Annotated in this window: 107 protein-coding genes (2 of these 107 cut by a window edge); 56 read left to right on the top strand and 51 right to left on the bottom strand. The window is 70.4% G+C overall.

The genetic code is table 11. The features are described 5' to 3' along the window. Positions 1-520, bottom strand: the 5' portion of a protein-coding gene (locus ACFWY5_RS09180) for a cupin domain-containing protein (protein WP_379631001.1). 407 nt of this gene lie to the left of the window's left edge; only the first 520 of its 927 coding nucleotides appear in the window; it begins with the start codon at positions 518-520; the stop codon falls past the left edge of the window. Positions 521-882: 362 nt separating this feature from the next. On the opposite strand from ACFWY5_RS09180, the gene ACFWY5_RS09175 reads away from it, so the two are divergent. After that, a complete protein-coding gene (locus ACFWY5_RS09175) occupies positions 883-1083 on the top strand; it encodes a hypothetical protein (RefSeq protein WP_379631000.1) in 201 nt (66 codons plus the stop codon). On the opposite strand, the gene ACFWY5_RS09170 is transcribed toward ACFWY5_RS09175, so the two are convergent. Beyond that, positions 1080-1466 (bottom strand): MarR family winged helix-turn-helix transcriptional regulator, encoded by a 387-nt coding sequence (locus tag ACFWY5_RS09170; RefSeq protein WP_379610028.1) that lies wholly within the window; start codon positions 1464-1466, stop codon positions 1080-1082. The two genes, ACFWY5_RS09175 and ACFWY5_RS09170, sit on opposite strands and share 4 nt — an antisense overlap. An 87-nt stretch (positions 1467-1553) precedes the next feature. On the opposite strand from ACFWY5_RS09170, the gene ACFWY5_RS09165 reads away from it, so the two are divergent. From ACFWY5_RS09165 to ACFWY5_RS09150, 4 genes are all read left to right on the top strand, one after another. After that, positions 1554-2960: an MFS transporter gene (locus ACFWY5_RS09165; RefSeq protein WP_379630999.1), complete on the top strand. Its 1407-nt coding sequence runs from the start codon at positions 1554-1556 to the stop codon at positions 2958-2960. A gap of 58 nt (positions 2961-3018) precedes the next feature. Further along, on the top strand, positions 3019-3600 hold the full coding sequence (locus ACFWY5_RS09160) for a hypothetical protein (protein WP_379610026.1): 582 nt from the start codon (positions 3019-3021) through the stop codon (positions 3598-3600). Between the two features lie 5 nt (positions 3601-3605). Next, positions 3606-3956, top strand: coding sequence for a cupin domain-containing protein (locus ACFWY5_RS09155; RefSeq protein ID WP_379610025.1), 351 nt, complete (start codon positions 3606-3608; stop codon positions 3954-3956). Between the two features lie 62 nt (positions 3957-4018). Beyond that, positions 4019-4837 carry an NAD(P)H-binding protein gene (locus tag ACFWY5_RS09150; RefSeq protein WP_379610024.1) on the top strand — a complete coding sequence of 273 codons (819 nt, stop codon included), beginning with the start codon at positions 4019-4021 and terminating at the stop codon, positions 4835-4837. Positions 4838-4872: 35 nt separating this feature from the next. On the opposite strand, the gene ACFWY5_RS09145 is transcribed toward ACFWY5_RS09150, so the two are convergent. Then, entirely contained in the window at positions 4873-7791 is a 2919-nt protein-coding gene (locus ACFWY5_RS09145; protein ID WP_379630998.1) for an ATP-binding protein, read from the bottom strand. A 22-nt stretch (positions 7792-7813) separates the two neighbouring features. Between ACFWY5_RS09145 and ACFWY5_RS09140 the strand changes: the two genes are divergently transcribed. Further along, positions 7814-8893: an adenosine deaminase gene (locus ACFWY5_RS09140; protein WP_379610021.1), complete on the top strand. Its 1080-nt coding sequence runs from the start codon at positions 7814-7816 to the stop codon at positions 8891-8893. After that, a complete protein-coding gene (locus ACFWY5_RS09135) occupies positions 8890-9504 on the top strand; it encodes a PH domain-containing protein (RefSeq protein WP_379630997.1) in 615 nt (204 codons plus the stop codon). The genes ACFWY5_RS09140 and ACFWY5_RS09135 overlap by 4 nt, the downstream gene beginning before the upstream one ends. A gap of 24 nt (positions 9505-9528) precedes the next feature. On the opposite strand, the gene ACFWY5_RS09130 is transcribed toward ACFWY5_RS09135, so the two are convergent. From ACFWY5_RS09130 to ACFWY5_RS09120, 3 genes are read right to left on the bottom strand one after another with little or no spacing between them, the layout of a single operon-like run. Then, entirely contained in the window at positions 9529-10254 is a 726-nt protein-coding gene (locus ACFWY5_RS09130) for an enoyl-CoA hydratase/isomerase family protein (protein WP_379630996.1), read from the bottom strand. Continuing rightward, complete coding sequence (locus tag ACFWY5_RS09125; RefSeq protein ID WP_379630995.1) at positions 10251-11726, bottom strand: class I adenylate-forming enzyme family protein; 1476 nt, start codon at positions 11724-11726, stop codon at positions 10251-10253. Before ACFWY5_RS09125 ends, ACFWY5_RS09130 begins: the two co-directional genes overlap by 4 nt. Continuing rightward, a complete protein-coding gene (locus tag ACFWY5_RS09120) occupies positions 11683-12354 on the bottom strand; it encodes a TetR/AcrR family transcriptional regulator (RefSeq protein ID WP_379630994.1) in 672 nt (223 codons plus the stop codon). The genes ACFWY5_RS09125 and ACFWY5_RS09120 overlap by 44 nt, the downstream gene beginning before the upstream one ends. 122 nt (positions 12355-12476) lie before the next feature. Between ACFWY5_RS09120 and ACFWY5_RS09115 the strand changes: the two genes are divergently transcribed. Next, positions 12477-13370 carry a hemin ABC transporter substrate-binding protein gene (locus ACFWY5_RS09115; protein ID WP_379610016.1) on the top strand — a complete coding sequence of 298 codons (894 nt, stop codon included), beginning with the start codon at positions 12477-12479 and terminating at the stop codon, positions 13368-13370. 290 nt (positions 13371-13660) lie between these two features. Continuing rightward, positions 13661-14620 (top strand): FecCD family ABC transporter permease, encoded by a 960-nt coding sequence (locus ACFWY5_RS09110; protein ID WP_379610015.1) that lies wholly within the window; start codon positions 13661-13663, stop codon positions 14618-14620. Positions 14621-14624: 4 nt separating this feature from the next. Here ACFWY5_RS09110 and ACFWY5_RS09105 read toward each other — a convergent pair whose 3' ends face one another. Beyond that, positions 14625-15893 carry an FG-GAP repeat domain-containing protein gene (locus tag ACFWY5_RS09105; RefSeq protein ID WP_379610014.1) on the bottom strand — a complete coding sequence of 423 codons (1269 nt, stop codon included), beginning with the start codon at positions 15891-15893 and terminating at the stop codon, positions 14625-14627. Positions 15894-15949: 56 nt separating this feature from the next. Between ACFWY5_RS09105 and ACFWY5_RS09100 the strand changes: the two genes are divergently transcribed. Genes ACFWY5_RS09100 through ACFWY5_RS09090 form a run of 3 tightly spaced genes read left to right on the top strand, consistent with a single transcriptional unit; the run spans position 15950 to position 18138 of the window. Further along, entirely contained in the window at positions 15950-16759 is an 810-nt protein-coding gene (locus tag ACFWY5_RS09100; RefSeq protein ID WP_379610013.1) for a MerR family transcriptional regulator, read from the top strand. 1 nt (position 16760) lies between these two features. After that, positions 16761-17654 carry an RNA polymerase subunit sigma-70 gene (locus tag ACFWY5_RS09095; RefSeq protein ID WP_379610012.1) on the top strand — a complete coding sequence of 298 codons (894 nt, stop codon included), beginning with the start codon at positions 16761-16763 and terminating at the stop codon, positions 17652-17654. A gap of 4 nt (positions 17655-17658) precedes the next feature. After that, positions 17659-18138: a GyrI-like domain-containing protein gene (locus tag ACFWY5_RS09090; RefSeq protein ID WP_379610011.1), complete on the top strand. Its 480-nt coding sequence runs from the start codon at positions 17659-17661 to the stop codon at positions 18136-18138. Here the strand turns inward: ACFWY5_RS09090 and ACFWY5_RS09085 are convergent. From ACFWY5_RS09085 to ACFWY5_RS09070, 4 genes are read right to left on the bottom strand one after another with little or no spacing between them, the layout of a single operon-like run. Next, positions 18122-19783: a phospho-sugar mutase gene (locus ACFWY5_RS09085; RefSeq protein WP_379610010.1), complete on the bottom strand. Its 1662-nt coding sequence runs from the start codon at positions 19781-19783 to the stop codon at positions 18122-18124. The genes ACFWY5_RS09090 and ACFWY5_RS09085 overlap by 17 nt on opposite strands. Then, entirely contained in the window at positions 19780-20583 is an 804-nt protein-coding gene (locus tag ACFWY5_RS09080; protein ID WP_379610009.1) for a purine-nucleoside phosphorylase, read from the bottom strand. Before ACFWY5_RS09080 ends, ACFWY5_RS09085 begins: the two co-directional genes overlap by 4 nt. 1 nt (position 20584) lies before the next feature. After that, positions 20585-21889: a M20/M25/M40 family metallo-hydrolase gene (locus ACFWY5_RS09075; protein WP_379610008.1), complete on the bottom strand. Its 1305-nt coding sequence runs from the start codon at positions 21887-21889 to the stop codon at positions 20585-20587. Next, a complete protein-coding gene (locus tag ACFWY5_RS09070) occupies positions 21886-22863 on the bottom strand; it encodes an Lrp/AsnC family transcriptional regulator (protein ID WP_379610007.1) in 978 nt (325 codons plus the stop codon). The genes ACFWY5_RS09075 and ACFWY5_RS09070 overlap by 4 nt, the downstream gene beginning before the upstream one ends. Positions 22864-22974: 111 nt before the next feature. Between ACFWY5_RS09070 and ACFWY5_RS09065 the strand changes: the two genes are divergently transcribed. Next, a complete protein-coding gene (locus ACFWY5_RS09065) occupies positions 22975-24279 on the top strand; it encodes an MFS transporter (protein ID WP_379630993.1) in 1305 nt (434 codons plus the stop codon). Positions 24280-24335: 56 nt separating this feature from the next. Here ACFWY5_RS09065 and ACFWY5_RS09060 read toward each other — a convergent pair whose 3' ends face one another. Continuing rightward, positions 24336-24767: a gamma-glutamylcyclotransferase gene (locus ACFWY5_RS09060; protein WP_184957863.1), complete on the bottom strand. Its 432-nt coding sequence runs from the start codon at positions 24765-24767 to the stop codon at positions 24336-24338. Between the two features lie 72 nt (positions 24768-24839). Here ACFWY5_RS09060 and ACFWY5_RS09055 point away from each other — a divergent pair, with 72 nt between their 5' ends. Then, positions 24840-26234, top strand: a complete 1395-nt coding sequence (locus ACFWY5_RS09055; protein ID WP_379630992.1) for an NAD(P)H-quinone dehydrogenase — start codon at positions 24840-24842, stop codon at positions 26232-26234. 202 nt (positions 26235-26436) lie between these two features. On the opposite strand, the gene ACFWY5_RS09050 is transcribed toward ACFWY5_RS09055, so the two are convergent. The 3 genes from ACFWY5_RS09050 to ACFWY5_RS09040 form a co-directional block, all read right to left on the bottom strand. After that, positions 26437-27792 carry an LPXTG cell wall anchor domain-containing protein gene (locus ACFWY5_RS09050; protein ID WP_379610004.1) on the bottom strand — a complete coding sequence of 452 codons (1356 nt, stop codon included), beginning with the start codon at positions 27790-27792 and terminating at the stop codon, positions 26437-26439. A 113-nt stretch (positions 27793-27905) separates the two neighbouring features. Continuing rightward, positions 27906-29654, bottom strand: coding sequence for an acetyl/propionyl/methylcrotonyl-CoA carboxylase subunit alpha (locus tag ACFWY5_RS09045; RefSeq protein WP_379630991.1), 1749 nt, complete (start codon positions 29652-29654; stop codon positions 27906-27908). 37 nt (positions 29655-29691) lie between these two features. Then, positions 29692-30411, bottom strand: coding sequence for an SDR family NAD(P)-dependent oxidoreductase (locus tag ACFWY5_RS09040; RefSeq protein ID WP_379630990.1), 720 nt, complete (start codon positions 30409-30411; stop codon positions 29692-29694). A 129-nt stretch (positions 30412-30540) separates the two neighbouring features. Between ACFWY5_RS09040 and ACFWY5_RS09035 the strand changes: the two genes are divergently transcribed. From ACFWY5_RS09035 to ACFWY5_RS09025, 3 genes are all read left to right on the top strand, one after another. Next, positions 30541-30813 (top strand): WXG100 family type VII secretion target, encoded by a 273-nt coding sequence (locus ACFWY5_RS09035; protein WP_184957858.1) that lies wholly within the window; start codon positions 30541-30543, stop codon positions 30811-30813. Between the two features lie 101 nt (positions 30814-30914). After that, positions 30915-32051, top strand: coding sequence for a S8 family serine peptidase (locus tag ACFWY5_RS09030; RefSeq protein ID WP_379630989.1), 1137 nt, complete (start codon positions 30915-30917; stop codon positions 32049-32051). Positions 32052-32167: 116 nt separating this feature from the next. Next, a complete protein-coding gene (locus ACFWY5_RS09025; RefSeq protein ID WP_379630988.1) occupies positions 32168-34222 on the top strand; it encodes a serine/threonine protein kinase in 2055 nt (684 codons plus the stop codon). Positions 34223-34267: 45 nt separating this feature from the next. Here ACFWY5_RS09025 and ACFWY5_RS09020 read toward each other — a convergent pair whose 3' ends face one another. Genes ACFWY5_RS09020 through eccCa form a run of 3 tightly spaced genes read right to left on the bottom strand, consistent with a single transcriptional unit; the run spans position 34268 to position 39696 of the window. After that, positions 34268-35353 carry a transglycosylase SLT domain-containing protein gene (locus ACFWY5_RS09020; protein WP_379609999.1) on the bottom strand — a complete coding sequence of 362 codons (1086 nt, stop codon included), beginning with the start codon at positions 35351-35353 and terminating at the stop codon, positions 34268-34270. Beyond that, positions 35350-35685 (bottom strand): hypothetical protein, encoded by a 336-nt coding sequence (locus ACFWY5_RS09015; RefSeq protein WP_379630987.1) that lies wholly within the window; start codon positions 35683-35685, stop codon positions 35350-35352. Before ACFWY5_RS09015 ends, ACFWY5_RS09020 begins: the two co-directional genes overlap by 4 nt. A 3-nt stretch (positions 35686-35688) precedes the next feature. Then, entirely contained in the window at positions 35689-39696 is a 4008-nt protein-coding gene (gene eccCa / locus ACFWY5_RS09010) for a type VII secretion protein EccCa (protein ID WP_379609997.1), read from the bottom strand. A gap of 124 nt (positions 39697-39820) precedes the next feature. Between eccCa and eccD the strand changes: the two genes are divergently transcribed. After that, entirely contained in the window at positions 39821-41239 is a 1419-nt protein-coding gene (gene eccD, locus ACFWY5_RS09005; protein WP_379630986.1) for a type VII secretion integral membrane protein EccD, read from the top strand. 7 nt (positions 41240-41246) lie between these two features. Here the strand turns inward: eccD and ACFWY5_RS09000 are convergent, their stop codons facing one another. Continuing rightward, positions 41247-41657 carry a YbaB/EbfC family nucleoid-associated protein gene (locus ACFWY5_RS09000; RefSeq protein WP_379609995.1) on the bottom strand — a complete coding sequence of 137 codons (411 nt, stop codon included), beginning with the start codon at positions 41655-41657 and terminating at the stop codon, positions 41247-41249. A 202-nt stretch (positions 41658-41859) separates the two neighbouring features. Between ACFWY5_RS09000 and ACFWY5_RS08995 the strand changes: the two genes are divergently transcribed. The 3 genes from ACFWY5_RS08995 to ACFWY5_RS08985 are packed head-to-tail and all read left to right on the top strand — an operon-like array spanning position 41860 to position 43543. Continuing rightward, on the top strand, positions 41860-42144 hold the full coding sequence (locus ACFWY5_RS08995; protein ID WP_379609994.1) for a hypothetical protein: 285 nt from the start codon (positions 41860-41862) through the stop codon (positions 42142-42144). Continuing rightward, positions 42144-43046: a hypothetical protein gene (locus tag ACFWY5_RS08990; protein ID WP_379609993.1), complete on the top strand. Its 903-nt coding sequence runs from the start codon at positions 42144-42146 to the stop codon at positions 43044-43046. Before ACFWY5_RS08995 ends, ACFWY5_RS08990 begins: the two co-directional genes overlap by 1 nt. 59 nt (positions 43047-43105) lie before the next feature. Next, positions 43106-43543: a YbaB/EbfC family nucleoid-associated protein gene (locus ACFWY5_RS08985; protein WP_379609992.1), complete on the top strand. Its 438-nt coding sequence runs from the start codon at positions 43106-43108 to the stop codon at positions 43541-43543. A gap of 4 nt (positions 43544-43547) precedes the next feature. On the opposite strand, the gene ACFWY5_RS08980 is transcribed toward ACFWY5_RS08985, so the two are convergent. The 6 genes from ACFWY5_RS08980 to ACFWY5_RS08955 all read right to left on the bottom strand — a co-directional run bounded on the left by ACFWY5_RS08980 (position 43548) and on the right by ACFWY5_RS08955 (position 47793). Next, positions 43548-44891: a hypothetical protein gene (locus ACFWY5_RS08980; protein ID WP_379630985.1), complete on the bottom strand. Its 1344-nt coding sequence runs from the start codon at positions 44889-44891 to the stop codon at positions 43548-43550. Positions 44892-44899: 8 nt separating this feature from the next. Then, positions 44900-45310 carry a hypothetical protein gene (locus tag ACFWY5_RS08975; protein WP_379609990.1) on the bottom strand — a complete coding sequence of 137 codons (411 nt, stop codon included), beginning with the start codon at positions 45308-45310 and terminating at the stop codon, positions 44900-44902. Beyond that, entirely contained in the window at positions 45307-46716 is a 1410-nt protein-coding gene (locus ACFWY5_RS08970; protein ID WP_379630984.1) for a WXG100 family type VII secretion target, read from the bottom strand. The genes ACFWY5_RS08975 and ACFWY5_RS08970 overlap by 4 nt, the downstream gene beginning before the upstream one ends. A gap of 13 nt (positions 46717-46729) precedes the next feature. After that, entirely contained in the window at positions 46730-47020 is a 291-nt protein-coding gene (locus tag ACFWY5_RS08965; RefSeq protein WP_379609988.1) for a hypothetical protein, read from the bottom strand. A 96-nt stretch (positions 47021-47116) separates the two neighbouring features. Continuing rightward, positions 47117-47425 (bottom strand): WXG100 family type VII secretion target, encoded by a 309-nt coding sequence (locus tag ACFWY5_RS08960; protein WP_379609987.1) that lies wholly within the window; start codon positions 47423-47425, stop codon positions 47117-47119. 32 nt (positions 47426-47457) lie between these two features. Next, positions 47458-47793: a WXG100 family type VII secretion target gene (locus ACFWY5_RS08955; protein ID WP_379609986.1), complete on the bottom strand. Its 336-nt coding sequence runs from the start codon at positions 47791-47793 to the stop codon at positions 47458-47460. Positions 47794-48181: 388 nt separating this feature from the next. On the opposite strand from ACFWY5_RS08955, the gene ACFWY5_RS08950 reads away from it, so the two are divergent. Together ACFWY5_RS08950 and ACFWY5_RS08945 are read left to right on the top strand one after the other, a co-directional pair. Continuing rightward, complete coding sequence (locus ACFWY5_RS08950; RefSeq protein WP_379630983.1) at positions 48182-49201, top strand: hypothetical protein; 1020 nt, start codon at positions 48182-48184, stop codon at positions 49199-49201. A gap of 9 nt (positions 49202-49210) precedes the next feature. After that, a complete protein-coding gene (locus ACFWY5_RS08945) occupies positions 49211-49987 on the top strand; it encodes a hypothetical protein (protein WP_379609984.1) in 777 nt (258 codons plus the stop codon). Here the strand turns inward: ACFWY5_RS08945 and ACFWY5_RS08940 are convergent. The 9 genes from ACFWY5_RS08940 to ACFWY5_RS08900 all read right to left on the bottom strand — a co-directional run bounded on the left by ACFWY5_RS08940 (position 49984) and on the right by ACFWY5_RS08900 (position 63217). Beyond that, a complete protein-coding gene (locus ACFWY5_RS08940; RefSeq protein WP_379630982.1) occupies positions 49984-51210 on the bottom strand; it encodes a LysM peptidoglycan-binding domain-containing protein in 1227 nt (408 codons plus the stop codon). The genes ACFWY5_RS08945 and ACFWY5_RS08940 overlap by 4 nt on opposite strands. Next, a complete protein-coding gene (locus tag ACFWY5_RS08935) occupies positions 51207-51518 on the bottom strand; it encodes a hypothetical protein (protein WP_379630981.1) in 312 nt (103 codons plus the stop codon). Before ACFWY5_RS08935 ends, ACFWY5_RS08940 begins: the two co-directional genes overlap by 4 nt. A 264-nt stretch (positions 51519-51782) precedes the next feature. Next, positions 51783-53201 (bottom strand): type VII secretion protein EccB, encoded by a 1419-nt coding sequence (gene eccB / locus ACFWY5_RS08930; protein ID WP_379609981.1) that lies wholly within the window; start codon positions 53199-53201, stop codon positions 51783-51785. Positions 53202-53886: 685 nt separating this feature from the next. After that, complete coding sequence (locus ACFWY5_RS08925) at positions 53887-54303, bottom strand: YbaB/EbfC family nucleoid-associated protein (protein ID WP_379630980.1); 417 nt, start codon at positions 54301-54303, stop codon at positions 53887-53889. Next, a complete protein-coding gene (locus ACFWY5_RS08920; protein ID WP_379609979.1) occupies positions 54287-55273 on the bottom strand; it encodes a hypothetical protein in 987 nt (328 codons plus the stop codon). Before ACFWY5_RS08920 ends, ACFWY5_RS08925 begins: the two co-directional genes overlap by 17 nt. Continuing rightward, a complete protein-coding gene (locus ACFWY5_RS08915) occupies positions 55266-55559 on the bottom strand; it encodes a hypothetical protein (protein WP_379630979.1) in 294 nt (97 codons plus the stop codon). The genes ACFWY5_RS08920 and ACFWY5_RS08915 overlap by 8 nt, the downstream gene beginning before the upstream one ends. A 410-nt stretch (positions 55560-55969) precedes the next feature. Next, entirely contained in the window at positions 55970-57280 is a 1311-nt protein-coding gene (locus ACFWY5_RS08910; RefSeq protein ID WP_379630978.1) for an IS256 family transposase, read from the bottom strand. 334 nt (positions 57281-57614) lie between these two features. Further along, positions 57615-62423: an FtsK/SpoIIIE domain-containing protein gene (locus tag ACFWY5_RS08905; RefSeq protein ID WP_379630977.1), complete on the bottom strand. Its 4809-nt coding sequence runs from the start codon at positions 62421-62423 to the stop codon at positions 57615-57617. Positions 62424-63058: 635 nt separating this feature from the next. Next, positions 63059-63217 carry a hypothetical protein gene (locus ACFWY5_RS08900; RefSeq protein ID WP_379630976.1) on the bottom strand — a complete coding sequence of 53 codons (159 nt, stop codon included), beginning with the start codon at positions 63215-63217 and terminating at the stop codon, positions 63059-63061. A gap of 341 nt (positions 63218-63558) precedes the next feature. Here ACFWY5_RS08900 and ACFWY5_RS08895 point away from each other — a divergent pair, with 341 nt between their 5' ends. The 12 genes from ACFWY5_RS08895 (at position 63559) to ACFWY5_RS08840 (ending at position 73707) form a co-directional block, all read left to right on the top strand. Next, on the top strand, positions 63559-64212 hold the full coding sequence (locus tag ACFWY5_RS08895; RefSeq protein ID WP_379609974.1) for a hypothetical protein: 654 nt from the start codon (positions 63559-63561) through the stop codon (positions 64210-64212). 1 nt (position 64213) lies between these two features. Further along, entirely contained in the window at positions 64214-64930 is a 717-nt protein-coding gene (locus ACFWY5_RS08890) for a hypothetical protein (protein WP_379630975.1), read from the top strand. Further along, the gene (locus ACFWY5_RS08885; RefSeq protein WP_379609972.1) at positions 64927-66195 is read left to right on the top strand and encodes a CpaF family protein; all 1269 of its coding nucleotides are present in this window, start codon (positions 64927-64929) and stop codon (positions 66193-66195) included. Before ACFWY5_RS08890 ends, ACFWY5_RS08885 begins: the two co-directional genes overlap by 4 nt. After that, positions 66195-67064, top strand: coding sequence for a type II secretion system F family protein (locus ACFWY5_RS08880; RefSeq protein ID WP_379609971.1), 870 nt, complete (start codon positions 66195-66197; stop codon positions 67062-67064). Before ACFWY5_RS08885 ends, ACFWY5_RS08880 begins: the two co-directional genes overlap by 1 nt. Further along, a complete protein-coding gene (locus ACFWY5_RS08875; protein ID WP_379609970.1) occupies positions 67057-67977 on the top strand; it encodes a type II secretion system protein in 921 nt (306 codons plus the stop codon). Before ACFWY5_RS08880 ends, ACFWY5_RS08875 begins: the two co-directional genes overlap by 8 nt. Continuing rightward, the gene (locus tag ACFWY5_RS08870) at positions 67977-68210 is read left to right on the top strand and encodes a hypothetical protein (RefSeq protein WP_379609969.1); all 234 of its coding nucleotides are present in this window, start codon (positions 67977-67979) and stop codon (positions 68208-68210) included. Before ACFWY5_RS08875 ends, ACFWY5_RS08870 begins: the two co-directional genes overlap by 1 nt. Beyond that, positions 68194-68619, top strand: coding sequence for a TadE/TadG family type IV pilus assembly protein (locus ACFWY5_RS08865; RefSeq protein WP_379609968.1), 426 nt, complete (start codon positions 68194-68196; stop codon positions 68617-68619). The genes ACFWY5_RS08870 and ACFWY5_RS08865 overlap by 17 nt, the downstream gene beginning before the upstream one ends. 10 nt (positions 68620-68629) lie before the next feature. Next, positions 68630-68998: a TadE family protein gene (locus ACFWY5_RS08860; protein ID WP_379630974.1), complete on the top strand. Its 369-nt coding sequence runs from the start codon at positions 68630-68632 to the stop codon at positions 68996-68998. Then, a complete protein-coding gene (locus tag ACFWY5_RS08855) occupies positions 68995-69408 on the top strand; it encodes a pilus assembly protein TadG-related protein (RefSeq protein ID WP_379630973.1) in 414 nt (137 codons plus the stop codon). The genes ACFWY5_RS08860 and ACFWY5_RS08855 overlap by 4 nt, the downstream gene beginning before the upstream one ends. A 74-nt stretch (positions 69409-69482) precedes the next feature. After that, positions 69483-72218: a BTAD domain-containing putative transcriptional regulator gene (locus ACFWY5_RS08850; RefSeq protein ID WP_379630972.1), complete on the top strand. Its 2736-nt coding sequence runs from the start codon at positions 69483-69485 to the stop codon at positions 72216-72218. Further along, positions 72215-72793 (top strand): hypothetical protein, encoded by a 579-nt coding sequence (locus ACFWY5_RS08845; RefSeq protein ID WP_379630971.1) that lies wholly within the window; start codon positions 72215-72217, stop codon positions 72791-72793. The genes ACFWY5_RS08850 and ACFWY5_RS08845 overlap by 4 nt, the downstream gene beginning before the upstream one ends. Continuing rightward, positions 72790-73707 carry a hypothetical protein gene (locus ACFWY5_RS08840; protein WP_379609963.1) on the top strand — a complete coding sequence of 306 codons (918 nt, stop codon included), beginning with the start codon at positions 72790-72792 and terminating at the stop codon, positions 73705-73707. The genes ACFWY5_RS08845 and ACFWY5_RS08840 overlap by 4 nt, the downstream gene beginning before the upstream one ends. Here the strand turns inward: ACFWY5_RS08840 and ACFWY5_RS08835 are convergent. Beyond that, positions 73704-74141: a MarR family winged helix-turn-helix transcriptional regulator gene (locus ACFWY5_RS08835; RefSeq protein ID WP_379609962.1), complete on the bottom strand. Its 438-nt coding sequence runs from the start codon at positions 74139-74141 to the stop codon at positions 73704-73706. The genes ACFWY5_RS08840 and ACFWY5_RS08835 overlap by 4 nt on opposite strands. Before the next feature lie 87 nt (positions 74142-74228). Here ACFWY5_RS08835 and ACFWY5_RS08830 point away from each other — a divergent pair, with 87 nt between their 5' ends. Then, positions 74229-75386: an MFS transporter gene (locus ACFWY5_RS08830; protein ID WP_379630970.1), complete on the top strand. Its 1158-nt coding sequence runs from the start codon at positions 74229-74231 to the stop codon at positions 75384-75386. Positions 75387-75436: 50 nt separating this feature from the next. On the opposite strand, the gene ACFWY5_RS08825 is transcribed toward ACFWY5_RS08830, so the two are convergent. From ACFWY5_RS08825 to ACFWY5_RS08815, 3 genes are all read right to left on the bottom strand, one after another. Continuing rightward, positions 75437-76279: a hypothetical protein gene (locus tag ACFWY5_RS08825; RefSeq protein WP_379630969.1), complete on the bottom strand. Its 843-nt coding sequence runs from the start codon at positions 76277-76279 to the stop codon at positions 75437-75439. A gap of 70 nt (positions 76280-76349) precedes the next feature. Then, a complete protein-coding gene (locus tag ACFWY5_RS08820) occupies positions 76350-76850 on the bottom strand; it encodes a methylated-DNA--[protein]-cysteine S-methyltransferase (protein ID WP_379630968.1) in 501 nt (166 codons plus the stop codon). Then, entirely contained in the window at positions 76847-78229 is a 1383-nt protein-coding gene (locus ACFWY5_RS08815) for a DNA-3-methyladenine glycosylase 2 family protein (protein ID WP_379609958.1), read from the bottom strand. Before ACFWY5_RS08815 ends, ACFWY5_RS08820 begins: the two co-directional genes overlap by 4 nt. Before the next feature lie 94 nt (positions 78230-78323). Here ACFWY5_RS08815 and ACFWY5_RS08810 point away from each other — a divergent pair, with 94 nt between their 5' ends. Both ACFWY5_RS08810 and ACFWY5_RS08805 read left to right on the top strand, forming a co-directional pair. Then, positions 78324-78728, top strand: coding sequence for a metalloregulator ArsR/SmtB family transcription factor (locus tag ACFWY5_RS08810; protein ID WP_184957820.1), 405 nt, complete (start codon positions 78324-78326; stop codon positions 78726-78728). Further along, positions 78728-79624: a cation diffusion facilitator family transporter gene (locus ACFWY5_RS08805; protein WP_379630967.1), complete on the top strand. Its 897-nt coding sequence runs from the start codon at positions 78728-78730 to the stop codon at positions 79622-79624. Before ACFWY5_RS08810 ends, ACFWY5_RS08805 begins: the two co-directional genes overlap by 1 nt. A gap of 1 nt (position 79625) precedes the next feature. On the opposite strand, the gene ACFWY5_RS08800 is transcribed toward ACFWY5_RS08805, so the two are convergent. Continuing rightward, positions 79626-80840: an MFS transporter gene (locus ACFWY5_RS08800; RefSeq protein WP_379630966.1), complete on the bottom strand. Its 1215-nt coding sequence runs from the start codon at positions 80838-80840 to the stop codon at positions 79626-79628. 61 nt (positions 80841-80901) lie between these two features. On the opposite strand from ACFWY5_RS08800, the gene ACFWY5_RS08795 reads away from it, so the two are divergent. After that, the gene (locus ACFWY5_RS08795; RefSeq protein ID WP_379630965.1) at positions 80902-81879 is read left to right on the top strand and encodes a DUF5937 family protein; all 978 of its coding nucleotides are present in this window, start codon (positions 80902-80904) and stop codon (positions 81877-81879) included. Here the strand turns inward: ACFWY5_RS08795 and ACFWY5_RS08790 are convergent. The 3 genes from ACFWY5_RS08790 to ACFWY5_RS08780 form a co-directional block, all read right to left on the bottom strand. Beyond that, positions 81853-82797 carry an NYN domain-containing protein gene (locus tag ACFWY5_RS08790; RefSeq protein WP_184957816.1) on the bottom strand — a complete coding sequence of 315 codons (945 nt, stop codon included), beginning with the start codon at positions 82795-82797 and terminating at the stop codon, positions 81853-81855. The genes ACFWY5_RS08795 and ACFWY5_RS08790 overlap by 27 nt on opposite strands. A gap of 106 nt (positions 82798-82903) precedes the next feature. Next, positions 82904-83104 carry an acyl-CoA carboxylase subunit epsilon gene (locus ACFWY5_RS08785; RefSeq protein ID WP_379609954.1) on the bottom strand — a complete coding sequence of 67 codons (201 nt, stop codon included), beginning with the start codon at positions 83102-83104 and terminating at the stop codon, positions 82904-82906. A 233-nt stretch (positions 83105-83337) separates the two neighbouring features. Next, a complete protein-coding gene (locus ACFWY5_RS08780) occupies positions 83338-84924 on the bottom strand; it encodes an acyl-CoA carboxylase subunit beta (protein ID WP_379631016.1) in 1587 nt (528 codons plus the stop codon). Positions 84925-84960: 36 nt separating this feature from the next. Here ACFWY5_RS08780 and ACFWY5_RS08775 point away from each other — a divergent pair, with 36 nt between their 5' ends. The 3 genes from ACFWY5_RS08775 to ACFWY5_RS08765 all read left to right on the top strand — a co-directional run bounded on the left by ACFWY5_RS08775 (position 84961) and on the right by ACFWY5_RS08765 (position 90013). Then, the gene (locus ACFWY5_RS08775) at positions 84961-85764 is read left to right on the top strand and encodes an ABC transporter ATP-binding protein (protein ID WP_379609953.1); all 804 of its coding nucleotides are present in this window, start codon (positions 84961-84963) and stop codon (positions 85762-85764) included. Further along, the gene (locus ACFWY5_RS08770) at positions 85761-87323 is read left to right on the top strand and encodes a hypothetical protein (RefSeq protein ID WP_379609952.1); all 1563 of its coding nucleotides are present in this window, start codon (positions 85761-85763) and stop codon (positions 87321-87323) included. The genes ACFWY5_RS08775 and ACFWY5_RS08770 overlap by 4 nt, the downstream gene beginning before the upstream one ends. A gap of 68 nt (positions 87324-87391) precedes the next feature. Next, complete coding sequence (locus tag ACFWY5_RS08765; RefSeq protein ID WP_379630964.1) at positions 87392-90013, top strand: phosphoenolpyruvate carboxylase; 2622 nt, start codon at positions 87392-87394, stop codon at positions 90011-90013. Here the strand turns inward: ACFWY5_RS08765 and ACFWY5_RS08760 are convergent. The 5 genes from ACFWY5_RS08760 to ACFWY5_RS08740 all read right to left on the bottom strand — a co-directional run bounded on the left by ACFWY5_RS08760 (position 89976) and on the right by ACFWY5_RS08740 (position 97043). Next, on the bottom strand, positions 89976-91136 hold the full coding sequence (locus ACFWY5_RS08760) for a DUF418 domain-containing protein (RefSeq protein WP_379630963.1): 1161 nt from the start codon (positions 91134-91136) through the stop codon (positions 89976-89978). The two genes, ACFWY5_RS08765 and ACFWY5_RS08760, sit on opposite strands and share 38 nt — an antisense overlap. A gap of 115 nt (positions 91137-91251) precedes the next feature. Then, positions 91252-92679, bottom strand: a complete 1428-nt coding sequence (locus ACFWY5_RS08755; protein ID WP_379609949.1) for an MFS transporter — start codon at positions 92677-92679, stop codon at positions 91252-91254. Positions 92680-92829: 150 nt separating this feature from the next. Then, positions 92830-93918 (bottom strand): epoxide hydrolase family protein, encoded by a 1089-nt coding sequence (locus tag ACFWY5_RS08750; RefSeq protein ID WP_379630962.1) that lies wholly within the window; start codon positions 93916-93918, stop codon positions 92830-92832. Positions 93919-93993: 75 nt separating this feature from the next. Continuing rightward, the gene (gene fdhD / locus ACFWY5_RS08745) at positions 93994-94833 is read right to left on the bottom strand and encodes a formate dehydrogenase accessory sulfurtransferase FdhD (protein WP_379609947.1); all 840 of its coding nucleotides are present in this window, start codon (positions 94831-94833) and stop codon (positions 93994-93996) included. Beyond that, entirely contained in the window at positions 94830-97043 is a 2214-nt protein-coding gene (locus tag ACFWY5_RS08740) for an FdhF/YdeP family oxidoreductase (protein ID WP_379630961.1), read from the bottom strand. Before ACFWY5_RS08740 ends, fdhD begins: the two co-directional genes overlap by 4 nt. 48 nt (positions 97044-97091) lie before the next feature. Between ACFWY5_RS08740 and ACFWY5_RS08735 the strand changes: the two genes are divergently transcribed. The 9 genes from ACFWY5_RS08735 to ACFWY5_RS08695 all read left to right on the top strand — a co-directional run bounded on the left by ACFWY5_RS08735 (position 97092) and on the right by ACFWY5_RS08695 (position 104180). Beyond that, positions 97092-97922: a biotin--[acetyl-CoA-carboxylase] ligase gene (locus ACFWY5_RS08735; RefSeq protein WP_379630960.1), complete on the top strand. Its 831-nt coding sequence runs from the start codon at positions 97092-97094 to the stop codon at positions 97920-97922. A 17-nt stretch (positions 97923-97939) separates the two neighbouring features. Then, complete coding sequence (locus ACFWY5_RS08730; protein WP_379609944.1) at positions 97940-98452, top strand: PH domain-containing protein; 513 nt, start codon at positions 97940-97942, stop codon at positions 98450-98452. A 9-nt stretch (positions 98453-98461) separates the two neighbouring features. Further along, positions 98462-99436 (top strand): adenylate cyclase regulatory domain-containing protein, encoded by a 975-nt coding sequence (locus tag ACFWY5_RS08725; RefSeq protein WP_379609943.1) that lies wholly within the window; start codon positions 98462-98464, stop codon positions 99434-99436. A 16-nt stretch (positions 99437-99452) separates the two neighbouring features. Beyond that, positions 99453-100538, top strand: a complete 1086-nt coding sequence (locus ACFWY5_RS08720) for an S-(hydroxymethyl)mycothiol dehydrogenase (protein ID WP_379609942.1) — start codon at positions 99453-99455, stop codon at positions 100536-100538. Positions 100539-100569: 31 nt separating this feature from the next. After that, positions 100570-101178 carry an MBL fold metallo-hydrolase gene (locus ACFWY5_RS08715; protein ID WP_379609941.1) on the top strand — a complete coding sequence of 203 codons (609 nt, stop codon included), beginning with the start codon at positions 100570-100572 and terminating at the stop codon, positions 101176-101178. Positions 101179-101310: 132 nt separating this feature from the next. Next, complete coding sequence (locus ACFWY5_RS08710; RefSeq protein WP_184957801.1) at positions 101311-101487, top strand: bacterioferritin-associated ferredoxin; 177 nt, start codon at positions 101311-101313, stop codon at positions 101485-101487. A gap of 16 nt (positions 101488-101503) precedes the next feature. Next, positions 101504-101986, top strand: coding sequence for a bacterioferritin (gene bfr / locus ACFWY5_RS08705; protein ID WP_379609940.1), 483 nt, complete (start codon positions 101504-101506; stop codon positions 101984-101986). A 244-nt stretch (positions 101987-102230) separates the two neighbouring features. Beyond that, positions 102231-102899 carry a response regulator transcription factor gene (locus tag ACFWY5_RS08700; protein ID WP_012888073.1) on the top strand — a complete coding sequence of 223 codons (669 nt, stop codon included), beginning with the start codon at positions 102231-102233 and terminating at the stop codon, positions 102897-102899. Positions 102900-102902: 3 nt separating this feature from the next. Continuing rightward, positions 102903-104180 (top strand): ATP-binding protein, encoded by a 1278-nt coding sequence (locus tag ACFWY5_RS08695; protein ID WP_379609939.1) that lies wholly within the window; start codon positions 102903-102905, stop codon positions 104178-104180. Between the two features lies 1 nt (position 104181). Here ACFWY5_RS08695 and ACFWY5_RS08690 read toward each other — a convergent pair whose 3' ends face one another. Next, positions 104182-104655: a GtrA family protein gene (locus ACFWY5_RS08690; protein ID WP_379630959.1), complete on the bottom strand. Its 474-nt coding sequence runs from the start codon at positions 104653-104655 to the stop codon at positions 104182-104184. 232 nt (positions 104656-104887) lie between these two features. Here ACFWY5_RS08690 and ACFWY5_RS08685 point away from each other — a divergent pair, with 232 nt between their 5' ends. From ACFWY5_RS08685 to purE, 3 genes are read left to right on the top strand one after another with little or no spacing between them, the layout of a single operon-like run. Next, a complete protein-coding gene (locus ACFWY5_RS08685; protein ID WP_379630958.1) occupies positions 104888-105832 on the top strand; it encodes a hypothetical protein in 945 nt (314 codons plus the stop codon). A 27-nt stretch (positions 105833-105859) separates the two neighbouring features. After that, positions 105860-107014, top strand: coding sequence for a 5-(carboxyamino)imidazole ribonucleotide synthase (locus ACFWY5_RS08680; RefSeq protein ID WP_379609936.1), 1155 nt, complete (start codon positions 105860-105862; stop codon positions 107012-107014). Next, positions 107011-107505: a 5-(carboxyamino)imidazole ribonucleotide mutase gene (purE, locus tag ACFWY5_RS08675; RefSeq protein WP_379609935.1), complete on the top strand. Its 495-nt coding sequence runs from the start codon at positions 107011-107013 to the stop codon at positions 107503-107505. The genes ACFWY5_RS08680 and purE overlap by 4 nt, the downstream gene beginning before the upstream one ends. A gap of 5 nt (positions 107506-107510) precedes the next feature. On the opposite strand, the gene ACFWY5_RS08670 is transcribed toward purE, so the two are convergent. Continuing rightward, on the bottom strand, positions 107511-108023 hold the full coding sequence (locus ACFWY5_RS08670; RefSeq protein WP_379630957.1) for a hypothetical protein: 513 nt from the start codon (positions 108021-108023) through the stop codon (positions 107511-107513). A gap of 42 nt (positions 108024-108065) precedes the next feature. Next, entirely contained in the window at positions 108066-108854 is a 789-nt protein-coding gene (locus tag ACFWY5_RS08665; RefSeq protein WP_379630956.1) for a TetR/AcrR family transcriptional regulator, read from the bottom strand. Positions 108855-108931: 77 nt separating this feature from the next. Between ACFWY5_RS08665 and ACFWY5_RS08660 the strand changes: the two genes are divergently transcribed. Next, positions 108932-110347 carry a serine hydrolase domain-containing protein gene (locus tag ACFWY5_RS08660; RefSeq protein ID WP_379630955.1) on the top strand — a complete coding sequence of 472 codons (1416 nt, stop codon included), beginning with the start codon at positions 108932-108934 and terminating at the stop codon, positions 110345-110347. A gap of 46 nt (positions 110348-110393) precedes the next feature. After that, entirely contained in the window at positions 110394-110858 is a 465-nt protein-coding gene (locus ACFWY5_RS08655) for a ribosomal protein L7/L12 (protein WP_379630954.1), read from the top strand. Between the two features lie 159 nt (positions 110859-111017). Here ACFWY5_RS08655 and ACFWY5_RS08650 read toward each other — a convergent pair whose 3' ends face one another. Then, positions 111018-111222: the final stretch of a UDP-glucose dehydrogenase family protein gene (locus ACFWY5_RS08650; protein ID WP_379630953.1), read on the bottom strand. Its footprint extends 1109 nt past the window's final position; 205 of the gene's 1314 nt are visible here — the last part of the coding sequence; the start codon falls outside the window, past its right edge; it ends in the stop codon at positions 111018-111020.

Genomic DNA, 111222 nt, shown 5'->3' with positions numbered 1-111222 from the left:
GGTCGAGCACGGCCTGCTGGCCCGGCTTGTCGCGGCTGATCTCGGCGACGATCATGTCCATGGTCGCGCACCGGCCGTCCCCGGCCGGGACGAGGGCCACGCGGGGCAGGGCGTCGAGCACCCGCTGCGACACGCTGCCCTTCACCTGGAAGGTGCCGGTGAGCAGGACGGTCGAGCCGAGGTCGCCCGCGTAGCCGCACATCGCCAGGCCCCCGGCGTCGCCGCCCTCGGGCGTGGTGCACACCTCGGCGTTGTGGATGACGGCCATGGGCGCGGTCTCGGGACGGTCGGCCACCGTGTACGGGCCGGGGCCGCGCACGACCGCCACGTCCTGGGTGCCCAGCCGGACCGGCGAACCGCCCTCGGGCGTCACCCAGGCCTCGCCGCTGAGCATCGTCAGCAGCGTGAGCGGCGTCCAGTCCAGGAAGCGCAGCGCCCACGGAGCCCGCACGTACGACTGGTCGAACAGTGCCCCCGCGGGACGGACATCGTGCAGCAGGCTCGACAGCGCGTCTTCCATAGACCGAGTCTAGACGCTCGAACATCTTTCCCGGACTCCCAGCCATTCAGAGTCCGAGGAAGGTCGGGTTGACTGGAAGTCATGGCAGAGATCTTGGTAGTGGGCGGCACCGGCAAGACCGGCCGCAGGGTGGTCGCGCGCCTGCGTGAGCAGGGCTTCAGTCCCAGGGCGGCCTCCCGCTCGGGAGAGTGGCGCTTCGACTGGCAGGACGAGACGACCTGGGACACGGCCGTCTCGGGCGTACGCGCGGCCTACCTGGTCGACGCGCAGACCGGAGACGCGGCCGAACGGCTGCGCGCCTTCGGCGACCTGGCCGTGGCCAAGGGCGTCGAGCGGCCGGCCGTACCATCGGCTTCAGGTCTGTGGACGGCGAGGAGATGCGGCGGCGGCTCGTCGCGCGCGGATACTCCGCGGACTACGCGTCCGGGGTGGAGAGCCTCTTCGAGCACATCAGGCTCGGCCGGGGCGCGGCGGTGTCCGACGGCGTACGGCGGGTGCTCGGCCGTGAGCCGGGCACCTTCCGCGCCTACGCCGAGCGGACCGCGTGGGGGAGCGGCGCCTAGGAGACCGGAACCGGGGTGTCGGCGAAGATGTCCCGGAGCACCGCGCGATGGGTGGGCAGGGCCTCGGCGTGCCGCCGGCGGCCCTCATCCGTGATCATCACGAAGACGCCCCGCCGGTCGACGTCGCAGACGAGCCTGGTGACCAGATCGGCCTTCTCCAGGCGGGCGATCACGCGGGAGAGCGCGCTCTGGCTGAGGTGGACCTCGCCGCAGAGCGCCTGTACACGCAGCTTGTCGTCGTGGCCGATCATCCGGTCGAGCACCTCGAACTCACTGGCGCCCAGGTCGTGCTTCTCGCCCAGCTCGCGCTCCAGCGAGCACATGGCCTTCGCGTGCTTGGCCAGGACGTAGTGCCAGGTCCCGACCACGAACTCCTCGTCCATGACGCGGAGGTTACCATCCCGATAAATCTCATGCAACGGAATTAAATGCTGTTGCATTTGATGCGCTTGCATGTAATGTTCCATCCCATGTCCACTTCCTCTTCCCGTTGGGGCGCGCTCGTCGTGCTCTGCGCAGTGATCTTCCTCGACGCCCTTGACGTGTCGATGGTCGGCGTCGCGCTGCCCGCCATCCAGCACGACCTGGGGCTCTCTACTTCTTCTCTGCAATGGGTTGTCAGCGGATACGTGCTCGGATACGGCGGTCTTCTGCTCCTTGGCGGCAGGACGGCTGACCTGCTCGGGCGACGCAGGGTGTTCCTGGTCGCTCTGGGCGTCTTCGCGGTGGCCTCCCTTCTGGGTGGCATCGTCGACGACGGCGCCCTGCTGATCGCCGCCCGTTTCGTCAAGGGCGTGAGCGCGGCGTTCACCGCGCCCGCCGCGTTGTCGATCATCACCACGACGTTCCCCGAGGGGCCGAAGCGCAACAAGGCGCTGAGCGTGTTCACCGCCTCCGGCGCCAGCGGTTTCTCCCTCGGCCTCGTGCTGTCCGGGGTGCTGACCCAGCTGGGCTGGCGCTGGACGTTCCTGATGCCGGTGCCGGTCGCGATCATCGCGCTGATCGCCGCGCTGAAGGTGCTGCCCAAGATCAAGGAGGAGCGGGCAGAGGGCGGCCACGACCTGATCGGCGCCGTGCTGATCACCGCCTCCATGCTGCTGCTCGTCTTCACCGTGGTGCAGGCCCCCGAGGTCGGATGGACCTCGCTGCGCACCCTCGGCTCGCTCGCCGCGGCCGCCGTGCTGCTCGGACTGTTCGTCTTCGCCGAACTGCGGATGAAGCACCCGCTGGTACGGCTCGGCATCCTGCGCTCCGGCCCCATCGTCAGGGCCAACCTCGGACTGGTGATCCTGTTCGGCTCCTACGTCGGCTTCCAGTTCGTCACCATGCAGTACTTCCAGAACCTGCTCAAGTGGTCGGCCATGGAGACCGCGCTGGCCTTCCTGCCCGCCGGAATCCTGGTCGCGCTGACCTCCACCAAGATGGGCGACTTCGCCGACCGCTTCGGCACCGCCCGCCTGATCACGATCGGCTCGGCCGCGCTGGCCGCCGGATACGCCTTCTTCTTCGTCGGCATCTCCACCGCGCCCAGCGTGCTCGGGATGGTGCTGCCCGGCATGGTCCTGCTCGGCATCGCGTTCGCGCTGTCGTTCCCGTCGCTCAACATCCAGGCGACGAACGGCGTCCACGACGACGAGCAAGGGCTGGCCTCCGGCCTGCTCAACACCTCCGGCCAGGTCGGTGGCGCGGTCGTGCTCGCCGTGGTCACCGCGGTGCTCACCTCCGGCGGCACCCTGTCGATCGAGGCGCTGCGCGGCGGGATCGTGGTCTCGCTCATCCTGGGCGTGGTCGGGCTCGGCATCGCGCTGACCGGCCTGCGCTTCCGCTCGGCGCCCGCGGTCAAGGCCGACGAGACCAAGGTGTACGAGACGGTCTGACCCAGTTCGTGAAGGGCCCCGCCGGGTGCGGGGCCCTTTCGCTGGGCATACACGGGGTATGCGGCCCACACGCAGCCTCACGGTCCTGCTGTGCCTCGCCGTACTGTGTGGATGCGGTACGGCCCGCACCGGCGGCACCACGGCCACGGCCAGTCCACCGACCGGCGCGCCCACCACCGGCGCGCCGCCCGCCTCCCCGCGGGAGCCCGCCCCGACCGGCACCGCGGAGATCGACGTCGACCGCACCGGCGGCGAGGCCGCCATCGTGTACGGCGTCCGCTACGCCACCCACCCGAACTTCGACCGCGTGGTCGTCGACTTCAAGGGGGAGATACCCGGATACACGGTCACCTGGGTGGACGAACTCGTCGAGGACGGCTCCGGCAAGCCGATCGACGTCCAGGGCGGCGCGTACCTGCAGATGGTCCTCACCCCGGCCGACGCGCACACGGCCAAGGGCAAGCCCACCTGGATCGGCGGCCCGATCTTCCAGGCCGACCTCGCCAACGTCAGCAGCGTGGTCAGGACCGGCGACTTCGAGGGACGCGTGGGGGTGGGCATCGTGCTCGACCGGCGCGCCGCGTTCGACGTCACCGAGCAGCACCGGCCGAACCGGCTCGTCATCGACGTGGCACACTGACCTCCGTGGTCAGAAAGATCGAAGGGGCGACCCGGATTCCGGTGCCCGGCGGCAAGGTCATCGACGAGCACGTCGGCCGCGTGAACAGCGGCGACGAGGCGATCTCCATCGCCCACATGGTGGCGCCGCCCGGCTGGGACGAGCCCGCCCAGACGCCCGAGTTCACCGAGTACACCGTGGTCCTGCGCGGCACCGTCCTCGTCGAGCACGCGGAGGGCACCACCGAGGTGCACGCGGGCCAGTCGATCGTGACGGAGGCGGGGGAGAAGGTCCGCTACAGCTGCGGGCCGGAGGGCGCCGAGTACGTGGCCGTCTGCCTGCCCGCCTTCTCGCCCGACGCGGCGCGCCGCGACTAGCGCCCGCTACATCCGATGTAGCGCCTCCCGAGTGAGAAGGAACAGCTCACCAGGAGGACACCATGACCATTCTCGTGACCGGCGCCACCGGCTCCGTGGGCCGCCACATCGTCGCCCAGCTGGTCGAGCGGGGCGAGCGCGTACGCGCCCTGACCCGCGACCCGTCCCGCGCGAACTTCCCCGCGGGCGTCGAGGTGGCCGCCGGAGACCTCCAGGTCATCGAGTCGCTGGCACCGGCGTTCGACGGCGTCACCGCCCTGCACCTCATCACCGTGGGCGGCGAGGGCCTGCCCCTGCTGCCCAACGGCAAGGAGATCGTCGCGCTGGCCGCCAAGGCCGGGGTCGAACGCGTCTCGGTGCTGAGCAGCTGGGACGAGGGCAGCGTCGAGGCGGCCCTGCGCGAGAGCTCGCTGGCCTGGACGCAGTTGCAGGGCGTGGAGTTCATGGCGAACGCCTTCGACTGGCAGGCCGAGGCGCGCGCCGAGGGCGTGGTCCGGGTCTTCGGCGACCACCCGGGCGCCTTGGTGCACGAGGCCGACATCGCCGCGGTGGCCGTCGCCGCCCTGACCTCCGCCGGGCACGAGGGCCGCACGTACCTGCTCACCGGTCCCGAGCTCACCACCCCCTCGGAGCGGGTACGGCTGCTCGCCGAGGCCAGCGGGCACGACATCCGCTTCGAACCGCTGACCGAGGCGCAGCTTCGGGAACGCATGGGTGCCTGGGGGGTGGACGAGGAGACGATCGAGTTCGCGGTCATGCTCGGCACCAACCCGCCGGCCGCCGGTTCCACGATCCTGCCCACGGTAGAACAGGTAACCGGCCGCCCCGCCCGCACCTTCGCCCAGTGGGCCCGGGAAAACGCCGCCGCCTTCCGCCCCTAACCGCGCTCCAACACCCTGGGTTTTCGGGGTTGGGGTTACCAGGTCCAGGTGATGGGGTCGGGGGGCTGGTAGCGGCAGGTGGTGCCGGTGGAGATGCTGGCGCGGAGGTGGGTGGCCAGGTCGGGGTGGCGGTCGTCGAGTTGGCGTAGCGTGTTGCGGATGCGGTTGGTGACGGCCTTGCGGGCACGTTCCGCCTCGTCGCCCAACCGGCGGGTGCGTCCGCCCAGCCCCGCGGCCTTGCGGAGTTCGGACAGGAGCGCCTGGCGTTCGGCGTCGAGGGCGGCGACCTGCTGGTCGTTGCCGCGCACGGCCGCCCGGTCGATCTCGTCGTCCAGGAGCTCCAGCCGCCGCCGGTACTGGGCCTTGGCCTCGTCGTCCAGGATCGCGTCGCCGCCCATGCGCCGCGCGGCCACCGCCTCGGCCCCGCCCGCCGGGTTCAGCAGTTCCACGGCGGAGATGTCGGTGCCAGGACTGCCCATCAGGGTCCTCAGGTCGCGCAGGCCCTTGGCGTCGGGCAGGTGGGCGGTGCGTCCGGCGAAGGTCAGGGTCCACACGTCGCCGTCCAGCCGGAAGACGCTGGCCGCGCGCTGCGGCAGCCGTACCCGCATCCCCAGCTCTTCGGCCTCGCGGGCGACGTCGGCGAGCAGCGGTCCCGGGTCCTCGCCGGCGGCGAGGAGGACTTCGGCCAGGTGCGCGCGGGACATCAGCGACCACGGGCGGGCTCCCAGCCGGTCGGCGGCGCGGTAGGCGGCGGTGAAGCCGTCGGCGGCGGCGCGCCAGCGGCCCTGGGCCGCGTCGAGCACCGCCGCCCAGTGCTCGAACGGACCGTCCACGACGATGGTCGAGGTCACCGCCCACTGCCCGAGGTGGGGGGCGATGGCCTCACGGGCGTTCTGGCAGAGTTCGGGGTCCTTGGACAGCGCCGCCGCCTGCGCCTGGAAGCGGAGCCAGAGCGGCGCCATCCAGGTCAGCAGGTCCTCGCCGCCGGCCATGAGCCGGGTCAGGTGGTTCAGCGCGCCGCGGGCGTCGCCGCGCTCGGCGGCCGTGACGCCCGCGAAGATGGGCAGGTTGGGGCTGCCGGCGGCACGCATCTCGGCCAGCAGCGCGTCGGCCTCCTCGAAGCGGCCCTGGAGCAGGGCGGCCGACAGCAACTGGGTCCAGCGCAGTTCGGCGCCGCTGACGTAGGGCTGCTCGCCGAGTTCGCGGGTGGTCTCCGACAGTGCCCTGGCCTCGTCGAAGCGGCCTTGGAGCAGCGCGTGCCTGGTCCTGATCACCATGGCCTCGTGCTCGAACAGCGGCAGCCCCGAGCGCTCGGCCTGCCGGATGAAGTCCTGGTCGGCGGCGGTGTGGGCAGGGTCGCCGAGTTCGAGCAGCGCGCCGGCCCGCCAGGACAGGGCGTGGAGCAGGTGCTGGGTGTCGTTCGCCCTGGTGGCGACCTCGGCCAGTTCCTCCGCGAGCACGACCCGCTCCTCGGCAGTGCCCGGCCGCCAGATGGCCGACAGCCGGGCCAGCAGCGTGAACCCCAGCGCCTGGTCGTCACCCGCGTGCCTGGCCCGGTCGGCGGCCGCGCCGCTCAGCTGCTCACCCACGTCGTCCGCGGCCGCGGCCTCACCGCGCACCAGCCGCCGGTGCGCCTCGCGCACGAAGTCGGGGAAGCCGAGGTGGTACAGCTTGAGCGCCGCGTGCGCGAGCAGCCCGGGGTCGTCGAGCTCGCGGGCCGCCGCGATGGCCGCCTCGATCGCGCGCCCGCCCTCCTCGTGCTCGCCGATCCGCTGCAGCGTCAGTCCGAGGTCGAGCTCGATCCCGGTACGGCGGGCCCGCTCCAGCCCGGGTACCACCTCCAACGCCCGCCGGTAGTGCCCCACGGCCTCCTCGTCGGCCAGCCGCGCCTCGGCGTCCTGGGCGGCGGCCAGCAGAAGGGCGGGCGCCTCCGGCACGGCGGCCAGGTACGCGTGGTGGGCCAGAGAAGCGGGATAGGCCGCCGTGGAGCCGAGCGCGCCCAGCGCCGCCGCGTGCCCCGCCCGCCTGCCCGCCGCGTCCAGCTCCGCGTAAAGCGTCTCGCGCACCAGATCGTGCACGAACGTGTGCCGTCCCTCTCCCGCGGGCGCGACCAGCTTGGCCGCCACCGCCTGCCCCAGCGGTACGGCCACGCCCCGCCCCACGCTCGCCCCCAGCACCTCGTCGGCGAACTCCCGCCCCAGCACCGCCGCGGCCCGCAGCGTCTCGCGCACCTCGCCCGACAGCCGGGACAGGCGGCGTTCGACGGCCGCGCGCACCTCGGCCGGGATCGTGTCCAGCGGGCTGCCGCCCTGCCACAGCCGGGCGGCCTGCTCGACGAAGAACGGGTTGCCGCCGGTACGCCGGTGGATCTCGGTCACCAGCTCGTCGTCCGGCCGCAGGCCGGTGGTCTGGGCGACCAGCTCGCCGACCTCCTCGCGGCCGAGGCCGGACAGGGCCAGCGTGGTCGCCTTCAGCTCCGGTGGCAGCTCCGCCTCGCCCTCCCGGTAGGTGCCGATCACCAGGATGCGTTCGAACCAGGCGTGCCGTACCACGAACTCCAGGAGTTTGAGCGAGGCGGCGTCGGCCCAGTGGAGGTCCTCCAGCACGATCACGACGGGCCGCTCGCGGGAGAGGGCGACCAGCAGGGCGGTCACCGCGTCGTACAGCTCGAAGGGGGTGCGCGCGGACTCGAAGACGTCGGCGGCGGGGTTCAGCCTGCGCACGACCTGCACCCACGGCCAGTAGCCCGGGGCGCCCTCGCCCTCCCAGCAGGCGGCGCTCAGCACCTGGGCGCCGGCGGCCACGGCGTGCCCGGCCGCCTCGGCGACCAGCGTGCTCTTGCCGACGCCCGCCTCGCCGGTCACCAGCACCAGCGAGCCGTGGCTGGTGAGCGCGCGTCCGACCTCGCCGCGCAGAATCGCGGCGGGGTGTTCTCGTCCGATGAGGATGGCCATCAAGGCACATTATGATGGCGAGATGAGCCAGCAGCCGACCCCAGACGAGATCAGGCGTGCGCCGAAAGTCCTGCTCCATGACCATCTCGACGGCGGTCTGCGGGCCGAGACGATCGTCGATCTGGCCCGCGAGTCCGGCTACGACCGGCTGCCCACCAACGACCCGGCGAACCTGCGCGAATGGTTCCAGGAAGCGTCCGACTCCGGCTCGCTCGTACGCTACCTGGAGACCTTCGACCACACGGTCGGCGTCATGCAGTCGCGCGAGTCGCTGATCCGCGTGGCCGCCGAGTGCGCCGAGGACCTGGCCGCCGACGGCGTCGTCTACGCCGAGGTGCGCTACGCCCCCGAGCAGCACACCACCACCGGGCTCAGCCTCGACCAGGTCGTCGAGGCGGTCCTGGAGGGCTTCCGCCAGGGCTCGGAGGGGCGCGGCATCAAGGTCGGCACGCTGCTGACGGCCATGCGCCACCAGGCCCGCTCGATGGAGATCGCGGAACTGGCCGTGCGCTACCGCGACGTCGGCGTGGTCGGCTTCGACATCGCCGGGGCCGAGGCCGGGTACCCGCCCACCCGCCACCTGGACGCGTTCGAGTATCTGCAGCGGGAGAACGCGCACTTCACCATCCACGCGGGCGAGGCGTTCGGGCTGCCGTCGATCTGGCAGGCGATCCAGTGGTGCGGCGCCGACCGGCTCGGCCACGGCGTCCGCATCATCGACGACATCACCGTGGCCGGCGACGGTTCCGCCAAGCTCGGCCGGCTCGCCGCCTACGTGCGTGACAAGCGCATCCCGCTGGAGATGTGTCCCACCTCCAACCTGCAGACCGGCGCCGCCGCCTCCATCGCCGACCACCCGATCGGGCTGCTGCGCCGCCTGCACTTCCGGGTCACGGTCAACACCGACAACCGGCTCATGAGCCGTACCAGCGTCTCGGAGGAGTTCGCCAAGCTGGCCGAGGCGTTCGGCTACGGCTGGGATGACCTGCAGTGGTTCACGGTGAACGCGATGAAGTCGGCGTTCATCCCCTTCGACGAACGGCTCGCGCTCATCAACGGTGTGATCAAACCGGGGTTCGCGCAGCTCAAGTGGCAGTCATGAAACAGGCCTTCCGCTCCAAGTTCGCCTATGTGCTCGGGTGGGTGTGGGTGGTGTTCGTCGCCGCCAACGCCGTCGACCTGGTTCTGCGCTACTCGGGCAAGTCCTCGATGGTCGCCGGGGCGGTGCTGGGCGTGCTGACCGCGCTCATCTACCTCATCGCGCTGCGCCCGGTCACGCTGCTGCAGGAGCGGACGCTGACCGTCCGCAACCCGTTCCGCACGACCGTGATGCCGTGGGCGTCCGTCGGCGACGTGACGGTCTCCCACGCCATCACCGTCGCCCAGGCCGAGGGCGAGGAGTCCGTGCGGCTCTGGACTCCGACCGCGACCGCCCGCGAACGCGCCAAGGCCCAGGGCCGGGGCATGGCTCCGGCCAGGCGCGGCCGGCTCAGGACCGAGCCGACCGTGACCAAGGCCGAGCAGGCGGCACAGGAGGCGTTCGCCGGGAAGACCCACGCCGACTGGGTGGGCGACCAGATCACCGAGCGCGCCGAGGCGGCCCGCCGCCGCAAGGAGGAGGCGGGCCCGGTGACCACCATGTGGGCGGTCGACTCCCTCGTGGTCGTCGGCGTCGCGCTGGCCCTGGTGGTGGCCGCCCTGCTCGTCCCCTGACCGCTGCAGGCGTCCCGTGACCGCTCAGCGGGCGCGCGTGGCGAAGCGCCGCATGCCGTCCTTGGCGATCCCCGACTCCTCCACCTCCCGCGCCGCCTCCGTCTCCCGCGCGAAGGCGCGCTCGACGTCATCGAGCGCGGGACGCAGCAATCTCAGATGTACGGCTGTCGCCGTCCCCGGCTCCGTCCAGCGCTCGACCAGGCCGGCGGCCGTCTCCACCAGCGACTCCGGCGGCACGATCTCGTCCAGCAGCCCCGCGGCCAGGGCTTGGTCCGCGTCCAGCCGGGCCGAGTCCAGCACCAGCCGCAGCGCCCTGCCGCCCACGACGCGGTGCAGGAGCAGGCTGGAGGCGTTGGAGATCGACAGGCCGATGCCGTTCTCGGGGAGGAAGTAGCCGGCCGAGGGTGAGCCGATGCGGGAGTCGAAGCACAGCGTCCACTCGGCGGCGCCGCCCACGGCCAGTCCGTTGACCGCGGCCACGACCGGCACCGACGTCTCCAGCACCGCCCTGGTCAGGTCGTGGAACGTCTCGACCTCCTCCAGCAGCGACTTGCCCGCCGCCTCGTGCAGGTCTTCGCCGGCGCAGAAGGCCCGGCCCTCGCCGGTCACCACGAGGCCGCGGCCGTCGTGGCCGTGCTCGCGTACCGCCGCCGCCAGCCGTAGCCGCATGTCGGAGGTGAGCGCGTTGAGCTTGTCCGGCCGGCGCAGCGTGATCACCGTCACCTCGCCGCGCGTGCTGACGTCGATCATGTGGTCTCCCTCGGGGTCTCGATGGCGATGGCCCCGGCGCGCTGGTCGCGTTCGGGGTGGAGCAGGTGGCGCTTCTCGATGCGCTGGGAAGGCGTGTAGGAGAAGCCGGTCACGAACTCGACGAAGGCCGGGATCTTGAACCTGGCCAGCCGTTCGCGGGCGTGGGCGATGACCTCGGCGGCCGTCGCGTCGTCCGGGTCGTGGCCGGCGTTGAGGTGGATGAACGCCTTGGGCAGCTCGCCCCACAGGTCGTCGGGGACCGGGACCAGCGCGGCGGCCTTCACCGCCGGATGCTGGGCCAGGACGGTCTCGACCTCGGCGCAGGAGATGTTCTCGCCGCCCCGCCGTACCATGTCCTTCAGCCGTCCGGCGTGGTGGATGTAGCCGTGCTCGTCGCGGATGCCCAGGTCGCCGGTGTGGAACCAGCCGTCGCGGAAGACGTGGGCAGTGGCGTCGGGGTGGTTCCAGTAGCCGCGCATCATCGGCCGGCCGCGTACCACGATCTCGCCGGGCTGCCCGTCCTCGGCCAGGACCTTGACCTCCTTGCCCGGCGGCGCGTAGCCCATGGCGCCGGTGCCGACGGTACGGTCGTCGTCCGGGTGGACGAGCAGGTCGGAGCCGCTCTCGGTGGAGCCGTACAGCTCCCGCCAGGGCGCGTCCCAGCGCTCCTCCAGTGCGGCGTGCAGCCTGGCCGGGATGCCGGAGCACATCACCAGCCGCATCCGGTTGTCCCGGTCGAGCTCGTGCGGCGGCTGCTTGAACAGCAGCATCGGCATCGTGCCCAGCACGTACGTGACGGTGGCGCCGTGGCGGCGGGCGGCCGGCCAGAACCCGGAGGCGGAGAAGCGCGGCAGCACCACGAGCGGCACCCCGCCCACCAGGCACATCAGCGCCATCCACTGCGGATCCATGTACGAGAACGGCTGGGCCACCATGACCACGTCGTCCTCCCGGAAGCCGACCAGATCGGCCATGACCTCCGCGGTACGCGTCCAGTAGTCGTGGGGCAGCATGCACGCCTTCGGGAAGCCGGTGGTGCCCGAGGTGTAGGAGAAGGTGGCGAGGTCCCAAGGATCGATCGCCACGTCCGGCGCCTTGCCGGTGCGCTCCTCCAGCACCGGAACCCCGGCCTCGCGGACGAACGGGGCGTATTCCGGCGAGGTCAGCGCCATCACGGCGCCGGAGTCGCGCAGCACGTGGGCCAGGTCGGCCGAGCGGTAGCGGGCGTTGACCGGGACCGTGATCGCTCCGGCCTTCAGTACGGCCAGCCACCCGAGGGGCCAGTCGGGGACGTTGTCCAGCATGATGGCCACGCGGTCGCCGGGCCGTACGCCATGGTCGGCCAGGGCGCCCGCGAGCTGGTCGGTGCGCTCGTCGACCTCGGCGAACCCGAGCGTGCGGTCTTGAAAGATCAGGAACGGGCGGTCTTTATGGAGTCGTGCGGCCTGCCGGAGCAACGCGGGGATCGTCATGGGGCTCCCATGGGTATTCGGGCAGCAGGGTGAGATCAAGCCGCATGGTCACCTGGGCGGGCGAACGGACCGCGGCCAGCCCGATCGTCACGAACTCGGCGCACACCTGCTCCAGCGTGGACTCGCCGTCGGGGCGGTACCACTCGCTGGTGCCGGTGCACATGGACATCAGGGCCAGCCGGGTCAGCTTCTGGTCGGCGACGTGGAAGGCGCCCCGCTGGACGCCGTCGGCCAGCGTGGTCTTCCAGCGCTGCTCGTAGAGGTCGCGCAGGGCGATGATCTCGTCGCGGGCGCTGGAGCCGGCGGTGAGCGAGCGCAGTTCGCCGTCCATGACGCGGGTGGTCATCGGGTTGAGCGCGTGGATGGCGGTGAGCGAGGTGATGAGCGCGGCCAGGCGCTCGGCGGGGTCGCGCAGGCTCGCGAGCTGGCGGTCGGTGGCGTCGATGAGGCCGAGCTGGCTCAGGCGCATGAGGTCGGCGAGCAGGGCCTCCTTGCTGGCCACGTGGTGGTAGATGCCGGCGTTGGTCATGTCGACGGCCCGCGCGAGGTCTCTGATGCTCGTCGCCGCGTAGCCCTGGCCGGCGAAGAGCCGCATCGCGGCGGTTCTGATACGTAGTCCTGTGTCCATGTCTCCTACCGAACGTTTGGTAGGAGCCTAGCCGACCGAACGATCGGTAACCAGTGCCGTTCTTGACCTCTTTGAAGTCATCTGCTTAGGTAAGGCTTACCTAAGCAAGGGAGCGGAAAATCGTGAAGCGCGGACTTGTGGCACTACTCGGAGTGGCGGTGATCGCGCTCGCGGGCTGCGGAAACGCGCAAGGCTCCGCGGCCGCCCCCGCCACCTCGGCCGCCGCGCCGGCCGCGCGCATCGTCCCGCTCACCGGCGACGTCGCCGAGATCGTCTTCAAGCTCGGCCTGGCCGACAAGGTCGTCGGCGTGGACCTGTCCGCGATGGGACTGCCGGAGGCCAAGGGCAAGGCGCAGATCGGCTACCAGCGGGCGCTGGCGGCCGAGGGCATCCTGTCGCTCAAGCCCACCGTGCTCGTCGGCACCGAGGACGCCGGCCCGCCGCCGGTGATCGAGCAGCTGAAGGGGGCCGGGCTGCGGATCGTCCTGGTGCCCACCGGCGCCGCCTCGGTCGACGAGGTGCCGGGCAAGATCGAGCAGGTGGCCGAGGCGGTGGGCGAGCCCGGCAAGGGCGCCGCGCTCGCCGCCACCACCAAGGCCGAGATCGACGCCGCCAAGGCGAGCGTGCGGGCCGGAGCCGAGAAGCCGCGCGTGGCCTTCCTCTACCTGCGCGGCCAGTCCAAGACCTACCAGCTCGGGGGCGCGGGGACGCGGGCCGACGCCATGATCCTCGCGGCGGGCGGCGAGGACGCCGGGACCGCGGCCGGGGTGAAGGGCTTCAAGCCGATCACCGCCGAGGCCATGGTGAAGGCGGCGCCCGACGTCATCCTTGTCATGAAGATGGGGCTGGACTCCATCGGTGGCGAGGCGGGCCTGCTCAAGCTGCCGGGCGTCGCGCAGACTCCGGCGGCAAGGAACGGGCGCGTGGTCGCCCTTGACGATCTGGAACTGCTCGGCATGGGCCCGCGTACCGGCCAGGCCCTCGCCAAGCTCGTCACCGCCTTCCAGCAGCGGTGACGACCTCGAACGCGGCCTCGCGGGCGTCCCACAGCTCCCGCGAAGCCGTAACCCCGGCGTCGCGGGACCATTCCCACGAAGCCGACCCTCCGGTCGAGCGGGACCATTCCCGCGAGGCCGACAGACCGGTCGAGCGGGACCATTCCCGTGAGACCGACACATCGGTTGAGCGGGACCATTCTCGCGAAACCGTTGCCGCACGCCGGGACGGGGCATCTGAGGCACCGCGGTTCGCCGCGTCCCGTCCCGGCCGGGCGGCGCTCAAGCTCGCGCTGATCCCCGCTCTCGCGGTGCTGCTCGCCACGCTGTGTGTCGCGTCGGCGGGGATCGGCGCGGTTCAGGTGCCCTTCGGTGAGGTACTGGCGGCACTGGCCAGGCCGGGGGAGCACGAGGTGCTGTGGCAGATCCGCTTCCCGCGCGTTGTGCTCGCGGTGCTCGTCGGCGCCGCCCTGGCCGTGGCGGGCGCGGGCATGCAGGGCGTCTTCGGCAACCCGCTCGCCGAACCGGGCGTCATCGGCGTCTCCTCCGGCGCGGCGGTCGGCGCGGTCGGCGCCATCGTCCTCGGCGTCAGCACGTTCGGAGACTGGTCGGTGGCCGTCTGCGCGTTCGCCACCGGCCTCCTCACCACCTTCATCGTGTACGGCATGGCCAGAACCCAAGGCCGCACCGAAGTCGTCACCCTCGTCCTGACCGGCATCGCGATCAACGCCATCGCCTGGGCCATCGTGGGCGTCTTCACCTTCCTGGCCGACGACCGGCAACTACGCTCCATCACCTTCTGGAACCTCGGCACCCTCGGCGGCGCCACCTGGCCGCTGGTGGGCGCCGTCACCCCGTTCGTCGTGGCCGGGCTCGCGCTGACCCCGTTGCTGTCGCGCCCCCTGGACCTGCTGGCGCTGGGCGAGCGCGGCGCCCGCCACCTGGGCGTCGAAACCGAGCGCGTACGGCTGGCCGTCATCTTCCTGGCCTCCCTGCTGACCGGCGCCTCGGTGGCCGCGGCCGGGGCCATCTCGTTCGTCGGCCTGGTCGTACCGCACCTGATCAGGCTGATCGCCGGTCCCGGTCACCGGGTCCTTCTGCCGGCCTCCGCGCTGGCCGGAGGCTGCGTACTGGTCCTGGCCGACCTGATCGCCAGGACCGCCGGGGCGCCGGCGGAGCTGCCGATCGGGGTGCTGACGGCTTTGCTGGGCGGGCCGTTCTTTCTGGTGCTGCTGCGCCGTACGCGCAGGAAGCAGGGCGGCTGGGCCTGAGGGCTCAGGTGAGGTCGAAGGATGCCACGATGCGCTTGCCGTCGGTCACCTGGATCTTGCCTTCGGCGATGAGGACCACCTCGCCGTCGCGATCCCCGTCGTAGTCACCGGAGGCCAGCGGAGTGCCGATCGCTCCGGGCAGAGGCCGCCCGGGGCTGAGGCCGCCGGGCCCGCCCCAGTGGACGTTCGGGGGCGAGAGGCCCTCCGGCGCGTCCGCGTAGCCTTTCCCCCTGCCGAAGACCAGGTCGTCGTGGCCGTCGCCGTTCAGGTCGGCCGCGGTCGCCTGGCCGTTGGCGCCCTTGAAACGGCCTTCGCGCCCGTTGCCGTAGTAGACGGTCAGCGTGCGGTCCACCTCGGGCGGCTCGGTCTCCTCGCCCGGCTCGTTGTTGCGCGAGCCGTCGTCACCGGCCGCCAGGTCTCTGGTCCCGTCGCCGTCGAAGTCCCCGAAGGCCGCCGCCATGCCGGGGGTGAGCTCGCGCGCCCGCTCGGCGGGCCCGCCCAGGCGTCCGGCGAGCAGCCAGCCCGACTGCTGCTCTCCGTCGTCGCCCTCGAAGGTCACCAGACCGCCCGGCCACGCGCCGATCCGGTCGGCCGTCATGCGCCAGAACTCCTCGCCGGTCGGAGAGGAACGGACGACCCGCCGGGCCGGTGTCCCCTCGCGGTCGAACGGACCGTAGAGCAGGGCCAGTTCGGGCCGGGACCCGCCCAGCATCGCCATCGCCATCGCCACGTCGGCCGCGCCGTCGCCGTCGAAGTCGCCGGTGACCGCGCGGTGCGTGTCGCCGCCGTCGGCCGCCTTCGCGATCGGGGTGGGGACGGCGCCGGCGGCGATGCCGGACTTGCCGCCCCAGAACACGGCGGGCGCCTGTGGCTCGTCCAGTCCGCCCGCCGCGCCGAAGGCGAGCACGTCGCCGAAGCCGTCGCCGTCGAGGTCGGCGTGGAGGCCGCCGTCGATGATCCACGGGACGAACCGGCTGAGCACCGTGCGTCGCGCCGGGTCGAGGCCGCGGCGGGAGCCGTACAGGATGACCAGGCGCTCGCGGTCGGCGATCCGGACCTGGAGGGCCAGGTCGGAGAAGCCGTCGCCGTCGACGTCGTCGGGCCGCGCGGACGTCTGCCGCACGCGCGCGGAGGGCGGCGCCGGCGACGGTGCGGCGCTCGTCGGGGCGGGGACGGAGGGCGGTGCGGCGCTCGTCGGAGCGGGGGCGGCGGGCTGCGCGGCCCCGCACCCCGTGAGCAGCAGGACCACGAGGAGCAGGGAGGTTCGGGGCATGCGGGCATCGTAGTGTTGACCCTGACACCGTGTGAGGGGCTACTTCTGGGGGCGTCATGTTCAGCATCGGAGACTTCGCCAGGCTGGGGCTGGTGTCGGTGCGCATGTTGCGCCACTACGACGCGATCGGGCTGCTCAGGCCCGCGCACGTGGACCCGGCCACCGGCTACCGCTCCTACCAGGCCGCCCAGTTGTCCAGGCTCAACCGGATCGTCGCGATCAAGGACCTCGGATTCACGCTCGAGCAGGTGGGCGCGATCCTCGACGACAAGGTGAGCACCGAGGAACTGCACGGCATGGTACGGCTGCGCCGCGCCCAGCTGGAGGCGCAGATCAGCGCCGACCTGGCCAGATTGCGCGGGGTGGAGGCGAGACTCCGCACGATAGAGAGGGAAGGGCACATGCGCACCGACGAGGTCGTGCTCAAGAAGGTCGCCCCCATGCGGATCGCCGAGCTCAGCGGCCGGGCGGCCAGCTACGACAGCGAGGACATCGGCCCGGTCATCCAGCCGCTCTACGCCGAGCTGATGAAGCGGCTCTGCGAGGCGGACGTCAAGATCACCGGACCGGGTTGCGCCTACTACCTCCCGGAGGACGACGGCAGCGTGATGGTCCACGCCGCCGTCGAGGTGGCGGTCTCCGAGGGCGCCGACGTCGGCTTCCTGAACCTGCCCGGCATCGAGACCGCCGCCACGATCATCCACACCGGCTCGATGGATCACGTCGGCACGACCATGCAGGCTCTCGCCCACTGGATCGAGGACAACGGCTACCGCGCCCTGGGCCTGTCGCGCGAGGTCTCCCTCCACTGCCCGGAAAACCGCGACGAATGGGTCACCGAGCTGCAGATCGAGGTGACTCGCTGACGTGGTCGAGCTGGAGCGCCACCGCAAGGAACTGGCCGGGTACTGCTACCGCATGCTCGGCTCCGGCTTCGAGGCGGAGGACGCCGTCCAGGAGACCCTGACCAGGGCGTGGAAGACGTTCGACCCCGAGCGCGGCGCGCTGCGCCCCTGGCTGTACGGCATCGCCACCAACGTCTGCGTCGACATGCTCCGCAGCGCCCAGCGCCGGGCCCGCGCCATGGACCTGGGCCCGGCCGCCGAGCCCGGCGCGGAACTGGGCGTGCCGATCCCCTACGAACGCTGGGTCTACCCGATGCCCGACCAGCTCATGGACCCGGCCGAGCTGGCGGTCTCCCGCGAGTCGGTACGGCTGGCCTTCGTGGCCGCGCTCCAGCACCTCCCGCCCAGGCAACGGGCGGTCCTGATCCTGCGCGACGTGCTGGCCTGGTCGGCCGCCGAGGTGGCGAACCTGCTGGAGACCAGCGTGGCCGCGGTCAACAGCGCGCTCCAGCGCGCCAGAGCGGCGCTGCCCGCCACCGCCGAGCCGCGCCTGGAGGTGGACGAGGACCTGCTGGCCCGCTACGTGGACGCGTTCGAACGGTTCGACGTGGACACGCTGGTCGCCCTCACCCACGAGGACGCCGTCGAGTCGATGCCGCCGTTCGCCTGGTGGCTGGCGGGCCGCGCGGCCATGCGCGAGGTGCTGGTCGCCTCCGGCGGGGACGGCTGCCGGGGCAGCAGGCTGGTACGGGCGGGGGCGACCACGTTCGGCCAGTACCTGAACGGGGAGGCGTTCGCGATCGTGATCCTGGAGACGTCGGGCGGCCTGATCAGGGGTACGACCACCTATCTCGACCCGAGTCTGTTCCCGTTGTACGACCTGCCGATGAGTTTCGGGGGTCCCGACCGTAAGTAAGAGCATGGACATCATCGAATTTCCCGAGCGGCACTACATGGCCGTCCGCAAGACCATCACCCTGAACACGTTCGGGCTGGTCGGCGACCGCATCCCGGAGATCTACGGCTGGCTGGCCGCGAAGGGCGTGGCCATGGAGGGCGCGCCGTTCTTCCGCTTCCACGTCATCGACATGGAGGGCGAACTGGACGTCGAGGCGGGCGTGCCGGTGGCCGGGCCGGTCGAGGGAGAGGGCGACATCGTCGCCGCCGCCCTCCCCGCCGGCCGCTACGCAAGCGTCCGCCAGGTCGGCCACCCCGACCAGCTCTTCCCGGTCATCGAGAAGCTGCGCAACACCCCCGGCCTCGACTTCGACATGACCGAGGAGGCCGACGGCGAGCACTGGGGTTCGCGCCTGGAGATCTACCACACCAACCCGGCCGAACAGCCCGACATGAACAAGTGGGAGATCGAGCTGCAGTTCAGGCTCAGAGACCCAGCGTGACCTTGAGGTCGGCGGCCAGGGCGGCCAGCCCCGCGGCTGCCTTGGTCCTGGCCGCCGCCACCTCATCCTCGACCGCTACCACCACTTCGAGGTAGCACTTGAGCTTGGGCTCCGTGCCGGAGGGGCGCACCACCACCCGCGCCCCGCCGGCCAGCCGATAGCGCAGCCCGTCGGTCGGCGGCAGCCCGCCCTCGCCCTTGGCCAGGTCGTCGATGCCCTCGACCACGCGCCCGCCGAGCTCCTTCGCCGGCTCGGCGCGCAGCCGGGCCATCGCGCCGGAGATCAGCGAAACGTCCTCCACGCGCACCGACAGCTGCGAGGTGGCGTGCAGCCCGTAGCGCCTGGCCTGGTCGTCCAGAAGGTCCTGGAGCGTACGGCCGGCCCGCTTGGCCTCCGCCGCGATCGCGGCCACGGTCAGCGCCGCCCCGATCCCGTCCTTGTCGTGCACGGGCAGCCCGGCGTCCGAGCCGACGCTGTAGCCCAGCGCCTCCTCGTAGCCGTAGACCAGGCCCTCTCCGGCCCGCATGATCCACTTGAAGCCGGTCAGCGTCTCGGTGTAGCGCACCCCGTGCGCCGCGGCGATCTTGCCGAGCAGGGTGGAGGACACGATCGTGGTCGCCACCAGCCGGTCGCCGGTGGTGTTGGCGATCACGTACTCGCCGAGCAGCGCGCCCACCTCGTCGCCGGTCAGCATCCGCCACGAGCCGTCGCCCACCGGCAGGCCCACCGCGCACCGGTCGGCGTCGGGGTCGTTGGCCAGCACGAGGTCCGCGCCGATCTTGCCGGCCAGCGCCAGTGCCAGGTCCATCGCCCCCGGCTCCTCCGGGTTGGGGAAGGCGACGGTCGGGAAGGCCGGGTCGGGGTTGCGCTGCTCCTCGACCGCCATCGGGCTGGCGAACCCCGCCGCCAGGAACGCGCCGGTCAGCGTGCCCGCGCCCACGCCGTGCAGCGGCGTGTAGGCGACCTTCAGCGTGCGCGCCGTGCCAAGCGGCAGCGCGGTCACCGCCTCGATGTAGTCGTCGAGCAGATCCTCGCCCAGCTCGGTGAAGGTGCCGGGGGCCGCGTCGAGCCCCCTCTCCTCGTACGGCGCGCCCAGCGGCAGCCCGTCCACCCGGCCCACCGCGTCGATCGCCGCGGAGATCTGCCCGTCGACGGGCGGCACGATCTGGGAGCCGTCGTTCCAGTAGACCTTGTAGCCGTTGTCCCTGGGCGGATTGTGGCTGGCCGTCACCGTGACCCCGGCGTCGGCGCCCAGGTGGCGTACGGCGAAGGCCAGCACCGGCGTCGGCAGCGGCCGGGGCAGCAGCGAGGCGTGGATGCCCGCGCCGGTCAGCACCGCCGCGGTGTCGCGGGCGAACACGTCGGACTTGTAGCGGGCGTCGTAGCCGATGACCACGTGCTTGCCGGGGCCCAGCACCGCGGCCAGGCCGGCGGCCGCGCGCATGACCGTGACCCGGTTCATGCGGTTGGGGCCCGCGCCCAGCTCGCCGCGCAGGCCGGCCGTACCGAACTCGAGCTTGGCGCCGAAGCGGGCCGTCAGCGTGCCGAGGTCGGCGCGCTCGATGAGGTCGGAGAGCTCGGCTCGGGTGTCGGGGTCGGGATCCTGGGCCAGCCACACGCGGGCCTGCTTCAGCAGGTCGCTCATACCCGGTCGACCACCTTGGCCAGCAGGCCGCCCATGCGCGCGGCGGTGGCCTTGCCGACCTGGAGCACCTCTTCGTGGTTGAGCGGCTCGCCGGCCAGGCCCGCCCCGGGATTGGTGACGAGGGAGACGCCGAGCACCTCGAGACCCGCCTCGCGGGCGGTGATCGCCTCCAGGACGGTGGACATGCCGATCAGGTCGCCGCCCAGCGTGCGCAGCATGCGGATCTCGGCCGGCGTCTCGTAGGTCGGGCCGCGGAAGGCGACGTAGACGCCCTCGGCGATGGCCGGGTCGATCTCGCGGACCAGCGCGCGCAGCCGCTTGCTGTAGACCTCGGTCAGGTCGAGGAAGGTCGTGCCGGTCAGCGGGTTGGCGCCGGTCATGTTGATGTGGTCGCTGATCAGGACCGGGTCGCCGACGTTCTGCGTCTCGGGGCGCAGGCCGCCCGCGGCGTTGGTGAGCACGACCGCCCTCACCCCGGCCGCGGCGACCGTGCGGATGCCGTGGACCACCTTGTCGACCGGGCGGCCCTCGTACAGGTGCGTGCGCCCGAGCAGGACCAGCGCGTGGCGTCCCGCGCCGGTGCGGACGACCCGGATCTTGCCGCCGTGCCCGGCCACCGCGGGTGGCGCGAAACCGGGCAGGTCGGTGAAGGCCACCTCGGTGACGGTCTGTCCGAGCGCGTCGGCGGCGGGAACCCAGCCGGAGCCCATCACGAGGGCCACGTCGAAGGTGTCGACGCCCGCCGCGCCCTTCAGCGCGGCGGCGGCGTCCTGTGCCAGGGTGTAGGCGTCGTTGCTCACCTCAGTAGTTTAGGAGCAGCCTGTCGAGCACCCTCACACCGAACTGCAGGGCCTCGACCGGCACCCGCTCGTCCACGCCGTGGAACATCGCGGCGAAGTCCATGTCCTTCGGCAGCCGCAGCGGCACGAACCCGAAGCCCCGGATGTTCAGGTCGGCGAAGAAGGTCTTGTTGTCCGTCCCGCCCGACATGCAGTACGGCACCGCCCGCGCCGTCGGGTCCTCGGCCTTGAGCGCCGCGATCATCGACTCCACCAGCGCCCCGTCGAACGTGGTCTCCAGCGCGATGTCGTGGTGCACGAACTCGCGGCGTACCTTCTCCCCGATCAGCGAGTCGATGGTCTTGAAGAAGTCCTCCTCGTGGCCGGGCAGGAAGCGCCCGTCGACCACGGCGGTGGCCTGGCCGGGGATCACGTTCGACTTGTAGCCGGCGCCGAGCTGGGTCGGGTTGGAGGTGTGGCTCAGCGTCGCGCCGACGAAGCGGACCAGCGGCCCGATCTTGTCCAGCACGTTCTGCGGGTTCGCCGGGTCGAACGGGATCTGGAAGGCGTCGGCCACCTCGGTGAGGAACGTCCGCACGGTCGGTGTCAGCGTGATCGGCCACTCGTGGGCGCCGATCCTGGCGACAGCCTTGGCCACCTCGGTGACGGCGTTGTCGGAGTTGAGCATGGAGCCGTGCCCGGCGGTGCCGTCGGCGATCAGCTTCATCCAGGCCAGGCCCTTCTGGGCCGTCTCGATGAGGTAGAGCCGCAGCGACGGGTCCACCTCCAGCGAGTAGCCGCCGACCTCGCTGATCGACTCGGTGACGCCCTCGAACAGCTCGGGGTGGTGGGCGGTCAGGTGCTTGGCGCCGTAGACGCCGCCGGCCTCCTCGTCGGCCACCCACGCGAAGACGATGTCACGCTTGGGCTTCTTGCCCTCGCGCTTCATCTGCCGCAGTACGGCCAGCATCATGGCGTCCATGTCCTTCATGTCCACCGCGCCACGGCCCCAGATGTAGCCGTCGCGCACCTCGCCGGCGAACGGGTCGACCGACCAGTCGGCGGCGTTGGCCGGCACGACGTCCAGGTGCCCGTGGACCAGCAGCGCGGGCAGGCTGGAGTCGCTGCCCTCCACACGGGTGACGACGTTGCCGCGGCCCGGCTCGCTCTCGATGTAGGTGGACTCGATGCCGGCCTCGTCCAGCCTGGCCATGACCACTTCGGCGGCGGCCCGCTCGCCGGGACCGCTGCCGTCACCGTAGTTGCTGCTGTCGACGCGGATGAGCTCCACGCACAGGTCGGCTACTTCCTTCTCGGCGGGCGTCATGTTCTCTCCAATGTGAGCAGACCGGACTTGCGGAGGTGCCCGCGCTTGTGGGCGCGGGTGATCAGCGTGACGTTGACGTCGGTGACGTCGTCGATCGGGCCGACGACGTTCGTGAGAAAACGGTAAAGGTCGGCCTCGTGCGCGGCGACCACTTGAACGATGACCGAGTGGGTGCCCGAGGTGGCGGCGCAGTAGCGCACGTCCGGGTGCGCGGCCAGCGTCTGGCCGACCTGGTCGAGCCCGTGCGGGCGGACCTTCAGCCAGATCTGCGCCTCGACCTCCAGGCCGAGCAGCGCCGGCTCGATCTCGGCGCGCATGAGCAGGAGCCTGCGGTCGAGCAGGGAGGCCGCCCGCCGGCGCGCGGTCGGCAGGGAGACGTCCAGCCGCTCGGCGATCGCGGTGAACGCGGCCCGGCCGTCGGCGACCAGCAGCTCGGCGATCTCCTTCTCCAGCGGCGAGAGCCCGTCCTGGTCGGGCAGCGGCCCCGCGCTGTAGACGGGGCGCAGCTCGGCGACCTCCTCGGGGGTGAGGAACGGCGCGTGCCACTCGGCCACGGTCGTGAACGTATGCAGGACGACCTGCGTACGCGTCTGCAGGACGCCGCTGATCTCGGTGACCTCGGCGGAGACGATGTCGTGCAGCATCTCCCTGCTCGGGGCGACCAGCTCGCAGCCGAGATCCGCCTCGCCGGTGAGGGAGTAGACCGAGCGGGTGTCGGGGCGCTCGCTCAGCGCCGCCGCCACCTTGGCGGAGGCGCCGGGCCGTACCTGGACGTGCAGGTGGACCGGACGGCCGTGGCCGGTGCGCAGGTCGTCGTAGATCGCGGTGACGCGGACCATGCCCTCGTTGATGACGCGCTGGAGCCGGCGCGCGACCGTGCGCTCGTGCTCACCGACCACCCGGCCGATCTCACCCCAGGACGCGCGCGGGCTGACCTGCAAGGCTGCGATCAGGCGCCGGTCGAGAACGTCCATTGAGAACCGTTTCTGTGTCGGGTTTGTAAATAAATCTCTGGATGTTTGACTATTTCGGTCGTCCACTTGCACAGTAGGGCACCACCTGACCTGTAAGCAAAGGAGCCCCTGGTGGCAACCTCATCCGTCGCTGAGTCGCCGCTCGGCATTCCCCGCAGCCGGGTCCGTCAGCTCGTGGCCGCCAGCATCGGCAACGTGGTGGAGTGGTACGACTGGTACGCCTACGCGGCCTTGATTTCCTACTTTTCCGTCCAGGTCTTCCCCAAGTCCGCCGGCGACTCCCTCGTGCCCTTGCTGGCCACCTGGGGTGTCTTCGCCGTCGGGTTCTTCATGCGGCCCCTCGGCGGTCTGCTCGTCGGCTCGTTCGCCGACCGGTTCGGCCGCAAGGCCGCGATGACCTTCACCATCGTGCTGATGGGCGTCGGCTCGCTGATCCTGGCCATCACCCCCACCTATGAGGCCGCGGGCATCCTCGCTCCGATGATTTTCACACTGGGCCGCCTCATCCAGGGCCTGTCGGTCGGCGGTGAGTTCGCCGCCGCCACCACCTTCCTCGTGGAGTCGGCGGGACCCGGCCGCCGCGGCCTGTTCTCGAGCTTCCAGTACGTCAGCACGACCATCGGCCAGCTCCTCGCCCTGGGCTTGGCCACCGCGCTGGGGGCCATGCTGGCCAGCGCCGACATGAACAGCTGGGGCTGGCGCATCCCCTTCGCCATCGGCGCCGTCCTCAGCCTCGTCGGCCTGTGGATCCGCAGGGGTGCGGACGAGACCTCGCAAGTCGCCGAGGAGATCCAGCAGGGCAAGGTCAAGCGCCCGCGCCTCTTCGACTTCCTGCGCGACTACCCCAAGCAGGCAGCGCTCATCGTCGGCATCACCATCGCCGGCACCGTGGCCTACTACACGTGGACCACCTTCCTCCCCACCTTCGCGCAGATCACCGTCGAGTTCTCCAAGACCGAGGCGCAGCTCGTCAGCACGATCTCGCTCATCTTCTTCATGCTGTTGCAGCCGCTGCTCGGCATGTTGTCGGACCGCGTCGGCCGCAAGCCCCTGCTGATCACCTTCGGCGTCGGCTTCACCCTGCTGCCGGTGCCGCTCCTGAGCATGCTGGACAACTCTTTCACCAGCCTGCTGTTCATCCAATGCCTTGGCATGATCTTCCTTGGGGGCTTCACCTCGATCTCGGCCGCGGTGAACTCCGAGCTGTTCCCCACCCGGGTGCGGGCCGCGGGCGCGGGCTTCCCGTACTCGCTCACGGTCGCCCTCTTCGGCGGTACGGCCCCGCTCATCGGGACCGCCTTCATCGACGCCGGAAACCCCGGGGCCTTCCCCTGGTACATGTCGGCGCTGGCCCTGGTCTCGACGCTCGTCTACATCTTCGCCCTGAAGGAGACCAAGGACCAGCCGCTGCGCTGACCATCCCGGTGACACACCCGGGCGTGTCCACGCGCGCCCGGGCGTGTCGCGCCGGGTCAGAGGGACGTGCAGGGACGGCCGCGCAGTTCCTTCACGTAGTCGTCCGGCGCGCCGGCCTTCTCGGCGGCGTCGGCCAGGAAGCCGAGGTAGCGGGCCGGCGGAAGGCCGCCCTCATAGGCGTCGAGGACGTAGAACCAGGCGACCAGCTCGCCCTCAAGCGTCTGCACCCGCAGCCGCACCTTGTGGTAGACGCCGCGCGCCGCGCCCTCCCACTGGTCGAGCGAGTCCTCGTCGAACTCGGGCACGTCGTAGAGCACCACGAAGACGTGCTCGTCGGGATCCTCGACGATCGTCGCCAGCGCTTCCGGGCCGCCGAACGTCAGGCGCCAGCCCTGCAGCCAGCCCGCGCTCCGGACTGGAGAATGCGGCGCCCGCAAGGCCATCTGCCCAGGGTCCAGGTTGCTGCCGTATGCGGCGTAGACAGGCACAGCAGCTAAGACTAGCGCCCCGGCCCCCGCCCCGTTCGCCTGCTGCTCAGGACATACGGAAGAATGGGACACGTGACTAGGATCGTGATCATCGGTGGCGGACCAGGCGGCTACGAGGCGGCGCTGGTAGCCGCGCAACTTGGCGCGGAGGTCACGATGGTCGAGCAGGACGGTCCAGGCGGCGCCTGCGTGCTCACCGACTGCGTGCCGTCCAAGACGCTCATCGCCACCTCGGTCCGCAAGCAGGCGCTCATGGACGCGCCGTCGCTGGGCGTCTCCTTCTCCGGGGGGCTCGACGGCGACGCCGGTGTCGCGCAGGTCGACCTGCCGCTGGTCAACAAGCGGGTCAAGGAGCTGGCCCAGGCCCAGTCGATGGACATCGAGACCAGGGTGGCCGCCGAGGGCGTCGAGATCATCAAGGCGCACGGGCGCCTCGTGGATCCGCAGGTCGTCAAGGCGGGCGAGCGCACGATCAGGGCGGACGTGGTCCTCGTGGCCACCGGCGCGACCCCGCGCATCCTGCCCGGCGCCGAGCCCGACGGCGAGCGCATCCTCACCTGGCGCCAGCTTTACGACCTCGACGCGCTGCCCGAGCACCTGATCGTGGTCGGCTCCGGCGTCACCGGCGCCGAGTTCGCCGGCGCCTACCGCTCCCTGGGCTGCGAGGTCACGCTCGTCTCCAGCCGCGACCGCATGATGCCCAACGAGGACGCCGACGGCGCCGAGGTGCTGGAGGAGGTCTACCGCAGGCGCGGCATGAACGTCATGGGCCGCTCCAGGGCCGCCTCGGTGACGCGTGCGGCCGACGGCGTCCTGGTCACGCTGGAGGACGGCCGCGTGGCCGAGGGCTCCCACGCGCTGATGACCGTCGGCATGGTCCCCAACACCACCGGCATCGGCCTGGCCGAGGCCGGGGTCCAGCTCGACCACAACGGCTTCATCAAGGTCGACAAGGTCTCCCGCACCTCCGCTCCGGGCGTCTACGCCGCGGGCGACTGCACCGGCGTGCTCATGCTGGCCTCGGTGGCCGCGATGCAGGGCCGGATCGCCGTCTGGCACGCGCTGGGCGAGGCCGTCCAGCCGCTCCGCCTGGCCACGGTGGCCTCCAACATCTTCACCGACCCGGAGATCGCCGCGGTCGGCGTGGCACAGCGCTCGATCGAAGCGGGCGAGATCGAGGCCAACGTCGTCAAGCTCCCCCTGGCCACCAACGCCAGAGCCAAGATGTCCGGCTTCAACGACGGCTTCGTCAAGCTGTTCTGCCGCCCCCACACCGGAATAGTGCTGGGCGGCGTGGTGGTGGCCCCACGGGCCTCCGAACTGATCCTGGCGGTCTCGGTAGCGGTCCAGCAGCGCCTGACGGTGGACCAACTGGCCCACACCTTCGCCGTCTACCCGTCACTCTCCGGCAGCATCACCGAAGCGGCCCGCCGCCTCATGCAACCCGAAGCGGCAATCGGCATCTAGGGCACAGACCCCCGGCCAAGGTGGGCCGTTGCGGCGGCGCGTTCGTCCGACGTGAGAAGCGACCCCCACGATCGGCGCCCGCGCGGGTCGGCGGGTGGCGTGGGGGCGGCTTGCCGTAACGGCTGAAAGGCCCGAACGGAAAGAAAGAACAGCGGGCGCGCCCTCCGAAGAGGACGCGCCCGCAGATGAATCAGAAGACGATCTACCAGTCGCCGCCGCCGAAGTCGCCGCCGCCGAAGTCGCCCCAGCCGCCGCCGCTGTCGCCGCCGCCGAAGTCGCTTCCGCCGCCGCCGAAGTCACCGCCGGCGCCCGCGTCGGAGTAGCCGGCGCCGTAGCCGCCCATTCCCCAGCCGCCCATCATGCTGCCCATCATCGTGCCGATGAACATGCCGGTCATGATGTCGCCGAAGCCGCCGTAGTAGCCGTAGGCGTACGGCTGGTAGGCCGGGCCCGCGTCGTAGTACGGGCGGCGCTGGCCGTCGACCATGACCTCGCGCATCTGCGGGTCGAAGCCGCGCTCGACCGCCTCGGCGTCCTGCGCGCAGGCCGGCACTTCGCGCACAGCGCCGTTGGGCGGGGCCCAGCTGACGTCGCGGACGGACGGGCCGTGCTGCGGGTTGAAGAAGCAGGGCGCGCGGCGCTCGGGCACCGGCTGGTTGTTGACCTTGGCCTTGACGACGGCCAGCGAGTAGCGGCCGTCCTCCAGCGTCTGGGTGACCTCGCGGATCTGGTCGGACCGCTCGATCGTGGCCAGCTGGGTCTTGGCCTTCTCGTAGGAGTCGAGCGCGTGCTGCCACTCGTCGATGTGCTGGCCGCCCTCACCCGCGAGGGTGACGTCGGTGTCGAGCGAGGTGATCTCCTCACCGAACTTGGTGACGTCCTCGTCGACGGTCGTCTTGACCATCGCGAGTTCCTTGGCCTGCTTCTCGGCGAGCTTCTTCTTCTTGTTCTTGGAGTAGAGGAAGTAGCCGCCGCCACCCACCAGGGCGATGGCGCCGAGACCGATCAGCGCGCCGGTGCCGCTGCCGCCACTGCTGGGCGAGCCGGACGACAGCGCGGACTTGCTCTTGCCCTCGGCCAGCAGGTTGATCCGGTTGACGAACTCGTTCATGCCTGCGGCGATGTCGGAGTTGTTGCGCGTCGACAGGTTCGCGATCTGACCGGTCCTGCCGCTGCCGAAGTTCGAGCCGGCGAACAGGGTCTTGCCGTCGAGGACGGCGACGGTCACGCGGGCGTTGTTCTTCGCCGCGGCCGTCGCGTTGCCCAGGGTGGTCAGGTAGGTCTTCACGTCGGTGACCGAGCCATCGGGCAGCGCCGCGACGTAGATGTCGCTCTTGGAGTCCTTCAAGGCGGACCGGATCTCCGACTGCTGGTCGGACGTCAACGCGGAGCCGTTCTCCACGTAGAGCGGATCCTTCTTGTCCTTCCAATGGGACAGGACGGTCTGGGCGTCAGGCGGCGCCGCGGCGTGTGCAGCGGGGGACAGCGCGAATACAGCGAGTAGACCGGCGATCAGAGCCGCGGTCGCGGCCCCCGCTCGGCGCAGCGAGTGGGTCATGGGCAGCTAGCCTCCTTCGCCCTTCAGGACGAACGGGCGGTCGGGAAAGTTCCTCATCTCGCACGTTACCCGTCCGGAGGGCATCGGATGGTGGTTGGGCGGGCTTGGAGTCCTCAGGCGTCCTTGATCTCGCAGATGGTCGCGCCCGACGTGACCGTCTGCCCGACGGCCGCGGCCAGGCCGGTGATGACGCCCGCCTTGTGCGCGGTGAGCGGCTGCTCCATCTTCATGGCCTCCAGCACGACCACCGTGTCGCCCTCCGCCACCGTGTCGCCGTCACCGGCCACGACCTTGACGATCGTGCCCTGCATCGGGCTGACGAGCGCGTCGCCGCCGGCCGCCGCCTTCTTGGCGGCGCCCGCGCCGCGCTTGGGGGCCTTGGTGTTCGCCGAGGGCGTACTGCCGGCAGCACCGAGACCGGCGGGCAGGACCACCTCCAGGCGCTTGCCCCCCACCTCGACGGTCACCGTCTCCCGGGCGGGGGCTTCACCGTCGGCGATCTCCCCCGAATAGGGCGGGATCGTGTTGTCGAACTCGGTCTCGATCCACCGGGTGTGGACGGCGAACGGCTCGGCGGTGAAGGCCGGATCCTCGACCACGGCCCGGTGGAAGGGCAGCACGGTCGGCATGCCGTCGATCTCGAACTCCGCCAGCGCCCGGCGCGAGCGCTCCAGCGCCTCGGTACGGCCGCGCCCCGTCACGATCAGCTTGGCCAGCAGCGAGTCGAACGTCTGGGGCACCGTCATCCCCGCCTCGTACCCGGAGTCGAGCCGCACACCGGGCCCCGACGGCGCCCGCAGGACGGTCAGCGTCCCGGGAGCGGGCAGGAAGTTGCGCCCGGCGTCCTCGGCGTTGATGCGGAACTCGAAGGAGTGCCCGCGCAGCGCCGGGTCGTCGTAGCCCAGTTCCTCGCCGTCGGCCACGCGGAACATCTCGCGCACCAGGTCGATGCCGGAGACCTCCTCGGTGACCGGGTGCTCGACCTGGAGCCGGGTGTTGACCTCCAGGAAGGAGATCGTGCCGTCCTGGCCGACGAGGAACTCGCAGGTGCCCGCGCCCACGTAACCGGCTTCACGCAGGATGGCCTTGGAGCTGGTGTAGAGGGTCTCGACCTGCTCGGGGGACAGGAACGGGGCGGGCGCCTCCTCCACGAGCTTCTGGTGGCGGCGCTGGAGCGAGCAGTCGCGGGTGCTGACCACGACCACGTTGCCGTGGGTGTCGGCCAGGCACTGGGTCTCGACGTGGCGCGGGCGGTCGAGGTAGCGCTCGACGAAGCACTCGCCCCGCCCGAACGCGGCCACGGCCTCGCGCACCGCCGACTCGTAGAGGTCGGGGACCTCCTCCAGGGTGCGGGCCACCTTGATGCCGCGACCGCCGCCGCCGTACGCGGCCTTGATGGCGATCGGCAGGCCGTGCTGTCCGGCGAACGCCACGACCTCCTCGACCCCGGAGACCGGGTCCTTGGTGCCGGCGACCAGCGGCGCGCCCACCTTGGCGGCGATGTGCCTGGCCCGCACCTTGTCGCCCAGTGCCGCGATGGCGGCGGGCGGCGGGCCGATCCAGGTCAGCCCGGCGTCGATGACGGCCTGGGCGAAGGCGGCGTTCTCGGACAGGAAGCCGTAGCCGGGGTGGACGGCGTCGGCTCCGGACTCGGCGGCGATCCGCAGCAGCTTGGCGATGTCGAGGTAGGTCTCGGCCGGCGACCGGCCGCCGAGCGCGTAGGCCTCGTCGGCGGTCTTGACGTGAAGGGCGTCGAGGTCCTGCTCGGCGTAGACGGCGACGCTGGCGATGCCCGCGTCCTTGCACGCGCGGGCCACCCGTACGGCGATCTCGCCCCGGTTGGCGATGAGAACCTTGTGCACCGGTGTCTTTTCCTTCCTCGACAAGCTGGAACGGAGTTTATCTACCGAGGTAAGCCCCTCCGTTGACGTGGACCACCTGCCCCGTCAGATGTCTCGCACCGGGCGAGGCCAGAAAGAGTACGGTCTCGGCCACGTCGGCCGGTGTGGCGGGTCGCCCGTTGCGCGTGTTGTTGACCCTGGCCCTGATGCCGTCCTCGGTCAGGCGGCCCCGGAAGAACTCGGTGTCGACGACCAGGCCGGGGGAGACGACGTTGGCGGTGACGCCGCGTGGGCCGAGTTCGGCGGCCAGGTCGGCGGTCCACGACTCGACGGCCGCCTTCGCCGCGCCGTACGAGCCGGAGCCGGTGCCGCGGGCGGCGATGGAGCCGATCGAGATGATCCGCCCGCCCTTGGCGAAGCGCGGCAGCAGCGCGGTCGTGACCAGGACGGCGGACAGCAGGTTGGCGTTGAGGTTGGCCCACCAGGCCGCGGCCACGTCCTGGAGTTCGCCGGACGGCTGACGGTCGAGGTTGGTGTTGCCGCCCGCGTTGTTGACGAGCACGTCCACGTGCCCGGGAAGGCGTGGTGCGGCGTCCCTGACCGCCTCGGGCGCGGCGGCGTCGAAGGCCACGTGCGCGGCGCCGAGCCGCTGGGCCGCTTCCTTCAGTACGTGCTCGCGGCGTCCGGTGATCGTGACGCGGTCACCGAGCGCGATGAACGCGGCGGCGATCGCGTACCCGATGCCGGTGCCGCCGCCGGTGACGACAACCTCGCGCATGGGGACGAAGCTCCTCCTGGTCAGAACAATCCTCTGGAAGACCATAACCGCTCGGCATAACTGGGGGCGATGGGCCCCTCTGATGCCTATGGTGAGGGCGCTCTCTCGTCGCGACAGCAGGAGGCAACCATGAGTCAGGGTCTGCTCGGTGGCAACCCCGCGGAAATGCAGCAGATGGCGACCCAGTTCACGCAGCAGTCGGAGACGGTGCGGGCCACGATGGCGGCGCTGGACCGTGAGGCTGCCAAGGTGGGCACGGCCTGGACGGGTCCGGGCGCCGACCGCTTCAACGGTGCCTGGCAGACCTACCGGGCCTCCTTCCAGCGGATGGCCGAGGAACTCCAGGAAGCGGCCCGGGTGATCAACACTTACCGGGGCAACATCGAGTCCGCCACGCGCTGACCCGCCACGGCTCCGCGGTCCCGGGCCGCGGAGCCGTACCCCGAGGCCTTCTCAAAGCCGGACGGGGTCCGTCAAAACCTGACCGGATAGGGTAAACGGCCATGATGGGTCGCGCCTTTCTGGTCAGCCTGGTCGCGCTGCAGTTCCTCGCCGCGCCCGCCGCGGCCCAGGCCGCGCGCGACGACTGTGACCCGGAGAAGGGCAACTTCCAGCCCGGCGTCTCGTGGGCGCAGCAGCGCATGGACGTGCGCCGGGTGTGGCCGCTGACCCGGGGCGACGGCGTCAAGGTGGCCGTCATCGACAGCGGCGTCGACCTGACCCACCCGCAGATCCCCGTGTCGGGAAAGGCGGACCTGACCGGCAAGGGCTACCGCGACTGCGTGGGCCACGGCACCGCCGTCGCCGGCATCATCGCCGCCCGCGACATGAAGGGCGTCGCCTTCCACGGCATGGCGCCGAACGTGAACCTGATGTCGTTCAAGCAGTCGCACGACGGCAAGGGCGAGCTCAGCCTGCTGGTGCGGGGCATCAAGGCCGCCGCCGACCTCGGCGCCGAAGTGATCAACATCTCGATCCAGGCCGAGCACCACCCCGCGCTGAAGGCCGCCGTCGACTACGCGCTGGCCAAGGACGCGGTGATCGTCGCCGCGGCGGGCAACATCAGGAAAGAGGACCGCACGGAGAGCGCCGCCTACCCCGCGGCGTACGAGGGCGTGCTCGCCGTCGGCGCCGCCGGCAGGCAGGGCGTGCGCTCCGACTTCTCCAACTCCAAGACGCCGGTGGCCGTGCTTGGCCCCGGCCAGGAGATCACCGCGACCTGGCCCGGCAAGTCCTACCAGGCCGATCTCAACGGCACGAGCTTCGCCGTGCCGTACGTGACGGGCGTGGTCGCGCTGGTGCGCGCGCGTTTCCCCCACCTCAACCAGGACCAGGTACGGCGCCGCGTCATCGCCACCGCGGAGGGCTCCACCGGCAAGGGCACCGGCGCCGGCATGGTCAACCCGATGCTGGCGGTGACGATGGTCCTGCCGTACGAGCCGGTCAACGCCCCGGTGGTGGCCCCGCCGCCGCCCGCGCCGATGGGCAGGGACGCGGTGGCCAAGGCGCCGCCGGTGGATCACGACGCGATCGCCAAGGCCGGGATCATCGCGGGGGTCGCCACGCTCCTGGCGATCCTGGTGATCACCGCCCGGGTCTTCATGCCCATGAGCCGGAGGCGGGCTCGCGGTCCGGTTTAGTGTCACTACGGCGTCTTGACAGTGAAATGTCGGATCGTAACCGAAACTACTGATGCATATGGGGCTTTTTTGGTTCAATGTGTCTCGATCATGACTACTCATGAAAGAGACGGCCAATGACGCCTTTGCGGCCGGAGGATCCCCCGCAGATCGGCGAGTACACCCTCATCGGTTTCCTGGGTGAGGGTCCTCGCGGGGCCATGTATCTGGGCCGGGCAGAGGACGACGCCCCCATCAGGGCGATCAAGCTGCTGCCGCCCGAGCCCGAGGTCACACCGGAGGCTCTCGCTCGATTCACCGTGGCCAGGCGGGTCTCGAGCTCCTATATCGCGCGCATGCTCGACTCCGGCTGGCACGAGGACCGGCCGTACCTGGTCCGTGAGCACGTCGAAGGCCGCAGCCTGGCCGAGACCGTGGCCGAGGACGGCCCGCTGGCCGAGGACGCGCTCGAACGGCTCGCGCTCGGCATGCTCACCGCCCTGTCGGCCGTGCACCTGGCGGGCATCGCGCACCGCAGCCTGACCCCGCACAACGTCATCATGGGCGCCGACGGCCCAAGGGTCACCGACGTGGGTCTCGGCGACCCCGTCGGCGAGGTCGGCTACCAGGCGCCCGAGCAGATCAACGGCCTGCAGTACGGTCCGTACGCGGACGTCTTCGCCTGGGGCGCGGTCGTGGCCTTCGCCGGCAGCGGCGAGCCGCCGTTCGGCCAGGACGGGCAGGCCGTGCTCAACGCCGAGCCGCACCTGCCCTTCGACGCCCAGCCGCTGCATCGTGTCGTGCGGGCCGCGCTGGCCAAGGGCGTGCACCAGCGCCCGACCACGTACACCGCGCTGCTGCAACTGCTCGGCGACACCGGTCCGGCCAGCGGGATGATCCCGCCGCCGGCCGTCCGCCCGGACGCCGAGACCATGGTCCAGCAGGAGCAGCCCGTTCAGGGGGTGCCGGTGCAGCCGGGGCCGATGGCTCCGCCGGCGCCGCCGCCGCAGCAGCAGGGGCCCTCGTGGGGGCCGCCGCAGATCCCGAACCAGCAGCAGCCGCCGATCAGGATGGAGCCGCTGGCCGGCGCCGCCGTTGGCGCCGAGCGCCCGCGCAAGCGCTTCCCGCTCGCCCTCGTGGCCGGACTCGGCGTCATCGCGCTGCTGTCCGGCGTCGGGCTGTGGGGCGCCGGCCGGTACGCGGAGATCCAGCCGGTCGCGCAGTCGGCGGCCAGCGGCAACAACGTGGTGAAGATCCCGTCGGTCGCCGGCGAGTCGGGCACCGGGACCGGGGGCGTGCCCTCGGCCGGTGTTCCCGCGGACGGCCAGGGCCAGCCCGAACAGCCGCAGCCCACCGTCACGGTCCCGTGGGCGGTCACCTCTCCGCCGCTCGACGACGACGGCGTGGGCCCGCTGGTGCTGCCGACCGAGTGGCCGTCGGCCAGTGGTACGCCGTCGGTGCCCGAGCTCACCTCGCCGCCGACGCCGACCAGCGCGCCCTCGGTGCCCGCCGTTACCACGCAACCCACGGCGCAGCAGCCCACGGCGCAGCCGACGACGGAGAAGCCGCGCAAGGGCTCGGGCAAGCCGTCGCCGACGGCCACGGTGACCAAGACCGTGGAGCCGACCGACAAGCCCACCCCGACGCCCACGCAGAAGCCGACCGAGGAGCCCAAGCCGACTCCGACTCCGACGCCGACCACCGAGGAGCCGAAGCCCACCCCGACGCCGAAGCCCACGCAGAAGCCGACGGAAGAGCCCAAGCCGACGCCGACGCAGAAGCCCACTCCGACGCCGAAGCCCGAGCCGGAGAAGCCCAAGCCGACGCCCACGCAGAAGCCCGACCCGCCGAAGCCCGAGCCGGAGAAGCCGAACCCGCACACGCCGACCGCGGCCTGCGGCGGCGGATTCTCCGTCCAGCGCAGCCAGTCGTTCGCCGGCGGCGTCACCTACCAGCTGTACAACAACAGCACGGGTGAGAACTGCGTGGTCACGATGAAGACCGTCAACGTCGGCAAGGCCAGTCCGGTCAGCGCCACCCTGGAGGTTCAGGGCGGCGGGTCGAAGACCGACAGCGGCAACTTCGAGTACTACGCGGGTCCGGTGAAGCTGCCGGCCAAGGGCAAGTGCGTGCGGTTCTCCGGGAGCGCGGGCTCCGGGAGCACCAGCGCGGGCTGGGCCAACTGCGGATAGCGGACATGTAAGCGCCCCCCGGGAGGAACCGGGGGGCGCTTTCCTTTAGTAGCCGCTGTATCCGGCGCCGGTCTTCATGCCGACCACGCCGGGCACGTTCGAGACCGATCCGTACCTGTCGACCGCGTAGCGGACCCCGGCGATGATGTTGTCCACCGGGTGGTAGATGTTCCTGTGGTCCGGCAGCGCGTAGGAGTTGAACGTCGGGTCGATCGTCTGCATCAGTCCCTTGGAGGGGTGGCCGGCGGCGGCGTTGGAGTCCCACAGGTTGATGGCGTGCGGGTTGCCGCCCGACTCGTGCTGGATGATCATCCAGATGTCGTTGGGGTTCATCTTCCCGATCGGCACGCCGTTGGCCTCAAGGATCTTCATGGCCTGCTCGATCCACTCCTTGACCTTGCCGGTCGGCGCCGGGCCGCCGCCCGCGGGGGGCGGTGGGCCGCTGGGGCCGTAGCCGCCGACGTTCCGTCCGCCGCCGCCGCCGTCGGGGCCGCCCGCGCCGCCGCCGTTCTTGCCGTAGCCCTCGGTGGGCTCCCAGACGATCGTGCGGCCCTTGGCGGGCGTGAACTCCTCCTTGGCGACCTCGGGGATGGCGGCGAAGGTGAGCGGCCGACCGTCCAGGAAGCCGCGGATCGCCTTCTTCGCGGCGCTCACGTCCTTCTCCGCCTTGTCGACGTGGACCTTGGCGTCGATCTCCGCCTGGTCGATCAGCGGCTTCGTGCCCGCGTCGCAGCCCGCCTCGGTGGCGTCCTTGTTGTTGGCGAAGTAGGTCGTGTGGTGGTTCGTCATGTCGGTGATCAACTTGGTGGCGATGCCGTCCACGCCCGACTTGGCGGAGCGCAGCGAGGACGCCGCCGTGTCGAGGGACGACGCGGCGTTCGACAGCAGCAGGTAGAGGCCCTCGCCGGCCTTGCCGTACTTGCGCATGTACTCCACGAACGCGTCGGCGGAGCGGCCGTACCAGGCCTCGTCCACCACGTTGACGGCGCGGCCCAGGGAGCCCACGTAGTCGTCGGTCTCGTCCGAGATGCCCCGCCACGACTTGGCGATGGCGTCGAGTGCCGCGGGGTCGCCGGTGACCTTGCGCTGGAGCGCGGCGATCCTCTCCGGTACGGCCGGCGTCGCGCTCATGACGTCGCCTTGTGCGCGTCCTTGATGTTCTGCTCCACCGCGCTGAGCCCGATCTCCACGTCGTGGAGCTTCCTCTTGGCCTGGTCACCCTCGTTGATCAGCGTCGACCAGACCTCGTCCACGATCTTGACCAGGGCGGCGGAGTCCGTCAGGTGCCCGGCCGCCTCCGCCGGGGTCGCCTTGCGCCGGATCTCGACCTTGCCCTCCTTGTCGTAGGTGGGCTCCTTGCCGTCGTTGTTCTCCAGCCGGACGTCACCGTACTGGTTCTTGGCCTTGTAGATGGCAGTACGGCACTGGTCGAGTGCCTTGTAGTGGATCTCGAGGTTCGCCATTTCCTACTCTTCGGTCTCCGGTGGGCTGAGGAAGGCGGTCTGGATGAGGCGCGTGCCGAACTTCCTGTCGACGAGGGTGCCGCGTCCGGGAGGCAGCGGCTGCGCCCGTACGTTGTTGAACAGGTAGCCCTCGTCCTTGCTGCCCGACATGATGAGCGCGGGGCTGGCCATGTCCTTCATCCGCTGGATGACGGGGTCGAACATCGCCCGGCCCGCGCCGCCCATCTGCCGCGAGATGATCATGTGCAGGCCGATGTCGCGGGCCTGCGGAAGCAGGTCCACCAGCCCCAGCAGCGGGTTGGACGAGGTGGCCACCAGGTCGTAGTCGTCGACGAAGATGTACAGGTCGGAGCCCGCCCACCAACTGCGCGAGCGGAGCTGGTCGGGGGTCAGGTCGGCCGGGGGCAGGCGGCTGAGCAGCGCGCCCTTGGCGTCGTTGATGATCTCGGTGGCGGCCGCGCTGGAGGCGGCGTAGCCGATGCGGTGGTCGCCGACGGCCGCGTCGAGCAGCGCCCGGCGGTAGTCGATCATGATCATCATGGCCTGGGCGGTCGTCTGCCTGGCGACCAGGCTCTCGGCCACGAGCCGCAGCAGGTTCGACTTCCCGCTCTCGTTGTCGCCCAGCACGATGAAGTGCGGGTCGTTGTCGAAGTCCAGCAGCGCGGGCTGGAGCGTCGCCTCGTCGATGCCGATCGGGATCTGGTGCGGCGCCGCCTGGTCGGGGCCCGGCAGCGTCGCGACGGGCAGGACGGCGGGCAGCAGGCGTACCACCGGGGCCTGGGGGCCCTTCCAGGCGTCGCGTACGGCCTGCACGAGACCGCGGACCCCGTTGGCGAGGTCGTCGGGGTTCTGCACGCCGTCGATGCGCGGCAGCGCCGACAGGAAGTGGAACCCGTCCTTGGTGAGGCCGCGGCCCGGGACGCCCTCGGGCACCGCCAGCGCCTTCTTCCTGTTGACCTCGGACTCGTAGGAGTCGCCGAGCCTGAGCTCGATCCTGGTGCCGAACAGGTCGCGGATGCTGGGGCGGAACTCCGACCACTTGTTGGTCGAGGCGATGACGTGGATGCCGTAACCGAGCCCGCGCGCGGCCAGGTCGGTGATGGTCGGCTCCAGGCCCTCGAAGTCCTGGCGCAGCGTGAGCCAGCCGTCCACGAGCAGGAAGACGTCGCCCCAGCCGTCGCCCTCGATCGTGCCCTCCGCCCGCATCCGGCGGTAGGCGGTGATCGACTCGATGCCCTGTTCGGCGAAGCCGCGCTCGCGCTGCTCCAGGATGGTGGAGATCTCGGCGACTGTGCGGCGTACGCGGTCGCCGTCCAGTCGGGTGGCGACGCCGCCCACGTGCGGCAGGCCCTCCAGGGAGGCCAGTGAGCCGCCGCCGAAGTCCAGGCAGTAGAACTGCACCTCGCGGGGCGTGTGCGTGAGCGCCATGCCCGCCACCAGCGTGCGCAGGGTCGTGCTCTTGCCGCTCTGGGTGCCGCCGGCCAGGCCGACGTGGCCGCCGCCGCCGGAGAGGTCCAGCCAGAGCGGGTCCCGGCGCTGCTCGAAGGGTTTGTCGATGATGCCGACGACGGCGTGCAGCTTGCCCCTGCCCGGCCAGTCGGCGGTGGACAGGCCGAACTCGGGGGTGACCGTCAGCGGCGGCAGCAGGTGCGCCAGCGTGGCCGGTTCCGCGAGCGGCGGCAGCCAGATGCGGTGCGCCACCGGGCCGTGCTCCGACAGGCGGTCGACGACGACGTCCAGGAGGCTGTTCTGGCCGCCGCCGGCGGGTTCCTCCTGCTGGTCCTCCTCGTCCGGTTCCGGCGCGGGGGGCTCGTCCTCCTCCGGGAGGGGGACGAAGGCGGTGCCGTACTCGAAGATCTGGTGGGAGGGCGCGCGGCCGTCGGGGGTGACGGCGCCGGAGGGGTCGGCGACGTAGGCGCCGGAGACGTAGGCGGCCTTGAAGCGGGTCATGCCGGTCGTGTCGAACTTCAGGTAGCCGTTGCCGGGCGCGGACGGCAGCTCGTACGCGTCGGCCACGCCCAGGACCACCCGGCTCTCCATCGCCGAGAAGGTTCGCAGGCCGATCCGGTAGGACAGGTGGGTGTCCAGGCCGCGCAGCCGTCCCTCTTCCAGGCGCTGCGAGGCCAGCAGCAGGTGCACGCCGAGCGAGCGGCCCAGGCGGCCGATCATGACGAACAGGTCGATGAACTCCGGCTTGGCCGACAGCAGCTCGCTGAACTCGTCCAGCACCACGAACAGCGTGGGCATCGGCCGCAGGTCGGCGCCCTGCTCGCGGGCGCGCTCGTAGTCGCGTAGCGAGGCGTAGTTGCCCGCCGAGCGCAGCAGCTCCTGGCGGCGCACCATCTCGCCGTGCAGCGCGTCGTGCATACGGTCGACCAGCGGCAGCTCGTCCTCAAGGTTGGTGATGACCGCGGAGACGTGCTTGAGGGTCTCCAGGCCGAGGAAGGTCGCGCCGCCCTTGAAGTCGACGAGGACGAAGTTGAGGATCTCCGAGGAGTGTGTGATGGCGAGGCCGAGCACCAGCGTGCGCAGCAGCTCCGACTTGCCGGAGCCGGTCGCGCCGATGACCAGGCCGTGCGGGCCCATGCCGCCCTGCGCGGACTCCTTGATGTCCAGCTCGACCACACGGCCGTCGGCGCCGAGCCCGATCGGCACCCGCAGCCGGTTGCGGCCCGCGCGCGGCTGCCAGGTCACGGCGGGGTGCAGCCTGCTGGGGTCGCCGACGCCGAGCAGGTCGGTCAGCGAGGTGTTGACCCCCAGGATGTCCTGGGCCTCGCCGCCGCCGGACACGGCCGAGGCGCGCAGCGGCGCGAGCTGGCGGGCCAGGCCCTCGGCCCGCAGGAAGTCGAGCGCGTCGGGGTCGCCGAGCCGCGTGGTGGAACGCTTGCCCGCGTGGTCGATCTTCACCATGTGGAACCCGTCCGCCTGCACGTCCAGCCGGAGCATGCTGCGCTCCTCGACCACGCCCGTGGACTCCGACAGGTCGATCACGGTGACGCCCTGGATGGCGTCGGTGCCGAGCTGGGAGTCGTGCGGCACGGTCCCGCCGTCCACGATCACGACGTGGTACGGCAGCGCGTCCGCTGGACTCCCGGCCCGGAACCTGGCCCGCTCTTTGAGCTCGTCGCCCACCATCTGGTCGAGTTCGCCCATGTTGTCGGTGATGAGCCTGACCTGGCCGGCCCCGTCGCGCGCCTCCGGGTGGAGGGCGTGGGGCATCCACTTCACCCACTCCCAGTGCGGCATCCACTCCTGACCGGCGCAGACCATGATCCGCATGTCGTCGGGGGAGTGGAAGACGGCAAGCTGCGCGATGATCGCCCTGACCAGCTCGCGGACGGCCACCGGGTCGCCGCTGAGGTGGATGCGGGCGAAGGAGTTGAGCGCGACGGCCACCGGCAACTGCGAGACCGTGGAGTGGGCGCGGACGAACCTGCGCAGCGCGCCGGCCGACAGCGCGTCGAGGTCCTCGACGGGCTTGGAGTCCGGCGGGACGAGCTGCACGGCCAGCTTCTGGACGCCGGTGCCGAGCCGTACCGTGCCGAAGTCGTCGTCGCGCGGGCGACGTTCCCACAGGCGCGGGCCCATGGCCACCCACCACAGCGAGTCGGGCGAGGGGCCGCTCCATTCGAGCGCCTCGCGCTGCTGGACGGCGGCCTTGCGGACCTTGCGGCGGATCTGGGCCAGGTAGCGGAAGTAGTCGCGGCGCAGGCCGTTGAGGCGATTCTTGCGCTCGCCGGCGTTGCGGCCCATCTGGCCGATGGACATGCCGAGCATCGAGACGGCGAACAGGCCGCTGGCGACGTACATGAGCGGGCTGGAGTTGCCGCCCGCGGTGAACATCAGGCCCATCGCCGCGCCCCCGGCGAGCATCGGCACCCAGGTGAGCATGCCCATCAGCCCTGCGGGCTGCACCTCGGGGATCTCGGGGGGCGATTCCAGCAGAATCTCCCCTCGGGGAGGTTGCGGGCTGGGTCGGCGTTCCGGGCGCCGGACTACAACGATGCTCACTGGTGGTGAAACCTCCTGTCGCAGATCACCTTCATACCAGATGCAATGTCCCGATATGTTCGGCCTGTCCCTTGGAGGAGGAACGGTCGTGACTTCGCTCGCTCATCAGCCGATACAGCATCCGATGCAACAGCCGATGCAGCCCATCCAGCAGGGCGCGTTGCCGCAGGCCCCGGCCCCGCTGACGCCCCTTTGCCATGTGACCGTCGTCGCCCCGCGCCGCAGGGCCGACCTCGCGCTTCCCGCGGACATCCCGCTGCCGCACGTGATGCCGGGCCTGTTGCGCGCGCTGGGGGAGGCGGGCGGAGAGGCGGCCTCCGACCCCGGCTGGGTGCTGCAGCGCCTCGGCGGCGCGCCGCTCGACCTCGGGCAGTCGCTGGGCGCTTTGGGGGTGCTCGACGGGGAGATCCTCTATCTGCGTCCCCGGGAGGCGGCCATGCCCGCCGCCCTCTTCGACGACGTGGCCGACGTGGTGGCCACCGGCGTGAAGGAAGGCTCCGGACGCTGGGAGCAGCGCCACACCAAGGCCATGGGCGTCGGGGTGGCCGCCGGGCTGCTCGCGCTCGGGGCGCCCGCGCTCATGCTGGCCGGCGGATCGGCGGTGAGCCTCGCGGTCGTGTCGGGGATGCTCGCGCTGGTGCTGCTGATCGTCGGCACGGTGCTGTCGCGGGCCGTGGGCAACTCCTTCGCCGGCGCGCTGATCGGCTACACGGCCCTGCCGTACGCCTTCCTCGGGGGTCTGTTCGCGCTGAGCTCGGGGGTGGTCGGCGCCCCGCAACTGCTCGCCGCGCTCGCCTGCACCGCACTGGTGGCCACGCTCGGCGCCGCGCTCACCTCCGACGGCGTCGCGGGATTCCTGGGTACGGCCATCGCCACGGTCGTGGGCGCGATCGGGGCGGCCATCGTCATGATCTTCGATGTCCCGGCGGCCGGCGTGGCCGCGATCACCGTCACGCTGCTGATCGCCTTCAGCCCGATGGTTCCCGGGCTGTCGTTCAAGATGGCCAGGGTGCCGCTGCCCGAACTGCCGACCAACGCCGAGGAACTGCGCGCCGACAACCAGCGGCTCGACAGCGCGGCCGTGCTGGAGCGGACCGGACAGGCCCGCCGCTACTCCACCGGAATGATCATCGGCCTCGCGCTGACCGGGGCCGGGGCGCTCGTGCTCCTGGTCATGGAGTCCACGTGGATGGCCGTGGCGATGGCCGCGGTGCTCTGCCTGGCCCTGATCATGCGCTCGCGGGTCTACCACGGGCTCGGCCAGCGTGTCTGGTTGCTGGTCACCGGTGTGGCCGGCCTGGTCGCGCTGGGCGTCGGGATGAGCACGGGCATGGGGACGGTCGCGGCGGCCGGGCTGGCGCTGGGACTGCTCTGGGCCGCGCTACTGGCGCTCGGGCTGGGGCTCTGGCTGCCCGCCGGGCGGCCCTCGCCGTTCTGGGGCCGGGCCGGGGACATCGTGGACGTCATCCTGATCGTCGCGCTCTTCCCGCTCGCTCTGGGCGTGCTGGACGTGTACTCGTGGATCCGGGGGCTGTCCGGCTGACCCGCGCCTACTCGTCCCGGTCGCGGGTGCGCATGCGCTGGAGGCGGTCGACGCGGTCGTCGCTCTCCCGGGCGAAGCCGTCCTGGAGGTCCTCGAACTGCCGCATGACGGCGGCCGGGTCGGCGTTCTCACCGGGCGGCAGCAGGGCGCGGGTGGCGCGGTCGAGGTCGTCCTGGGCGGCGGTGACGGCCTCGACCACCTGCTCGGCCAGCTCGGCGGAGTCGAGCCGCATCGCGCGGGCCTCGATCTTGAGTTTGCTGATCCGGCCGTTGGGGCCGACTGCGGCGTTGATCATGCCGCTACGGCTCTCGCCCACTCCCGAGGCCTCCTTCAGCCCTTCCATGGCGTCGAGCAGTTCGCGCATGCCGCGTTCGCTGGCCCGGACCAGGTCGTCCAGGTCGTGTTCGCTGTACTCCATGAGGGGAAGGCCACCGGCGGCGGGTTAACCGGTGGCGAGCGCCGGCTGACGGCTCGCTGAACCGATCATGAAAAACGGCGCTATCGGCAGGGATGGCGCTGAATGTCGGCAAGAATCCGGATTTGTGGCAATAAATCAGCCTGGCACCTCAGCGAACACAGGGACCAACGGCATCGCCGCCGCGCCGAAGCAGGAGATCTACGTGACCTCCACGGCCATCACCCACCTGCGCGGCCGGGTCGACAACGAGCTCGCGGTCGCGGTCGACTTCGTGCGCGGCCTGGTCGGCACCACCCAGGTGGACGGGCTCGGCTTCGGGGTGTTCGGCGGGCTGATCATGGGCGGGGCCTACGAGGAGCTGCGCACCTGGGCCGACACGACGCTCGGCGAGGCCGGGGGCGCCGTGGACGGCTGGTCGGCCGGGCTGGAGCAGGCCAGGCGCAACTGGCGCACCGCCGAGGAGGCCAGCAAGGTCAGGTACCGCTGATGAGCTACCCGCCGCCGCCCAGCTATCCTCCGCCCACGCCGATCCCGAGCTATACGCCGTCCACCGCGGTGCCGTTCCATGCGGGCAATCCCTACGCCACGCCCACGTTCGGCCCGCCCGGCACCGGGCCGGTGGTGCCCGCCTCACCGCCACCGGCGGCGGAGCCGTTCGGCGCGAAGGTGCACAAGTACCTGAAGAAGGTCGGCAAGATCGGGCTCGGCCTGTCGCCCGCGATCATCATCTCGGGCGGCATGATCGCCAACGAGCCCGGCATGGCGCAGGCCGCCAGCAACTGGAAGAACGGCGTCGCCGCCCGGCTGGACGACGGCATCAAGCAGCTCCTCCCGCAGCTCATCAGCACCTCCAAGGACGGCTGGATCGCCCGCGACCGCGAGGAGTTCGAGCGGGTGCTGTGGATCTTCCACCGGGAGATCGGCGCGCTGCGCTCCACGCTGGGCGACGTCGGCGGCATGATCGACGAGGTGGCGGCCAGCTACCGGAACTTCTGGCTGCGGATGGCGAACCTGGCCGTCGCCGCGGTGGGCCTGCTGATCTTCGCCAAGCGGCTGCAGGCGCTGCCCAACACGATGGTGGCCGGGATGCTGCTGGAGAAGTTCGTGACGCTGGGCGTCAACGCGACGACGGCGATCCTGACGATGACGTTGTCGTCCACGCTGAAGGCGGCGGGCGAGGTGATGACGACGGTGCTGAAGAAGCGCCACCAGTTCGGCTACGTGACGCCGGGCGGCGACGCGGCGATCGACTTCAAGAGCATCACCTTCGACAGCGGCAAGTACCCGTCGTTCAAGGCGCCGCCCAAGCCGGGCGCGCTGCCGGACGGGCACGAGAAGTTCGACTGGATCGAGCCCAAGCAGGCCCCGGCGCCGGCGGGCAAGCCGTGAACCTCCGGGCCCGCGTGAAGTAGGCTTCTCCGAAAATTTCATCCCTTTGGAGGGGCTTCGTGAAAGAAGGGGAGTTCCGGGCCGAGGACCTGGACAAGGTCATGCGGTCGGCCGAGCGCCAGTTCGCCAAGGTGGGGGAGCTCCAGCAGACCTTGTCCGAGCTCGTCGGCCGCGCGGAGGACGAGGACGGGCTGGTCTTCGTCGAGTACACCAGCGCGGGCCTGAGCGAACTCACGCTCCATCCCAAGGCCATGCGGCTGAGCTCGGGCGAACTCGCCGACCGCATCAAGCTGCTGATCTCCGAGGCCATCGCCCACCTCCAGAGCCAGATCGCGGAGGCCATGGACAAGGCCTTCGGCGACCAGAACCCGATGCGGCACGCCAACGACCCCGACGGCATGCTCGCCGACGTCCGGATGGCGGAATCCGCCTACAACCGCGTGGTCGAGGATGCCATGGGCGAACTCGACCGGATCCGCGATCGTATGGACATGTGAGGGGTCAGCCGATGCGGTCCGGGCTGAGGTGATGGGGAACGGCCCAGACGTCGCCCTCCGGGTCGTAGATGTCCCGGTCGCGCTCCGAGCCGCCGCTCTCCGCGCCTCCTGCCGCCGGCATGAAGGGCATGAACGGTGAGCTGGTTCCGGGCGTACCTCCGCGAAGGACCGCGGGCGTCGCGCCCGGACCACCCGTCGAGCCGGTGCCGTAGCCCGTGCCGGGCGGCGGCTGACCGTTGGTGATCACCCCCGTCGGGGTGAGCGGGTTGCCGGTGGTCGTCGGGGTGATCGGCGTCGTGGTCGGCGTGGGCGTCTGCGTCTGTGTCGTCGGCGGGTTGTTCTGGAAGTCGGACAGCTCGGTCTTCGGCTCGCCGCCGATCACCGGGGGCACGCTCTCCTGTTCCTGGCCGGGCTTCTGGTCCGCGGGCTTGTCGTCGCCCGGTGCCTTGTCACCAGGGTTCTGGTCGCCCGGATTCTGCTCACCCGGATTCTCATCTCCGGGCTTGTCGTCTCCAGGCTTGTTGTCGCCGCCGGGCTTGTCGTCTCCGGGCTTGTCGTCGCCCGGATTCTGGTCCCCTGGCTTGTTGTCACCGGGTGTCTGGTCGCCGGGCTTCTGGACGCCGTCGTTCCCCGTGTCTCCGGTGCCACCGGTGCCGCCGGTTCCTCCGGTGCCTTGGTTGTCGCCCTGCCACGTCCCGTCCTTGCCGGTGGGCACGTTGGAGCCATCACCCGGGTCGATCTTGGCCGACTTCTTGGTGGCCACCTCGATCGGCGTGATGGCCGGGAAGTCGAAGGCCAGTCCGTCGGCGAACTGCCCGTTGTAGGTGATGATCTCGCCGTTGAGCGCCTTGAGATGCGCCCGCGCGGCCTCGTCGGGCGTCTTGGGAGTGTTCGTCTCCGGATCGCCCGTCGTGCCGCCGACCTCACCGGTCTTCTCCGGCGTCGCGTTCGAGGGCATGGTGGAGCGGTACTGGCGCAACGTGTGCGCGTAGGCGGACAGGGGCGCCGCCGTGTGCATCATGGCGTCCCCGATCGCGCCTGCGGTGGCGTGCAGCGCGCGCAGGGTGTTCTGCGCCGTCGTCGCGCCGTCGTCGCGCCACACCTTCGCCAGCTCCGTGGCGGCGCGGGTCAGGGCGCCCTTGAGGCCCGCCTCCGCCGCGTTGGGGTTGCCGTCGGGCGGCCCGACCAGCTCCATCGCGGTCAGGAACGCCTGGCCGGCGGCGGCGACCTTGTCCGGGTCGGTGGCCTGGAGGAGCCGGTCGATCTCGTCCCTGGTCAGCTTGGTTTCTTCGAAGTCGCCCAGGTAGTCGTAGATCCGGATGGGCTCCCAGCCCTTGTTCTCAGCCATTGCCGATCCTAAGCACTGCTGTCCTGGTGGCCTTTTTCATAGTTGCGCACAGCCTTCTCGATGCCTTCGACCAGCTTCTCGACATGGTCGATGAGCATCAGATACTTGCCGTTGAGCACCTCGTGCGCCTGTGTGGCGTTCTGGCCGAAGTAGTTGGCGACATCCCACTTGCCGGTCTGCTCCGGGCCGATGTAGCCCGCGGTCTTGAGGTCCGCGGGGGTGCCGCTTCCACCCGCGCTGAGCTCGCCCGCCTTGCCCTTCAGGGCGCCCAGATCCTCCCTGAGCACCTTGAGGATCTGCTTGACGCGCGTGTGGTCGATGTGCGGGCCGTCGTGGTCCCCGTACCCGTCCAGCCCTGGCCAGTTGGGAGTGAGTTCGAGCGAGGGGGGCGCCTGGCCCCAGTCGTCCGGGGGCCTCATGCCTTGCCCTTCGACTTGCCGTTGATCAGCGGGTTGGTGGTCTTCTGGTCGCTGGTGAACACGTCGTCGTCCTCCAGCAGCCAGGTGCTGCGCTCCCGCTCTTCCTCTTCGCTCTTGTTGCCCGCGCTGGTCATGGGCATCATCGGCGTCATCGAGCCCGCGCCGCCGTACGCCCGCACGGCGCCCATCGCGCCGTTGGCGTTGCCGTTGCTCATGCCGCCTGACGGGCCGCCGGCGCCCACTCCGTTGTTGCCGTACGTGGTGGCGGGGTTGCCGCTGTTGAACGTGGACAGCTCGGGGTTGTACCCGGCCAGGGTCGTTTCCGGGCCGCCCTTGCCATTGGGGGCGCTGAGCGCGTTCGGGTCGAAGCCGGGCGTGCCGGGCAGGTTCCCGTTGGGGGCGCCGCCGTTGAGGTTCCCGTCGCCGTTCATGCCGTCGCCGTTCATGCCGCTGCCGTCGAGGCCGGAGCCGTCCATGCCGGTGCCGTTGAGGTTGGCGCCGCCCGGCAGCTTGCTCGACGGGTCGAACGCGTCGAACCCGGGGATCTGGCCGGGCTTGCCGGCGTTCAGGTCTCCGTTGAGGCTCGGGTCGAAGCCCTTTAGCGCGTCAGGGTCGAAGGCGACGTTCGTCCCGGTCGGCAGTCCGCCCGCGTTGGGCATCGACCCGTTGTACGGGGACAGGGCCGGGTCCTTGAAGGTGAAGTTCCAGTCGGGCGTGTTGGTTCTGAGCGTGTCGGGGAACAGATCGTTGTTGATCTTGGTCAGCTCGCTCAGCTTCTGGATGTGCTCCTTGGCGAGCTTGCGCTCCTTCTCCTCCTTGGACTCGCCGAACAGGTTGGCGAAGGGGGTGTCGGAGAACAACGAGGTGATGCCGCCGATGATCGAGCCGGAGATGGCGCCGATCACGGCTCCGGGGACGGTGCCCACGCCGCCGACGAAGAAGCCGACCCCCGCGCCCACCACGGTTCCGGCCGTGCCGCCCTCGTAGGCGGCCTCCAGGAAGGAGATGTCACTGCCCGGATCCTTGGGAACGCTCTTGCCGCCCATCGCGGCCAGCAGGGTCGCCTGCGAGACCAGCGCGGGAGCCACCCCGAACGCCTTTCCGCCGGACTCGTACGCGATCGCCTTGGAGACGTTCTCCGCCGATCCCTTGAGCCTGCGCAGCTGGTCCTTGACCATCGTGGCGTCGTCGCCCGCCGGCCAGGATGTCTCCAGCGCGGCGAGGTGCTTGTCCAGGACGGCGACCAGGTTGTCCAGCCGCTTCTTCGCCGACGAGAGCTCGGCGGCCGCCAGCTTCACCAGTTCGGGTTTGTTGTTCTTCAGCGTTTCGCGAAGCATGTCGAGCGTCGCGCCGTCGAACTCCGTGCTGGTGATCTGGTACTTGATGGTGCCTTCTTGTTCGGGCACGGACCCCCCTTCCTCAGACCTCCGCCTGGCCGGGTTTGCCCGCCCCGCCGGTCTCGAAGGCGTCGAGGTTCTTCAGGACCTGCGTGAACAGGTCGATCGCGTTGCCCACCTGCGCATTGATCATGTTGTAGGAGTTCGAGACCGTCGTGACCGCGTTCATCGTGCTCGTCTGGAACCCGGTGGCGGCAGGCCAGAAACCCGAGAGCGCATCCCCACGCCCTACCTGGAACGCCTCACCCTCCGGGCGCAGGACCGGCTTCATCCCGGGGGCCGGGGTTCCCTGCTTGAGCGTGGGATCGAGCATCCCGAGCGCTTCCTCTAGGTCGGTCCGCAGTGCCTTGATCGCTTTGCGGCTTACGTCTACGCCGCCAGAGTCTCCCACGATCCCCCCTGGACCGGTTTAGCGGCCGTCGAAGATCTGCGAGTTGACCTTCTCGACCTGCCGCATGTTCATGCCGGTGATATTGATGTTCTTGGCCAGCAGGTCCACGAACTGCGCCAGGTCCCTGGCCTCGGTCTGCCAGGTCACCTTGACGCTCTCGTAGACGACCTTGGCCTCGCCCTGCCAGATCGCGGTCTTCTTGTCGAGCTCGGTCTGCAGGGTCTCCAGCGTGGTGACCAGGCTCTTGAAGGCGGTGCCGAACTCGGTCTCGCCCTCGGAGAGGCCGCCGTAGTTGATCTTTGTGACGTCGTAGATGTCGTCGGACACGTGGTCTCCAGTCTTGGGAGGTCAGAACGGGTTCAGCGGGTGACCGGCGCCTGGTTGATCAGGTTGGCGATGCTGTTCAGCGCCTCGGTCCGCTCGCGGTTGAACTCGGCGTAGTTCTTGCCGCTTCCCTGGATGCTGGCGGCCAGGCGGCGCAGGCTGCCCAGGATGACGTCCATGCGCTCGTGCCACTTGACGTGCACGGCGTTGAAGGCGGCATGCGACTCGCCGACCCAGTTGGTCTTGAGGGACGCACCGGCCATGTCGAGATTCAGCTGAATCTTCCGGATGTCCTCGGCCGCCTTCTCGATCAGGTGCATGGCGGCGGTCAGGTCGGCTTGGCTTACTTGAGTCTGCGGCTCGGCTCCCACGTTTCTCCTTCAGCTGGTTCACTGGTGCGCCTTGACGTGACCTGCTGACATACCACGTCAGACAATGTCGGCGCTTTGGTCACATTAGTCACCATACGTCGCACCTTGCCGGGAAGATCAGGTTAACTCTCCATAACAATTATGCGTCGATGTGGAGTTGTGCCTGCTCAGTGGGTTTTAGGCCCACAAAGTGTGCTCTCGGCGACATGTCCAGAAGTTTCCTGTACGGCACGCGTGGGATCGGCGTAACGTATGGGATGGATGTGATCAGCTTTTTGGGGGCGTAGTGGCGGAAACAGGGAGCTCCAGCGCGTCCGACCCGTTCGCCGGCTTGACCATGCCCGGAGCGACGGTCGTCGACCCAGCGACCAAGGATCGCGGGTTCGAGATGAACACCAAACTGGTCAGAGACCTCGGCACCAACATCGGGAACCGCAGTGGCGACCTGACGAGCCTGAGCGAGAAGACCAGAGTCATCGACATGCCGAGCGGCACCTTCGGGTTCATCGGCGGCGGTTTCAACGTGGCCCATCGCAACACCGTCGACAGCGCCGCCAAGGCCCTCTCCGACGGCAAGGAAGTCCTGGACTCCTGGAAGAAGGCGCTGGGCGACGTCGCGCAGCATGTCGACGACGCCCACGAGAAGAGCAAGCCCCCGCCCAACGCGGGGCCTCAGGGCGGGCCCGGACCCCAGATGCCGACGGGCGCCGGCTTCGACCCGTCGAGCCTGAAGACGGGCCCCGGCGGACCGGGCGACGGGCTCAAGATGCCCGGTCCCGACGACATGAAGGGTCCCGGCGACCTCGGCAAGAAGCCGACCGACCTGGACGACCTGAACCTGAAGAACCCCAAGGACTCCGACAAGATCGACAAGATCGACGACAAGATCGACACGCCGAAGCAGCCGGACTACGGCAACCTGGGCAACCGGCCGGGCTCCGACACCCCGAGCCCCAACATGCCCAACCCGAACCTGCCGACGACCAACACGCCGAACCTCGACACCGGCGATCTGGACAAGAGGCTGCAGGACGCCAAGACGGACCTGGCGGGCGTGGATCCGAAGGTGCCCGGCCTGAACGACCTGACCAACCGGACGCCCACCCTGCCGGACGGCCGGCTCACCGGCATGCCCACCAGCACCGGCACCGGCGGCTTCTCCGGCGCCGACAACGGGCTGGGCAGGGGTGGCGCGGGCGGCGGCCTCGGCGGGGCCGCCGGCATGGGCAGCATCGCCAAGGCGCTCAACGGCGGCGGCATGCCCATGATGCCGATGGCGCCCATGGGCGGCGCGGGCGCCGGCGGCGACGGAAACCAGGACCGCGAACGCTCCACGTACCTCGCCGAGGATGAGGGCGTCTGGGGCGGCGACGAGGACATCGCACCGCCCGTACTCGGCAAGGAGTGACCGACCGGCATGGCTTACGAGGACGACTTCGAGCGTTTCCGCAACGCTTTCGCCGAGGTGACCGCGGCCACCGTGGTGCTGCCGGAGGCCGCGCCGATCGCGGCGATACTCGGCCTGATCATCTCCGATCCCGCCGCGATGAAGAAGGCCTCGCAGGACTGGCTCAGCGTGGCCACCACCTCCATCGACGACCAGTGCCCGTCGTCGTCCTCCATCAAGCTCCTGCGTGAGTCGGTTCGGACGATGGCGGTGAACGCGGGCAAGGACAAGATCTGGACCGGCGAGGCCTATCAGGCGTTCATGGGAAAGGTCGATCTTCTCGACAAGTCGCTCGACGAGATCGACCGGTGCGGCCAGGGGGCCGGGCGCACACTTGACACCTCCGCCTCGGTCACCCACTTCCTGTCCTGGCTGGTCGGCGCGTACGCCCTCGTCATCGCCATGATCGCGGCCTACGTGCTGGCGTCCACGGTGTACCCGCCCATGCACGCCCAGGCCCGTGTCGCCGCTTCCAGGGCCATCTTCGGCCTCTGGAAGGGCCTGAAGGAAGTGTTCGGCTCCCACACCAAGTTCATCTGGAAGGCCTCGGCCGTCGTGGCCATCGCCGGGGCCGCCTTCGGCCAGTTCACCCGGATGCTGCCCATGATGTCCGCGCTGAACCAGAGCGCGCCGAACCTGATCGAGGCCAAGGCCGTCTGGAATCCGGCCGAGCTGACGATCGGCGACGACCCGATGCCCAAGATGAAGGAGCCCGACACCAGCATCTTGCCCGAGATTGGCATCTAGGGGTCGAGGGGCACCCTGAGCAGGGTGCCGGGCTTCGGGGTGGTGCCGGAGCCCAGGGTGTCCTTGTTGGCCTCGTAGATCTCCGGCCAGCGGGCGGCGTCGCCGTACACCTTCGCGGCTATGTCGGCGAGCGAGCCGCCCTCGAACGGCACGAAACCCACCTTCCGCACCTCGCCGGGCTCCGGTGCCTCGAAACGTGGAACGTTCCCGACGTCGGCCGGTGTGCTGAGCGGCATGATGACGCGGAAACCCGCCGTGAGCGGGTTCTTGAGCACGGCCAGCGCCGGGTTGAGGGCGATCATGCCATTACGCGAGGAGACGAAGGCGCCGAACGCCGCCGCGGAGACGCCGATGTCCCCGCCGGACTTCACCAGGCTGGCCGCCCACGTCGAGCCGGACGCGCCCTGCAGCAGCCCCGCGCCGAACTCCCATCCTTTACGGCCGGCCATCGCCCTGCCGCCCGAGAGGATCACCTTGCCCAGCGACCCGAACGTTGCCGCCGCCGTCGCGATGCGCGAAGCCTGCGTGAACGTCATCGGGCTCAGGTTGAAGACGCTGTTGCCCGACAGGCCCTGCGCGGCCATCTGGGTGCCGATGATCGCCTTGAAGCCGATCTTGTAGACGTTCTTGTAGCCGGCCAGCGTGGTGGCGAACCGGCTCGTGAACGCCGCGTCGAACGCGCCCAGCGGCCCGGTCCCACTCAGCCGGGGGAGGCGTCGCAGGGCGAGGCCCAGGGCTCTGGCCGTGAGCTGGAACCATTTCAGCAGGCCCACCGCCTGGCCGGCCGCGCGGATCGCCCTGCCGTACGCGAGTGCCGCGGAGACGCCCGCCGAGACGAACGAGAGCGCGTAACCGATCGCGATGGCCTCAAGGATGGTGCGGAGCAGCTCGTACAGGGCCTTTTTCGTCTGGTGTGACGCCTGTGCCGAAGCCTCCAGAATCCTGGCGACCTCCTCGTTGGTCCTGATGATCTCCGCGATGACCTTCGGGTCGGAGACCTTGCCCCAGCGTTCCCGGAACGCGGTGGCCGCCTGGCCCCTCCAGCCGGCGATCGCGGCGTGGACCGGGTCTTCGGCCAGTAGCGCGAGGTCGCGCGAGAGTTGCCGGTGCGCCTGTGCCGCCTCCTGCAGGCGGCGTTCGTCTGCGTCGCTGCCCATGTTCCTGGCCGCGTAGGCCAGGTTGGTGACCAGATCGACGAGGGGCGCGGGGTCGAAGGTGTTCACCGTTGGCTGCTCGCGGTCTGGGCCGTTTTGTAGTTGCGGGCGGCCGCGGCCAGGGCTTGGGCGGCGTCTTCCATGGCTGTGGTCAGGTTGGCCAGATAGTGGACGAGTTCCGTGTGGCGCTCGGCGTAGGCCTCGTGGAGGTCGCCGGTGCCGGGGACCATGCCGAAGTTCGAGAAGGTCAGGTGGGCTTCGTGCTGGTAGGCGTTGCGGATGAGGCGGATGGCCGCTGCTTCGTCGGTGTAGCCGTGGGTGCCGTCGCGTAGGCCGGAGGCGGTGTAGGTCAGCTCGTCCCGCTCGATTTCTGACACCGATGATCCCCCTTTTGTCACGACCGGAAGTGATCCTAATGTGCGGGCCTTTTTCCGGTCTAGTGCCTTGACAGGGGGTCAGGGTAGGTTTGGTGTTCTTTGGGGGTGTCTGCTTGGCGGCCGTCAGGAGTTTTGCCGGTTGCCTGGGGTGCAGTCGGCATGGTCCTGTGTTCTACCGGCGCGCCACTATTGCTGGCGCGCCACGGTTCTACCGGCTCGCTACCGTTCTACCGGCTCGGCACGGTTCTACCGGCTCGGCACGTTTTACCGGCTGGCCACGGTCAGGGGGGACAGGGCGGTGGCCGGGTCGAGGGTGGGGCCTGTGGGGATCTGCTGGAGGAGGTTGCCGGGGATCGGGGCCACGTCGCCGGCCTCGAAGCCGAGCTTGGCGATCTGGTCGCCCGACTGCAGCGGATAACGGACGCCCTGATCGCTGATCAGGAAGTAGGTGGTGATCGAGCCGATCTGTCCGTCGCCGGGCAGTTGTCCCGCCACCACCGCGCTGCCCGGGGGCAGCAGGATCTGGTCCACCCGGTCCTGGCCGCCGCTCGACGCCGGGGTCGGCAGGGCCAGCGAACTGCCCCCGGTGATCTTGGCGGAGAACGAGCCCTTCAGCGTGTCGCCGTACACCGAGCACAGTGGCGCCGTCGCGGGCAGCGTCATCGCCTTGGGCAGGGTCTCGGGCAGCCCGGCGCCGGCGATCTGCTGGCGGGACGGGGAGGCGTTGGCGGAGGCGGCGTCGATCTGGATCGGCTGGGCGCTCCGGTTGCCGTACGCCTTCTTCGTGGCCGGGTCCTCCAGCAGGAGAAGGGCCTGGGTCTCGGTGATCGCGGCCAGGCCGTCGGTCAGGAGGACGTACCAGCGTGAGGGGCCCCCGGTCATCGACGGCACCTTGAACACCTGGCCGACGATCGCGGTCACCTTGCCGTCCGGGCCGCGTACCTTCTTGCCGCGCTCGGCCACCTTCGGCCCCGCGAAGTCGACGCCGACCTTGACCGCGTTGAGCCACGAGGCGGGGACCTTGCGTGGCTTGGCGTTGAGCGCACTCACACCGGAGTCGTTGATCCGCATGCGGTGGTTGTTCCAGATCGCCCACTTCTGACCGTGGTCGTCCATGACGACCATCACCCCGGCGCCGACCGGCCGCCCGCCGACGTCGATCCCGCCGATCATCGTCGTGTACTGCTTCACGCCCCCCGCAGGGTCGGGCCCGTCCACCACGCAGACCGACCAGGGCGCCTTGACCAGCTTGTCCCGAGGGGGAAGGGAGTCAGGCAGCCCCTGGATGCCGACCAGCGGCCCCCTGGCCAGCTCGTCCAGCGACGCCGACGCCACGCTGCGCGTCTTGACGTCCGGGGTGTCGAGGATCAGCCGCGCCGAGACATAGTTCGCCACCGGCAGCAGCCTGCTCTGTTTCTGGCTGTAGACGTATTTGGCGCCCGTTTCCTTCTCCACCAGGAGCTGGCCCGCTTCGGTGAGCTTCGTGGCACCACCCGGGCTGACCAGACCCCAGATCCCGAACACCGCCATGATCAGAACAGCCACCAGGATGCCGCCGAACATCGCGATGTTCTGGCGGCGCAGGGGCGACTCCGGCACATCCGGCTCGGCCTGCAGCAGCGCCATGCCCAGGCGTTGTTGCATCAGGCGGTGCGCTTGGTAGAGGTCCTTCTTGGTCTGCATGTCACCTCTCCCCGATCACACGACGCGCCCCAGAGTAGTGGTGAACCACCTTTCCCCGGACAACACCCACCTTTCTCCCACCCCACCACCCCCAAACACCACCCCCACCCTCACCGTCTCCGGCCTCGCCACCTCCGGGCCTCCCCGTCTCCGGCCTCGCCACCTCCGGGCCTCCCCGCCTCCCTGCCTCCCTGCCTTCTCGCTCCCGCCACCTCGCGCCTGTCAGCCACCCCGCCCACTCCGCCTGCCCACCAACCGCTTCGTGTCCCCGTGCCACGCACTCCGCGCCTCTGGCGTCCCAGGATCGTGCTCTGTGGGTTCCTCGCGCCTCGCGCCTCGCGCCTCGCGCCTCGCGCCTCGCGCCTCGCGCCTCGCGCCTCGCGCCTCGCGCCTCGCGCCTCGCGACCCCGTGCTCTGTGGGTGTCCTGTGCCACGCGCCTCGCGACCCCGTGCTCTGTGGGTGTCCTGTGCCACGCGGTCCGCGCGCCTGGCGTCCTGGGCCCGTGCTCTCTGGGTGCTCCGCGCCTCGTGTCACGCGTCGGGTGTCCAGGGTCCGTGTCCTGTGGGTGTCTCACGCCTCGTGTCCCGCGTCCTGTGGTCTTACCGGTGCCACGCCAGCACCTTGGCCGCCGTGCGGGGCGGCTTGCCGTACTGGCTGGTGCTGGGGGTGCGGGTGTTGGGCGGGTCAGCGGAGGCGGTTGGTGAGGGTGGTGGTGTTGTGGAGGCTGCGGGCCAGGGCGTCTTCCGCGGTGGTCGCCAGGGTGGTCACCGTGTCTTCGAGGTCGGCGGTGTTGCCCAGGGAGTTGGTGACTAGGTCGGCGGCCTGGGTGCGGAGGTCGGTTCTGGCGGTCGCGATGGCCTCCAGGATGGTCTCGGCGAGCGTGTCGGCGCCCAGTCGCATCGCGCGTGGGCCGATCTTGAGGTTGTGGACGCCCTTCAGCTCCGAGTACGCCACCGTCACCTGGCCGTCCGCGGCGTGTCCCTGGCCGGTCAGCTCTGCCATCTCCTCCTGTACCTGGCTGAGCGCCGCGAGGAAGTCGCCGGTGAAGGTGTGCATCTCGTCGGGGTCGAAGCCGAAGGAATGCCTAAAGTCGTCGCTCAATGTCCTCGTATCCCTGGTACGCGCCGCTTTCGTAGCGATCTGGCAGAAGGAAGCCGGTGGGCATGCGGCCGCTGATCACGTCCATGGCGCCCTTGGCCGCGGCGCCGAGCTGCCACTTGGTCGGGGTCAGGTCGTGGGGAGAAGCGGGCATGGGCCTGGGTTGGCCCTTGGCGCCCGTTCCCGCGCGGGCGTCCCGGCCCGAGAACAGCGGTGAACGACCCGTCATCATCTTCGCCGTCAGGTTGCGCTCCACATGGTTGGCGAACCCCCACACCAGCGCCGGTCCCTGGTTGATCGTCGCCTGCCGTAGGTCGAGCAGTCCCTGCCGGTCGCCGGTCAGGCTGTCCTTGGCGACCTTGGCTCCCAGCCCGGCGGCGATGGCCGTCGCGATCCCGTTGAGCGCCGTCGTCAGCCGCGCCTCCTGCGCCTGGAACTGCGCGAACAACACCCGCGCCTGCTTGCCAGCCGCCACCTGCGCCGCGAGAAACCCCACCCCACCCCCGAAAGAAGCTCGCAGCACCTGTACGGCAAGCCACACCAACCGCAACACAACCGCCGAGGTGTAGACGATGAACGCGAACAACAACGAAGCGCTGACCAGCAACATGATCCCGAGCAGCCGGGCCGACATCTCCTCGGACAGCAGGTCGCTGCCGAGCGTACGCATCCAGGCGTCGAAGTCCCGGCGATCATCCCCTGGCCACTGCTCGGCACTCAGCCCGGCCACAAGATCCGCGATGTTCGTCCGTCCTGCCCCGAGATCGCCGGCCGCATCCTCAAGCACCTGGTACGCCGCCGCCAGGGCACCCGTGTCGTACTGATGCACATAAAGCTTGCCCAGCAACGGCCACCCGCCCCACACGACCGCGCAGGCGGCGGTGGCGAGCCCGATGTTGGCATGCGCGAGGTACTTCCCATAGCCCAGCGCGGCAACGGTCGCCTCCGGGACGCGCTCCCAGGGATCAGGCATTGAACGTCTCCGGCGACACCGTGCTGGCGTCCTCGCCCCGCTTCCAGTTCTGCCGTCCGTCCATGAGCTTGGCGCTGGCTTCCGAGACCCGCTGCAGCCGCCGCCGTACACGCTGGGCCAGATACCCCTCGGCCTCGGTGTAGGCGACGAACAGGCTCAGCGTGAACGCGGTCGGCGAGGCTTCGATCACCCGAAGCCCCACGATCTTCTCCAGCGCCTGGGCCAGAGGCGGCACCCCTTGCTCCGTCAGATCCTCGGCCAGCCGCCGCACCCGCCCTCGATCCATCCCCGCCTCACCCCAGCGCGGAGCCGCTTCGCTGTCTGGTCCTGAATCCCTCCACATCGGCTGGTCCGCGCGCGTCCCGGGCGGGGCGCCACTGGGCCGTGCGTGTCCGTGATTGAGCAGCCTGCCAAGATCGGGCATTGCATCCCCCTCCCCCCAAACACAACCACCCCACCGACCCCACCCCAGCGATCTTGACGCCCTCCCTACACCACATTGACGCGTTCCCAACGCCCCCACCCAACTCCTCCGCCCACCGCCCCTGGCCGACAACCCGGGATATGCGCCCATGCCGACAACCCAGGCGGTGCGCCCCATGCCGACAACCCGGAAGGTGCGCCCCGTGCGCGCAGCTCGGGAGAGCTTGTAACTCGTAGTGTGTAAAGTTGATCTTGTGGTTGGTTTTGGTTGCTTTACCGGATACGGCCTGGGTAGGCGTGCTCGAGTTCGTTGAGGGCCTCGATCCAGCCGTGGGTCCGCTGTCCTTCGACGAGTCTGCCGGGGTAGCCGCTGCGGCTGTTGTCATCGGCGTTGTTGGCGGCTCGTTCGCGGGCTCGTTTGTCCTCGATGTTGATGATGGCCAGCCACAGGAGTTTGACGACGGCGTCGTCGGTCGGGAAGTGGCCGCGGGCCTTGGTGACCTTGCGTAGCTGGTAGTTCAGCGACTCGATGGTGTTGGTGGTGTAGAGCAGCCTGCGCACCGGCGGGCTGAAGGCCAGGAACGGAATCACCTGCTCCCAGGCGTTCTGCCAGACCTTGACCGTCTGCGGATAGCGCGCTCCCCACGAGCCGGTGGCGAAGGCGGCCAGGGCGTCGAGTGCGGCCTCGGCGTAGGGCGCGGTGTAGATCGTCTTCAGCTCGGCGGCGACCGCGGCACGGTCTTTGCGCGGCACCGGCCGCAGGCTGTTGCGGATCAAGTGGACGATGCAGGCCTGGACCGTGGTGTGCGGGAAGGCGGCGTGGATGGCGTTCTCGAAGCCGGGCAGGCCGTCGCAGCAGGCGATGAGGATGTCGGCGACGCCGCGGGTGCGCAGGTCATTGACCACCGTGCGCCAAAACCCGGCGCCTTCCCCGGCTGCCGGTGCCCCGTCCGGGGTCGTGGCGATCCAGATGCCCAGCACGTGTTTGCCGCCGTCGGTGTCGATGCCGACCGCGATGTAGGCGGGCTTGTTCTGCACCACGTGCTGGTCACGGACCTTGACCACGACGGCGTCCAGGAAGACCACCGCGTAGACGGGGTCGAGCGGGCGCCGCTGCCAGGCCTTGACCTCCTCCATCACCTGTCCGGTGATCCGTGAGATCGTCTCGGCCGACAACTGTGTGCCATACACCTGCTCCAGATGGTGGGTGATGTCGCGCACGCTCATGCCATGCGCGTACAGGCTGATGATCATGTCGTCCAGGCCGCCGGAGACCCGCCCGGCCCGCTTGGGGATCAGCGCCGGCTCGAAACTCCCGGCCCGGTCTCGGGGCACGGCCACCCGGACCGGCCCGACCCCGGTCTGCACCGTTTTGCGGATCTTGCCGTTGCGGGAGTTGCCCGTCCCGTACCCGTCGAAGTCATGCTTGGTGTAGCCCAGATGCGCGCCCAGCTCGGCCTCCAAGGCCCGCTCCAGCACCGCCTTGACCAGCTCGCCCAGCATGCTGCCCTCACCGGTCAGCCGCAGCCCTCCGGCCTCGTCCCGGGAGCGGGCCAGCAGCTCATCCAGCAGCCGGTCACCCATCAACTCCCGGATCGGACGACGGGCCTTCCTCTCCGCCTCCACCCCGGTAGCCGAAAGATCACCTACAGTGGTCGACGTTGCGCCGTCGACACCCTCGATTACAGACACGTCGTTCTCCCCCCGAAGAAGCGGGCCCCCGCCCGCCGATCAATTACTTTCCAGCAAGATCACTTTCCACACCTGGAGAAATACCCCCGCTCGGGAGGTGCGCCTTGTGCCGACAACCCACCGCGATGTGCGCCGGGCAAGCCCCATGCGGTGCCCTGGAAGGGGGTGATGGAACGGCCGCGGATTGAGTGCTTACGGAAACGGTCCTTCAGGCGGGGTCAGGAACTCACGGAGGCTGGGCGGGAAGCGAAGGGAGGGCGGTTTGGATGGGGGTGGTGGTGCCCATGGTGAGGAGGAGGCCGCGGCCCGGGGGTCCGCCTACGGCGCCGCGCGGGAGCCGTACCGTGAAGAGGTCGCCGTCGGCCGGGCTCTGGATGGACAGCAGGAGGCCGGTGCGGGACTTGCGGGCCTCGGCGACGAAGCCGCGGTAGGCCGTCGCCAGGTCGCCGGTCGCGCCGGCGATGATCAGGCCGTGGTCGCCGTCCCGGCCCGTGCGGAGGATCTCGTCCAGGGCCATGCCGAGCGGGGCGTCGGGGTTGATGAGTTCGGCGTCGTCGACGATCACCACGTAGCTCGTCAGCGGGGCCACCAACTCCTGGAGGCCGGTGCCGTTGCCGTCCAGGATGGCCGTGGCGCCTTCGAGGTCGCGTAGCGGGCTGCGGCGGGGGACCACCGCGATCACGGGGGTGTTCTGGGCGATCAGGGAGTGGGCAGCGGTCATCAGGGCCGAGGAGCGGCCGGATCTCGGCGGGCCGGCGATCACCGCGCCTGGGCCGTGGGCCAGGAGGTCTATGCCCATCGGGGCCAGGGCGTCGCCCCCCGCGCCGAGGAGGGCCCACAGCGGGGACGGGGCGGTGAACGACGGGCGCAGGGCCAAAGCCTGGTCGGCGGTCATGCGCATGGGAAGGGCGTCCACGCGCAGGGGGTGCTGGTCTTCGTCGAGGTCGGCGGGGGCGGTGGCTCTGGACAGTGTTTGCAGGGCCGCCACCTGGGCCTGGCCGGACGGGTCTTCGGTCAGGAGAGCGATCTGGCTTTCCACCACGCCGTGTTCGCCGGTGGACAGGGCGCGGCCGGGGGGCATGGCGGCGGGGAGGTCCTTAAGGGGGAGGCCGGCGAGAGCGTAGTCCGCCTGGTCGGCCAGACGGAGGATGAGGCGGTCGTCGAAGACCGTGGAGACCTGGCCCAGCAGGCTGGAACGGTCGCCGGTCACCACCGCCCGCAACCCCACCGCCGGGCCCTCGCGCAGGAGCTGGAGGAGGGCTTCGGTGAGGCGGCCGTAGTCGTACGCCTCAAAAGCGGCCACGTATCCCTCCCAGCGGTCGAGCATGAGCACCAGCCAGGGCAGCCGGTGCCCCGCTTGCCGGCATTCGGCCAGGGAGGCATGGCCTGCCTCGGCGAGGATCTGCTGGCGGCGGCCCACCTCGGCGCGCAGGCGGGACAGGAGGCGCTCGACCCGGTCCAACTGGTCGCGGGTGACCACGGCGCCGCAGTGTGGCATCGCGACCAGGGGGAGAAGGGCGCCGGAGCCGCAGTCGACGGCGTGCAGGTGTACGTCGGCGGGGGAGGTGCGCGCCGCTATGGCACCGGCGATCGTCCGCAACGCCGTGGACCTGCCGCTTCGCGAGGCGCCCGCGATGAGCAGGTGGCCACCGTGGGCGAGGTCGAGGGTGAGCGGCCGCCGGTCCTGCGCCCACGGCCGGTCGGTGGCGCCGAACACCAGCGGCTCCACCTCGCGGAACCCACCGGGCCGCGGTGCGCCGCCATCGAAGTCGCCAGCCTGTGGTGTGTCACCGTCGAAGGGGAGGACGAGCTGGTCGGGCAGGGGCTCCAGCCACGGGCTCGGCTGGGGCGGTACGGCGGCCAGCCTGGCGGCCTCCGTCAGCGCGTCGGCCAGCAGGGTGAGGTCGGTGACGGCCGAGGTCTCGGTGGGTTCCGGAGCCGCGGGCAGCGACTTGCCCAGGGCGCGCCAGTCCAGCTCGACCACGCGGACCGCGCGCCGCCTGCCGCCCTCGTCCGCGGCCGCGCCGGGCGCGCGACCCCCCACCCGCCCAGTCTGTACGGCTACCGCCGCCCCAGCCCCCGACTTCACAAAGCAGCGACCCGGCGCCGACTTGGGAATGTGCGCCGCGTCAGGCAGGTCGATCACATCCGTGGACTCGACCGGCTCCGTCACCCGCAGCGCGATCCGGAGCGAGGTGTTGGCCTGAATGTCAGCCGTCACGACCCCGGCCGGGCGCTGCGTGGCCAGGATGAGGTGAACGCCCAGCGACCGGCCCCGCCGCGCGATGTCGACAAGCCCGGCCACGAAGTCGGGCAACTCCGCCACCAGCGCCGCGAACTCATCGATGATCAGCACCAGCCGCGGCATCGCGGGCCGCACCCCCGGATGCAGGCCGTCCGCAGAGGAAGCCGCGTACGGCCTGCCGAGCCGTGACCCGGTGACGTCCCGGCCGCCGGGAGATGGCCGCCGGAGGTCGGTGTAGTCGTCGATGTCCTTGGCCCCCGCGTCCAGCAGCAACCGCTCGCGCCGCCGGATCTCGGCGCCCAGCGAGTCGAGCGCCCGCCGGGTCAGGTGCCCGTCGAGGTCGCTGACCATGCCCACCGTGTGCGGCAGCCGGGCGCACTCCTTGAACGCCGCCCCGCCCTTGTAGTCGATCAGGACGAACGCCAGCTGGTCCGGCCGGTTCGCCACGGCCAGCGAGCAGATCAGCGACTGCAGCAGCTCCGACTTCCCCGCGCCCGTCGTGCCCGCGACCAGCCCATGAGGACCGTCCAGCCGCAGATCGATCGGGAACGCGCCGTCGGGACCCATGCCGATCAACGCCCTGGTGGACCCGGTGTCGCGCCATCCGGCGAGAATGTCCTGGCCGGTCGGGGCACGCAGGCCGAGCAGGTCGAGCAGGCGTACCGACTCCGGCAGATTGCCCGACGGGTCGTCCCTGCTCACGTCGCGGATCGGCGCCAGCGACCTGGCCAGCCGGTCGCACCACTGCGGGGACACCTGGTCGGCCAGCACCGCGCCGATGGCGTCCAGGCCGCCGCCGCGCAGGCGTACCAGACCATCGGCCCCGCACGTCGCGACCGTGGCGCACTCCTCGGGCAGCAGGCGCTGGTCCTCGTCGAGCGCGAGCGTGAAGACGCCCGCGCGCGGGCCGTGGCGCAGGACCTGCGGCATGCCCGGCAGCCCGCGCAGGGCCTGGGCGCCGTCGAGGACGACCAGGACGTCGTAGGGACGCTCGTCGTAGGTGGAGAAGGCGGGAGGTTCGGGGCCGCCCAGATCGTCCCAGCCTGTGGGGATCTTGCCGAGCTCGGGGATGGCGGTGTTCTGGCGCTCGTCGATGAGGGCGGCCAGCTCGGACACCCGCCGCGCGGCCGAGTCGGGATCGGCGCCGATCAGGACGAGGCAGTCCTCCCCGCCGCGTGGGGCGCAGTGGGGCAGCCAGCGTACCCAGCTCCAGCGCCGCTCCCCGTCGGCATGCGCGGACAGCACCACCACGGCCAGGTCACGCGGGCTGTGCAGGGTCGCGGCCTGGCCGATCAGCCAGCCCGCCAGCGCGGTCGACGTCTCGCGCGGCCCGGTCACCCCGGCGACGCCGAGGCGGCGCATCGCCAGGGCCACGGGCACGCTGGCGCACAGCGGCGGGTCCAGCCGGCCGCCGCCGCTCTCCTCGACCAGCTCCAGGTTGGCGGGCAGGTCGGCCAGCCCCACGCGCAGCCGCAGCGCGTCGGGGTCGTGGATGCGCCGCTCCCACAGCCGCCTGCGCGGGCCGGTCGCGGTCAGCAGCACCTCGGCGGGGTCGGGGGCGTCGGAACGCCTGGCCACCTCGTCGTCGGCGCGGGCCCGCTCGACCACCCGCTCGTACTCCGCCAGCCGCTCCTGATGCTCGCGCATCGCCTGGCGGTGCTGCTTCCTGCCGTGGCGCCGGTCGCTCCACCACTGGCCGATCATGATCAGTGGGGTCATCAGCGCGATGAGCAGGAAGTACCACTGACCCAGCACCAGCGTCAGCACCACCCCCAGCACGGCGGGCAGGAACGCGGCCAGCAACTGCAGCCGCATCCCCTCGTTCTTGCGCGGCTCCGCGGGCCGCTCGAACCTGCGCTCCGGCTCGGGACGCCGCAGCCTCGGCGGCCGGTTATACGCCACACCACCCTCGGGAGCAGGCGCCAGATGGGCGTCGCGCGGCTCCACCGCACCCAGCGCGAACACCGAGGACCCGCACGTCAGCAACGCATGCTCCGGCCAGTCGGCGGCCTCGGCCAGCGGCTTGCCGTCGAGCTCCGGCGGACCGCCGGGCCAGACCGCCCGCAGGTCGTCGTCGGCGGGCGCGAGATATCGGGCGCGCTCGGACGCCTCCCAGCGGTCGGCCTCGCGCTGGTCGTCGCGCTCGGCCAGCTCGGTGAGCTCCTCGGCGTAGCGGCCCTTGATCCGCCGCCGCCGCGGTCCCGGCGGCGGCTCCCTGCGCACCGGCTCGATCGTGATCGCCTCGGGCGTGATCCGCAGCGTCGCCGCCTCAGGCGCCAGCACAGGATCCGGTACGGCTATCGCGCACATGGCATCGGAGCCGATCACATGCGAGCCCAGGCTCAGCCGGTGGACCGCTCCCGCCCCCGGACCACCCACGATCCGCACCTCGGCCACGCCGAGCGGCTCCTCGGTGACGGTCGCGCGGGCCAGATGGCGTTCGAGCGTGATCCGGTCGCCGTCATGGAGAACCGCCCTGGCCAGCGCCCGCGAGTCGACCTGCCGCCCGCCGCGCCACAGCGCCGGACCCTCCTGCCCCAGCCCGTCGCCCCGCTCGGGCTCGCGTTGCTCGGGGACGCGCGGGATCGCCCGCTCCTGATGCTGCGGGTACGGCGGCGCCGACGACATCCCATACGGCGCCCGGGACCGGGGCAGCTTGACGACCTTGGCCAGCGGCTCCCGCCCCCCGTCGAGGGCCTCGGCCACCCGGGCCACGGTGACGCCGTCGTCGAGCTCGACCACCACGTCACGGTCGCCCTGCTCGCCGAGCACGGTGAGCATGATCCGCATGTGCCGTCTCCTCGCAGGGGGTCGGACCTCGGCGTCACGGTAACGCCAGAAGTGAGGTTAGGCCCGCGGATTGACGGCACGGGCATGATCGGGCTCGCCTGTGGACAACGAAACGGACCTGTGGAAAACATTGGGAGATTTTGCCAGGACTTGGGGCGCGGTCTGTGGATAACCCTGTGGACGCAGGCTGTGACCAGGGCTTTGGCCAGGGGGAGCTTGGGGATTGACGGGCGTGTCGGGCCGCGATCGGCCGCTCCGGAATCGCGGACAGCGGTGAGGAGCGGTCGATTACGGAGCGTGACGTTTTCGAGGGAGGAAGGAGGCGAAGTCGACGGCGATGAGGAGGCGTGGTCGCGGTGGCGGGGACTGGCGGGGAACCACATGTGGCGCCGTGACGGGGGGTGCCTGCGGGGCGGGGTGGGCGCCGTGAGCGGAAGGAGGGGTGCCGCGGGTGTGGGGCGCGAGGGGGGAGTCTGCGGGGTGGGGTGTCGCGGGACGTGGGGCGCGAGAGGGGCGGTGGGGAAGTGCCTGCGGGCGGACGGGGGGCCGTGACCGGAGGGAAGCGCCTGAGGGTCGTGGAAGCGCGTGGTGGGGGTGGGTGTCGAGGTGGAGGGGGCTGGGGGCCGAGGGTGGGGTTAGGGGGATTTGTGGGGGTGGGTCTTGGCGTGGAGGGCGTCGGCCTTTTCTTCCAGGAGGCCCGCATAAGCGTCCACCTCGGAGGTCACCGCCGCCAGCCCGCTGGCCGCCCGATGCAGCCTCCCGGCCACCCTCCGCGACACCCGGGCGGAAGCCATCCGCCCCACAAACGCCCGCACACCAGGACGGGCAAGGAACGACCGCACACGACTGGCCATGTCCCGAATGATCCCACAACCTGAACCCGTTCAGAAGATCCCCAAATATCACATCAAGATCCCCAGCGCTGTGACACCCGTGACACCTGTGATTTCTGCGCCCTGTATCACGAAATTTCGGTCTGAATCAACCAACCCAACCCAACCGGTCTACCGTTTTGGTGTTGACAGGCCCCCACCTGCGAAACGAGCATTGGTCACCGCATTCCCGCCCCACTCCCGCACGTGGATGCACATAATGGCGTGAATTCTACAATTTCGCATATGGGAGCCCCCCACCCATGAGGACCAGTGAGAAACCCGCCACGAATTCGGCGGGGCCAAGTGGTGCGCTCTCCGCCGAGCGCAAGCTCCCCGTACCCCCACGCGAGCGTAAGCCCGCACTGGCCGCACTCGCCGTCCTCCTGATCCTGGGCGGCGCCCTGGCGACCACGCTTCTGGTGATGCGCAGCGGCGACCGTATTTCCGCGGTCCGCGTGATCCAGCAGGTGGGCGCCGGCCAGCAATTCACCGAACAAGCGCTGGAAGAAGTCCAGATCGCCGACACCGGCATTGACTACGTTCCGTGGTCGCAGCGCGGAGAGGTGATCAAATCGTTCGCCGCCGTCACCATCCTGCCCGGCACCTTGCTCACGAATGACATGGGGATAAACGCCAGTAAGGAGCTCGGACCGGGAAAGGCCAAGGTGGGATTGGCACTGAAACCCGGGCAGATGCCAGAAGGCCTGATCAAGGGTGACCGGGTCCAGGTGGTGCACGTTCCCAGCCGCAGCGGTACCGAGCGGTCCAGGGTTCTGGCGGCGAGCGCGCTGGTCCACGGCGTCGGGGAGAAGGGCCTGGTCACCGTGATCGTCGACACGGCCGTCTCGGCCGAGGTGGTCGGCTACGCCTCCAGCGGGGAGATCGCCGTGGCCGAACTCCCGGGGGCCCGCTGACGTGGCGCTGATCGTGCTGGCCGCCGACAAGGGCGCGCCGGGCGTCACCACCGCCGCGACGGCCCTGGCCGCCGTGTGGCCGCGGCCGGTGCTGCTCGCCGAGTGCGATCCCGCGGGAGGAGATCTGGCCTACCGGCTGCCGGCCGCCGACGGCGGCGTGCTCAACCCGGGAAAGGGGCTGCTCAGCCTGGGCGCCGTCGCCCGCAGGGGGATCGAGCCCGCCCAGATCCACGAGCACACCCAGAAGATCGTCGGCGGGCTCGACGTGCTGGCCGGGCTCACGCACGGTGAGCAGGCGGCGGGTCTGACGTGGCTGTGGGGACCCCTGGGACGTTCGCTGGCGGGCATGCCCAACGCCGACGTCATCGCCGACTGCGGCCGCCTCGGAACTTATCCACAGGTCAACGACCTCATCAACGAGGCCGCGGTGACCGTCCTGCTGACCAGGCCCAGCCTCGACCACGTCGCGCACCTGCGCGAGCGCCTGTCCATCACCAAGGCCCACGGCGTCGTGGTGATCGCCAACCCGCGCCGCTACCGCGCCTCCATCGAGGAGGTACGCCGCGTCGTCGGCCCCAACGTCAAGTTCGTCCACGGCCTGGCCGACGACCCCAAGGGCGCCGAACTGCTACGCGGCGAGTGGGGCGGCCGCCTCGACCGATCTCTCCTCATCCGTACGGCACGCGACCTGGCGGGAAGGCTGGTGAACTACCAGTGATCGACCACTCCCTGGTCAAGCGCTTCCGCCAGGAAGTGGGCGACCGCCTGGCTCACCAGCGCCGCATCGACCAGGCCAACGGCCTGCCCGCGATGACCGGCGAGGACGAGCGCCAGTTCGCCAGGGCGCTCATCTCGCAGGTCCTGGAGGAGCACGCGCGCGGCGAGATCGGCATGGGCCGCACCCCGCCGACGATCGAGGAGGAGGAAGGGCTGGCCGCGGGCATCCACGCGGCGTTGTTCGGCGTCGGCCGCCTGCAGCCGCTCCTCGACGACACCGAGGTCGAGAACATCGACATCAACGGCCACGACAAGGTCTTCGTCTCCTACGCCGACGGCCGCGAGTCGCTGCACGAGCCGGTCGCCGACTCCGACGACGAACTCGTCGAGCTCATCCAGATCCTGGCCGCCTACTCGGGCCTGTCGAGCCGCCCGTTCGACACCGCCAACCCCCAGCTCGACCTGCGCCTGCCCGACGGTTCCCGGCTGAGCGCCGTCATGGACGTCACGGTACGGCCGGCCGTCTCGATCCGCCGCAGCCGCCTGGGCAAGGTGTTCCTGCCCGACCTGGTCGGCAACGGCACGCTGACCCCGGACATCGCCAGGTTCCTCCAGGCGGCGGTCGCCACCCGCCAGAACATCATGATCGCCGGATCCACCAACGCCGGGAAGACCACGCTCCTGCGCGCCCTGGCCAACGAGATCCCGTCCGGCGAGCGTCTCATCACCGTCGAACGCGCCCTGGAGCTGGGACTCGACCAGTTCCCCGAGCTCCACCCGAACGTGGTCGCCTTCGAGCAGCGCCTGCCCAACTCCGAGGGCCAGGGCGAGATCACCATGGCCGAGCTCGTCCGCAGAAGCCTGCGCATGAACCCCAGCCGCGTCATCGTCGGCGAGGTTCTCGGCGACGAGATCGTCACCATGCTCAACGCGATGACCCAGGGCAACGACGGCTCCCTGTCGACCATCCACGCCAACTCCAGCATGGAGGTCTTCAACCGCATCGCCACCTATGCCCTCCAGGCCAACGAGCGCCTGCCCATCGACGCCACGCACATGCTCATCGCCGGCGCCATCGACTTCGTCGTCTTCATCGAGAAGCACAACGACTACGACCAGGGCGGCAGCCTGCGCCGATTCGTCTCCAGCGTGCGCGAGGTCAACGGCTGCGACGGCCGCGTGCTGTCGAGCGAGATCTTCGCGCCCGGTCCCGACGGCCACGCCGTACCCCATGCTCCCGTGCAGGCCGACCTGGGGAACTGGTGATGATCAACCTCGACCCCTTCACGATGCTCGCGGGCGCCGCCACCGGCGGCGGCCTGTTCCTGCTCTTTCTTTCCCTGTACGGCATGCGTCCCCACCCCGGCAGGCCCAAGCGCGAGGTCATCAGGATGCTGACCACCCGCACCGCCATCGCCGGCGTCAGCGCGGCGTTGATCATGGTGGTCACCGGCTGGCCGGTGGTCGCGGTGGGGGCGGTGCTGCTGGTGTTCGCGTGGCGCGGGCTGTCAGGAGGCGCCTCGGAGGAACGCGGGTCGATGCGCCGCCTCGAAGGCCTGGCCGCCTGGACCGAGTCGCTGCGCGACACGATCGCCGGCGCCGCCGGGCTCGAACAGGCCATTCCGGCCTCGATCAGGGCCGCCGCGCCGATGCTCAGGCCGCACCTGCGGGCGCTGGTCGACCGGATGCACTCCCGGATGGCGCTGCCCGACGCGCTGCGGCTGTTCGCCGACGAGCTGGACGACCCCTCGGCCGACCTGGTGGTGGCGGCGCTGATACTCAACTCGCGGCTGCGCGGGCCTGGCCTGCGCGACGTGCTGGGGGCGCTGGCCGTCTCGGCGCGCGAGGAACTCGACATGCGCCGCCGGGTCGAGGCCGAACGCCGTTCCACCCGGCGCAGCGTGCAGATCGTGGTGATCACCGCGCTCGTCTTCGCCGGGTTGCTGGTGGTCTTCAACCCCTCCTACGTCAGCGAGTACAGCTCGTGGCTGGGGCAGGCGGTGCTGCTCGTGGTGGCGGGGCTGTTCGGCGCCGGGTTCGCGTGGATGCGGCGCCTGGCGAGGTTCGACAAGCCGACGCGGCTGCTGGCCCCGCAGGTCGCCGCGGAAGTACCCCAGGCGGTGAAGCATGGTTGAGGGTGTGCTGGCGGGCGGCGCGTTCGGGCTGGGCGCCTTCCTGCTGCTGCGGGCCCTGTTCCCGGCAAGGCCGGGGCTGGTGGCGCGGCTGCTGGCGCTGGACGCGGTCCGCGAGGACGCGGGGGCGCCCCGGCTGCAACTCGTCCTTCCCGACGAGGAGGTCAGCGCGTTCCGCCGCGGGCTCGGCGTACGGCTGGCCCGCTTCCTGCTGTCGCGGGGCTGGGAGGCGCGCTCGATCAGGGCGGACCTGGCGCTGGTCGGGCGCTCGTTCGAGGGGTTCCTGGCCACCAAGGTGCTGCTGGCGGCGGCCGGGCTGCTCGCCTTCCCCGTGCTGCTCGGCTGGCTGGTGCTCATGGAGTGGGGGACCTCGCTCGCGATCCCGTTCTGGGCCGCCGTCGTGGTGGCCGTGGTCTTCTTCTTCCTGCCCGACCTGCAGATACGGCGGGACGCCGCGGCCCGGCGGCGCGACTTCCGCCACGTCGTCGGCGCCTTCCTCGACCTCGTGTCGATGAACCTGGCCGGCGGACGGGGCGTACCGGAAGCGCTGGTCATGGCCGTGTCGGTCAGCGGCGAGCAGCCCAACTGGGCGATGTCCCGCATTCGCGACGCGCTGAGCGGCGCGCGGATCGTCGGCATCACCCCCTGGCAGGCGCTCGGCCAGCTCGGCGAGGAGATCAACGTCGACGAGCTGCGCGACCTGTCCGCCGCGCTGGGCCTGGTGGCCGACGACGGCGCAAAGGTGCGCGCCTCGCTCACCGCCCGCGCCGCCACCCTGCGCCGCCGCGAGCTGGCCGAGATCGAGGGCCGCGCGGGCGAGCGCTCGCAGTCGATGCTGGTCGCCCAGTTGCTGCTCTGCGCGGGCTTTGTGATCTTTCTCAGTTTTCCCGCCGCTATGAAGATGTTGGGGTCGTGATGCTGAACCATCCTTGGGTCGTCTACCTGGTCGCCTACCTGGGAGTGCGCGTCCATCGCGCGCGCACCGCACCCTCGCGCGGCGCCTCGGCCGTCGAATGGGTGATCATCACCGCGATCATCGCGGGCGTCGCGCTCGGCCTGGCGACGTTGATCAAGACACTGGTCGAGCAGAAGCAGAGCGAGATCCAGAACAGCTTCGGCAATGGCGGCGGCGGTGGCGGCAAGGAATGACCGCGGCGCCACGGTCGTGGAGCTGGCCTTCCTCATGCCGGTCATCCTGGCCGTCGCCCTGCTCATCGTGCAGGTCGCGCTCTGGTTCCACGGCAGGCAGGTGGCCGAGGCCGCGGCCAGGGAGGGCGCGCGGGTCGCCAGGTCGGCGCCCGTGAGCGGAGCCTGGGAGGAACCGGCCAAGGCCAAGGCGAAGGCCGTGGTCGGCGCGATCGGCCCGCGTCTGCTGACCAACGCCGCCGCCACCACCTCGACCAGGGAGCCCGACGAGCGCTGGGTGACCGTGACCGGCACCGCCGTACAGGTGATTCCGCTGCTGCCCGAACTGGCGTTCACCGTCAGCGCGACCTCGGGCGGCCCGGTCGAGTGCTTCCGTCCCGACGACGGCGGGCTGGACTGCGATGAGAGGTGACCAGGGGTCGATGGCGGTCGAGACGGTCATGCTCGCGCCGGTGTTCCTGCTGTTCCTCATGTTCCTGGTCGGCGCCGGACGGCTGGTGGAGGCCCAGGGCGAGGTCAACGGCGCGGCCAGGGACTCCGCCCGCGCCGCGTCGGTGCAGCGGACCCTGGACACGGCTGAGACCGCCGCGAAGTCGTCGGCCGGGCACGCGCTCAAGGGCAGATGCCAGTCGCACGAGGTGTCGCTGTCCGGGTCGGAGTGGACCGAGGGCGGCCAGGTGCACGCCGAGGTCAGTTGCGAGCTTGACCTGGGCTTCCTCGGGTTCGGCGCGACCAAGCGGCTCACCGGGACCTCGGTGGTGCCGCTGGAGCAGTTCAGGAGGGTCGAATGAGCGGCGGCGAGCGGGGCTCGATGTCGGTGTTCACCGTGCTCTTCTCGGTCGTGGTGTTCCTGCTGGCCGGGCTGCTCGTGGACGGCGGCGCCGCGATCAACGCCAAGCTGCGCGCCACCGACATCGCCGAGCAGGCGGCGCGCGCCGCCGCCGACCAGGTCGACGTCGAGCACCTGCGCGCCACCGGGATGGCCAGGCTCCAGGGCGAGAGCGAGGTGTGCGGGCGGGCCGACGAGGTGGTCTCCGCGCACAACGCCGACGAGGTCGCGCGCGGCGACTGCGCGGTCTCCGGCGGCGCAGAGGTGCGCGTCACCGTGACCGTCCGCTGGAACGCCTTCTTCCTCGGCGCGCTCGGCTTCACCGGATCGGAGATGGAGGGCGAGGCCACCGCGGCGCCGGACGCCAGATGATCCAGACCGAAACCGGCCACTCGCTGGCCTGGGCGGGCCGTTCATGACAACGCTGGAGCGAGAAGGGAGTGGCGATGCCGACGCGAGAGCCGGTGCGGCCCAGGCGGGCGCCCGTGCGCATCCCGACCAGGCGGACCCCGGGTGACGTGCTCGCCGGGCTCGGGGCGCTCGTGGTGCTGGTCGCGCTCGTGGGCGGCGTGCCGTACGCGCTGCTCGTGCTGGCGGGCCCGCCGATCACCGCGGAGCTGCTCGACCTCGACCTGCTGACCAGCCGCGTCGGGCCGAGCACGATCGTCGCGCTGCTGGTCCTGCTGGTGTGGCTGGCCTGGTTCCAGCTGCTGGTCTGCGTGGTGGTGGAGGTCTACGCGGGCGTACGACGGGTCGGCATGCCCGCCCGCGTACCCCTGTCCGGCGGCACCCAGATGCTGGCCAACAAGCTGGTCTCAGCGGTACTGCTGTTGTTCACCGCCTCCGCCGCCGTGGTGCCGATCGCCCGGCTGGGCGCGCCGCCACCGGCCCCGCACCCGATCGCGACGGTCGCGCTCGCGGCCCCGATCGTCGAGGCGGAGACGACGAAGAAGGCCAAGAAGGTGTACGTGGTGCAGCCGCCGCACGGCCGACACCACGAGAGCCTGTGGGAGATCGCCGAGAAGTGCCTGGGCGACGGGCGGCGATATCCGGAGATCTACCGGCTCAACCAGCACAAGGAGCAGCCCGACGGTACCCGGCTGCGGATGGCCGACCTGATCCGGCCCGGCTGGGTGCTGGACATGCCGGACGACGCGCGCAACGTGCACGTGGTGCCCGCTGGGCAGGGCCGGGTGGAGACGCTCCGCGAGCATCCCGGACGTGCGGAGCCGGTCGGCAGGGTGTCCGGCAAGGCGGAGAAGTCGGCCACGCAGGAGCAGGCGCCGCTGGTCAAGAAGGAGACGACGACCAGCCAGCCAGAGATCGCGAAAAAGCCGGAAATAGTGGGCGAAACGCCGCAACAGCCCATGCCCGAGGAGGAGCGGAGCTCTGGGCTGGATCTGGTGGACTACCTGGCGGGGGCGTCGCTCGCGGCGGCGGGCCTGCTGGTGGTGCTGGGCAGGCGCAGGCGCGAACAACTGTGGCGGCGGGCGTTCGGCCATCGCGTGGTGCGCCCGCGTGACGACGCCGCCAAGGCCGAGGTGGCGCTGAGGTTCGGCGCGGACGCGCCGGGCACCCGCATTCTCGACGTCGGCCTGCGCCTGCTCGGGGCGGAGCTGGCGGCCCAGGACCGCACGCCGCCCACCGTCTACGCCGCCCACCTGTCCGCGCGCCACCTCGACCTGTGGATCCACCCGCCGGACAACGACCCGCCCGCGCCCTGGACGGTCCAGGACGGCGGCCAGGTCTGGCGGCTGCACGCGCACGAGGCCCGCCTGCTGACCGACCAGGGACCCGCCCAGCAGGGCGGCGCGCCGTACCCCGGGCTGGTCTCGCTCGGCACGGACGAGTCGGGACGGGTGCTGATCGACCTGGAGGCGGCGCAGGGCCTGATCAACATCCGCGGCGCGCAGACGACCGCGGCGCTCGGCGCGCTCGCCGTGGAGCTGGCCACCAACCGCTGGTCCGACCGGATGCGGGTCACGCTGATCGGGTTCGGCGAGGAGCTGACCGCGATCGCCCCCGACCGGATCAAGGCGGTCGGCAGCCTCGCCGAGGTGCTGCCCGAGCTGGAGGCCACGGCCGCGCCGCGCGAGCAGGTGCTCACCGGGCGCGTCAACGGCAGCCCGCGCGACGCCCACTTCCTGCTGTCGGCGGTCGCGCCCACCCAGGAGGAGGCGCGCCGCCTGGCGCTGCTGGCCCGCAAGGACACCGCCGGATACGTCGTGCCCGGTGAGTCGCCGCACGCCACCTGGACGCTGGAGATCACCGACGACGGCCGCGCCCGGATCGCCGAACTCGGCTTCGAGGTCACCGCGCAGCTCCTGCCACGGCGGCACTACAAGGCCCTGATCGATCTCTTCCGTACGGCGGAGCAGCTCGACGGCGAGGCCATGCCCGACCCGGAGCCGCTGGACGAGATGCAGCCCCCCGCCGTCGAGATCAGGCTGCTCGGCCCGATCGAGATCATCGGCCCGGAGCCGCTGGAGGCCGGGCGGATGGCGATCGCCGTCGAGCTGCTGATCTACCTGGCCACCCATCCCGGCGGCGTGCACCCGGTGGTGCTCGGCGGCGTGTTGTGGCCGCGCGGCGTACAGGCCATGGTCAGGGACGCGACCATCGCCCGGGTGGCCGACTGGCTGGGCGAGGAGCACCTGTTCACCGACGATGCCGGGAGGTTGCGGCTCGGGCCGGGCGTGCGTACCGACTGGGTGCTCTTCCGCGAGCTGGTCAGGCGCTCGCACGGGGACGCGACGGCGCGGGCCGTCATACTCGACAAGGCTCTCGGGCTGGTCAGAGGCCCGTTGCTGAGCGGGCGCCCGCCCGGCAGGTACGCGTGGCTGGCCGCCGACGAGCTGGAGTACGACGTCGCGGCCGGTGTCGCCGACGCCGCCCACCGGCTGTGCGAGATCCGCCTGGCGCACGGCGAGCCGGACGCCGCCGTCGCGGCCGCGCGGGCCGGGCTGCTGCTGGCCGCCGACGACGAGGGCCTCTGGCGCGACCTGCTGCGCGCCACCCACGCCACCGGCGACCAGGTACGGCTGCGCGCCGTCGTCGACGGGCTGACCAGGAGGTCGTCCTCGCACCCGTACGGCGGCGGGATGGCGCCGGAGACCGAGGCGCTCATCGACGAACTGCTGCCGTCCTGGCGGATCCACATCGTGAGGGAGTCGTCGGCATGAGGCGCGTGCTGATCGTGTCGTGCCTGCTGGCCGCCGGGTGCGCGGCGCAGCCGGAGAAGGCCTACACGCCCAGGGTCGCTCCCGCTCCGGCCGGGTCGGTGGCTTCCGCCGTACCGTCGCCGACCACGGAGACGATCGAGGTCGGCGAGAAGCTCACGGTCCAGGTCGAGTGGCCGGCCGCCGCCGACCCGCTGCTGAAGACGTTCACCGACTACTACGTGGACTCGTGGCGGGCGGTGGTCAGCGGCGACGACACCTACCTGGAGCAGGTCGAGGGGCCCGCCGCGAAGGAGTCCTACGACTGGGTGAAGGGCTTCGGCAAGAGTTCGGTGACCGGCACAGCGAAGCTCTACGCGCTGGCCGTGAGCGCGCGGATGGGCGAGGGCGCGCAGATCAACGCGTGCGTGGACGAGACCGGCCTGCGGCTGATCTCCAAGAGCACCGGCCGGGCCTTCACGCGCCAGCCCTCGTGGACGCGCGAGACCTACCTGCAGGCCGCGATCACGCACCGCGGCGACGACGGCGTTTGGCGGGTCAAGGACTTCCGCCACAGCAGCGAAGGGTGTGACCGATGAACCGCCTGCTCTCGGTACTGGCCGCGGGAGTCCTGCTGCTCGACCCCGGTGGCACGCGTGGCGACGGCTTCCAGGACGGCCGCACCGCCGGTGTCCGGCTCGAGAACTCCAAGATCGTGATCACCGGCAACGGGGTGAAGGGCGGCAAGAGCGACGGATACCAGCTCAAACGCCCCTGCTGGTACGAGCCGGGACCCGGCGCCGACGAGATGCTGAAGACCCAGGAGGACGTGCGGGCGTACTGGTTCCGCATGAACCCGAACGGGACCGAGGAGCAGTTCGAGAAGTTCCTCAAGCAGTTCAAGGACAAGATCGGCCAGCCGGGCCGCTGGTGGACGCCCGCCTACAACGAGGCCGACTCGCGGGGACGGGCGTGCTGGGGCGGCCTGGATGAGTTCGTCTGGGTTCCGCCGGGTACGACCCCGCCCTCGGGGATCACGCTGGCCGAGCTGGCCGAGATCGCCCGCGCCGCGCTGACCGTGCCGGAGCCCAACGTCAAGCTGAACCCCGACGCCAAGAGTTACGTCAACCTGCCCACCTGGGTGTGGCTGGACGGCGTGGGCGAGACGAGCCGGTCGGTGACGGCCTCGATCCCCGGCGTCATGTCGGCGACGGTCCGGGCGACGCTGGAGGACATCAAGATCAACCCTGGCACCGACAAGCGGCGGGCCGAGGTGCGCGAGCAGTGCGGGACGAGCGGCAAGCCGTACGTGAAGGGCGGGGAGTTCACCTGCGGCGTGCGCTACCTGCAGGCCTCGGTCGACCAGGCGCGCAAGGTGTACGTGCTCACGGTCACCACGGTGTGGCCGGTGGAGGTCGTGGACGACGTGGTGCCCTTCCAGTACGCGCCCGTCCAGGTCCAGGCGCGGCGCGACGTTCCCGTGGGGGAGGTCCAGAGCACGGTCCGGCCCTAGCGGTCGGCGATCACGCTGACGAGCGGGGCGAGCTCGGGTAGCTGGGCGGCCTCGTCCAGCACCTCCTTCAGCACGGCGTCGTGCGTGGGGCTCGCCTCGGCCAGCAGCGCGCGGCCGGCGGGCGTCACCTCGGAGTAGATGCCGCGCCGGTCGTCCTCGCACAGGTACCTGCGCAGCAGGTCGCGGTTCTCCAGCCTGGTGACCAGCCGGGTGGTGGCGCTCTGGCTCAGGACGACCGCCCTGGCCAGTTGCTGCATGCGCATGTGCCAGCCGTCCTGCCGGTCAAGCACGTCCAGCACGGTGTACTCGCTCACGCTCAGCCCGTGCCGTTTCTGCAGCGACTTCTCCAGGCGCTCCTCGATGCGGGCGTGCAGCGCGGCGAGCGTGCGCCAGCCCTGGGCGCGAGCTTCCACGGCGTCGTCGGCGATGGCCATGGTTGACCCCTCAGCTCGTTGTGTGCTCATATAGTCGGCGTGTGCAACTAATGCATACGCTCACTAACGTCGTCTAAGGGATATTCTATGCCTCTCGCCTTGTTCGCGCTCGCGATCAGCGCCTTCGGCATCGGAACCACCGAGTTCATCATCAACGGCCTGCTCCCCGAGATGGCCCACGACTTCGGGGTCACCATCCCCGCCGCCGGTCTGCTCGTCTCCGGATACGCCCTGGGCGTCGCCGTCGGAGGGCCGCCGCTGACCATGCTCGGCGGCCGGTGGTCACGCAAGACCATGCTGCTCGCGTTGATGGTGTTGTTCATCGCCGGCAACGTGCTGTCGGCCCTCGCGCCCGACTACGGCGTCCTCATGGTGGGCCGCCTCCTGGCCGCCTTCTCGCACGGCGCGTACTTCGGCGTCGGCTCCGTCGTCGCCGCCGACCTCGTCGCGCCGCACAAACGGGCCAGCGCGATCGCGCTCATGTTCACCGGCCTGACGCTCGCGAACGTCCTCGGGGTCCCGCTCGGCACCTGGATCGGGCAGGCGTACGGCTGGCGCTCCACGTTCTGGGTCGTCGTCGTGATCGGCGTCATCGGCCTGGCGGGAGTCCTGGCCCTGGTCCCCCGCCAAGACCGCCAACCGGTGAGCCTGCGCACCGAACTGGCCACCTTCAGGAAGGGCGGCGTCTGGCTCGCTCTGGCCATGACCGTGTTCGGCTTCGCCCCGGTCTTCGCGGTGATCACCTTCATCGCCCCGATGATGACCGGAGTGGGCGGTTTCTCGCCCGCCGCCGTCCCCGTCGTCATGGCCCTGTTCGGCGTCGGACTGGTCGTGGGCAACATCATCGGCGGCAAACTGGCCGACCGGGCACTGATGCCCGCCATCTACGGCTCCGTTGCCGCCCTGACACTGCTGGCCGTGGTCGTCGCCTGGCTGGCCGGCAACCAGATCGCCTTCGTGGCGGCCATCACGTTGTTCGGGGTGGCGGCCTTCGCCACCGTCCCGCCCCTCCAGACCAGAGTCCTGGACGCCGCCGCCGGCGCCCCGACCCTGGCCTCGGCGGCCAACATCGGCGCCTTCAACGTGGGCAACGCCATCGGTTCGTTCGCCGCCGGCCTCACCATCGACGCGGGCCTCGGCTACACCTCACCCGCCTGGACCGCCGCCCTCCTGGGCCTGGTCGGTCTGGGCGTCGCGGGTCTGGCAGGCCTCCAGGCCCGCCGCCACACCCTGGCCACCGCCTGACAGCAGAGCAGGAGGGCCCCGAACCGGGACCCTCCTGCCCTGCTACATGCTCAGTCGAAGAGCTCTTCCACATGCCTCACGGTGAGGGCACCGCTCAGCCAGGAGTCGAGCTGGTCAATGTCATCGCAGCTCAGGATGCGGTGCTCGGCATCTTTCGTGACCTCGACGCCGCGGCTGCGCAGGACCTTGACGATGGACACTGCTTCGCCCCTGACCTCGCCTCGGGCAAGGATTTCGGCTTGGAACTCCTGCATGATGGGGCTCTTGAACTTCTGGGTAGCCACGGACATGAGTTCCCTCCAGAAGACGATAGCTACTTCATAGGGTAGACCTCCAAGCACCGCGTCGCAGTAGACGGTCTGCCGCTCAGCGGGGATGGAGAAGAACATCTCCCGGAATGTGTCCAACGCCACGGTGGCGTTCTGGGTCTTGCTGTGCATGATGGCCGACAGCGTCGCGAGTTCCGGCCGATCGAGCGCCTCCTTGACGTCGGACATCACGGGAACCGATCCCGGCCCGACCATGAGCGGGAGCAGGGTCATGCCCGGATGCCCCAAGGGGATGGGTTTGCTGTACCGCTTGGTGGCGTTGGGGCAGGGGCAGGCGACCAGCAGGACGACCGGGCATTTCAGCCGGGCGCGCAGGGTCGTTATGTAGACCGGCCACGACCACTCCTTGCGGTCGTCGTGCTTGAGTTGGACCTCGACGATGACGGCGAGTTGTGCCTCTTTCCTGCGCCGAAGCACCATGACGGCGTCAGCGCGGTACTCGGTTGGCTGGATGTCGGGAAAGTCGCCCGACTCCAGGCAGACCTGGTCGTGGGAGGGGATGTCCACGCCGTGCTCGCCCACCAATGTGGGTGCGAGCAGGGGGTGGTTTCTGAACAAGTCCACGAGGGACTCGTGAGCCAATGACGGCATGGAGTAAAGATTACCGACTGTTGGTGTCAGATGACGGAGTGTTTCAGATCTTTGCCGACTCATGCGTCAGCAGCCACTCCTTCACCGCCGTGCCGTAGTAATAGCCGCCATAGCCCCCGCTGCCGGGAAGTACCCGGTGGCAGGGGATGAAGGGGGCGATCAGGTTCTGGGCGCAGGCGGTGCCGGCGGCTCGGGCGGCGGTGCGGGGGAGGCCGGCGCGTTCGGCGAGTTCGCCGTACGTGACGGTGGTGCCGGGTTTCACCTCGCGCAGCGCCTTGTGCAGGGCCTGGCGCTTCGGGGTGCCGGGCTGGGAGACGGGCAGGGTGTCGATGGCCTCCAGGTCGCCGTCCAGGTAGGCCATGGTCAGGCGGGTGATGTCGCCCAGGTCGTCCACCACGTCCAGGCCCTCGGACTGCAGGTTCGGGACCAGGCGGGCGAACATGTCGGAGGGGTCGGCGGTGAAGCCCGCCGCCACCAGGACGCCCTCGCGGGCGAGGAGCGCGAGCGGGACGGCGGGGGTCGGCAGGACTTGAGCTTCGATCATTTGGAGCTCCACAGGTGTAGGGCGGCGTAGGCGCGCCACGGGCGCCAGCGCTCGATGTGGTCGGCGGGGATGCCCAGGGCGGCCATGCGCTTGTTCAGGACCAGGTCGCCCGTAGGCCAGGCGTCGGGGTCGCGCAGCGCCCGCAGCCCGATGTACGCGGCGGTCCACGGGCCGATTCCGGGAACCTTCAGCAGCTCGGCCACCGCGTGCCCGGGTTCCTGGCCGCCGTCGAGGTCGATGCCGCCGTCGGCGACCCGTTTCGCGAGGTCTTTCATGGTGGCGATGCGACGGGTGGTGAAGCCCAGGCCGTCGAGGTCGGCCTCGGCCAGGACGGCGGCGCTCGGGAACAGCGGGCCGTGCCGCGTGACGATCCGGCCCAGAAGAGTGCGTGCTCCGGCCACCGAGATCTGCTGGCCGACGATCGCGCGTACCGCCAGCTCGAAGCCGTCGAACGTGCCCGGGACCCGCAGCCCCGGACGGGCCGCGATCAGGGGCTCCAGGGAGGTGGCGCCCAAGGCGGAGGCGATCGCGTCCGGGTCGGCGTCGAGGTCGAGCAGCCGGCGGCAGCGGGCCACGACGCGGGCGAGCTGGCGGGTGTCGTCCAGCTTGACGTCCAGCTGGAACACGCCGGGCCCCGGCGTCAGCGTGAGCGTCCCGCCCGCCACCAGCCGGGTGTAGGAGAGCCCGTCCACGCTTTCGAGCCCGGGAATCGCCCGGCTGGCCAGAAAGGCGAACATCCCCTCCACGTCGTACGGCTCCCGCCGGTGCAACCGCAGCCGCAACCCCGCGGCGGACGACTCGGACAGGGGCCCCGCGGTGGCCCGGAGTTCGCTGGGCGTGAAGCCGTAGGTCTCTCGCATGGTCGCGTTGAACTGCCGCACGCTGCCGAACCCCGCGGCGAACGCCACCTCCGTCACCGGCAGCCCCGTCTCGGTCAGCAACTGCTTGGCCAGCAGCAGCCGCCGGGTCCTGGCCACGGCCAGCGGCCCGACGCCCAGCTCGGTCACGAACAGCCGGTGCAGATGCCGCTCGGTGATGTGCAGCCGCTTGGCCAGCCCGGCCACCCCGGTGTCGTCGGCCGCGCCGTCGTCGATGAGGCGCAGCGCGCGGCCGATCAGGTCGCCGCGCAGGTCCCAGCCGGGGTCGCCGGGGGAGAGCTCGGGCCTGCAGCGCTTGCAGGGGCGGAATCCGGCCGCCTCGGCGGAGGCGGCGTGCCGGTAGAAGCGCACGTTGCGCGAGGCGGGGGTGCGTGCCGGGCAGATCGGCCGGCAGTAGATGCGCGTCGTCTTCACCGCGGTGTAGAAGCGCCCGTCGAACCGGGCGTCCCGTGCGGAGACCGCCCGGTAGCAGGAGTCGAAGTCGAGCTCTACAGGTGCCATGTCATCGACAGTATGTGCCGGACAGGATTGGCGACTGGCGGAAATCAGACGTATGCATTGACAGAAAGAAGACAACTTCCGCTAGCCTTCTCATATGAACAGCTATTCAGAGGTGCAGATCGATGGCTGCACGGTAAGGGTCGTGGACGCGCCGCGGGTGGAGTCCGTGCGCTCGCGGATGCCGGGCCAGGAAGACCTCGCCGACACGGCAGAGGTGTTCGGGCTCCTCGGCGACCCCAACCGGCTGCGGCTGTTGCTCGCCCTCCTGGATGGCGAACTGTGCGTGTGCGACCTCGCCGCGGTGACGGGCCAGAGCGAATCTGCCGTCTCCCACGCCCTGCGGCTGCTGCGCGCGCACCGGGTCGTCGCGGTCCGCCGCGCCGGCCGGATGGCCTACTACCGATTGGAGGACGCGCACGTGCGGATGCTGCTTGATCTGGCGATCGCCCACACCGGCCACACACAGGCCATTCATCCCGAGCGTGGGGGGAACGACTGATGGGAGCGGGACACGGACACGGCCACGCGGGCGCCAAGCACCGCTGGCGGCTGGTCGTCTCCTTCGTGTTGATCGGCTCATTCTTCGTGGTCGAGCTGATCTTCGGACTGATCACCGGCTCGCTGTCGCTGCTGTCCGACGCCGGCCACATGGCCGCGGACGTGGTGACGCTCGGCGCGGCCCTGGTGGCCACGCGGATCGCGAGCAGACCGGACACAACGGGCCGGCGCAGCTACGGCTCCTATCGCGCCGAGGTCTTCGCCTCACTTCTCGCGGTCGCGCTGATGATCGGCGTCGCCGTGTACGTCGTGGTGGAGGCCATCGGCCGGATCGGCGAGCAGGCCGAGATCTCCACCGGGCCGATGATGATCGTCGGCGCCATCGGCCTCCTGATCAACCTGGTCGCGCTGTTCCTGCTGCGCAGCGGCGCCGCGGAGAGCCTCAACGTCAAGGGCGCCTACCTGGAGGTCATGGCCGACACGGCCGGCTCGGTGGGCGTCATCGTGGCCGGCTGGCTCGTCTCCTCCACCGGCAACCCCGTCTGGGACACGCTCGTGGCGCTGGCCATCGGCGCGTTCGTCGCCATCCGGGCCGTCGGACTGGGCAGGCAGGTCTTCGCCGTACTCGGCCAGCACGTGCCCGAAGGCATGAGCGCCGACGAGGTCGCGGGCGACCTGGCCGCCATCGACGGCGTCGAGGACGTCCACGACCTGCACCTGTGGACGCTCACCTCCGGCATGCACGTGGCGACCGCGCACCTGGTCGCCGAGGAGTCGCGCAGCCACGCCGTACTGGATCAGGCTCGTGACGTGCTGCGCGCCCGGCACGGGGTCGCGCACGCGACGCTGCAGGTGGAGCCCGCCAACCACAAGGGCTGCGACGAGATCGGCTGGTGACTCAGCGCTCGGCGCGCAACGGCGAGAAGTAGATCGGCACCCAGCTGAGGGACATGAACAGCGCGCCCGCCCAGAGCGCGGCGCGCACGCCCCACAACTCGCCGACCAGGCCCGCGAGCAGGCCGCCGACGCCGACGGCGCCCATGAGGATGAGGCGCATGGTGGCGTTCACGCGCCCGAGCATCTCATCCGGCGTCACGCGCTGGCGGAAGCTGACCAGCAGCACGTTGTTGAGTCCGGTGCGGTAGGTGAGCGCGAACCAGGCGGCGGCCGAGACCCAGATCCAGGCGCCGTCGTTCAGTAGCGGGACCAGCAGGGACGCGGGGGTCGTGATCAAGGAGACGATCCACACCGCGCGGCCGCGGCCGAGGCGGGCGCCGACGTGGTGGGCGGTGGCCGAGCCGGCCAGTGTGCCGACGCCGCCCACGGCCAGGTACAGGCCGAGCACCCACTCGGGGTAGCCGAGCTGGGAGACGACGAGCACCGGCAGCAGCACCGAGTACAGCGGGAAGCCCAGGTTCGTCATCGCGCCCTGCAGCACGATCGGCCGCAGCGTGGCGTGGCCGAGCACGAAGCGCACGCCCTCGCCGATCTGCGTGGCCAGCTTGGGCCGCGGGCCGGAGGCGGGCGGGGTCTCGACGGCGGGCACCCCGCGCAGGAACAACGCCGAGCCGAGGTAACCGGCCGCGTTCAGCAGCATGGCCGCCGGGGCGCCCGCCGCGCCGACGAGCACCCCGGCGAAGCTGCGGCCGGAGATGTCCATGGCCGCGTTCGTGCCGACCAGCAGCGAGTTGGCCTCGGTCAGCCGCTCCCTGCCGACCAGCCTGGGCACGAGGCTCTGGGCGGCCACGTCGAAGAAGAGCGTGCCCACACCGGTCAGCGCGGCCACGACGTACAGGTGTTCCATCGTCAGCCCGCCCAGCCAGGCGGCCACCGGCACGGAGGCCAGCAGGACGGCCCGCGCGAGATCGGCCACGATCATCAAGGGCTTCTTGCGCATCCGGTCGATCCACGCCCCGGCCGGCAGCCCGACGACCAGCACCGAAATCGTGGCCAGCGCGCTGAGCAGCCCCACCTGACCGGCGCCCGCGCGCAGCGTGGTCACGGCCAGCAGCGGCAGGGCGACATATCCCACCTGGGCCCCGAAAGCGCTCACGGCCGAGCCGAGATACAGGTTCCGGAATCCGGGTTCGAGCAGCAACGAGGTTGTCTTCACGCCGCCCACGATGGTGAACTACCGTCCATCGACGCGATTGATTAAGTGAGCAGCGAATCGAATGACCCTCGATCTGTCCTTCACCGCCGTGGACGTGGCCAACACCCGCTTCGCGATCTCTCCGCTGTGGGAGGTCGTGGCCAGCGTCCGCGTGCTCAAGGAGCCGACCGGCCTCAACCGCCCCTGGGCCGAGCGGGTACGCCGCCGCCTGGCCGACGTGGACTGGAGACTGCTGTCCGACCTCGTCCCGGTGCCGACGATCTCCCTGGTCTGCTTCATCAGCCCGCCGCCCGCCACCGCCGTACCGGACCTGGAGCTGGAGCTGGCCGGACTGCTCGCCGCCGAGCACGAGGTACGCGACCAGCTCGACACCTGGCGCCACGGCGGCCCGCGAACCCCCGGGATCCAGGCACTCCACGACGACCCCGCCGCCGGCCTGGCCCGGCTGGCCGGCGAGATCCGGGCGTACTGGGCGGCCGCGATCGCCCCCTACTGGCCGCGCATCCGCAGCCTGTGCGAGGGCGACGTGCTCTACCGCGCCAAGGCGCTGACACAGGACGGCGTACGCGGCATGCTCACCGGCCTCGACGAGAACGTGCGCTGGCAGGGCGAGCGCCTGCGCCTGGACCACCGGTTCTGCCACGGCACCCGCGCGCTCGACGGGCGCGGCCTGCTGCTGGTGCCGTCGGTCTTCACCTGGCCGAGGATCTTCTCCATCACCGTGCCGCCGTTCCAGCCGACGCTGCGCTACTCGCCGCGCGGCATCGCCACACTGTGGGAGCACCGCGAGAGCGACCCGCCGCAGGCGCTGGCGGCCGTGCTCGGCCGCACCCGCGCCCGCCTGCTGGCCTCACTCGACCAGCCCGCCTCGACGCGCGAGCTGGCCGTGCGCACCGGCCTGTCGGAGCCGGGCGCCAGCCAGCACCTCACCGCGCTGCGCAGAGCGGGTCTGTGCAGCGCCCACCGCACGGGGCGCTATGTCCTCTATGCCCGTACGGCTGTCGCCGAGGCCCTACTTGCTGGAGACGCCCACACCTAGGTCGAACTCCCGGTACACCCGGGCCCAGAACCCGTCGCGCAGCCACACCCGCGCCTCCGGGTAGGGGCGCAACGAGTGCCCGAGCTCCTTCTCCGCCTCTATGAGCAGCTCGGTGTCGATGACCGTCGGCAGGATCGGCCCCGGCAGCAGGTCGCGGATGTTGTCGCGGCCACGGGTGAGGATCCACTTCTGCGCCACGTGCTCGCCCACGTCCTCCACGCGCGGCCGCGACGGGCCGAGCTTGGCCACCTGGCCGGGCTTGACCTGCGGCTTCGGGGTGGCGGGGCGACCGGCGAAGACCGTGGCGGGCGACGGCGCGGCGGCCGGCGGCGTGACCGGGACGGGCTGCGGTGCGCGGCTGAAAAAGGGTCTCAGGAAATCTGCAGAAATCACTTCAACGGTGTCGGACTCCCACACGAGCCGTTCCGCCTGGTTGGTGCCATAAGGGGGTTCGACGCCCCACAGGTGTATCCGCACTCCGTAGGCCTGCGCGGCCTCGACCGCGGGCACCATGTCCTCATCGCCCGCCAGCAGGATCGTGTCGGTCACCGCGTGATGCCTGGCCAGCGCTTCAAGGTCGCTCCTGATCTGAGCGTCCACGCCCTTCTGCTGGCCACGCGCGTTAAGGTTGCCCAGTCGTACCTTCACCCAGGGCAACTGTGCGATCACTCGCTGATCGACGGTGGGCACTCGGTCGCGTGCGGCGTCATACCAATAGATCCGCAGTAGTTCTCCGGAAATACGTTCCATTGCATGTTTCTGGAGGCTCTGGATGAGCTCATCCGCCGCAACCCGATATTCCTTGCGTTCCTTCGCGCCAAGCAGCACTTCACCTGCGGCGGCATACAGATAACCGACATCCACCAGGACGGCGTACTTCGCTGCCACAGGATGCGGCGTGAGGTCTGGGATGGGCATGTCGTCCTCCAGGCCGCGGCCTTAGTTGATCGGCTGACTATATACGCCTACTTTTCTAGATAGTCCCAACTCTCGGGGAAGTTGACACCCGATTCCAGGGATCCATCTAGGGTAGGGCGCTCAACCGCCAAGCCGACTTCCCTGGCACGAGTCGCCTACGCATGGCTCGGGCTGGGTTTCGCCAAGTTTCGGGCTTACGGCCCGGCGTATGCGTGGGTTCCGGTTGCCGCGTGGTCAGGACGGTGACCAGAGCGGCGATCTCCTCGGGCGTCGCATCGCCCCGCACGACTTTCAGATGCGCTGTCACAGTGCTCTTTCGCTCTTGACTCGTGGTTGTGATGGATGTCGCCGCAAGCTGCGGCACCCATCACGTGTTGCTTTGACTCGCTTCGCTGCGGCACCCATCACTGTGTTGCTTTGACTCGCTTCGCTCGTGGTTGTGATGGATGTCCTCGCAAGCTGCGGCATCCATCACTGTGTTGCTTTGACTCGCTTCGCTCGTAGGTTGTGATGGATGTCCTCGCTACGCTGCGGCACCCATCACAACGGGATGTTCCCATGCTTCTTAGGCGGTAGCGAGGCACGCTTGTTACGCAGGGCCCGCAGGGCCTTCACCACTTGCGGCCGGGTGTCCGATGGGCGGATTACGGCATCGACATAACCCCGCTCAGCGGCGATATACGGATTGGCCAGCGTGTCTTCGTATTCGGTGACGAGCCGGGCGCGCTCGGCGTCGGGGTCGCCGGCGGCGGCCAGTTCGCGGCGGTAGAGGATGTTGACTGCCCCCTGGGCGCCCATGACCGCGATCTGGGCGGTAGGCCATGCCAGGTTGATGTCGGCGCCGAGGTGCTTGGAGCCCATGACGTCGTAGGCCCCGCCGTACGCCTTGCGGGTGATGATCGTGACGAGCGGGACGGTGGCCTCGGCGTAGGCGTAGAGGAGCTTGGCGCCGCGCCGGATGATGCCGTTCCATTCCTGGTCCGTGCCCGGAAGGAATCCCGGAACATCAACAAAAGTCACGATCGGGATATTAAATGCATCGCATGTTCGGATAAATCGTGCGGCCTTCTCGGATGCGTTGATATCGAGACATCCCGCGAAATGCATCGGCTGGTTGGCCACGACCCCGACCGGATGGCCGTCCACCCTGCCGTAGCCGACCACGACATTGGGCGCGAACTGCGCGTGGACCTCCAGAAACTCACCGTCGTCCAGCACGTGCTCGATGACCAGGTGCATGTCGTAGGGCTGGTTGGCCGAGTCGGGGATGAGCGTGTCGAGCTCCGGGTCCGGCTCCAGGGCGGCGGCGGCCTCGTAGGCGGGCGCCTCGTCCAGGTTGTTGGAGGGCAGGTACGACAGCAGCGCCTTCACGTACTCCAGCGCGTCGTCCTCGTCGGTGGCCAGGTAGTGGGCCACGCCGGACCTGGTGTTGTGCGTGTGGGCGCCGCCGAGCTCCTCGAACGTCACCTCCTCGCCGGTGACCGTCTTGATGACGTCCGGGCCGGTGATGAACATGTGCGAGGTCTGGTCGACCATGACCACGAAGTCGGTCAGCGCCGGGGAGTAGACGTGCCCGCCCGCCGCCGCGCCCATGATCAGCGAGATCTGCGGGATCACGCCCGAGGCGTGCACGTTGCGCTTGAAGATCTCCGCGTAGAGGCCGAGCGCGACCACGCCCTCCTGGATACGCGCGCCGCCGCCCTCGTTGATTCCGATGATCGGGCAGCCGGTCTTGATCGCCATATCCAGAATTTTCACGATCTTCTCGCCGTAGACCTCACCCAGCGAGCCCCCGAAAACCGTCACATCCTGTGAGAAGACGCACACCTGACGGCCGTCGACCGTGCCGTAACCGGTGATCACTCCATCGGAGTAAGGCCGCTTGCCCTCCAGCCCGAACATCGTCGAGCGGTGCCGCGCGAACTCGTCGAACTCCACGAACGAACCCTCATCCAAAAGCGCCACAACCCGCTCGCGCGCGGTCATCTTGCCTCTGGCGTGCTGCTTTTCCACCGCCGCCGCGAACCCCGCGTGCGCGGCCTCGTCCAGCCGGCGTTCAAGGTCGGCGATCTTACCGGCGGTGGTGTGAATATCCGGCAGTTCCGGCAATTCCTCAGCAGCACTCATGCCCAGAAGGTTAATCCCTCCTTCTACGCTGGTTCCATGACGGAGGCGGTTCACACGCAGGGGCTCTTCAAGCGCTACGGCCAGCAGATCGCGGTCGCGGGAGTGGACCTGGTGGTGCCGGCGGGAAGTTTCGCCGGCCTGGTCGGGCCCAACGGCGCGGGCAAGACCACCACACTCAGCATGATCACCGGGCTGCTGCGCCCGGACGGTGGCCGGGCGGTGATCGACGGCCTGGACGTCTGGCGAGATCCGGTCCAGGTCAAGGCCAGGGTCGGCGTGCTGCCGGAGGGTCTGCGTCTGTTCGAGCGCCTGTCCGGCCGCGAGCTGCTCCACTACAACGGACGGCTGCGCGCCATCCCCATGGCCGAGGTCGAGCAGCGCACCGAGGAGCTCCTGGGCGTCATGGACCTGCGCGAGGCCGCCGACAAGCTCGTCGTCGACTACTCCACCGGCATGCGCAAGAAGATCGGCCTGGCCGCCGCGCTGCTGCACAATCCTTCTGTCCTGTTCCTGGACGAGCCGTTCGAGGGCGTCGACCCGGTCAGCGCCAACACCCTGACCGACGTGCTCCAGCGTTTCACCGCCTCCGGCTCGACGGTCATCTTCTCCAGCCACGTCATGGACCTCGTGGAGCGGCTGTGCGACTGGGTGTCGGTGATGAGCTCCGGTCACATCGTGGCTCAGGGGCCGCTGGCCCAGGTACGCGGCGACCGTACACTCAACCAGGCCTTCCTGGACCTCGTCGGCGGCCCCAGGCGGGCCGGCGACGCGGGCCTCACCTGGCTCGGCGCCAACGGGGTGCCCCAAAACGAGAGCCCGAGTGCCGGTGGTGAGCGGTGAGCACGGCGCTGCTGTTCGCGCGGCTCAAGCTGCGGCTGGTCGCCGGGAACCTGCGCGGGGACCTCGCGCGCAAGCTGGGCTTCGTCTTCACCCTGCTCGCCGCGATCGCCGTGGCGGCTCTCGGGTTCCTGCTGATGAGCCTGCTGCGTCTGGCCGAGCCCGCCATGGCCACCAATCTGGCCGTTCTCGCGTTCACGATGTTCTGGATCGGCTGGGCGATCGTCCCGCTGCTGGCGTTCGGGCTGGACGACACGCTCGACCCGGCCAGGCTCTCGCTGTTCCCCCTGCGTACGGGGCAACTGGCCGTCGGCATGTTCGCCGCCTCCGCGACCGGCGTCTGGCCCGCCGCCACCCTGATCATCACGATCGGCGCGCTGGTGGGGCTGGCGAGCGGGATCGGCGGCGTGCTCGTCGGCGTCGTGGCGGTGCTCCTGCAGTTCGCGCTCTGCCTGGTCACCTCCAGGCTGATCACCACGGCCCTGTCCGGCGCGCTGCGCTCGCGCCGCGGCCGGGACGCGCTGGCCGTGGCGGCGATCTTCGCGGTGCTGCTGTTCCAGCTACCCAACCTCATCGCCAACAGGGGACTCGGCGACCCGGTCGCGCTCATCGGCAGCACCGCGGGAGTGCTCCGCTGGACGCCGCCCGGCCTGGCCGCCCACGCCATCGCCGACGGCGGCCTGGTCGGCCTGGCCGAACTGCTCGTCGTCGCGGCGCTCGTGGTCCTGATCGGCTGGCTGTGGATCAAGGCGCTGTCCCACGCGCTGGTCACCGCGGACGCCTCCACCCAGTCAGCCTCCGTCCGCCGCTCCAGCGGGATCGTCGACCGCTTCCTGCCCGACGGCCCGCTCGCCGCCGTGGTCACCAAGGAGCTCAAGTACATCCGCCGCGACCCGCGCTTCCGCGTCGGCTGGTTCGCCTCGATCGTGGTCACCGGCGTGATCGCCTTCTCCATCACCGGCCAGTCCGGCGGCGGCGGCCTGCCACTGGTGATCGGCCCCGCGTGCCTCGGCGCGCTGATGCTCGCGCTGCAGTCGTGCAACGCCTTCGGCATCGACGGCCGCTCCCTGTGGATGAACACGGTCGCGTTCGGCGACGAGCGCGGCCTGCGCACCGACCTGGCCGGACGGCATCTGGCCGCGGCGCTCATCGCGCTGCCCCTGCTGGCCCTCATGACCGTGGCCGTCTCCCTGTTCGCGGGCGCGCCGTCGGCCATCCTGCCCGCCGCCCTGACCGCCTGGGGCGTGTACGGCGTGGGCCTCGGCGTGGCCTCCATGACCAGCGTGATCCTGCCGTACACGGTGCCCGACCGGCTCAACGCCTTCACCGGCGCCGCCCCCGGCCAGGGCGGGCAGGCGTTCGCCGGGTCGTTCGCCGCCATGATCGGCATCGCCGGGCTGAGCCTGCCGCTGGTGCTGCCGGTGGTGTTCGGGGTGACGTGGGTGAGCGTGGCGGCCCTGCCGTACGGCTTCGCGGTGGAGTACTTCGGCCGGAGGCTGGCCGCCACGGTGGGTCACGCGCGCATGCCCGAAGTGCTGGCCGCGGTGTCCCGTCCCACGTGAGCAGTGGTCTAGTCCATTAGGTGAGACCGGTCTGCGCTCGTTCACGGGCACTCTGTACCCTTCGAAACATGACTGACCAGGCAGTTGAACGCCGCAGCGCCGCCGTCGTCGAGATGCCAGACGAGCTCCGCCGAGACGTGAAACTGCTCGGCAGGCTGCTCGGCGACGTGATCGCCGAGCAGGGCGGCAAGGACCTGCTGGCCGACGTCGAGCGGCTGCGCAAGGCCGTGATCGCCGCCAGGAGGGGAGAGGCGTCCGCCGACGAGATCGCCGCGATGGTCGCCGAATGGGAGATCGACCGGGCGGTGCTCATCGCGCGGGCCTTCACCTGCTACTTCCACCTGGCGAACCTGGCCGAGGAGCATTACCGCATCAGGACGCTCCGGGAGCGCGACACCGAGGGCGAGGTGCTGAAGGAGTCGCTGGCGCATGCCGTACAGGAGCTCGGCACCGCGCGCGTGCAGGAGCTCGTGGAGGAGCTGGAGCTGCACCCGGTGCTCACCGCGCACCCGACGGAGGCGCGCAGGCGCGCGGTCGTCACCGCGATCCAGCGCGTCAGCACCCAGCTGACCGAGTACAACGCGCCCGGCCGGGGCGCCTCCGAGCGCGAGGAGAACCTGCGGCGGCTGCTGGAGGAGATCGACCTGCTCTGGCGTACCGCCCAGCTGCGCGACACCAAGCTCGACCCGCTCGACGAGGTACGCACCGCGATGGCCGCCTTCGACGAGACGCTGTTCCGGGTGGTGCCGCAGGTCTACCGTTCGCTGGACGCGGCGCTCGGCGAGGGCGCAGGGACCAGGTCGCCGCTGGCGCGGCCGTTCATCCGCTACGGCAGCTGGATCGGCGGCGACCGCGACGGCAACCCCAACGTGACCGCGAAGGTCACTCGCGAGGCCGTGCTCATCCAGGCCGAGCACGTGCTCACCGCGCTGGAGACCGCCACCACCCGCATCGCCCGCACGCTCACCGCCAACGCCCACTACGCGGCGCCGTCGCGTGAGCTGCGCACGGCGATCTCCGCCGCCGAGGACGCCCACCCCGACCTGGTCTCCGAGCTGGCCACCCGCTCGCCGCAGGAGCCGCACCGCCAGTGGCTGCTGTACGTCGCCGCGCGCATCTCGGCCACCAACCAGCGCGACCTCGACCTGGCCTACCGCGCGCCCGCCGAACTGCTCGCCGACCTCAGGCTGGCCCAGGAGTCGCTGGCCAGGCACGCGGCCCGGCAGGCGTACGGCGAGCTGCAGCATCTGATCTGGCAGGTGGAGACGTTCGGCTTCCACCTGGCCGAGCTGGAGGTCCGCCAGCACTCGCAGGTGCACGCGACGGCCCTGGCGGAGATCAGGGCGGGCGGCGAGTTGTCGCCGGTCACCGAGGAGGTCCTGTCCACGATCCGGGTGATCTCCTGGATCCAGGAGCGCTTCGGCGTGAACGCCTGCTGCAGGTACGTCGTCTCCTTCACCCGCTCCGCCGACGACGTGGCCGCCGTCTACGAGCTGGCCGAGGCGGCGCTCGGCATCCGGGCGCCGGTGCTCGACGTGGTGCCGTTGTTCGAGTCGGGCCAGGACCTCGACAACGCCCCCGGCGTGCTCACCGGCATGCTGGAGATCCCCAAGGTCCAGACCAGGCTGGCCGCCACCGGGCGGCGCATGGAGATCATGCTGGGCTACTCCGACTCGGCCAAGGAACTCGGTCCGGCCGCGGCCACGCTCAAGCTCTACCAGACCCAGGAGCGCCTCACCGAGTGGGCCCGCGAGCACGACGTGAAGCTCCGCCTGTTCCACGGCCGCGGCGGCGCGCTCGGCCGCGGCGGCGGCCCGGCCAACCGGGCGGTGCTGGCCCAGGCGCCCGGCTCGGTCGCCGGACGTTTCAAGGTGACCGAGCAGGGTGAGGTGATCTTCGCCCGCTACGGCCACATGGCGATCGCCAGGCGGCACATGGAGCAGGTGGCCAACGCCGTGCTGCTGGCCTCCTCGCCCACCAACGGCAGCCGTACCGCCGCTGCCGCCGCGCGCTTCCGTACGCTGGCCGAGCAGGTGGCCTCCGCCTCCGAGGGCGCCTATCGCGCGCTGACCGAGGCGCCGGGCTTCCCCGAGTGGTTCGCGCTGGTCAGCCCGCTGGAGGAGATCGGCTCGCTACGGCTCGGCTCCCGCCCGGCCCGGCGCGGGCTCGGGGCGCCACGGTCGCTGGACGACCTGCGGGCCATCCCGTGGGTGTTTGCCTGGGCGCAGACCCGGGTGAACCTGCCCGGCTGGTATGGCCTGGGCACCGGGCTGGCCTCGGTCGCCTCGGTCGAGGAGCTGCGGGCGGCGTACGAGGAGTGGCCGTTGTTCAACGCGATGCTGGACAACGCCGAGATGTCGCTGGCCAAGACCGACCGCTCGATCGCCGAGCGCTATCTCGCGCTCGGCGGCCGAAACGACTTCGCCGGGCAGGTGATGGCCGAGTACGACCTGACCCGCAAGCTGGTCCTGCAGGTCACCGGGCACACCCGGCTGCTGGAGAACCGCAAGGTCCTCTCGCGGGCGGTGCAGCTGCGCGACCCCTACGTCGACGCCCTGTCGCATCTGCAGCTGCGGGCGCTCACCGCGCTGCGCAAGGGAGAGGTCTCCGAGCGGGAGGCCGAGCGGCTCTCGACGCTGCTCCTGCTGTCGGTCAACGGAGTGGCTGCGGGTCTGCAGAATACTGGGTGAACCCGCGCAGGCCCCGTTCGATCGGGCCGTAGCGGTGGTTGCGCATCCACCAGGCGCTCAGCAGCAGCAGGACGGTGTAGATCGCCGCGGCCACGCCGATCACCGCGATCGGCGTCAGCCTGCCGCCGAGCCCCAGCCCGTACCCGGTGAAGACGAGGCACTGCAGGATGGACTGCCCGATGTAGTTGGAGGCGGCGGCCCTGCCCGCCGGGGCCAGCGCGGCGCCGATCGCGGGCAGGCGCCGCACCAGCAGCAGGAGCGTCACCACGTACGCGGCGGCCAGCGGCAGGGACAGGATGTTGTTGAGCGCCAGGCCGGTCAGTTGCAGGGCGCCCTCCTGCTGGCTGGACCAGGTGAAGAAGACGGCCGCGGGGAGGCCGAGGCCGTACCCGATCAAGAGGACGCGCGGCACGAAGCGCGCCCAGCGCTCGGGGTCCTCCAGCAGCCGCGACTTGCCCGCGGCCATGCCGAACAGGAACAACGCCATCGCCATCGGGCCCTGGCCGAACCAGACGAACGCCGCCAGCATCGGATAGGTCTCCAGCTGGAACTGCAGGAAGCTCAGCGGGCTGCCGGTGACCTGCGCCTGCGCGGCGGCCATGACCGCGGGGTCGGTGGGCGCCGTCACGCCGGCCGAGGGGTCGAGCATGGTCAGCCCCGCGAGGATGAGCCAGATCGCCGACATGACGCCGATGATCCAGCAGCCGATCTTGACGGCGGTTCTCGGCCGGACGTTGCGCAGCGCCAGCAGGATCAGGCCGAGCGCGGCGTACAGCGTGAGGATGTCACCGATCCAGAGCAGGATGCCCTGCGTGACGCCGAGCACGAACAAGGCGAGGCAGCGGCGGAGCATCCGCGGCTTGACCTTCTCGCCCCACGAGCGCATCTGCATCGTGAAGGAGTAGCCGAACATGAACGAGAAGATGACGTAGAACTTCGTCAGCACCAGCGTCTGGACCGTCAGGCTCACCGGGTCGCGGTTGAAGTCCATGCTGGAGATGGCCACGGACAGCCCGGGGTCGGCGAAGAAGCTGATGTTCGCGACGAGGATGCCGCCCAGCGCGAAGCCGCGGACGGCGTCGATCTCGTGGATGCGCCTTAATGGCGGCGCCGTGGTGGTCATGCCTGCGACGCTACGGACCTTCCGGCGTGGCCCGCATCCGTCCGAGGGCGCGGACGGCTCCATCCAAAGTCGGAAAGGGCCCGGCGAAAACGCCGGGCCCTTTCTTCCGAAATCCCTAGTGCACGAACTCGGCGTCCTGGCGGGCCTGCTTGGGGAGCATGAGCCCGACGAGGAAGGTGACCACGATCATGCCGGCCGCGACCGCGAAGGTGATCTCGGCGCTGCCGGTCCCGAAGAAGACGGTCCCGAGTACGGCCAGGCCGAGCGCGTTGCCCACCTGCTGGAGCGCGGTCAGCGTGCCGGAGGCCGAGCCGGTCTCCTGCGGGTCCACCGCGGCCAGGACGATGTTGAAGTACGGGCCCATGATCATGCCGCTGCCGAGACCGACGAAGAGCAGGGCCGGAGCGAGCTGCCAGGGGGTGACGCCCGGCTCGGCCACGATCAGCAGGGCCACGACCGCGAGGGCCATGATGACGGCGCCGGCCAGCAGGACCTTGCGGCCGAAGCGCTGGGTGGACTGGGCGACGATCATGCCCGCGATCATGCCGAGGGAGGAGGGGACGCCGGTCAGCGCGGCCTTCAGCGGGTCGTAGTGGAGCATGAGCTGGGTGTAGAGGCCGATGACCATGAACACCCCGCCGAAGGCGGCGAAGTAGACGGTGCCGACGGCCATGCCGGACAGGAACGCGGGCTTGCGGAAGAGCGAGGGCGCCACCAGCGGGTCGCCGCCGCGGGCGGCCCGGCGCTTCTCGTAGGCGACGAAGACGACGAGGGTGACGATCGAGGCGGCCATCAGCGCGAACGACCACGCGGGCCAGCCGTGCTCCTGGCCCTGGACCAGCGGGAAGACCATCAGGACGACACCGGCGGAGGCGAGGATCGCGCCGGGCAGGTCGAGCTTGACGCCGCCGATCGGCGGGGTCTTCGGGAGGAAGCGCAGCGCCGCGAAGACCGCCGCCACGCCGATCGGCAGGTTGATCAGGAAGATCATCCGCCAGCCGGTGCCGAACAGGTCGGCGCTGACCAGCCATCCGGCCAGGATCGGGCCGCCGATGGCCGACAGCCCCATCACCGGGCCCATCAGCCCGAACGCGCCGGCCAGCTCCTTGGGCGGGAACATCTCCTTCATCATCCCCATCCCCTGGGGGATCATGGCCGCGCCGAACAGGCCCTGGACGACCCGGGCCGCGATGATCATCTCCGGCGAGACGGAGACCGCGCAGAGCAGCGAGCCGACCGTGAAGCCGATCATCCCGATGAGGAACATCCGCCTGCGTCCCACGATGTCGCCCAGCCGGCCGCCGGTGAGCAGTCCCGCGGTCATGGCCAGGATGTACGCGGCGCCCAGCCACTGGATGAACGCGTTTCCGGCGCCGAAGTCGTTCCTCATGGTCGGGCCCGCGATGTGGGTGACCGTGGCGTCCAGCAGCTCCATGACGGATCCGGTCAGGATCACGGCCAGGGCCGGCCAGCGCCACTTGTAGGCCGCGGGCTGCTCGGGAGCGGCGGCTGTGGCCACTGGGCGGGTGTCGAGGACGGTCATGGTGTTCCTCCTGAATCGGAACGGCTTGTTCTGTTCCAACATTAGCAGAACGGAATGCTTCATTCCACTGTTTGTTCAAGATCTTTGGGAGCGGCCCTCCCTCATGCGAAAGGGCCGTAGCGCTGACGCTACGGCCCTATGCGGAAAGGTTCATTCCGCGTTCCACCGCGCGAAGAAATCGCGCACATCCTGCGCGAACACCTCCGGAACCTCGTGCGCGGCGTAGTGCCCGCCGACGTCGTAGAAGTTCCACTGGGCGATGTTCGTGTGGTCGCGCTCGGCGAAGCGCCTGATCGACTGGAAGTCGTTGGCGAAGTTGGCCAGCCCGATCGGCACGGTGGTCGGCTCGGCGGGCTGCTCCAGCTTGGCGTTCTCGTAGTAGAAGCGGGCCGAGGAGGCGGCGGTGCCGTACAGCCAGTGGACGGCGATGTTGCTCACCGCCCAGTCGATGCCGAGTTCTTCGCCCATGAGCTGGCCCATCCAGCCGAGCAGGCCGGCGGGGGAGTCGGCGAGGGCGTGCGCGAGGGTCTGCGGGGCCTGGGACTGCATCGTGTTGAAGGCGCCCATGGTCTCCCAGAAGCTCTGCAAGAACTGGACCCTGCCCATGTCCTCCTCGCTCAGCCCCTCGAACTCGGCCGGGTCGCCGGAGGGGAAGGAGAAGATCTGGGTGACGTGCAGGGCGACGGCGTGCTCGGGGTCGAGCCTGCCGATGTACGGCGTGACGATCGAGCCGCCGTCGTTGCCCACGGCGCCGTAGCGGTCGTAGCCCAGGCGCTTCATCAGCTCCGCCCAGGCGCCCGCGACACGGGCGGCGTTCCAGCCGCGCTCCGTGGTCGGACCCGAGAAGCCGAATCCGGGCACGGACGGGATGACCAGGTGGAAGTCGCGCGACAGCGGCTCGATCACCTCGACGTACTCCAGGGCGGTGCCCGGCCAGCCGTGGGTCAGGACCAGCGGGAGCGCGTCCTCCTTGGCGGAGCGGATGTGGAAGAAGTGCACGTTCTGGCCGTCGATCTCGGTCGTGAACTGGGGATGGGCGTTGAGCCTGGCCTCCAGCGCGCGCCAGTCGAACACGTCGCGCAGGTGCTCGACCATGCGGCGGACCCGGCCGGCGCTCACGCCGTAGTCCTCGCCGGCGTCGGGGAGTTCGTCGGTGAAGCGGGTCCTGGCCAGGCGGGCCTTCAGGTCGTCGAGGTCGGCCTGGGGGACGTCGATGCGGTAGGGGCGGATCTCGGCCATGGGAGGTCTCCTTCGGGAAGCGAAGCGTTCCGTTCTGATGAGAACTCTATCAGAACGGAATGCTTTGTTCCACACTTAGGCGACCTTGATGCGCTCCGCCCCCGCGTAGACGTTGCAGCGCTCGCCGCGCAGGAAGCCCACGAGCGTCATGCCGAACTCCCTCGCCAGGTCCACCGCCAGCGACGACGGCGCCGAGACCGCGCACACCACGGGGATGCCGGCGGCCAGCGCCTTCTGCATGATCTCGTAGCTGGCCCGGCCGCTGACCATCAGGACGTTCGCCGCCAGCGGCAGCTCACCGCGCAGCCCCGCCCAGCCGACCAGCTTGTCCACGGCGTTGTGCCGGCCCACGTCCTCGCGGGTGGCCACCAGCTCGCCGCCCGCCGTGAACAGGCCCGCCGCGTGCAGGCCGCCGGTCTTGCCGAAGACCCCCTGCGACTCGCGCAGCCGGTACGGCAGGCCGTACAGCACCTCCTGAGTCAGCCCCAGCTCCGGCGGCGCGACCGGCGAGCAGCGGTGCCGCAGCGCGTCGAGGCTGGCCGAGCCGCAGATCCCGCACGCGCTTGAGGTGAGGAAGTGGCGTTCGAGCGCGGGCAGATCGGGGATCGGCGTGTGCAGCCGGACCGTGACGACGTTGTAGCGGGCCTCGGGCAGCACGTCCTCGTCGGTGCAGTAGCCGATCGCCGCGATCTCGCCGGGCCCCGCGATCCCCTCGCCGTGCAGGAACCCGGCGGCCAGCTCGAAGTCGTGCCCCGGCGTGCGCATGGTGATCGCGGCGGTCCTGCGCTCCCCGCCGGACCGCAGGCGGATCTCCAGGGGCTCCTCGGTGGCCAGGTCGTCGCGGCGGTCCCGGGCGGCGGACCCGGTGATCTCCCGGATCCGTACGCGCGTCGTGGGCCCAGGGCGCTCGCTCACAGCTGCTTCACCGTGACGAGGGCGTTGTAGTCGGGGATCTTGGCGTCGGGGGAGCGGCGGGACTCGTCGAGCAGCACGTTGCCCTCCGGCCAGTGGATCTGCAGGTTGCCCGGCATGAGCGGCGCCCGCAGCACCTTGCCCCGGTAGGTGCGCGGCCGCTCACCCAAAGAAGTGAGTTCCACGGGCGCGCCGTCGGGCAGGCCGAGCCGGTCGGCGTCGTAGGCGCTCATGAGCACGGCCTCGCGCATCGCGCCGTTGAAGCCGTCGCGGCGTTCGTGGACCATGCTGTTGAACTGCTTGCCGCGCCGCGTGGCCACCATGAACGACCCGTCGGGGCGCTCCGGCGAGGGCGGCGTGACCGGGGAGAAGGCGGCCAGGCCGTCGGCGGTCTGGAAACGGCCGTCGGCGAACAGGTGGCGGCCGCCGTACTGGACGTTGTCGCCGAACACCCGCAGGCGCGCGATTCCGGCGTAGAAGGGGACGGCCCGCTCGATGTCCTCGCGGATGCCGGGCGTACCGGTATAGGTGATTTTTCCGGAAATTTCCGGGCGGACGCGGGCGGCCAGCTCGGTGAAGATCTTCCACTCCGGCCACGCCTCGCCGATCCGCGGGCCCTCCACCTCGGGCGAGAAGATGATGCGGCGCTCGGTGGAGGTCTCGGTCACGCCGCCGACCATCTCGTAGCGGGTCTGGGCCGGCAGCAGCAGCACGTCGCCCGCGCTCGGCACCAGCATCTGCGAGGACAGCACGATGTCCACGTGCACCCGCAGCTTCAGCCGTGACAGCGCCTCGCGGCAGTAGGCCGGATCGGGCAGCACCTCAAGGAAGTTGCCGCCGGAGGAGATCAGCGCGTCCAGCTCGCCCGCGTGCGCGGCGTCGATCATCTCGGTCGCGGTGAGCCCGGGGGAGCTGGGCACCTCGAAGCCCCACATGTCGGTAAATTTCGTGGCATTGGATGGATTGATCGGCAGGCCACCCGGCAGACCCGTCGCGTACGCGCCCATCTCCGCCCCGCCCTGCACCCCGCTGTGGCCCCGGATCGGCATCAGCCCGCAGTTGTCACGCCCCACGAACCCGCGCGCCAGCGCCAGGTTCACGATCGAGCGCACGTTGTCCTCGCCGAACGCGTGCTGCGTGATGCCCATCGACCACACCAGCACCGCCGAGCGGGCCCTGCCCAGCAGCTCCGCCATGCGCAGCATCTCGGCCCTACTGGAGCCGGACAGCGCTTCGAGCGACTCCCACGACTGGGCGGCGACGGCCTGCCGTACCTCGTCGAAGCCCTTCGTGCGCGCGCGGACGAACTCCTCGTCCACCCAGCCCTTCTCGATCAGGTGCTTGAGCACCCCGTTGAGGAAGCCGATGTCGCCGCCCACGTTGACGCCGAAGAACTCGTCGGTGATCTTCGTGCCGAACACCGCGGACTCCGCGTTGGACGGCACCCAGTACTTGTCCATGCCCGGCTCGCGATAGGCGTTGACCATCGCGATCCGGGTCCCGGCCTTCTTGGCGTGGTAGAGGTACTTCATCGCCACCGGCTGGTTGTTGGACGGGTTGGACCCGATGAACACGATCAGGTCGGAGCCGATCCAGTCGGTGTAGGAGCAGGTCGTGGCCGCCGCGCCGATCGTCTGCTTCAACGCCACCGTCGAGGGCGAGTGGCAGATGCGCGCGGCGTTGTCGACGTTGTTGCTGCCCATCGCGCGCACCGCCTTCTGCGCCGCGAAGTAGTTCTCGTTGGGCACGCCGCGGCTGGTCAGGTAAACGCCGAAGCGCGCCTCGCGCAGGTGCCGCGCCGCCACCTCCAGCGCCTCGTCCCACGAAACGCGCGTGAATCCCGCCTCGCCCGCCCTCCTGATCATCGGGTACGGCAGCCGCCCCAGCTCCCGCAACTCCGCGCTCTTCCTCCCATGCAGCCCGGAGACGTCCTTGAGCGCCTTGTACTTCAGCGCCGGCATCGTGTTGAGCGGCAGCAGGCGCAGCCGGATGTTGCACAGGTGGATCTCGTCCATCGTCCAGTCGCGCATGCCCTGGGTCCCGAGCGCGCAGCCGTCGCAGGTTCCCTGGTTGAGAATGCGCCAGGCGTAGCGCCTGTTGCCCTTGACCGACTTGAACGCCTTCCACAACTCCAGGTAGTTGTTGGGCTTGCGCAGGCCGATGCCGAACGGCCGCCAAGACGCCCAGTTACGCGGGTCAAGAAGCTTGCTCATCTCTCCATTCTCCCCTCCGCGCGGAGCCGGGGACCAGGCCGTAGGAAGATGGTGGACGTGGCTGACTCGCGTTACTCCGACCTCGATCGCCCGCCTCTGTCCCAGGGCGCGCTCAACCGCGCTCTGGTACGGCCCGGCGGCCTGTGGACCGGCATCACCGTCGTCGACAGCACCGGCTCCACCAACGCTGACCTGACCCAGGCCGCCCGCGCCGGCGCCGAGCAGGGCGCCGTGCTCGTCGCCGAGACCCAGCTCGCCGGCCGCGGCCGCCTGGGCCGGGTGTGGAACGCGCCCGCGCGCTCCGGCCTGACGTTCTCCGTCCTGCTGCGCCCGAGGGTCGCGCAGGTCCGGCACGGCTGGCTGCCGTTGCTGTTCGGCGTGGCCGCCGCCTCCGCGGTGCGCCGCCTGGCCGAGGTGGACGTCCGGCTCAAGTGGCCCAACGACCTGCTGATCGGCGAGCGCAAGCTGGCCGGGGTGCTGGCCGAGCGGATCGACGACGCGGTGGTGATCGGGATGGGGCTCAACGTCTCGCTCCAGCCGGCCGAACTGCCCGTCGAGACCGCCACCTCGCTCGCCGTCGAGCAGGCCGCCTGCGTCGACCGCGACCCGCTGATCAGGGCGATCCTGCGCGAGCTGGAAAGCCACTACCGCGAATGGACCGAGGCGGACGGCGACGCGGACGCCTGCGGGCTGCGCGCCGCCTACCAGGCGTCCTGCGCGACGATCGGCCGCCGCATCAGGGTCGAACTGCCCGGCGAGCGCGTCCTGGAAGGCGTGGCCACCGGCGTCGACCCGAACGGCCATCTGCAGGTCGAGGCCGGCGGCAAGGGTCACACGTTGAGCGCGGGTGACGTGGTTCACGTGCGACCGGCACCGTAGAGTGGCACGATTTCCGCATGACTCTCCCAGACCACCACTTGACGCAGGGCGAGCGCCGCATCCGGGCCTTCAACCCGCACTGGAAGCGGCTGATCGGGCCCTTCGCCGCGCTGGTGCTCATCGTCATCGCCTCCGGGGTCGCGATCTACTTCGTGCCCGGCGACTGGCAGTACGCCACCTACGGCAGGCTCGCGATCGGTGTCGTCGCGATCCTGCTGCTGACGATCTGGTCGTTCATCCCGTACCTGCAGTGGAAGAACACCGGCTACGTCCTGACCACCCACCGCTTCACGATCAGCACCGGCGTGCTGAACAAGTCGACGGACGAGATCCCGCTGACCAAGGTCAACTCGGTCAGCTCCGACCAGTCGTTCGCCGAGCGCATCCTGGGCTGCGGCACGCTGACCGTGGAGTCGGCCAGCGACCAGGGGCAGCTCGCGCTGCGTGACATCCCGCAGATCCAGGACGTCCGAGCCGACCTGTTCCGCGCCGTCGAGGACGTCTCCGACGGCGAGGTCGACGGCAAGTAGCCCGCGGGCGTGGAGACACCGGGCCGGCCCACGGCCGAGGAGATCGAGCGGCTGCTGGTCGGCACGCCCGCCCGCTACACGCGCGCCGAGGTGGCGGCCAAGTCGGGGGTCTCCCAGGAGCTGGCCGAGCGGATCTGGCGCGCGCTCGGCTTCGCCACGCTGTCCGACGACGCGGTGGCCTTCAGCGACGCCGACGTGGCCGCGCTCGGGCGGGTGCGCACCATGCTGGACAGCGGCCTGCTCGACGAGCAGACCGTGCTGCGCATGACCCGCGCGCTCGGCCGTACCACCGCCAGGCTGGCGCAGTGGCAGGCCGAGATCATGGTCGGCGCGATGCTGCCCCAGGACGCCGAGGCGAGCGACAGCGAGCTGGCGGCGGTGCTGGAGACCGCCCAGAACCTGCTGCCCGACTTCGAGTACGTGCTCGTGCACGTCTGGCGGGCGCAGCTGGCCGCCGCGGGCACCAGGATGCTCGCGCTGGCCGACATCAGCGAAGAGACCGAGCGGGCCAAGGTCAACATCGCGGTGGGCTTCGCCGACCTGGTCTCCTTCACCCGGCGCGCCCGCGACCTCGACGAACGGCAGCTCGCGGCGCTGGTGGAGGGCTTCGAGGCGCGGGCGGCGGACGTGGTGGCCGCCCACGGCGCCCGGCTGGTCAAGACGCTCGGCGACGAGGTGCTGTTCAGCGCGCCGTCCGCGGGGGTGGCCGCGCGGATCGCGCTTGAGCTGGCCGAGGCGGACGAACTGCGCATCGGCCTGGCCTACGGGCCGGTGCTGCAGATGATGGGCGACGTCTTCGGCACCACCGTGAACCTCGCCGCCCGCCTCACCGCCATCGCCCGGCCCGGCACGATCGTCGTGGACGCGGGCCTGGCCGCCGAGCTCGCCGGGCAGCCGGGCCTTGACGTGCTCAGGATCCGGCGTCGCCCTGCTCGGGGGCTCGGCGTGGTGCAGCCCTATGTCTTGCGAAGATCTTCCTCTTGAAAGCAAGATGACTGGCATGCCGTACGAAGTCAGTGGCGTCATCGCCAGAGGCAAGGGCCAGGAAGTTTCCGTCGAGACCGTGCTGGTGCCGGACCCGGGTCCCGGCGAGGCGGTGGTGAACGTGCAGGCGTGCGGTGTCTGCCACACCGACCTCCACTACCGGGAGGGCGGCATCAACGACGACTTCCCGTTCCTGCTCGGGCACGAGGCCGCCGGCACCGTCGAGGCGGTCGGCGAGGGCGTCACCGGGCTGGAGCCGGGCGACTTCGTGATCCTCAACTGGCGCGCGGTGTGCGGCCAGTGCCGCGCCTGCCTGCGCGGCCGCCCCTGGTACTGCTTCGCCACCCACAACGCCAAGCAGAAGATGACGCTGGCCGACGGCACCGAACTTTCGCCCGCCCTGGGCATCGGCGCGTTCCTGCAGAAGACGCTGGTCGCCGCCGGTCAGTGCACCAAGGTCTCGGCCGAGGCGCCCGCGCAGGTGGCCGGGCTGCTGGGCTGTGGCGTCATGGCCGGCATCGGCGCCGCGATCAACACCGGCGGCGTCGGCAGGGGTGACAGCGTGGCCGTGATCGGCTGCGGCGGCGTCGGTGACGCGGCCGTCCTGGGCTCCTCGCTGGCCGGAGCGGGGACGATCATCGCCGTTGACGTGGACGACCGCAAGCTGGAGTGGGCCAAGGGCTTCGGCGCCACCCACACCGTCAACTCCCGCTCGCAGGACCCCGTCGAGGCGATCCGCGAGCTGACCGGCGGCAACGGCGCCGACGTCGTGATCGAGGCCGTCGGCCGTCCCGAGACCTACAAGCAGGCCTTCTACGCCCGCGACCTGGCCGGCACCGTCGTGCTGGTCGGCGTGCCGACGCCGGAGATGACGCTGGAACTGCCGCTGCTCGACGTCTTCGGCCGCGGCGGCGCGCTCAAGTCCTCCTGGTACGGCGACTGCCTGCCCTCCCGTGACTTCCCCATGCTCGTCGACCTGTTCCTGCAGAACCGGCTGCCGCTGGACAAGTTCGTCTCGGAGGAGATCGCGCTGGACCAGGTGGAGGAGGCGTTCGCCAAGATGCACCGTGGTGAGGTGCTGCGGTCGGTGGTGGTGCTGTGACCGTTCCGCCCGCCTGCCTAGGAGACAACGCATGATCGACAAAGTGATCACTTCGGGGACGTTCTCGCTGGACGGCGGGACCTGGGAGGTCGACAACAACGTCTGGCTGGTCGGCGACGCCCGCGAGGTGATCGTCATCGACGCGGCGCACTCCGCGGCGGCCATCGCCGAGCGCGTGGGCGGCCGGCGGATCAAGGCGATCGTCTGCACGCATGCCCACAACGACCACATCAACGCCGCGGCCGAGCTGAACGCGCCGATCATGCTGCATCCGGCCGACCAGGTGCTGTGGGAGCAGGTCTACGGCGACTCCGTGACGTACGAGCCGTTGAGCGACGGCGACAAGCTGGAGGTCGGCGGGATCGAGCTGCGGGTGATCCACACCCCCGGCCACTCGCCGGGAGCGGTCTGCCTCTACGCGCCCGAGCTCACCGCGCTGTTCAGCGGCGACACGCTCTTCAACGGAGGTCCTGGCGCGACCGGCAGGTCGTACTCCTCCTTCGAGACGATCGTCGAGTCGATCAAGGAGCGGTTGCTGACGCTACCTGCGGAAACCCGCGTCCACACCGGCCACGGCGACTCGACCTCGATCGGCGCTGAGGCCCCGCATCTGGAGGAGTGGATCAAGCGGGGTCACTGAAACATACCCCCTAGGGGGAATGTCCTCTCTGGTAGGTAGTGTCCGTGTGGCACGCCTAACATAGGCAAGCCTTACCGAAGTGAGGTATCTTAGGCCTGCCTAACCTTATGTCCTGCGAGAGGCTGCCCCCGGATGTACGTATGCGTTTGTCGTGCTGTGACCGAAAATGAGGTCCACGACTGCATCGCGTCCGGCGCCAAGAGTGTGCGGCAGATCCGCGACACCACAGGCGCCGGCGGCGACTGTGCATCTTGCGTGCGTAAGATCTGTGCGATCCTGAAGCGGTCTGAAGAACTGACGACCGCTTAGCACGAGGGGCCCGTCCATGCAGGGCGACAAGCAGATCATCGAGCTGCTCAATGAGCAGCTCACCGCCGAGCTCACCGCGATCAACCAGTATTTCCTGCACGCCAAAATGCAGGAGAACTGGGGTTACACCAAGCTCGCCGAGCACACGCGCGCCGAGTCGATCGACGAGATGCGGCACGCCGAGCGCCTTACCGACCGCATCCTCTTCCTGGAGGGCCTGCCCAACTACCAGCGGCTGGGCACGCTGCACATCGGGCAGACGGTCGAAGAGCAGCTCAAGGCGGACCTGGACGTCGAGTTGTCGGTGGTGAAGCGGCTTCGGCCGGCGATCCTGCTCATGCGGGAAAAGGGTGACGCGACCTCCGCGCGCGTCTTCGAGGACATCCTCGCCGACGAGGAGCACCACATCGACTACCTGGAGACGGAGCTCGCTCTGATCCAGTCGCTGGGCGAGCAGCTTTACCTCGCCCGCTACGCGGAGCCGCCGTCCGCCAGCTAGAGGATTCACCAAGCGCCCGCCGGGGTTCCGGCGGGCGTTTCTCTTCTCGTACGGCGAAGCCGCGACACGCCGATGACACACAGGCTGGTTGGGCGGAGAGGAGCATGGGGGTGTTTGGCCGGGTGGGTAAATCGCCAATAACCAACGTATATCATCGTTTGCCCAGGTCAATGGATAGGTCAACGACAAGTCAAACCGCGCGCTGTGCCCGGGAAACGATCGCCTAAGGTCCTACGATCGCTTCATGACCTGCGTACTTCTCGCCGAGGATGACACCTCGATCTCCGAGCCGCTCGCGCGCGCCCTGCGTCGCGAGGGTTATCAGGTTGAGGTGAGTCCCGACGGCCCGCAGGCCCTGGAGAGGGCCCTGTCGGGCGGCATCGATCTCATAGTTCTCGATCTCGGACTACCGGAAATGGACGGCTTGGAGGTCGCTCGCCGGATCCGGGCCGAAGGCCACGGCACGCCGGTGCTGATCCTGACCGCACGCGTCGACGAGGTGGACACCGTCGTCGGACTCGACGCCGGCGCCGACGACTACGTCACCAAGCCGTTCCGCCTGGCGGAGCTGCTGGCCAGGGTGCGGGCGCTGCTGCGCCGCGGCACCTCGGAGACCCCGGTCGTGCAGGGCGTCCGCATCGACGCCGACTCCCGCCGAGCCTGGATGGGCGACAAGGAGCTGCACCTGACCACCAAGGAGTTCGACCTGCTGCGTGTACTGGTGCGTGACGCCGGAAAGGTCGTCACCCGGGAGCAGATCATGCGGGAGGTCTGGGACACCAACTGGTGGGGTTCCACCAAGACCCTCGACATGCACATCTCCTGGCTGCGCCGCAAGCTGGGCGACGACGCCGCCAAGCCCCGATACATCACCACCGTCCGGGGAGTCGGCTTCCGCTTCGAACGCGAGTAGGCGATGCGCCGCCGCCTGCTCTCCTCCACCCTGCTCGTCGCCGTCATCGCGGTTCTGCTACTCGGGGTCCCCTTGGGCCTCGTGGTCAGCCGCCTGATCGTCGACGAGGCTTCCCAGGAGCTCAGGGCGGAGGCGACGCGGCTGGTGGGTGAGGTCGAATACGCTCGCATCCAGGACACGCCTCTCGACCCCCAGCAGCTGGAGCAGAAGTATCCAGAGCGATATATCCAGATCTACGAGCGGGGCAACCCCCCCAAGGCGACCATCGTCGGCGCGCCGCCGCCGTCCGGTCACCAGATGACGGAGGACGCCCAGTCGGAAAGCGGCATCTACGTCCGGGTGAGCCGCGACAAGGACCAGGTGGAGCAGGACGTGCGCGCACGCCTGTTGCTCATCGTGGCTCTGGCCGTCGCGGCTCTGGCCGTCGCCGTGGGGCTGGCCATCGTCCAGTCCCGCAGGTTGACGCTCCCCCTCCAGGACCTTGCCAAGATCGCCGAACGGCTGGGCTCAGGTGACGCCCGGCCCAGCAAACACCGGTACGGCATACCCGAACTCGACCGGGTGGCGGAGGTCCTCGACCGCAGCGCCACCCGGATCTCCGACCTGCTCACCCGCGAGCGGGAGTTCGCCACAGACGCCTCCCACCAGCTGCGCACGCCCCTGACTGGGCTGACCATGCGCTTGGAAGAGATCGTGGCCGCGGCCGACCACCCCGAGGTCGTGCGCGAGGAGGGCGACGCCGCCATCGTGCAGGCCGAGCGGCTCACCGCGGTGATCGACGAACTGCTCGCCGCCGCCCGCAGGCAGCGCCACTCCCAGGCCGAGCCCATCACCGTGGACGACGTGCTCGTCCAGCAGGTCACCGAGTGGGCGCCGGTCTTCCGCGGCAGCGGGCGCGACCTGCTGCTCGAAGGCGAGCGTGGCCTGGAGGCGCTGGGCACCACCGGCGGGCTCGGCCAGGTCGTCGCCTCGCTCCTGGAGAACTCCCTGCGTCACGGCGGCGGCACCGTCAAGGTCTCGACCAGCCGCAGCGACAACTACGTGGTCATCGAGGTGGCCGACGAGGGCCCCGGCATCGCCGACGACCTGGCCGGCCGGGTGTTCGAGCGCAACGTCAGCGGGGGTGGCGGCACCGGTCTCGGGCTGACGCTCGCCCGCGCGCTGGCCGCCGCCGACGGTGGAAGGCTGGAGCTCGTACGGCGCCGCCCCGCGGTGTTCTCGTTGTTCCTGCGCCCGGCGGAGGAGAAGCGCCCGAGCCGGGTGGTGACCGGCCCCGCCTGAGCTACCGCTGCCGGGTCTCGACCTCGGGCAGCTCGGCGGGGATCGGCTCCGTGGCCTCCAGGAACACCCAGCGCTTGTAAGACCAGAAGCGGAACAGGGTGCCGAGGCCGACGCCGATGACGTTGGCGATGTTGTAGCTCAGCAGGTCGTGCAGGCCCAGCGTGTACGTGGTGAAGCCGGTCACCAGCAGCCTGATCAGCAGGGCGATGCCGTTGAACAGGAAGAACAGGAAGTATTCGCGGCCGAGGCCGCTCTGCTCGCGGTGCCGGAAGGTCCACCAGCGGTTGCCCACGTAGGCGAACGTGGTGGAGATGATCGTGGCGAACACCAGCGAGGTCAGCGGGCCGAAGCCCTGCCGGAACAGGTTGAGGGCGACGACGTCGACGACGAAGGCGAGCGCGCCGATCGTGCCGAACTTGGCCAGCTCGTGAACCAGGGTGGCGAACCGCTGGTAGAGGCGCTTCACAAACTCCACGTCTCGTCCTCGGTCCTTTCCGATCCACTGCGCATATCCGGCAACGTCGCTCCCAGGGTACCGGTCCAGGTCCGGGGGCGAACCCCTAGCCTCAACATGAATCATCAACCACGCACCAAATTAGGGGTCTACAAATATCGTCCTATGACGGGTATTTGCATTTCTGGGGCACTAGTGTGCGGTTCAGCTCGGGGACATGACCCCGGACGGCCATGACCTCAGGGACTCCTCCTTGCCGCGTCAACTGATCGCCCTGCTCGCCGGTCTGTCCATGGCGACGGCCGGTTGCGGCGGCACGAGTCCTCCGCCGGCCGCCGGTCCGCCCTCGGAAACACCGTCCACCGCCCAGCGGATCGACGAGGCCACCGCCGCGCGGACCTTCGCCTCGCTCGCCGGCCTCGACGAGGCGTGGCGCGAGCGCGACTGCGCCGCCGTGGCCGCCGCGACCACCTGGGTGGAGAAGACGCTGGGCGGCCGTGCCTGCGCGGCGACCCGGAACGGCCGCCCAGCTCCGGCCCGCACGGCCTACTCCGAACCGGCCTTCCTGCTGCCGGAGGAGGGCGGATGGTTCGCCGCCCTGGCCACCGAGCCGGAGCCCGCCTACTTCGTCTTCGTCCACGCGGGCGACGGGTGGCGCCTCGGCTTCGGCCCCGTCCCCATCACCGGCAACCCACCCGACACCACTCCACCCGGCGCCACCCCGCCCGGCGCCACTCCGGGTGGCTCTTCGGGTGGCGCGCCTGATCCGGCCATCGTGCGGCGGGCTCGGCTCGTGCCGCAACGTCACCTGACGTTCCTCACCGACCCCGCCGGGCTGTCGGGAGTACGCTTCCCCGAGGCGGACCCGGTGCGCAAGCTGCGCGACGAACTCGCCGCCAAGCCCGCCCGGGTGCGTCCCGACCGGCTGACCGTCGACGTGGAACTCCTCGACACGCCGCGCACGATCGGGACGGCCGGCGGGTCGATGCTGGTCTTCCACACGCTGCGGCTGACCTTCCACCAGCGCGGCGACGCCCATCCCCTGTACGGCAAGGCCGACCTGCGCGCCTTCACCGGCAAGAGCGGCCTGGACAGGCTGAGCGCCGTCGAGATCGTCAGCCTGGTCAGCGAGCTGACGCCCGACAACAAGGTGCGGACCGTGGGATCGCGCAGGGACCTGGCCGACGTACGGCCGTGACGGTGGGCGACGGTATGCTCTGGGCACGTGAGCAGCCCCTCTTACCGCCCCATCGGGCCGGTCGTCGGTGTCGTCGGCGCCGGTCAGCTGGCCAGGATGACGCAGCAGCCCGCGATCGCGCTCGGTGTCGAACTGCGCGTACTGGCCAACGCGCTCGACGAGAGCGCGGCCCGCGTGATCGTCGACACCCGCGTCGGTGACTACCGCGACCTGAGCGAGCTGCGCGAGTTCGCCAAGGGCTGTGACGCGATCACCTTCGACCACGAGCACGTGCCCACCGAGCACATCAGGGAACTGGCCGCAGACGGGCACGCCGTACACCCCGGTGCTGACGCGCTCGTGCACGCGCAGGACAAAGCGGTCATGCGCGAGCGGCTCACCGAGATCGGCGCGCCGTGCCCCGCGTGGTCGCGGGTGGCCGACCCGGGTGAGGTCGAGCGGTTCGCCGCCGAGCACGGCTGGCCGGTCGTGCTGAAGGCGGTCAGGGGCGGCTACGACGGGCGCGGCGTCTGGGTGTGCCGGGACGCCACCCAGGTCAGGGAGGCGTTCCAGAGCGGGATTCCGCTGATGGCCGAGGCCTTCGTGCCGTTCGAGCGGGAGCTGGCCGTGCTGGTGGCCCGCTCGCCCCACGGCCAGGGCGTCAGCTATCCCGTGGTGGAGACCGTCCAGGAGGACGGCATCTGCGTCGAGGTCATCGCCCCCGCCCCGATGCTCGACCCGGAGGACGCCGCCCAGGCCCAGCGCATCGCCCTGAAGATCGCCCACGAGCTGGGCGTGACCGGCCTGCTGGCCGTCGAGATGTTCGAGACCGAGCACGGCCTGGTCGTCAACGAGCTGGCCATGCGCCCCCACAACAGCGGCCACTGGACCATCGAGGGCGCGCTGACCTCACAGTTCGAACAGCACCTGCGCGCCGTCCTCGACCTGCCGCTCGGCTCGCCGGCCATGACCGCGCCGTACGTGGTCATGGCCAACCTGCTCGGCGGCGACGACCCCGACCTCTTCAGACGCTACGAACACGTGATGGCCCACGACCCCGCCGTCAAGGTCCACTTCTACGGCAAGGACGTGCGTCCCGGCCGCAAGATCGGTCACGTGACCGCCCTCGGCAAGGACCTCGACGAGGTACGGGCCCGCGCCCGCCACGCCGCCGTCCACCTCACGACAGGGGAGTACACATGATCGGCATCGTGATGGGCAGCGACTCCGACTGGCCCGTGATGAAGGCGGCCGCCGAGGCGGTCGCGGAGTTCGACGTCCCCTTCGAGGCCGACGTGGTCTCCGCGCACCGCATGCCCACCGAGATGATCGAGTACGGCCGGCAGGCCGACGCGCGCGGCATCCGCGTCATCATCGCCGGCGCCGGCGGCGCGGCCCACCTGCCCGGGATGCTCGCCTCGGTGACCCCGCTGCCGGTGATCGGGGTGCCGGTGCCGCTGAAGTACCTGGACGGCATGGACTCCCTGCTGTCCATCGTCCAGATGCCGGCCGGGGTGCCGGTCGCCACGGTCGCGATCGGCGGCGCCCGCAACGCCGGGCTGCTGGCCGTCCGCATCCTGGCCACCTCCGACGACACGCTCAGGCAGCGCATGGTGACCTTCCAGGAGGACCTGAAGCAGCAGGCGTACGCGAAGGGCGAGAAGCTGCGCGCCGAGGCCGCTGAGCTGTCCTAGGCGGCTCAGCCGCCGCCCAGCCGCGCGGCAAGTTCCTCGGCGGTCTTCTTGTCGAACCCGCCGGTGATCTCCAGCACCCGTCCGGGAATCGGCTCCAGGACGGCCGGCGCGCTGATCACCTTGCCGCCGATGACGATCGCGAGCTGGTTACGCGGCTGCGGAAGCTGATGGACCTTCTCCGTCAGCGCCGTGAACTCGCGGCCGTCGGCCTCGTTCAGCGTGACCTGGATGACCCACTGCCCCGATGGCCCGAAGCTCGCCGTCGCCTTCTCGGCGGTGACCTCGGTGGCCTGGTCGAGCTGGTAGCAGGCGGTGTTGTCCTGGCCGGCGATCCAGCCGGCGGCGCAGGGCGCGGGCCGCAGGTCGAGAACCGGCCGCAACGCGAACGGCTCGCTGACGGGCTTCCAGGGGAGCCTGGAGGACGCGGCGCCGATCACCATCGCGTAGACGACGACGAGGACCACACCGACGTTGACGAGCACTCCAGCGACGATCGCGAGAATCGGACCGGGTTTCACGGCATCGCCCTCCGCGTAGGAATCGGCTCACCTGCCATGAGATCACGAAGTGTCGCGGGCGGGCCAACGTCGTCCGAGCTCGGCCTCGATTCCGTCGAGGATCCGGGTGAGCCCGCGTTCGAACTGTTCGTCGCCGGCCGTCTGCGTGTCCAGCCTGCGGACGAAGGCTTCGGCGTCACCACCGTCCAGGAGTTGCTGGATGTGCGGGAACTCCCCGGTTTCCAGGCGTGAGGTGACGAAGGCGGCGACGCCGTTGATCCACTCCTCGCCGGGCTGCTCGGCCGGGGCCGCCTGCGTGGTGTAGCCGGCCACGTAATAGCTGATGAGCGCGATCAGCTCCAGCTTCTCCGCGGCGTCGAAGGGCGTGCCGGCCAGCGAGGCGAGGACCCGCTCAAGGGCGCGCATGCCGTTCGGGCCGATGTCCTTGCTGCCCAGGACCGTGATCACCCAGGGGCGGTGCTCGGAGATCGCGCGCAGGCCCCGCCCGAAGCGGGCGAGGGCATCGCGCCAGCCGGTGCCGGGTCCTGTGCCGGGGCCCGCGTCGGGTCCTGTGCCGGGGCCCGTGTCGGGGCCGGCCAGCTCGCCCAGGATCTCGTCGTTCATCAGCGCGAGCAGGTCCTGCTTGCTCGGCACGTAGTGGTACAGGGTCATCGTGCCCGCGCCGAGCTCGTCGGCGAGCCGCCGCATGGACAGCGCCGCGAACCCCTCCGCGTCGGCGATCGCGATCGCCGCCTTCGCGATCTGCTCCCGCGTGAACCGGGGTTGCCGCACGGCGGGGCCGGGACGGGCCCAGAGGGGCGTCCGCGGCTGGTTCTGGTCCTGAGTTGACATCTCGTACAGCGTACCCATACGTTAATCGTACAAGGTACGAAGACTTGGTACTGTGTACGATTAGGGGGACTGAAACGATGGAATCGATTCGGCGGCGTCTTGACGAGACGCTTCGGGAGACGCTGGCCGGCGGCGCGGTGGCGGGTGCCGTCATCGGCGTCTCCGTGGGCGGCGAGCGGCTCACGCTCGCGCGGGGAACCGCCAACCTCAACACGGACCAGCCGTTCACCGAGGACACCGCGTGGCTGCTCGGCTCGGTCGGCAAGGTCCTCACCACGACGATGCTGCTCCAGCTCGTCGAGCGCGGCTCCGTCGACCTGGACGCGCCGGTGCGGCGGTACGTGCCCGAGTTCAGCCTGCGCGATCCGGCGGCGGCCGACCGGATCACCGTGCGGATGCTGGTCAACCACACCAACGGCATCGACGCCGACGGGCTCGTGCCCAGCGCGGTGCGCGGCAGGGACGCCCACCGGGACTACGTGGAGCATCTGCGGAACGTGAACGTCCTGTTCGAGCCGGGCACGTGCATTCACTACTCGAACCCGGGATTCGTGCTCGCCGGTCGCATCATCGAGGAGCAGACCGGCCTGCCGTACGAGGTGGCGATCCGGCGCGACCTGTTCGAGCCGTGCGGAATGCGGGACGCCACCGCCGTCCAGACCCAGGCGTTCCTGCGCCGCACGGCCGTCGGCGCCTTCTTCGACATGGAGACGATGGCCCTGCGCGCGACGTCGCTGTTCAGCGTCCCCGAATCGATCGGGGCCGCGGGCGGGACGCCGATCGTCACCGTCGCGGACATGCTCGCGTTCGGCCGCATGCATCTGAACGCCGGCATCGCCCAGAACGGCACCCGCGTGCTCGAAGCCGATTCGGTGAAGGCCATGCTGACCCCGACCTTCGACCTGGGCATTCCGCAGGCGCCGCCCATCGGGCTCGGCTGGTGGCTCGAGCCCATCGCCGGAACCACCGCCGCCTTCCACGGCGGCACCTCACCGGGCGGCAACTCGGCCTTCACGATCCTGCCGGAGTACGACACGGTCATCACCAGCTTCGGCACCGGCCCGGCCAACGTCCTGCTCCAGGACCAGTTGCACATCGCCGTGATCGAAGAGGTGACCGGGCGCGCGGTGACCCCGCCCTTCGGCGGCCCGCCCGAGCGTCCCGGTCCCGAGCTGGCCGGCGAGTACGGTTCGTTCCAGAGCCGCGTCGTGGTCGAGGTCGACGACGACGCGCTGCGGGTCACCAACCACTTCGAGCCCTACGACGACGACCATCGCACCACCTACGAGGCCTGCGGGGTCCCGGCCGGCGCCGCCCCGCCGGTCACCTACCGCAGCCTCGCCCCCGGCCTCTACGCGCCGGAAGGCATGGACGCGTCCGTCTTCTCCGGCGTCATCGGCAGGGGAGCCCTGCTGGCCGCCCTCCCCGCCACCGGCGGCCGTCCGGCGGGACTGCACTCCGGCCTGCGATTCACGCCCAGGCGCACGAGCTGATCTCCGAAGGGTGTCATCGCGTCCGGCCGTGAATATCATGCGGGGCATGGGACTCGGGCTGATGGAGATACTGCTGATCCTCGGCGTGGTGGCGGCCGCGGTGGGCGTGAGCCTGGTGACGCTGGCCGGGCGGCGCCGGGGCGAACAGAAACCACCGCCTCCCTCACTCCACTCGGCCGCGGACACCGAGCGGGAAGTCCTTTCCCTGCTGCAGCAGGGAAAGACCATCCAGGCCATCAAGATCGTCCGTGAGCGCACCCGGCTCGGCCTGAAGGAGGCCAAGGACCTGGTGGAGGACGTGGCCGCGGGTCGCCGCCGGCTCACCGACCACCCGGCCTTCGCCGGCATGCGCCCGTCGCTGTCCCGCCGCCCCACGGGCGACCTGGCGGGCCGGGTCCGCAACCTGGTCGCGGAAGGCCACCGCCAACAGGCGATCTACCTGGTACGCGGCGAAACCGGAATGGGCGAGGACGAGGCCGAACGCTTCATCACGAGCCTGACGACCACCTGAACCAACGCCTCGTGCCAGGGGTTTCCGGTCCAGGTGGTCTATGGATGGCCGTTGCGGTGGGGACCACGTCCGACGTGAGAAGCGATCCCCCCGACCTGCGTCAGCCCGCGTCGGCGGGTGGCGTGGGTCGGGGGCTGGCCGTAACGGATAGAGGGGAAGTCAGGGACGGCCGAGTGCGCGGTAGTGCCAGGCGGCGGCGCGCCAGGCGGTGGCGTTGAGGGCGTTGCGGCCGTCGACGATCTTGCGCTCCGCGACCACCGTGCCGAGGGCTTCGGGGTCGAGGTCCACGAACTCCTGCCATTCCGTGAGCAACAGGACGACATGCGCCCCACGGACGGCGTCCACGGCCGAGGTGCCGTAGTTG

The sequence above is a fragment of the Nonomuraea sp. NPDC059007 genome, assembly GCF_042740555.1.
Classification (GTDB): Bacteria; Actinomycetota; Actinomycetes; order Streptosporangiales; family Streptosporangiaceae; genus Nonomuraea.
Note: the sequence above shows the minus strand (reverse complement) of the source record. Positions and strands in the feature narration are given on the sequence as shown.

Excerpts from the sequence above, each read along its gene's own strand:
- ACFWY5_RS09170 (WP_379610028.1), bottom strand. The coding sequence starts at position 1,466 with ATGGACGAGGAGTTCGTGGTCGGGACCTGGCACTACGTCCTGGCCAAG.
- ACFWY5_RS09165 (WP_379630999.1), top strand. The coding sequence starts at position 1,554 with ATGTCCACTTCCTCTTCCCGTTGGGGCGCGCTCGTCGTGCTCTGCGCA.
- ACFWY5_RS09160 (WP_379610026.1), top strand. The coding sequence starts at position 3,019 with ATGCGGCCCACACGCAGCCTCACGGTCCTGCTGTGCCTCGCCGTACTG.
- ACFWY5_RS09150 (WP_379610024.1), top strand. The coding sequence starts at position 4,019 with ATGACCATTCTCGTGACCGGCGCCACCGGCTCCGTGGGCCGCCACATC.
- ACFWY5_RS09145 (WP_379630998.1), bottom strand. The coding sequence starts at position 7,791 with ATGGCCATCCTCATCGGACGAGAACACCCCGCCGCGATTCTGCGCGGC.
- ACFWY5_RS09140 (WP_379610021.1), top strand. The coding sequence starts at position 7,814 with ATGAGCCAGCAGCCGACCCCAGACGAGATCAGGCGTGCGCCGAAAGTC.
- ACFWY5_RS09135 (WP_379630997.1), top strand. The coding sequence starts at position 8,890 with ATGAAACAGGCCTTCCGCTCCAAGTTCGCCTATGTGCTCGGGTGGGTG.
- ACFWY5_RS09130 (WP_379630996.1), bottom strand. The coding sequence starts at position 10,254 with ATGATCGACGTCAGCACGCGCGGCGAGGTGACGGTGATCACGCTGCGC.
- ACFWY5_RS09125 (WP_379630995.1), bottom strand. The coding sequence starts at position 11,726 with ATGACGATCCCCGCGTTGCTCCGGCAGGCCGCACGACTCCATAAAGAC.
- ACFWY5_RS09120 (WP_379630994.1), bottom strand. The coding sequence starts at position 12,354 with ATGGACACAGGACTACGTATCAGAACCGCCGCGATGCGGCTCTTCGCC.
- ACFWY5_RS09105 (WP_379610014.1), bottom strand. The coding sequence starts at position 15,893 with ATGCCCCGAACCTCCCTGCTCCTCGTGGTCCTGCTGCTCACGGGGTGC.
- ACFWY5_RS09100 (WP_379610013.1), top strand. The coding sequence starts at position 15,950 with ATGTTCAGCATCGGAGACTTCGCCAGGCTGGGGCTGGTGTCGGTGCGC.
- ACFWY5_RS09090 (WP_379610011.1), top strand. The coding sequence starts at position 17,659 with ATGGACATCATCGAATTTCCCGAGCGGCACTACATGGCCGTCCGCAAG.
- ACFWY5_RS09085 (WP_379610010.1), bottom strand. The coding sequence starts at position 19,783 with ATGAGCGACCTGCTGAAGCAGGCCCGCGTGTGGCTGGCCCAGGATCCC.
- ACFWY5_RS09075 (WP_379610008.1), bottom strand. The coding sequence starts at position 21,889 with ATGACGCCCGCCGAGAAGGAAGTAGCCGACCTGTGCGTGGAGCTCATC.
- ACFWY5_RS09070 (WP_379610007.1), bottom strand. The coding sequence starts at position 22,863 with ATGGACGTTCTCGACCGGCGCCTGATCGCAGCCTTGCAGGTCAGCCCG.
- ACFWY5_RS09050 (WP_379610004.1), bottom strand. The coding sequence starts at position 27,792 with ATGACCCACTCGCTGCGCCGAGCGGGGGCCGCGACCGCGGCTCTGATC.
- ACFWY5_RS09040 (WP_379630990.1), bottom strand. The coding sequence starts at position 30,411 with ATGCGCGAGGTTGTCGTCACCGGCGGCGGCACCGGCATCGGGTACGCG.
- ACFWY5_RS09035 (WP_184957858.1), top strand. The coding sequence starts at position 30,541 with ATGAGTCAGGGTCTGCTCGGTGGCAACCCCGCGGAAATGCAGCAGATG.
- ACFWY5_RS09030 (WP_379630989.1), top strand. The coding sequence starts at position 30,915 with ATGATGGGTCGCGCCTTTCTGGTCAGCCTGGTCGCGCTGCAGTTCCTC.
- ACFWY5_RS09025 (WP_379630988.1), top strand. The coding sequence starts at position 32,168 with ATGACGCCTTTGCGGCCGGAGGATCCCCCGCAGATCGGCGAGTACACC.
- ACFWY5_RS09020 (WP_379609999.1), bottom strand. The coding sequence starts at position 35,353 with ATGAGCGCGACGCCGGCCGTACCGGAGAGGATCGCCGCGCTCCAGCGC.
- ACFWY5_RS09015 (WP_379630987.1), bottom strand. The coding sequence starts at position 35,685 with ATGGCGAACCTCGAGATCCACTACAAGGCACTCGACCAGTGCCGTACT.
- eccD (WP_379630986.1), top strand. The coding sequence starts at position 39,821 with ATGCAACAGCCGATGCAGCCCATCCAGCAGGGCGCGTTGCCGCAGGCC.
- ACFWY5_RS09000 (WP_379609995.1), bottom strand. The coding sequence starts at position 41,657 with ATGGAGTACAGCGAACACGACCTGGACGACCTGGTCCGGGCCAGCGAA.
- ACFWY5_RS08990 (WP_379609993.1), top strand. The coding sequence starts at position 42,144 with ATGAGCTACCCGCCGCCGCCCAGCTATCCTCCGCCCACGCCGATCCCG.
- ACFWY5_RS08980 (WP_379630985.1), bottom strand. The coding sequence starts at position 44,891 with ATGGCTGAGAACAAGGGCTGGGAGCCCATCCGGATCTACGACTACCTG.
- ACFWY5_RS08975 (WP_379609990.1), bottom strand. The coding sequence starts at position 45,310 with ATGAGGCCCCCGGACGACTGGGGCCAGGCGCCCCCCTCGCTCGAACTC.
- ACFWY5_RS08965 (WP_379609988.1), bottom strand. The coding sequence starts at position 47,020 with ATGCTCGATCCCACGCTCAAGCAGGGAACCCCGGCCCCCGGGATGAAG.
- ACFWY5_RS08950 (WP_379630983.1), top strand. The coding sequence starts at position 48,182 with ATGAACACCAAACTGGTCAGAGACCTCGGCACCAACATCGGGAACCGC.
- ACFWY5_RS08945 (WP_379609984.1), top strand. The coding sequence starts at position 49,211 with ATGGCTTACGAGGACGACTTCGAGCGTTTCCGCAACGCTTTCGCCGAG.
- eccB (WP_379609981.1), bottom strand. The coding sequence starts at position 53,201 with ATGCAGACCAAGAAGGACCTCTACCAAGCGCACCGCCTGATGCAACAA.
- ACFWY5_RS08920 (WP_379609979.1), bottom strand. The coding sequence starts at position 55,273 with ATGCCTGATCCCTGGGAGCGCGTCCCGGAGGCGACCGTTGCCGCGCTG.
- ACFWY5_RS08915 (WP_379630979.1), bottom strand. The coding sequence starts at position 55,559 with ATGGATCGAGGGCGGGTGCGGCGGCTGGCCGAGGATCTGACGGAGCAA.
- ACFWY5_RS08910 (WP_379630978.1), bottom strand. The coding sequence starts at position 57,280 with ATGGGTGACCGGCTGCTGGATGAGCTGCTGGCCCGCTCCCGGGACGAG.
- ACFWY5_RS08905 (WP_379630977.1), bottom strand. The coding sequence starts at position 62,423 with ATGCGGATCATGCTCACCGTGCTCGGCGAGCAGGGCGACCGTGACGTG.
- ACFWY5_RS08900 (WP_379630976.1), bottom strand. The coding sequence starts at position 63,217 with ATGGCTTCCGCCCGGGTGTCGCGGAGGGTGGCCGGGAGGCTGCATCGG.
- ACFWY5_RS08895 (WP_379609974.1), top strand. The coding sequence starts at position 63,559 with ATGAGGACCAGTGAGAAACCCGCCACGAATTCGGCGGGGCCAAGTGGT.
- ACFWY5_RS08880 (WP_379609971.1), top strand. The coding sequence starts at position 66,195 with ATGATCAACCTCGACCCCTTCACGATGCTCGCGGGCGCCGCCACCGGC.
- ACFWY5_RS08875 (WP_379609970.1), top strand. The coding sequence starts at position 67,057 with ATGGTTGAGGGTGTGCTGGCGGGCGGCGCGTTCGGGCTGGGCGCCTTC.
- ACFWY5_RS08870 (WP_379609969.1), top strand. The coding sequence starts at position 67,977 with ATGCTGAACCATCCTTGGGTCGTCTACCTGGTCGCCTACCTGGGAGTG.
- ACFWY5_RS08860 (WP_379630974.1), top strand. The coding sequence starts at position 68,630 with ATGGCGGTCGAGACGGTCATGCTCGCGCCGGTGTTCCTGCTGTTCCTC.
- ACFWY5_RS08855 (WP_379630973.1), top strand. The coding sequence starts at position 68,995 with ATGAGCGGCGGCGAGCGGGGCTCGATGTCGGTGTTCACCGTGCTCTTC.
- ACFWY5_RS08850 (WP_379630972.1), top strand. The coding sequence starts at position 69,483 with ATGCCGACGCGAGAGCCGGTGCGGCCCAGGCGGGCGCCCGTGCGCATC.
- ACFWY5_RS08845 (WP_379630971.1), top strand. The coding sequence starts at position 72,215 with ATGAGGCGCGTGCTGATCGTGTCGTGCCTGCTGGCCGCCGGGTGCGCG.
- ACFWY5_RS08840 (WP_379609963.1), top strand. The coding sequence starts at position 72,790 with ATGAACCGCCTGCTCTCGGTACTGGCCGCGGGAGTCCTGCTGCTCGAC.
- ACFWY5_RS08835 (WP_379609962.1), bottom strand. The coding sequence starts at position 74,141 with ATGGCCATCGCCGACGACGCCGTGGAAGCTCGCGCCCAGGGCTGGCGC.
- ACFWY5_RS08830 (WP_379630970.1), top strand. The coding sequence starts at position 74,229 with ATGCCTCTCGCCTTGTTCGCGCTCGCGATCAGCGCCTTCGGCATCGGA.
- ACFWY5_RS08820 (WP_379630968.1), bottom strand. The coding sequence starts at position 76,850 with ATGATCGAAGCTCAAGTCCTGCCGACCCCCGCCGTCCCGCTCGCGCTC.
- ACFWY5_RS08815 (WP_379609958.1), bottom strand. The coding sequence starts at position 78,229 with ATGGCACCTGTAGAGCTCGACTTCGACTCCTGCTACCGGGCGGTCTCC.
- ACFWY5_RS08810 (WP_184957820.1), top strand. The coding sequence starts at position 78,324 with ATGAACAGCTATTCAGAGGTGCAGATCGATGGCTGCACGGTAAGGGTC.
- ACFWY5_RS08805 (WP_379630967.1), top strand. The coding sequence starts at position 78,728 with ATGGGAGCGGGACACGGACACGGCCACGCGGGCGCCAAGCACCGCTGG.
- ACFWY5_RS08795 (WP_379630965.1), top strand. The coding sequence starts at position 80,902 with ATGACCCTCGATCTGTCCTTCACCGCCGTGGACGTGGCCAACACCCGC.
- ACFWY5_RS08790 (WP_184957816.1), bottom strand. The coding sequence starts at position 82,797 with ATGCCCATCCCAGACCTCACGCCGCATCCTGTGGCAGCGAAGTACGCC.
- ACFWY5_RS08780 (WP_379631016.1), bottom strand. The coding sequence starts at position 84,924 with ATGAGTGCTGCTGAGGAATTGCCGGAACTGCCGGATATTCACACCACC.
- ACFWY5_RS08775 (WP_379609953.1), top strand. The coding sequence starts at position 84,961 with ATGACGGAGGCGGTTCACACGCAGGGGCTCTTCAAGCGCTACGGCCAG.
- ACFWY5_RS08765 (WP_379630964.1), top strand. The coding sequence starts at position 87,392 with ATGACTGACCAGGCAGTTGAACGCCGCAGCGCCGCCGTCGTCGAGATG.
- ACFWY5_RS08760 (WP_379630963.1), bottom strand. The coding sequence starts at position 91,136 with ATGACCACCACGGCGCCGCCATTAAGGCGCATCCACGAGATCGACGCC.
- ACFWY5_RS08755 (WP_379609949.1), bottom strand. The coding sequence starts at position 92,679 with ATGACCGTCCTCGACACCCGCCCAGTGGCCACAGCCGCCGCTCCCGAG.
- ACFWY5_RS08750 (WP_379630962.1), bottom strand. The coding sequence starts at position 93,918 with ATGGCCGAGATCCGCCCCTACCGCATCGACGTCCCCCAGGCCGACCTC.
- ACFWY5_RS08740 (WP_379630961.1), bottom strand. The coding sequence starts at position 97,043 with ATGAGCAAGCTTCTTGACCCGCGTAACTGGGCGTCTTGGCGGCCGTTC.
- ACFWY5_RS08735 (WP_379630960.1), top strand. The coding sequence starts at position 97,092 with ATGGTGGACGTGGCTGACTCGCGTTACTCCGACCTCGATCGCCCGCCT.
- ACFWY5_RS08730 (WP_379609944.1), top strand. The coding sequence starts at position 97,940 with ATGACTCTCCCAGACCACCACTTGACGCAGGGCGAGCGCCGCATCCGG.
- ACFWY5_RS08720 (WP_379609942.1), top strand. The coding sequence starts at position 99,453 with ATGCCGTACGAAGTCAGTGGCGTCATCGCCAGAGGCAAGGGCCAGGAA.
- ACFWY5_RS08715 (WP_379609941.1), top strand. The coding sequence starts at position 100,570 with ATGATCGACAAAGTGATCACTTCGGGGACGTTCTCGCTGGACGGCGGG.
- ACFWY5_RS08710 (WP_184957801.1), top strand. The coding sequence starts at position 101,311 with ATGTACGTATGCGTTTGTCGTGCTGTGACCGAAAATGAGGTCCACGAC.
- bfr (WP_379609940.1), top strand. The coding sequence starts at position 101,504 with ATGCAGGGCGACAAGCAGATCATCGAGCTGCTCAATGAGCAGCTCACC.
- ACFWY5_RS08700 (WP_012888073.1), top strand. The coding sequence starts at position 102,231 with ATGACCTGCGTACTTCTCGCCGAGGATGACACCTCGATCTCCGAGCCG.
- ACFWY5_RS08695 (WP_379609939.1), top strand. The coding sequence starts at position 102,903 with ATGCGCCGCCGCCTGCTCTCCTCCACCCTGCTCGTCGCCGTCATCGCG.
- purE (WP_379609935.1), top strand. The coding sequence starts at position 107,011 with ATGATCGGCATCGTGATGGGCAGCGACTCCGACTGGCCCGTGATGAAG.
- ACFWY5_RS08665 (WP_379630956.1), bottom strand. The coding sequence starts at position 108,854 with ATGTCAACTCAGGACCAGAACCAGCCGCGGACGCCCCTCTGGGCCCGT.
- ACFWY5_RS08660 (WP_379630955.1), top strand. The coding sequence starts at position 108,932 with ATGGAATCGATTCGGCGGCGTCTTGACGAGACGCTTCGGGAGACGCTG.
- ACFWY5_RS08655 (WP_379630954.1), top strand. The coding sequence starts at position 110,394 with ATGGGACTCGGGCTGATGGAGATACTGCTGATCCTCGGCGTGGTGGCG.